The 108,419-nt window shown below is 46.1% G+C and carries 78 protein-coding genes and 1 pseudogene; 48 read left to right on the top strand and 31 right to left on the bottom strand.

Annotated elements, in window-relative coordinates; translation table 11 throughout:
* Positions 1-1,312: 1,312 nt before the first annotated feature.
* Both G459_RS0119205 and G459_RS0119200 read right to left on the bottom strand, forming a co-directional pair.
* Entirely contained in the window at positions 1,313-1,906 is a 594-nt protein-coding gene (locus G459_RS0119205) for a sugar transferase (protein WP_245588207.1), read from the bottom strand.
* A 113-nt stretch (positions 1,907-2,019) separates the two neighbouring features.
* Positions 2,020-2,613, bottom strand: a complete 594-nt coding sequence (locus tag G459_RS0119200; RefSeq protein WP_245588206.1) for a WecB/TagA/CpsF family glycosyltransferase — start codon at positions 2,611-2,613, stop codon at positions 2,020-2,022.
* 973 nt (positions 2,614-3,586) lie between these two features.
* Here G459_RS0119200 and G459_RS0119195 point away from each other — a divergent pair.
* Both G459_RS0119195 and G459_RS0119190 read left to right on the top strand, forming a co-directional pair.
* The gene (locus tag G459_RS0119195) at positions 3,587-7,570 is read left to right on the top strand and encodes an Ig-like domain-containing protein (RefSeq protein ID WP_026969095.1); all 3,984 of its coding nucleotides are present in this window, start codon (positions 3,587-3,589) and stop codon (positions 7,568-7,570) included.
* Positions 7,571-8,876: 1,306 nt separating this feature from the next.
* Positions 8,877-12,950: an Ig-like domain-containing protein gene (locus G459_RS0119190; RefSeq protein ID WP_026969094.1), complete on the top strand. Its 4,074-nt coding sequence runs from the start codon at positions 8,877-8,879 to the stop codon at positions 12,948-12,950.
* Positions 12,951-13,071: 121 nt separating this feature from the next.
* Here the strand turns inward: G459_RS0119190 and G459_RS0119185 are convergent, their stop codons facing one another.
* From G459_RS0119185 to G459_RS0119080, 18 genes are all read right to left on the bottom strand, one after another.
* Entirely contained in the window at positions 13,072-14,232 is a 1,161-nt protein-coding gene (locus G459_RS0119185; RefSeq protein ID WP_026969093.1) for a glycosyltransferase family 4 protein, read from the bottom strand.
* A 4-nt stretch (positions 14,233-14,236) separates the two neighbouring features.
* Complete coding sequence (locus G459_RS0119180) at positions 14,237-15,286, bottom strand: glycosyltransferase family 4 protein (RefSeq protein WP_026969092.1); 1,050 nt, start codon at positions 15,284-15,286, stop codon at positions 14,237-14,239.
* 8 nt (positions 15,287-15,294) lie between these two features.
* Positions 15,295-16,374, bottom strand: a complete 1,080-nt coding sequence (locus G459_RS0119175; RefSeq protein WP_169725052.1) for a glycosyltransferase — start codon at positions 16,372-16,374, stop codon at positions 15,295-15,297.
* A gap of 106 nt (positions 16,375-16,480) precedes the next feature.
* Positions 16,481-17,824: a glycosyltransferase family protein gene (locus tag G459_RS0119170; protein WP_035456437.1), complete on the bottom strand. Its 1,344-nt coding sequence runs from the start codon at positions 17,822-17,824 to the stop codon at positions 16,481-16,483.
* The gene (locus G459_RS0119165) at positions 17,811-19,133 is read right to left on the bottom strand and encodes a hypothetical protein (RefSeq protein WP_026969089.1); all 1,323 of its coding nucleotides are present in this window, start codon (positions 19,131-19,133) and stop codon (positions 17,811-17,813) included. Before G459_RS0119165 ends, G459_RS0119170 begins: the two co-directional genes overlap by 14 nt.
* On the bottom strand, positions 19,108-20,334 hold the full coding sequence (locus tag G459_RS0119160; protein ID WP_026969088.1) for a glycosyltransferase: 1,227 nt from the start codon (positions 20,332-20,334) through the stop codon (positions 19,108-19,110). Before G459_RS0119160 ends, G459_RS0119165 begins: the two co-directional genes overlap by 26 nt.
* A complete protein-coding gene (locus tag G459_RS0119155) occupies positions 20,331-21,242 on the bottom strand; it encodes an alpha-1,2-fucosyltransferase (protein WP_026969087.1) in 912 nt (303 codons plus the stop codon). Before G459_RS0119155 ends, G459_RS0119160 begins: the two co-directional genes overlap by 4 nt.
* A gap of 11 nt (positions 21,243-21,253) precedes the next feature.
* Positions 21,254-22,648 (bottom strand): lipopolysaccharide biosynthesis protein, encoded by a 1,395-nt coding sequence (locus G459_RS0119150; protein WP_051315313.1) that lies wholly within the window; start codon positions 22,646-22,648, stop codon positions 21,254-21,256.
* 20 nt (positions 22,649-22,668) lie between these two features.
* Positions 22,669-24,984, bottom strand: a complete 2,316-nt coding sequence (locus G459_RS0119145) for a polysaccharide biosynthesis tyrosine autokinase (RefSeq protein ID WP_026969085.1) — start codon at positions 24,982-24,984, stop codon at positions 22,669-22,671.
* A 1-nt stretch (position 24,985) separates the two neighbouring features.
* Positions 24,986-25,801, bottom strand: a complete 816-nt coding sequence (locus G459_RS0119140; RefSeq protein WP_026969084.1) for a polysaccharide biosynthesis/export family protein — start codon at positions 25,799-25,801, stop codon at positions 24,986-24,988.
* A gap of 18 nt (positions 25,802-25,819) precedes the next feature.
* Positions 25,820-26,551, bottom strand: a complete 732-nt coding sequence (locus G459_RS0119135) for a 4'-phosphopantetheinyl transferase family protein (RefSeq protein ID WP_026969083.1) — start codon at positions 26,549-26,551, stop codon at positions 25,820-25,822.
* 7 nt (positions 26,552-26,558) lie between these two features.
* The gene (locus G459_RS0119130; RefSeq protein ID WP_084454579.1) at positions 26,559-30,590 is read right to left on the bottom strand and encodes a non-ribosomal peptide synthetase; all 4,032 of its coding nucleotides are present in this window, start codon (positions 30,588-30,590) and stop codon (positions 26,559-26,561) included.
* 33 nt (positions 30,591-30,623) lie between these two features.
* Positions 30,624-37,406, bottom strand: coding sequence for a type I polyketide synthase (locus G459_RS27950; RefSeq protein WP_026969081.1), 6,783 nt, complete (start codon positions 37,404-37,406; stop codon positions 30,624-30,626).
* Positions 37,407-37,453: 47 nt separating this feature from the next.
* Complete coding sequence (gene gmd, locus G459_RS0119120) at positions 37,454-38,605, bottom strand: GDP-mannose 4,6-dehydratase (protein WP_035456431.1); 1,152 nt, start codon at positions 38,603-38,605, stop codon at positions 37,454-37,456.
* A gap of 31 nt (positions 38,606-38,636) precedes the next feature.
* The gene (locus G459_RS0119115) at positions 38,637-39,587 is read right to left on the bottom strand and encodes a GDP-L-fucose synthase family protein (RefSeq protein ID WP_425393750.1); all 951 of its coding nucleotides are present in this window, start codon (positions 39,585-39,587) and stop codon (positions 38,637-38,639) included.
* Positions 39,588-41,223: 1,636 nt separating this feature from the next.
* Positions 41,224-41,667, bottom strand: coding sequence for a DUF1572 family protein (locus tag G459_RS0119090; RefSeq protein WP_026969076.1), 444 nt, complete (start codon positions 41,665-41,667; stop codon positions 41,224-41,226).
* A gap of 4 nt (positions 41,668-41,671) precedes the next feature.
* Entirely contained in the window at positions 41,672-42,496 is an 825-nt protein-coding gene (locus G459_RS0119085) for an N-acetylmuramidase domain-containing protein (RefSeq protein ID WP_026969075.1), read from the bottom strand.
* 76 nt (positions 42,497-42,572) lie between these two features.
* Positions 42,573-43,982, bottom strand: coding sequence for a DEAD/DEAH box helicase (locus G459_RS0119080; protein ID WP_035456429.1), 1,410 nt, complete (start codon positions 43,980-43,982; stop codon positions 42,573-42,575).
* A 187-nt stretch (positions 43,983-44,169) separates the two neighbouring features.
* On the opposite strand from G459_RS0119080, the gene G459_RS0119075 reads away from it, so the two are divergent.
* The 26 genes from G459_RS0119075 to G459_RS0118940 all read left to right on the top strand — a co-directional run bounded on the left by G459_RS0119075 (position 44,170) and on the right by G459_RS0118940 (position 73,309).
* Positions 44,170-45,222, top strand: coding sequence for a carboxypeptidase-like regulatory domain-containing protein (locus G459_RS0119075; protein ID WP_026969073.1), 1,053 nt, complete (start codon positions 44,170-44,172; stop codon positions 45,220-45,222).
* 18 nt (positions 45,223-45,240) lie between these two features.
* Positions 45,241-47,109, top strand: a complete 1,869-nt coding sequence (locus tag G459_RS0119070) for a gamma-glutamyltransferase family protein (RefSeq protein WP_026969072.1) — start codon at positions 45,241-45,243, stop codon at positions 47,107-47,109.
* A gap of 223 nt (positions 47,110-47,332) precedes the next feature.
* Positions 47,333-47,962, top strand: coding sequence for a hypothetical protein (locus tag G459_RS0119065; RefSeq protein WP_026969071.1), 630 nt, complete (start codon positions 47,333-47,335; stop codon positions 47,960-47,962).
* Positions 47,962-48,273: a DUF3817 domain-containing protein gene (locus G459_RS0119060; RefSeq protein WP_035456427.1), complete on the top strand. Its 312-nt coding sequence runs from the start codon at positions 47,962-47,964 to the stop codon at positions 48,271-48,273. The genes G459_RS0119065 and G459_RS0119060 overlap by 1 nt, the downstream gene beginning before the upstream one ends.
* A 3-nt stretch (positions 48,274-48,276) precedes the next feature.
* Positions 48,277-49,296: a hypothetical protein gene (locus tag G459_RS0119055; RefSeq protein WP_026969069.1), complete on the top strand. Its 1,020-nt coding sequence runs from the start codon at positions 48,277-48,279 to the stop codon at positions 49,294-49,296.
* Between the two features lie 143 nt (positions 49,297-49,439).
* On the top strand, positions 49,440-50,321 hold the full coding sequence (locus tag G459_RS0119050) for a CorA family divalent cation transporter (protein WP_157373383.1): 882 nt from the start codon (positions 49,440-49,442) through the stop codon (positions 50,319-50,321).
* Positions 50,322-50,424: 103 nt separating this feature from the next.
* Complete coding sequence (locus tag G459_RS0119045) at positions 50,425-51,129, top strand: GNAT family N-acetyltransferase (RefSeq protein ID WP_035456424.1); 705 nt, start codon at positions 50,425-50,427, stop codon at positions 51,127-51,129.
* A 101-nt stretch (positions 51,130-51,230) separates the two neighbouring features.
* Complete coding sequence (locus tag G459_RS0119040; protein WP_026969066.1) at positions 51,231-51,605, top strand: VOC family protein; 375 nt, start codon at positions 51,231-51,233, stop codon at positions 51,603-51,605.
* A 375-nt stretch (positions 51,606-51,980) separates the two neighbouring features.
* Entirely contained in the window at positions 51,981-52,409 is a 429-nt protein-coding gene (locus tag G459_RS0119035) for a response regulator (protein WP_026969065.1), read from the top strand.
* A 164-nt stretch (positions 52,410-52,573) separates the two neighbouring features.
* Complete coding sequence (locus G459_RS0119030; RefSeq protein WP_157373382.1) at positions 52,574-53,470, top strand: hypothetical protein; 897 nt, start codon at positions 52,574-52,576, stop codon at positions 53,468-53,470.
* 42 nt (positions 53,471-53,512) lie between these two features.
* Positions 53,513-54,784, top strand: coding sequence for a glycosyltransferase (locus tag G459_RS0119025; protein ID WP_026969063.1), 1,272 nt, complete (start codon positions 53,513-53,515; stop codon positions 54,782-54,784).
* Position 54,785: 1 nt separating this feature from the next.
* Entirely contained in the window at positions 54,786-56,303 is a 1,518-nt protein-coding gene (locus G459_RS0119020; protein WP_245588205.1) for a glycoside hydrolase family 32 protein, read from the top strand.
* 259 nt (positions 56,304-56,562) lie between these two features.
* Positions 56,563-56,907 (top strand): hypothetical protein, encoded by a 345-nt coding sequence (locus G459_RS0119015; protein WP_026969061.1) that lies wholly within the window; start codon positions 56,563-56,565, stop codon positions 56,905-56,907.
* A gap of 56 nt (positions 56,908-56,963) precedes the next feature.
* Positions 56,964-57,458, top strand: coding sequence for a hypothetical protein (locus G459_RS0119010; RefSeq protein WP_026969060.1), 495 nt, complete (start codon positions 56,964-56,966; stop codon positions 57,456-57,458).
* A gap of 53 nt (positions 57,459-57,511) precedes the next feature.
* Complete coding sequence (locus G459_RS0119005; RefSeq protein ID WP_026969059.1) at positions 57,512-59,167, top strand: sodium-dependent transporter; 1,656 nt, start codon at positions 57,512-57,514, stop codon at positions 59,165-59,167.
* 393 nt (positions 59,168-59,560) lie between these two features.
* Positions 59,561-59,794, top strand: coding sequence for a (4Fe-4S)-binding protein (locus tag G459_RS0118990; RefSeq protein WP_026969058.1), 234 nt, complete (start codon positions 59,561-59,563; stop codon positions 59,792-59,794).
* A gap of 18 nt (positions 59,795-59,812) precedes the next feature.
* A complete protein-coding gene (kefF, locus tag G459_RS0118985; RefSeq protein ID WP_026969057.1) occupies positions 59,813-60,379 on the top strand; it encodes a glutathione-regulated potassium-efflux system oxidoreductase KefF in 567 nt (188 codons plus the stop codon).
* Positions 60,380-60,382: 3 nt separating this feature from the next.
* Positions 60,383-62,254 carry a monovalent cation:proton antiporter-2 (CPA2) family protein gene (locus G459_RS0118980; protein WP_026969056.1) on the top strand — a complete coding sequence of 624 codons (1,872 nt, stop codon included), beginning with the start codon at positions 60,383-60,385 and terminating at the stop codon, positions 62,252-62,254.
* A gap of 84 nt (positions 62,255-62,338) precedes the next feature.
* Complete coding sequence (locus G459_RS0118975; RefSeq protein ID WP_026969055.1) at positions 62,339-62,956, top strand: TetR/AcrR family transcriptional regulator; 618 nt, start codon at positions 62,339-62,341, stop codon at positions 62,954-62,956.
* A gap of 54 nt (positions 62,957-63,010) precedes the next feature.
* Positions 63,011-64,363: a TolC family protein gene (locus G459_RS0118970; RefSeq protein ID WP_026969054.1), complete on the top strand. Its 1,353-nt coding sequence runs from the start codon at positions 63,011-63,013 to the stop codon at positions 64,361-64,363.
* A gap of 3 nt (positions 64,364-64,366) precedes the next feature.
* Complete coding sequence (locus G459_RS0118965) at positions 64,367-65,410, top strand: efflux RND transporter periplasmic adaptor subunit (protein WP_026969053.1); 1,044 nt, start codon at positions 64,367-64,369, stop codon at positions 65,408-65,410.
* Positions 65,410-68,445 (top strand): efflux RND transporter permease subunit, encoded by a 3,036-nt coding sequence (locus G459_RS0118960; RefSeq protein ID WP_026969052.1) that lies wholly within the window; start codon positions 65,410-65,412, stop codon positions 68,443-68,445. The genes G459_RS0118965 and G459_RS0118960 overlap by 1 nt, the downstream gene beginning before the upstream one ends.
* Positions 68,446-68,449: 4 nt before the next feature.
* Positions 68,450-68,698 carry a hypothetical protein gene (locus G459_RS0118955; RefSeq protein ID WP_026969051.1) on the top strand — a complete coding sequence of 83 codons (249 nt, stop codon included), beginning with the start codon at positions 68,450-68,452 and terminating at the stop codon, positions 68,696-68,698.
* A gap of 277 nt (positions 68,699-68,975) precedes the next feature.
* Positions 68,976-71,276, top strand: a complete 2,301-nt coding sequence (locus tag G459_RS29110) for a PAS domain-containing sensor histidine kinase (RefSeq protein ID WP_051315312.1) — start codon at positions 68,976-68,978, stop codon at positions 71,274-71,276.
* Positions 71,277-71,420: 144 nt separating this feature from the next.
* On the top strand, positions 71,421-72,086 hold the full coding sequence (locus G459_RS27940; RefSeq protein ID WP_051315311.1) for a CAP domain-containing protein: 666 nt from the start codon (positions 71,421-71,423) through the stop codon (positions 72,084-72,086).
* Positions 72,087-72,232: 146 nt separating this feature from the next.
* Entirely contained in the window at positions 72,233-73,309 is a 1,077-nt protein-coding gene (locus tag G459_RS0118940; RefSeq protein ID WP_051315317.1) for an MBL fold metallo-hydrolase, read from the top strand.
* Here the strand turns inward: G459_RS0118940 and G459_RS0118935 are convergent.
* The 4 genes from G459_RS0118935 to G459_RS0118920 form a co-directional block, all read right to left on the bottom strand.
* Positions 73,306-74,094 carry an AAA family ATPase gene (locus G459_RS0118935; RefSeq protein WP_026969049.1) on the bottom strand — a complete coding sequence of 263 codons (789 nt, stop codon included), beginning with the start codon at positions 74,092-74,094 and terminating at the stop codon, positions 73,306-73,308. The two genes, G459_RS0118940 and G459_RS0118935, sit on opposite strands and share 4 nt — an antisense overlap.
* A gap of 159 nt (positions 74,095-74,253) precedes the next feature.
* Positions 74,254-74,859, bottom strand: a complete 606-nt coding sequence (locus G459_RS0118930) for a Maf family nucleotide pyrophosphatase (protein WP_245588204.1) — start codon at positions 74,857-74,859, stop codon at positions 74,254-74,256.
* On the bottom strand, positions 74,816-76,120 hold the full coding sequence (locus tag G459_RS0118925) for a DUF1015 domain-containing protein (protein WP_026969047.1): 1,305 nt from the start codon (positions 76,118-76,120) through the stop codon (positions 74,816-74,818). The genes G459_RS0118930 and G459_RS0118925 overlap by 44 nt, the downstream gene beginning before the upstream one ends.
* Positions 76,120-77,616 carry an acetyl-CoA carboxylase biotin carboxylase subunit gene (locus G459_RS0118920; protein ID WP_026969046.1) on the bottom strand — a complete coding sequence of 499 codons (1,497 nt, stop codon included), beginning with the start codon at positions 77,614-77,616 and terminating at the stop codon, positions 76,120-76,122. The genes G459_RS0118925 and G459_RS0118920 overlap by 1 nt, the downstream gene beginning before the upstream one ends.
* A gap of 180 nt (positions 77,617-77,796) precedes the next feature.
* Here G459_RS0118920 and G459_RS0118910 point away from each other — a divergent pair, with 180 nt between their 5' ends.
* Entirely contained in the window at positions 77,797-79,047 is a 1,251-nt protein-coding gene (locus G459_RS0118910) for an aminotransferase class I/II-fold pyridoxal phosphate-dependent enzyme (protein WP_026969045.1), read from the top strand.
* 101 nt (positions 79,048-79,148) lie between these two features.
* Complete coding sequence (locus G459_RS27935) at positions 79,149-79,325, top strand: histone H1 (protein WP_035456422.1); 177 nt, start codon at positions 79,149-79,151, stop codon at positions 79,323-79,325.
* Between the two features lie 68 nt (positions 79,326-79,393).
* Here the strand turns inward: G459_RS27935 and G459_RS0118900 are convergent, their stop codons facing one another.
* The 3 genes from G459_RS0118900 to G459_RS0118890 form a co-directional block, all read right to left on the bottom strand.
* A complete protein-coding gene (locus tag G459_RS0118900; RefSeq protein ID WP_026969044.1) occupies positions 79,394-81,232 on the bottom strand; it encodes a M1 family metallopeptidase in 1,839 nt (612 codons plus the stop codon).
* A 194-nt stretch (positions 81,233-81,426) separates the two neighbouring features.
* Positions 81,427-82,011: a TetR/AcrR family transcriptional regulator gene (locus G459_RS0118895; RefSeq protein WP_157373381.1), complete on the bottom strand. Its 585-nt coding sequence runs from the start codon at positions 82,009-82,011 to the stop codon at positions 81,427-81,429.
* A gap of 297 nt (positions 82,012-82,308) precedes the next feature.
* Positions 82,309-83,013 carry an NUDIX hydrolase gene (locus G459_RS0118890; protein ID WP_026969042.1) on the bottom strand — a complete coding sequence of 235 codons (705 nt, stop codon included), beginning with the start codon at positions 83,011-83,013 and terminating at the stop codon, positions 82,309-82,311.
* Between the two features lie 564 nt (positions 83,014-83,577).
* On the opposite strand from G459_RS0118890, the gene G459_RS0118880 reads away from it, so the two are divergent.
* The gene (locus tag G459_RS0118880) at positions 83,578-84,195 is read left to right on the top strand and encodes an NADPH-dependent F420 reductase (RefSeq protein WP_026969040.1); all 618 of its coding nucleotides are present in this window, start codon (positions 83,578-83,580) and stop codon (positions 84,193-84,195) included.
* Here the strand turns inward: G459_RS0118880 and G459_RS0118875 are convergent.
* Entirely contained in the window at positions 84,181-84,408 is a 228-nt protein-coding gene (locus G459_RS0118875) for a hypothetical protein (RefSeq protein WP_026969039.1), read from the bottom strand. The genes G459_RS0118880 and G459_RS0118875 overlap by 15 nt on opposite strands.
* A 293-nt stretch (positions 84,409-84,701) precedes the next feature.
* Between G459_RS0118875 and G459_RS0118865 the strand changes: the two genes are divergently transcribed.
* The 14 genes from G459_RS0118865 (at position 84,702) to G459_RS0118785 (ending at position 102,404) form a co-directional block, all read left to right on the top strand.
* The gene (locus G459_RS0118865; RefSeq protein ID WP_026969038.1) at positions 84,702-85,361 is read left to right on the top strand and encodes an ROK family protein; all 660 of its coding nucleotides are present in this window, start codon (positions 84,702-84,704) and stop codon (positions 85,359-85,361) included.
* A 107-nt stretch (positions 85,362-85,468) separates the two neighbouring features.
* The gene (gene zwf, locus G459_RS0118860) at positions 85,469-86,851 is read left to right on the top strand and encodes a glucose-6-phosphate dehydrogenase (protein WP_026969037.1); all 1,383 of its coding nucleotides are present in this window, start codon (positions 85,469-85,471) and stop codon (positions 86,849-86,851) included.
* Entirely contained in the window at positions 86,852-87,544 is a 693-nt protein-coding gene (pgl, locus tag G459_RS0118855; RefSeq protein WP_026969036.1) for a 6-phosphogluconolactonase, read from the top strand.
* Positions 87,545-87,681: 137 nt separating this feature from the next.
* Positions 87,682-89,178: an acyl-CoA synthetase gene (locus G459_RS0118850; protein ID WP_026969035.1), complete on the top strand. Its 1,497-nt coding sequence runs from the start codon at positions 87,682-87,684 to the stop codon at positions 89,176-89,178.
* Entirely contained in the window at positions 89,175-89,537 is a 363-nt protein-coding gene (locus G459_RS0118845) for a malonate transporter subunit MadL (protein ID WP_026969034.1), read from the top strand. The genes G459_RS0118850 and G459_RS0118845 overlap by 4 nt, the downstream gene beginning before the upstream one ends.
* Positions 89,534-90,295: a malonate transporter subunit MadM gene (madM, locus tag G459_RS0118840; protein ID WP_026969033.1), complete on the top strand. Its 762-nt coding sequence runs from the start codon at positions 89,534-89,536 to the stop codon at positions 90,293-90,295. Before G459_RS0118845 ends, madM begins: the two co-directional genes overlap by 4 nt.
* 86 nt (positions 90,296-90,381) lie before the next feature.
* Positions 90,382-90,945, top strand: a complete 564-nt coding sequence (locus G459_RS0118835) for a helix-turn-helix domain-containing protein (protein ID WP_026969032.1) — start codon at positions 90,382-90,384, stop codon at positions 90,943-90,945.
* Between the two features lie 165 nt (positions 90,946-91,110).
* Positions 91,111-93,423: a heavy metal translocating P-type ATPase gene (locus G459_RS0118825; RefSeq protein WP_026969031.1), complete on the top strand. Its 2,313-nt coding sequence runs from the start codon at positions 91,111-91,113 to the stop codon at positions 93,421-93,423.
* Positions 93,424-93,754: 331 nt separating this feature from the next.
* A complete protein-coding gene (locus G459_RS0118815; RefSeq protein ID WP_084454577.1) occupies positions 93,755-95,812 on the top strand; it encodes a M28 family peptidase in 2,058 nt (685 codons plus the stop codon).
* Positions 95,813-95,963: 151 nt separating this feature from the next.
* Positions 95,964-96,326, top strand: a complete 363-nt coding sequence (locus G459_RS0118810; protein ID WP_026969029.1) for a diacylglycerol kinase — start codon at positions 95,964-95,966, stop codon at positions 96,324-96,326.
* A gap of 157 nt (positions 96,327-96,483) precedes the next feature.
* Positions 96,484-99,144, top strand: coding sequence for a DUF7133 domain-containing protein (locus G459_RS0118805; protein ID WP_026969028.1), 2,661 nt, complete (start codon positions 96,484-96,486; stop codon positions 99,142-99,144).
* A 148-nt stretch (positions 99,145-99,292) separates the two neighbouring features.
* Positions 99,293-99,712: a c-type cytochrome gene (locus tag G459_RS0118800; RefSeq protein ID WP_035456419.1), complete on the top strand. Its 420-nt coding sequence runs from the start codon at positions 99,293-99,295 to the stop codon at positions 99,710-99,712.
* Between the two features lie 276 nt (positions 99,713-99,988).
* Positions 99,989-100,789, top strand: a complete 801-nt coding sequence (locus tag G459_RS27930) for a peptidylprolyl isomerase (RefSeq protein ID WP_035456417.1) — start codon at positions 99,989-99,991, stop codon at positions 100,787-100,789.
* A 337-nt stretch (positions 100,790-101,126) separates the two neighbouring features.
* Positions 101,127-102,404 carry a hemolysin family protein gene (locus tag G459_RS0118785; RefSeq protein WP_026969025.1) on the top strand — a complete coding sequence of 426 codons (1,278 nt, stop codon included), beginning with the start codon at positions 101,127-101,129 and terminating at the stop codon, positions 102,402-102,404.
* A gap of 52 nt (positions 102,405-102,456) precedes the next feature.
* Here G459_RS0118785 and G459_RS0118780 read toward each other — a convergent pair whose 3' ends face one another.
* Both G459_RS0118780 and G459_RS0118775 read right to left on the bottom strand, forming a co-directional pair.
* Complete coding sequence (locus tag G459_RS0118780) at positions 102,457-103,119, bottom strand: DUF6266 family protein (protein WP_026969024.1); 663 nt, start codon at positions 103,117-103,119, stop codon at positions 102,457-102,459.
* 381 nt (positions 103,120-103,500) lie between these two features.
* Positions 103,501-104,151 carry a hypothetical protein gene (locus G459_RS0118775; RefSeq protein WP_026969023.1) on the bottom strand — a complete coding sequence of 217 codons (651 nt, stop codon included), beginning with the start codon at positions 104,149-104,151 and terminating at the stop codon, positions 103,501-103,503.
* 262 nt (positions 104,152-104,413) lie between these two features.
* Here G459_RS0118775 and G459_RS0118765 point away from each other — a divergent pair, with 262 nt between their 5' ends.
* Positions 104,414-104,812: a hypothetical protein gene (locus tag G459_RS0118765; protein WP_026969022.1), complete on the top strand. Its 399-nt coding sequence runs from the start codon at positions 104,414-104,416 to the stop codon at positions 104,810-104,812.
* A gap of 65 nt (positions 104,813-104,877) precedes the next feature.
* On the opposite strand, the gene G459_RS0118760 is transcribed toward G459_RS0118765, so the two are convergent.
* A complete protein-coding gene (locus G459_RS0118760) occupies positions 104,878-106,011 on the bottom strand; it encodes a WYL domain-containing protein (RefSeq protein WP_026969021.1) in 1,134 nt (377 codons plus the stop codon).
* A 452-nt stretch (positions 106,012-106,463) separates the two neighbouring features.
* Here G459_RS0118760 and G459_RS27925 point away from each other — a divergent pair, with 452 nt between their 5' ends.
* Positions 106,464-108,041 (top strand): reverse transcriptase domain-containing protein, encoded by a 1,578-nt coding sequence (locus G459_RS27925; protein WP_051315309.1) that lies wholly within the window; start codon positions 106,464-106,466, stop codon positions 108,039-108,041.
* A gap of 55 nt (positions 108,042-108,096) precedes the next feature.
* Positions 108,097-108,419, top strand: a pseudogene (locus tag G459_RS27920) (transposase family protein); the annotation flags it as partial.

Here is a 108,419-nt window from a genome sequence, read left to right as displayed (position 1 = left end):
GGTGGTTGGTTTTTCCTCCGAACCTAGTTGGTAGAAAGAGGAAATTGACGATAAAATCAAAAACAAAATCGGTCGTAACAGCATGATCAATTTTTCTAACAAGATTATCCGCAATTGTACCACCAACCTAATTTCCTTTGCTCTTGGAGCTGGAAGAGCGGTGACGGAAGACCGAAGCGGAGGGACTATTATTTTTCATGGTAGATTTTAGACTCCTGATCTCATCACTGGCATAAAGCCGGGGAATTGCAAAATAGAAACCCACTGATCAGGAGTCATCCTGTCAGTGGGTTGTTTTTTAGAAATAGTGACCACAGGTGGCTTAATTGATGCATCTGCTAAATCTCTACTCACCAAATACCAAATCAGCAATGGCTTTGGAGATGAGGACTTTTACCCAACTCTCGAACTCAGGGATGCCCCTTCCCTATTTTCAACACATGAAAGTCTAAAACAGAAAAAGCTGCGTGAGATCTTCAAACAACCTTTGGCATATGGCAAACATAGCCGCGTTTTATGATCAATGGACGTCGGATTTATAGGCTCAATGGCAAAGGTCCACGATGCAGCCAGTATCAACGTTTTATATTCAAGTATTTTAATCTTCAGGCAAATGAGCGATTGAATTTGCTGCGGAAGCGTGAGATTGTTCATGCCTTTGTTTCGTGTCGATCTTGTCGATGGAGACAAATTAGCTGTCGTATCCAAAATTACGGTGTAGGGCGTATGCTTGGCATATCGATTCATTATCTCAAGAATGGAGTAAAATATTCCCGTTTAGCCGACTGTTTGATTCTAAGCGTTCGATTCTTTCATCAAGTGACGCCGTCCCCATCAGAACAGAGATCATTCCAACCGGGGGGCACTTCGAAGCATCTTCCAAACGCGTTAAAGAAGATGACGCGTAAGGGCAAATAAACAGCCTTCGAGACAGCTCGCTCCGCTTACTGTGCAAGGGAAGGGCAAACACATGGAGATGCTCCAATGAGTAAGGTTTTCATTGTTTCCAGAAGTAGTTACTACAATTGGCTTACAAGAATGCTATCAAAAAGATCTTTTGGAAACGACGTGTTGAGACAAGCCATCCAAGAAGTGACTGAGTAGACCTGGTCCAGAGAAAGTGGAACTCGAACTCATCAGCAGAACTTTTTTTCTAGAGCCCTGATGAATTGAGTAGCACCGCGGAAGGCTTAAAAATTTTGTCCAGTTTTCGATAACTAAATCTATAGCAATATTTTCAAAGTACTCGATAGGACAAAACTTGGGCGAAACTAGATCAGTTAAATTTGAAAATGCGGGTCATACCCAATGACTAGTAGGCTTTTTCGTTATTAAACAGCAAGCATTTAACTGTTAGAATCATGATCTTAAAATCGAACATCAGACTCCACTTTTTTATGTAAAAAAGGTCGTAAGTTAGCCGGAAGTGAATGTCTTTATCGTCCTTGATTTCACCCCTAAGTCCTTTTGCCTGTGCCAATCCGGTAATTCCGGGTTTTACCATATGACGGCACATAAAGCGCTGCAGTTTTTCAGAATACTCCCGGTTCATCGGAAGAGCATGCGGCCTTGGACCTACAAAAGACATCTCTCCGAGCAGGATATTAAAAATCTGCGGCAGCTCGTCCAGGCTGGTAGTCCTGAGAAAATATCCGACTTTCGTAATTCTGGGATCGTTTTTTTGGGCTTGGTGAAACTTCCTGGCAGGGTCAAATTTCATCGTCCGAAATTTATAACAGTAAAACGGCCGGTTGTTTCTGCCGTGCCGTAATTGTTTAAAAATTACCGGCCCCCTGGACTCTAGCGCTATGCAGATTGATATAATCAGGAAAAACCACCATCCAACTGTCAACAGAAAAAGGCAAGACAACAACAAATCAGTCAGCCTTTTTGAATAGACCTGCATGGAGTCAAGGTAGTTCAGAGAGTAAGAATTAATAAAAAAATCCTTCTCCTGCTTAAAATTCATTATGGCAATATATTTCTCAATGGTAAGTGACATGGTAGTAATTTCAAAAATTAGTTTAAAGAGATAGTTAAGTTATGGAGTTTTTTCAGGGCAATGTGTTTAAGATATACAGCGCCGTATAGGAAATACCGCCGCCAGAGTCTTCTGGGTTCTTTGACAAATCGGATAAACCATTCTAAACCGTATTTCACCCAAAACTCATTGGGTCTCTCCACTTTCCCGGAGTAAAAGTCAAATACTGCCCCGATCGAACAAATGTAAGTCGCTTGAATTCTGTCCTTGTTTTGAAATACCCACTTCTCCTGTTTTGGGGCTGTCATGCCTACGAAAAGGACATCCGGGCCGAATTCATTCACCTTCTGAATCATGATCCTGTTGTCTTCCTCAGTGAACTGGTCTTTAAATGGTGGGGAATAGCCACTTACCCGCACATTGGGGAATTCTTCGGCAACTTTACCCGCTATCGCCTCAATGGTCTCATTCATAGATCCCAGATAAAAACAGCTGCCGTAAACGTTATTCAAATATTTTAGAGCAAATTCATGGAGGTCTGCGCCTGCGATTTTCGAAAGGTTATTACCGCTTAAAAATTTCGCAGATAAGACGATGGATATACCGTCCGGTAGCAAAACGTCAGAACTCATTAGTGCTTTTTTAAACACTTTGTCCTCTTCCGCTAAACAAAAAGAGTACTGGTTTAAGGTGTTAATGATTGTTTTCCCTTTTTGGAGGATGTCAATCAGCTGACCTTTGTACATATGGTAGCCTAAAAACTCGGATTCAAAAGTATTCATAGTTTTTAATTGGGTTAAAAAGATTTCTCTTGTTGATCGACAGTTCGACCGTTTTCAGATGACATTACAAGATACATTTTATTTAATTTGAAATCCATTTTAATATGGTAAAAATTTAGATCAATTTTCTAAAAAATGCTGGTTATAAATTTACACCCATTAAAAATTAAATAAATAGACATAATACCATACTTTATTCTGTATTTTCATCTGTTATAAATTTATAATTGGATTACTAGAAATTTGAAGAGATTGAGAAAAGTTTAGAAATTATCAGATTTCAGACCTATTTTCCCGGATAAAAATTTCGTTATTTAATAGTTAAACTATCAAGGATATAAAACGAATTTCAACTACAATTAAATTGTATATTTAACTAATATATTACTTAATAGAAAACTTGAAGACGCTATTTGCAAATTCGGTTAAATTACTGAGATGAAGTATGCCTGAACAACGGATGTATTCCCTCTAAATCAAAATATAATACCGTACTATAAAAATTTCCAATACAAATACTCTGTGTTTTGTCGTTGACAGAGGATTTACATATCTATTCAATCCCCTCTCCTTCCAGGCCTAGAAAATTAAGTCGATAGTTTTACTTCAAACTATAGCATTTGGCTTTCGCCAAATAATCAAGCATATTCTTAGTCCTGCATTCTTCGTTCATGTTGAAGGGCATGCGACCTCAACAGATCGACTCAGCATATCCAAACAGCTAATCTTACAGGTATGTAGTTATTTTATTTATATACAAACTACATTTTATGCTGGCATAGTACTTGTCCTTTGTGGTTGAACCCCAACGTATTAATCAATCATGACAATTAAGATTTACAAAGAGAGCTGGACAATGTATGCCCGCGGCGTGAGAAAGAATTACCTAATCCTTACCTTTTTTGCACTTTTTAGTTTGATTCAGTCGGGATACTCGACCGACTACTATTTTTCGTCAAGCTCGGGTGACGACAGCAGAAGTTCCACAGAAGCACAAAATTCAGCTACCCCATGGCGGACGATTGACAAATTGAACACTATTTCAAGTTTGTTAAAAGGAGGAGACAGAGTATTCTTTAGGTCCGGTGATGTGTTTTACGGAACTATTAGGATAAGCCGGTCCGGCGCTGCGGGATCCCCAATCCTTTTTACCTCATATGGCACCGGGGCAAAACCCGTAATCACGTCGCTTGTCAGGGTCACCAACTGGGCTTCTATCGGAAGCGGGTTGTATCAGGCGGATCTTTCTGGATACAACATTAGTAAAGTACAGGTCGTACTGATCAATGATCAAATCAGGGAGATCGGCAGGTTTCCGAACACTGGCTCAACGGACGGAGGGTATCTGCGGATTTCAAATGTAAATTCTTTTAACAGCATCAATACACAAGATGGCGTTCCTTATAGCGGATCCGGCGGTGAAGTAGTGATCCGAAAAAATAACTGGATCATCGATCGGCACATCATTGACTATATCGGGGGATCCACCATTAATTACCGCACTCATGAGAGCCCTTATGGACCTCAAAGAAATTACGGCTACTTCCTTCAAAACCACCCTTCTCTCCTCGACCAAGCAGGCGAATGGAGCTATGACCCCAGTTCAAAAAGGTTGACGATCAATCTTTCCGGTTACAATGTTGGATCAACAAACTTCTCTGTGGCCACCCAAGACTACTTGGTGGTGAATAATGCTTATACTAACAATCTGTCTTTTTCCAATCTTCACTTCAAGGGTGCAAACAGTCACCTGATTAATATCTCCCGAAGTGAAAATGTGAAAATTGAAAACTGCACTCTGGATTTTGCGGGAGAGAATGCAATCTCCGCTTTCGACATCAGGGGTTTGGTAGTCGAAAACAACCAAATTAATTATGCATTAAATTCAGGTGTTTTCATGGCACATAGTACTCCTGCGGCAATCGTACGGGGAAATACCATTTCAAACACAATGCCTTTTCAGGGAATGGCCAAAAGCAGTGATATCGCGGGAGTCGGGATTTATTTGGCGAGTAATGGAGAAAGAAGCCTTATTGAAAAAAACAATCTGATTAATACGGGCTTCAATGCCATTCACTTTGGAGGAAGTTATACTAAGGTAGTAAACAATTTTATAGACAATTTCTGTCTTCTCAAGCAAGACGGAGGAGGTATCTACACGAATTCTGACGGATTGAGCACCTCAAATAATGTAGGCCGGGAGATCACTGGCAACATTGTGCTAAATGGCAAGGGAACGAGATTTGGTACTTTGGAAGATGTAGATATGGCGGAAGGAATCTATATCGATGACAACAGTGCCGGAGTAACTGTCAATAAGAATACTGTTGCGTTCATGAGTGGTAAAAGCATCTATCTCCATAATGCAAATAACATTGTGATCACCGAAAATCTTTTTTACAAGTCCAGAAGCCAGGTCCAGCTCACCCACAGCAATTACGGCGGTCCCATCAGAAATGTCAGCGTATCCCAGAATTTGTTTTCTTCGGTTGATAAGACCGATCAGATCTATTCTGTTTATTCCATTGCAAATGACATTGGATCCGTTGGAACATTTACCTCCAATTACTTTCTTGATCCATTCAATCACGATTTTTTTATTAAAACAAGGGGTTCTAATGACGGGCCATCCGGAGTTGATCGGAATCTCAACAATTGGTCGTCGACCTTTGGCTTTGACAACAATGCAATAAAGCCTGACCTCAACTTGCCCACGTACACTATTACCTCTTCGTCTCTGATCAAGGAGAGCGATTTCAGCCTCGGCTCTTCTATTATATCAGGTGTTTATGGGGCCTTGTCCCAATTATTGTCAGGTGGGATTTTGGGAGGGACTTTGAAATTGTCTCCAAATTCTTCCAGCAACGCCACTGTCTATATTCAGATTGGAACAATCCAGCCCGGAGAAAAAATTCTCGTCGAGTTTGACATGCAGGGAACTCCCGCAAACAAAGCGGTTGAATTGTTTTTAGAGGGGACTTTCAACCTTGATAAAGGAGAAGGCAACGGGAAAGTATCCACCACTTCAGGTACCAAAACACACAAAGTATTATTGAGTTCAGTTGTCTCAAAAAGCAATGAGAGTATTGTGATGAGAATACCTCCGAGTGCTTCGGAAGTCTTGCTGGATAATCTAAAGATCAGCAAGGTCACTACCCAAAACATCGACAAAGATTCCCAACTATTCTTTGCCTACAATCCCACCAATGCGACGGTACAACGGGGCTTGAGTGGCACCTATGTAAATGCACGGAACCAAACCTTCAGCGGATCCGTCAACATTCCAGCTTACGGTTCGGTGCTCCTTGCCAAAGTTTCCGGAACAACTGCACCAGTGTCAAACCAGCCCCCCGTGGTGACGTTATCCAATCCAAACAATGGACAGGTCTTCGTCAAAGGCTTAAATCCCGTGGATTTGGTTGCAAATGCCCAAGATCCTGAAGGGAAAATCAAGCAGGTGGAATTTTACGATTGGGGAATTCCAGTTACGACCGTTACCAGCGCTCCCTACACATTTAACTGGAGTACCATTGAACCTGGAGAACACCAGGTTACCGCAAGAGTTATAGACGATCAAAACCTGAGTGCGACCTCCAGCGCAGTAAAATTCACGGTAACAAACGAGGCTCCCCCGAGCAATCCCTCTTACACTGCTCAGATGGTTTCGCCAATCAACAACTCGACTTTTGCGCTAGGAAGCCAGGAAGTCATCCTGAGAACTAACGCCGCCACCTCAGGTTTGACGATTCAGAAGGTAGAATTCTTTAACTGGGGATTTCCATTGGTGACGATGACTGGAGGCAATTTTGATTTCAACTGGACTAGGATTGAAGTCGATAGATACAACATTTACGCAAAAGTTACAGACAGCAGAGGTGTGGTATATACGACAAGTCCCATTAGATTCACGATAACTGCACCGGCTGCCAGCTTGACAATCAATGTCAGTCAGCCGTTTAATAATCAAACGTTTACACTCGGACAGCAGACGGTTAAACTGAACGCAGATGTCTCCAGCCCCTCCGCGGTCCGAAATATCCAGTTTTACAACTGGGGACTACCTCTGACATCTGACACCAGCTACCCTTATGAGTTTGACTGGACGAGAATAGAAGTCGGTGAATACCAAGTTCATGCTATAGTGACGGATATCAATGGCCGCACAGCTACTTCCAACACGGTAAAATTCCGAGTTAATTCAGCCAGCGCCAGAGTTACAGTCACAGATTCAACTAGTACCACAGATTCGGACCTTAAGGTATCGATGGATAAACCTGTCGACAATCAGATATTTGAACTGGGAAAAGACCCCGTTATTTTGGACATTACGGCCTCAGATGGTGTCAGCAAGGTAGAATACTTCAACTGGTACTTACCCATGGATGCTGAGTTTAAAGGTCAGGAAGAATTTAACTGGTCAGATGCGCCCCTGGGAGACCACTTGGTCTATGCTCAAATTACAGACTCATTGGGCCGTACCTCAGAATCTGAACCAGTAAGATTTAAAGTAATTGCCCCGGGATCGTCAACGGTGGAGAAACAGGTAGATGCCGGTGGATACGGAATAGTGATGGGCCCCAATCCCACAGCCTCACATTTGAACATCTTCTTTAATGGGTATCCAAAAGATTACAAAGGGAAAATATCTCTATTGGATCTTCGGGGCGTTGAGTTGCTTAATGCAGACTTCAACACTAGCCAGGAAGTGATCACCTTAGATCTTTCTTCGTTTAAGGGAGGCGTCTACTTGGTGAGATTGAGTTTCGACAAGGGAATCACTCAATCACAAAAACTAATCAAGCTTTAAACAAGGTGAACTCTTGAGATAATGGGGATGGACGTTTTCCATCCCTATTTTTTTGGAATGATTTTATATGAAGGCATGATTAGTTCGCTGTTGACTGTCCGCCCTTAGGATCTTCCAGGCTTTAAGTGAAAGAAGCCATGAAGCTGAAGGTAGGTCTGCCTGAACCTTGTATGACTCAATTACTTCGTTTTCAATAGATTTCAGAGGGATTCTGACCCATGGCGTCCAGCTGAAAACGCTTTCACTCAGATAGGCCGCTGCAGCTATAATGAAGCGGATGCATTTTGAACTAGTGGGGAAACTATCGACAATTTGTGGAGTCCCCGGCCGATATTCCACTTATCCCAAGAGCGGGCTGAGGGCATGGCAAAGTTTCAATTTGAGTCGGCTGCTATTTTTTTTTGCCAAAATGCCTTTTTAATGAGGTCGGTCTCCATAAAGGCATACTTCCCCTCAGCAAAGTAGCCCTGTGAAAACTCTAGAAATGAAACGATTACAAGAAAAAAGTCTATAAAATCAAAAAATTGAAAAAAAAATAGAAAGTCAAAAATCTGTATAGAATGAACTTTTAATTATTCGAAAACCAATTTCGCAGAGTGTAAGCCCACGACGACAATTTTTTGCTAATATCCACAGGAAGAAATATAATTTTGACATTTGCATTTCTCCAAAATAATAAACTAATATTGAGTTAAAATCAAGCAGAAACATAAGATAAATTTTACTCCATACGAAATACAAAAAATAACATATGACTCGATTTCGTCTTTTCTGGCATCAAGTTTTGAACAAAATTGGAGGTCGTTGAACCAATCCAAAAAATTCCAATCTCAAAAAATTCAGGAAGGCTAATAGATGATTACACTTAAAATTGACCAACAAAAGTTTAGCTATTTAAACATTAAATCTCCCAAAACCACCTCCCACCCTTACCAAAAAAGCCTATAGTCTAAGCACACCACCAATACCTTATTTGTTAACTGTTCAAAGGAAAATCACCCCAAAATTCTCATCCGAGAATTGAAATTCCATTGTTATACTTGCCAGACTTATTGCAACCAGTTCTGGGACAACCCCGGATTGAAATAACACCCTATTTCAAACATAGAGCTGAATTTCGCATGCCATAACCACTTGGCTCATCAGTTACTAATGCACTTCCTCAAAGTCACGATCCGCTTATTTAGCGCCCTGCCTTGCCGAATAGGTATGTATAAGAATTAATCAGTTTAACACCTTAAATAGAGTTGTTCACCCTAATATATAATTATTGAGTATCACCCTAATTTCCTATTAACCCATAGACATGAAAACCTCCCATTTCATCAGCATCTGCAGGGAAAAGTATGCGCTACCTTTCAAAAAGAGCCGCCTCATCCTCACCCTTTTGTTCCTCACCAGCTTTGTGCAAATCGGAAACGCCACGGATTATTATCTGTCGTCTAGTTCTGGAAACGATTCTAGGAGTGCGATCGAAGCCCAGAATTCAGCCACTCCGTGGAAATCTATTGACAAGCTAAATACAATTTCAAGTTTGCTTAAAGGCGGTGACCGAATCTTCTTTAAGACCGGAGATGTATTTTATGGAACCATCAAGATCACCAAATCTGGATCTGCGGGCGCCCCGATCCTGTTCACATCTTATGGAACCGGAGCTAAACCTATTATATCCTCACTGGTCAAACTCACCAATTTGATTTCAATTGGAAGTGGCAAATATGAAGCAGACTTGAGTGCATTCAATCTCAGCAGGATGCAAGTGGCATTGATCAACGACCAGATTAAAGAAGTCGGAAGATATCCAAACGCCGGAGCTGCTGACGGAGGATATCTAAGGATCTCAAACGTTAATTCAAATACAAGTATCACTACCCCTTCCAATCCTTATAACGGAACCTCCGGTGACGTCGTTATCCGTAAAAACAACTGGATTATTGACCGGCATGCCATTTCTACTATCGGCGGATCGACAATTTCATTCAAAGCGAACGAAAGCCCCTATTCTCCGCAGAAGAACTATGGCTATTTCTTGCAAAATCATCCCTCTCTTTTGGACTTAGCCGGCGAATGGAGTTATGACCCAAATACTAAAAAATTTACAGTCAACTTATCCGGACTCAATGTAAGTACGGTGAATGTGTCGGTCGCCACACTTGATAACCTAGTCACAAACAGCCAGTATACCACCAATCTTTCCTTTTCCAACCTCCATTTTAAGGGATCAAACAGTCATTTGCTGAATATTTCCAAAAGTGAGAATGTGAAGATCGAAAACTGTCTGCTGGAATATGCGGGCGAAAATGCAATCAACTCCTCAGATATCAAAGGCTTCGTAGTTCAAAATAATCAAATTAACTATGCGCTGAATTCGGGGATCTATATAACCTATGGCGCTCCGGGAGCTATAATCCTTGGCAATAAGCTGACCAACACTTTTCCATTTCAGGGTATGGCCCGGAGCAGCGATCTGTCCGGGGTCGGAATTTTCCTTGCCAGTGACGGTGATGGGAGCTTGATCGAGAAAAACACCTTGATCAAATCGGGATTTAACGGGATACATTTCGGCGGAAGCAATACCAAAGTGGTAAACAACTATATTGATGATTTCTGCCTTTATAAGCAAGACGGAGGCGGGATTTATACCAACTCAGATGGCTTTAGGGACAGGAACAATGTGGGGCGAGAAATCACCGGAAACATTATCCTTAACGGGAAAGGTACCAAACTCGGAACGCTCGAGGAAGTGGATATGGCAGAGGGAATCTATCTGGATGACAACAGTGCTGGAGTAACCGTGTCCAAAAATACTGTTGCATTCGTAACCGGCAAGGGCATCTATCTGCACAATGCCAACAATATCACGATCGTTGAAAACCTGTTCTACAAGGCAAAAAGCCAATTGCAGTTGACACATGATTTCATGGGAGACCCAATCAGAAATATAACAGTCTCTAGGAATCAATTTTCGTCCGTAGAGAAGACAGATCAAGTTTACTCAGTTTACTCCGCTCTAAATGACATCGGGTCGGTTGGATCTTTTAGTTCTAATTACTTTCTCGATCCATTTAATCATGACTTCTTCATCCTCACCAAAGGCTCAGCCGATGGTCCTTCCGGTGTCAGCCGAAATCTAAGCAACTGGGCTACCAACTTCGGATACGACGCAAATTCTTTGCGGCCTGCATTGAATGTCCCTACCTACAATGTCACTTCCTCAACGTTGATCAAAGAAAGTACCTTTAGCAGCAATACTTCCATCGTCTCGGGTGTATATGGAGCTTCTTCACAACTGGCGTCAAGCGGGATCTCTGGTGGAACGCTGAAACTGGTGCCAAATTCAACCAATAATGCAACGGCATACTTACAAATCGGAGCTGTCCAGACCGGACAAAAGTTTTTGATCGAGTTTGACATGAAGGGCACGCCGGCAAATATCCCTGTTGAATTATTCCTCGAAGGTACATTCAATTTGGACAAGGGGGTCAGCAACGGAAAAGTCTCTACCACCTTAACAGCCAAAAACAATAAAATTCTCCTGACCTCGCTCGTCGCAAAAAGCAACGAAAGCATTGTATTTCGATTTCCACCAACGATCTCTGAACTCCTGTTGGACAATATTAAGATAAGCCGGGTGACAACCGAGGATATCAGTAAAGAATCTCTGATATTCTTTGCACACAATCCAACCGGCACTGCAGTGCAAAAATCACTTTCCGGCACCTATGTGAATGCAAAAAATGAGACGTTCAGTAGTGCCATCTCTGTACCTGCTTACGGTTCAGTGCTATTGGCAAAGGTATCCGGCGCTACTACACCGGTAGAAAATAAAGCACCTACCATCTCACTGTCTAAGCCGACTGAGGGTCAAACATTCATCAGGGGTGTCAATCCCGTGGAACTGGTAGCAAACGCTCAGGATCCGGAGGGAAAGATTAAGGAAGTAGAGTTTTATAACGGGACCACGCTTTTGTCCACCGTCACTGCAGCACCCTATTCCTATAACTGGAGCTCGATCCAAAACGGAACTTATAAGGTCCATGCCAAGGTGATTGATGAGGGAAACTTGAGTGCAACTTCTATCGCGGTCAATTTCACGGTAAAAGATGAAGAAAAGGCACTCCTCCCCTCTTTTAGTGCTCAAATGGTCTCTCCTGTAAATAATTCAACCATTGACTTGGGGACGCAACAAGTAGTTTTAAAAACCAACGCTCCCACTTCAGGGCTGACCATCCAAAAGGTCGAGTTCTTTAACTGGGGATATCCTTTGGTCTCTGTCACTTCAGGTACTTTCGAATTCCCTTGGACCAAGGTAGAGCCTGACACTTATAGCATCAGTGCAAAAGTTACTGACAGTAATGGAAATATCTACACGACTCCGGCGGTAAAGTTCACGGTCAAAGCCGCGACTGCCAGCGCCGCCCCTTCTATAAATGTAGGAATCAATGTAAGCCAACCATTAAACAATCAAACGTTTACCCTCGGTCAGCAAACCGTGAAACTAAAAGCAGACGTGACAGATCCATCCGCAGTCAAAACGATTCAGTTTTACAACTGGGGATCCCCGTTAGTAGCTGTCAATTCCTCTCCCTTTGAGTTTGATTGGACTAAGATAGAGGTGGGTAGTTATCAGATTCATGCGGTGGTTACCGATGTAAGCGGTAGATCGACGACTTCAAATACAGTCAAGTTTCAGGTGGTCGGAGCTACGAGTTCAAGCAGCGAGCTGGATAAGGCAGCTTCCACTCCTGCTGTGGCGACGGTCGTAATGAGTTCTCCAACCGATAACCAGGTTTTTGTATTGGGTAGTGACCCAGTCGTACTGAAAGCAAGCCCATCGGAGTCTGTCAGCAAGGTGGAATTCTTCAACTGGTATCTTCCATTGGTTTCAGTTTCCAATTCAAACCAGTTCAGTTGGACCAAGATCGAACTTGGAGAATATTTTGCCTCCGCCCGGATCACTGATTCAAATGGCAATGTGATAGATTCTGAACCTGTAAGGTTCAAGGTAGTTTCGCCAAACTCAAGAACCAGCGGAGCATCCGACAGCACAGGCACTGACACCCAGCTGGATTCTGTCGCGAATCAAATGGAGGGCGGGACTGCTTCAATCTCTGAAAACGGCACTAGCGGTTACGGTATTAAAATGGGACCAAACCCGACCAGTTCTGATCTCAATCTCTACTTCGACGGTTATCCAGAAGATTGGGGGGGCAAAGTATCTGTCGTCGACCTCAGAGGTGTCGAGCTCTTCACTTCAGACTTTAACACTAATCAGGAAACCATCACATTAAACCTTTCTTTCCTTAAACCTGGAATATATGTGGTGAAATTAGCATTTGGAAACAAAATCTTCCAAACTCGAAAGCTGATTAAGATTTGATGGAATCTGCAGAGAAACGAAAAAAGAAGGGGCGGAAGTTTCGCCCCTTTTTTTTATGTGTATTGTGAGCAAATTAGATTTAATTATTCACTCCAAACCTCAGCTGAAACGCCTAATAATCCTACAGCAAGTTTAAATAACTATCCCATGTTTCCCGGCAGGTCGTAGTCCAAGAATAATTTGAAGTATTCTCATTTCCTTTTTCCACAAGGCGATCGAGATATTCACTATCGTAAAGTTTATCCAACAACATCTCGATTTCCTGGCGTGTTGGATTGTTATTGAGATAAATGGCCGAGTCTTTTAGATTTTCCTTAAAAACCGGAATGTCAGAGCAGATCACGGGCTTGGCAAAAGTTTGGGATTCCAGCACGGGCAATCCAAATCCTTCATACTCGGAAAGCAAGAGCGTCGCAGTATACTTTTTATAAATTTCCTCAATTGTTATATTCGGGTCAAACCCTTCCATAAAAATACTGTCACTCAATCCTTCATTTACAATTAGCACTTTAATCTCTTCGTAATAATTCTGATAAACCGCGCTCCCTCTAAAGAACAATTTCACATTTCTCCCCCGATCAGATTCCTTGAGAATCTTCATCAGTTGGATAGCTTGTTTGTGGCCCTTGTGCGGATAAAAGCCCGCAACATACCCCAGCAAAATTTCCGGTCCTTGGCTCCCGTTCGATTTGCTCTCAATCACAGTTCGATTGGTGGCCAGTTTGGTCACTTTGTAATTCAGGGATTTATCTGGGAATCTTTCTCTCGCTTCCTTGGCAATGGACGAAGAAGGCATCAGGATAGTGTCGTGATTGGACACCCCCAAACGCATCAGCATCCTGAGAAACAAAAACTTCAGTTGATTTACGTTTCCAAGATATTTTTTGAGTGCTGGAGTTTCGAGATAAAAATCAAACATGAAGTCATGCAGTGTCATCACATACTTGGAAGACTTAACCAAGGGCAATTCAGGAATTACACGATGAAGAACCTGGATCTGATTTTTTCTCAAATAACTGGGCAGGGATACATGAAGCCAGTAATTTCTCTTCACAAAGGACTGATTGTCCACATTCCTGTAGACTTTCTGAATTCGATCCAATTTCAGATCACGGAGAAAATCTTTGTGTCCGATCGCAAGCATATCGACTTTCTGGCTTTCAGCGTCCTTCAGCAAATTGTCCAATCCCAAAAGTAAATTCTTGGCGTACGTGGTGATGCCCCCTCCTGCTCCCCCTTTACCGGGCGAGATGTTGGTCACATCCAAACAGATTCTATTCATAATCTTAGGCGACTTTCGATAAACTGATGGTTCTCAATCCCAGGAGAATATCCTCGGCGAATCCTTTAGTAACTTCCTTGGCATCAAATGGACGACTGGCCAGCAACGCATTAGCAGAATATCTGACATAGTCGTCCAACATCGTTTCAATGCCATCCGCATATTCCCGGGGAGAAAAGTCTGTGGGGTAAAGCAGGCCGGAAAATCCACTTTCAACAAACTGGGGAATGTCGCCCACTGCGGTACTCACGACCGGTACTCCAACCGAAAGCGCCTCAGCAATGGCCATCGGAAATCCTTCAAATGCGGAAGCCATCAGCAGTAACTTCCGCTGTGAGGTCACCTCGATTAGAGACCTGTTGTCCATGTTTCCCAAAAAAACCACATGGGTGTCCAGATCATATTTCTTCACCAATTCCTTCAGGTTAGCCAACTCAGACCCTGAGCCTGCGATATATAGTTTGTGCTGTGCCTTAAGCTGTTCTGGTAGGAAATTGTAAGCTTCGATGATCTTTGGAATACATTTTCCCTTTTCCAGTCTACCGGCAAAAATAAATCCCTCCCGTTCGGATAAAGATTTAACGGACACCTCGTGAGAGATTGGATTGACAAACTTTTTTGCGCCGGGACGCTTCTCACCTACTGAGTAAAGCAAGAATGATTTAGAGTAAATTACTTGATTGATGTACTCAAAGACCCACTTGAGATGCCTGCCAAAACTGAATCTGGAGATCTCCATCGGATTGGTATTTCCATGAAATATATGCACCAGCGGTTTGGACGTGTAGGTCGCCACAAAAGACCCCTCTGGACTGTGGGAGACGATAAGATCTGTATTCTTAAGTTGTCTAAAATTTCTCAGAAGGAAAAAGACGAAAAGCAACCGATGCGGGATCAAGTTTACTTTTTCCAATTTCTCCGGCAAAAAATAATAATATAGGTCAAAGTAGTTTCTCAGATCTATATCCAAATTCCTTACAAAAGGGCCAATCCCCCCATAGGAAGTTAGATATGAATTAGTCAATAAAACTGCAACTTTCAATTTCTTTTCCATATCACCGATCAGTTTTTCAAAAATTTTAATCGCTCAAAAAGCAGGTTGCTAAACTTCTGATTGTCAAAATTCATCTCTGCAGTTTTTCTCCCGCTTGTCCCCAATCTTTCGATGAGTGAACTGTCCAAAAATATCTGCTTTAGAGAATCGTACATGGCCTTTTCATCCTCCGGGGAGATCAGCAGCGCATTTTCTTCATTTGTGAGAATTGTACCCACATCTCCTACCGAGGAGGCAATCACCGCCTTGCCGGCGGCCAAAAATTCACTGAGTTTGCTGGGGAAACCAGTATTGGCCGCCTTTGAATTATTCCGAGTTACGCAGAAAACATCGCATTCTCCAAGGGTACGCAGATAATCTTCGGAATTCAAAAAACCCAAGTATTTGATCTGGGACGATGCTTTTGAGGAGGCTATCAATTCCATTATTTCATTGAAGTCCCTTTTATTCTCACCCTTCCCAGTCAAGATCAATTCCGCATGCGGAAACTCTCCTGAAACTTTTGAAAAAGCCTTGATCAATACATCCAGTCCATCTTTCTTTCCAAACGACCCTCCGTAAAACACCTTCTCTGCCCTTGACCGATAGGTGGGATTGAATGGGATTTTTTTCAGGTCAACCGTGACGGGAATGTAGAGTACCCTCGACAAGTCATTGTAGATATGATCAAGTTTGCTCTTCAAATGAGTGGAGATGGCGATTACCAAATCGGCAAAATATGGTGACATGGCCAAAAGATATTGACCACTCTTAATGCGGACCCGGTTCATAACTCCGTCAAAACTCAGCGCAACGCTGTTGTCTTCAACGATATCCAAGATGATCTTGTACCCAAGCATCTTGGCGTACAGGATGGGTAAAATAGTTTTGAGATCCGGCGTATCATAGGCATAAAACACATTGAGAGATCCCGACATTTTTCTCTTCCGGATAAAGCGAAATGAATCACGAAGAAACCTGAAAACAGAGAAAGGACTGGACAATTCCACCTCTACTTCCTTTAGGTTGTCCCCAGATACGGCGATCTGGTTTCCCGCCAACTTGGTGAAAAAAAGATTACTCCAAACGACCCCTTTAGTCTGGATCATAGGTTCTAGAAGATTTCTGACTCTTACCGAACCCGCCATCCCCTCGTAAAGTGATACTCCCAAAATCAAAATATGCATATCTTCTAAAAATAAAATAGTCTTCCTGTCAATCCGAGTAAACGTAGCTGTCATTTGCCTTGTCCGAATCCCTAAGAATCTCTTTGAATTCGTTTGCAAATTTCTGCCTGATAGTGAGACTGTCATGATTCGTTTTCGCCAGATAAATCGCTCTTTCAGAGATCTTTTTCTGAAGCTCTTGATCCTGAATCAATCGCAATAGCTCCTTTTTAACCAATCCTACGTCGTCTTTGCCGATCGTAAAGGCCCAATTCTCCGAAAGACCATATTGATGAACCGCAGTCTCCAGAGGAGCAAGCAAGATGGTCACCGCACCGGAAATCATGTATTCTGGAGCCTTGGTAGGCATCGAATATCTTAGAAATTCAACTGATTTGGGAGAAAAATCGCAGGGCAAAAGCAAAAAATCAGAGCCCCGGAACAGCCGGGGAAGCATCGAATAAGGCACTAAACCCCGATAATGGGTGCCCTCAAATTCAGAGATCCAAGAAAGTGGCTCTGCTGTCTGAATAAAAAATTCGACCGGAATATTGTGCTCCTTCCGTAGTTCCTCAACCGCTTGCGCAAAAGTTCTCAGTGAGCTGCCAATGCCAAAACCTGTCCTTCCGGCATACAATACCGTAACTCCCTCTTGATTAAGTTGTATTGCTTCCTCCTCGGAATCCCAAAAACTGAGATCAACTGGATTATGAAAGGTCTTAAAATTTTTACCAAACCTCTTCTGGTACTCGTCTCCCATCTGATCCGAAATACTCAGACAAAGTGTCGATAGGTCAACAAGTTCCTTAAACTCGCTGTTGATCTTTGTTTTCCAGAACGAACTTGCCACACCACCGTAGCTGATTGAATTTAGCCAGTCATCCATTTGGTGTAAGACTACCGGGATTTTCAAATATTCCGCCAGGGCAATTCCGAACTGGAGAGAGTCTCTGGTAGAGACTTGGATGTAGACAATTTCGGGGTTAAAATCCCTGATCCAGTCTTTCAGGTCGTCAGTTAGGCTTATCTTCGACAAGACATGAAACAATCCTGTCCAATTAAGGAACGGGTAAAAAACTTGGTTGACAAACCGGGTTCTCAGGCTTGCTTTACTGGTCACTACCTCTTTTTTGGTGTATTTCCGGATGTCCAATCGGCCCGAGGGCATATTTCGTTGGAAGTACTTGAACGGAAATTTCCAGCTGTTTTCTTCACTTCCAATAAAATAATAATTATCACAATAGGAGACACTGATATTGTCTATGGCATGGCTTGTCACTATGACAGCCAAATCTTCCTTTGGCCAGTCGTGAAATAGATTAGACAATGTGATTCCACCTCCTGTATTTGAGTTGAAAGACTGACCAAAAATCAGAACTCTAGGCTTTTCCACTTGTATTTTGTTTAATTTCTTTAGTAAAATAATTAAGGATTACTTGATCGGATAAGCTCCTGAACTTGGCGTTGTAACATAACGCAACCATAAGCCACATACTGATATGAAAAATTGAAAAAGTGTAACCGTTTGATGGATACAAAAAGAAAAGCCAAATCATAATCCAAGTCGCGGCTTTTTTACAAAAAAGGTTTGAAGACTTAAAAAATCCCAAGAACACCGCAGGAAGAATGATAGCTAAAAGCAAGAGCAGGTTTACCATTCCACCGTTAAGTACCAATTGGAGATAATCAGTCTCAATTACTTTCCTTATACTACTTCCGAAAACAGACTCGTCTATTCCCGGACATCGATAGCCAGTATTGTACCCCTTTCCAATAATCCAATCCACGGGAGTCATACTGGAATAAAAACAGTCTTCTACATAGGTTCTCGTATTTTCCAGCCCTTTGTCAAACAAGTTTCCCAGAAAATGAATCTTTTTTAGCGAAAACTCCAACGTATAAAACTGGTATCCCAACACCATAAAATAGACAATTGCCAATGCCCATCCGATTTTTTTTGACGACCTGAAAAAGTAAAAAGTGAACGCAAATATGGCGACGATCCCATCCATTAACAGCACTCCCCGTCTAGCCCGAATAATCGCCAACACGATAGAAAGGAAAAAGACGATCAACGCAAATATTTTTCGTCTGTTGGAATGCAAATCAAATGTCAACAGGATAAATCCTGCTGGAAAAGCCAGAAACTTAACTGAAGTCTCCAATGCTTCTCTTGAAAAGGCATCTAACGGATCAGGATTAAGCAGGTCCGTCAATAACACAATTGAAAAAATAATGTATAAAAAAAACGAAATGAACGAGGCATCAATGAGCTTTTTGATACTAATCAATGATACGGGTAGTAAAACTGTCAATGGAATCAAAACACATGCAACTCCATAGTTGCCATTAAATATCAATGACTTCATATCCTCGTACTTTATGTCTTGGTAATCACCACGAATCATAAAGAAAATCTGCCAGAGCATATAGACTATTAGAAATAACTGCAAGTAGCCACTTATTTTATCTGAACCTGCCAGACTGAAGCAGGCGAATACTACACCAACTAATCCAATGATTTGTAGTCCCTGAAATATTGCTGCAAGAGAATACAGGCTGGAAGAAAAGGTATATCCGGCCGAAAACAGGATCACACTGATCCAAAAGACATTTAAGCTCCGGGCAACCGACACCGGAGGGAAAAACATGGTTAGTCCGGAGACATCCCTCATCTTATACTCCAATTGTGTCCCGTTCATTTATCAGCTCATTATGGAGACTCATTATAAGTTCTGGATCAAACGATTCCAGTTGATATCCTTGAATACTTTCCTCAAGACAATACTTAATGCCTTCGGCGAGGTCTCTGTAGTTTCTGGACGCCGCCAGGTAACCGTTGGATCGGTGCCGGATCATATCCGGTATCCCGCCAGTTTCAAAACCAACCACAGGAACACCACAGGCCAGGCTTTCCACGACCATCGTCGGCTGATTGTCAGCAACTGAAGGGATTACAAATACATCCGTCGCCCCATAAGCCTGAGCGATATCCTTCTCATCGTTGAGATAGCCAAGGAATTTAACAGGGTATGGAAAACGATCCTGAATGTCGGCTTCTGACCCCTCTCCAAAAATCAAAATTTGAAGTCTATCTTCGGTATAGATCTCAGGGAAATAGTTGAGAGCTTGCTCTAAGTATTCAAATCCTTTGTAGGCGCTGAATAGATTTACGGCTCCAAATAAAAGTACCCTGACATCAGGATCTATCCCCAACTTCTGCTTGGCAGCTACCTTATCCTGAGGTACGAAATACCTTGAATTGAAGTAATTCGGAATGTAATGAACAGGCCTGCCGGCGGTAGCAATTGATCTTTCTGCACAATCTTTGAGCCATCTGCTTGGTGAAATAAAACTCACGTTTTCATGATTGAAAACAGCTTCTTTCCTTCTGAGTTGCATTGAAGCTAACGATTTACTACTATCCAAAATAGGACAATTGCTGCAATCGGTCTGATAACCGGCGCAGTCAAATGAGTTGTGACATCCCCCGGTTATTGACCACATATCGTGCATGAAAAAGATAATCTGTTTGCCGGTTTTGATCAATGTTTCTAATCCATCAAGTGTCATAAAACCCATCTGAACCCAGTGAATATAGATTACCTCGGCCCTCTTTACGCATTCGTGTCCAGCCACATCAGTTCCCATGATTGGGTAGGTAAATAGACCGTATTGTTTTTGATCATATTTCACAACCAATTTGTGCAGTCGGTTATTTAGTTTGGCTTTGAGTACCGCCCACTTTGATAGACCGAATAGTGCGGGACGTCTCTGCTCCTCTGAATGCAGCGTAAGAACTTCACTGGAAAAACCAGGCTGTCTGGAAAATGCTTGATGCAATTTCCACGCTGCCGAGCCTCCGGACTTCATTGAAAACTGTATGTGTAATACTCGTTTCATGACACCAGTTGCATTTGATTGTTTAATACACTTACCGCCAACCAGTTATTAGGATAGATACTAGGACAGTCGGTCTCTCTGATCCATGGTTTTGGCAAAACCACAATTTTATTCTCATTGGCGGACAGCCATGCCGGCCACCAACTAAATGCGCTATTAGCAATTATAAAATGCTTGCACAAGCTCATCAGATACATATCCAAATAGCTGTTTGCACCTTTATTGTGTGAGACAAAAACAAATTTGCGTCCTCTCAGGTTTCTCTTAGCCCATTCAATATCGTCGGAGAAGACATAGAAAACCGGATTGTCAACTTGTTCGCTGATCACATCAAACGCTTTATAGTAGTAGTCTGAAGAGTCGATCACCATCCGGCTTCTTGTAAGCGTCGGCTCCAGATAAAATCCTCTCCTCACGTGCACGGCAACGGCATTTGAATTAGCGATTTCACCGGACATCTGCATGTTGATGTCGTCATGGGGTTTGTTGAAGTTAAACACCTCCCTTATGAGTTGCTGTTGCGACTCAAAGTACCTCGGACTTTGCCAGGTTCCAATCAAAAATGAAGAACTCTGGCGTAAGACCTCTTCGTCATAGTGGTATTCCATTTTTTCCTGGAAGATATTATTGCCCTTCAAAAACAATCTACTAAGTGTATTTTTAACGAGTCCTGGGTTAGTGTCAACAAACAGTGGTCGAACCTTAGTCATAATCGACGCTTTCATCCGATCGAAAATTGGCAAGGGCACGTTAAAAGCCTTGACCAATTCGAAGCCTTGGTAATGTCTGTTTAGCAAAAAATCATTTACACTTATCTTTGTAGGAATACCATTTGCGTCCATAGAAATGGCTAATGCATACTGGAACATCTGGTTTCCTAACCCCCCGAAAATTGCAACTCTATTCATATCAAATAAATTTAATACCAAATTTTACTAGATGTCTTTTCAACCAATACCTTGTACACCTGTATTGGGGATATGGCAAATCCGTAGACATTACTTAGTATGGAGGCAAGAACAATTGACCAGACTCCAAAATGAAAGTAATTGATAAATGTATAAGACAGGATGATAAAAAATACGGAAGTGATAATTGACGAGATAAACTGAATCTTAAGCGTCCCCATTCCATTCACCACGTTTACGAACACGCTCGAAAACATAGATACAAGCATATGGATGCAACAGAAAACTGTTATTTTATTATCAATCTCGAGATAAGCATCTCCAAGCCACAGGTGATAAACGTCATCTGCAAATACGAGCATCAAAATTCCGGCAATGGCAAACGGTATCAGTAAAAGCAAATATTTTTCAATCACCTTAAGGATCCAGTTGTAATCCTTCATAAAATAGGCGTCCGTTGTGCTGCTCCAAAGCGGTGTCAGAAAGATCATAAATATTGCCTGCAAAGACACAAAATACTTATAAGCAATATTGTAGGAAGTGACAGACTCAGGATCAAAATAGTGAGCTATTAGGAAAAGCGTCGTGCTGTATTGGATCATTGAGGCCAATTGCAGTACAAAGAACTTGCCTCCCATGGTCATCAGTTCTGAAGCATATTCTTTCTTCACATATGCCAACGAGGGGCGAAACTCATAATACCTACCTCCAAAGAAATACAAATTGGCAACTATCAACACCAAAACGGGTGTCACTCCAATCGCTAGTCCAAGGTATATAAGTGAACCTGCTGTGAAATGAGTAAGAAGCCAAACGATTCCCAATACAATAATCTGACCGGACAGCTCTATTAATGAAGCTAACGCTGGTTTTTGATCAGAGATGATCACCACTTTAATAATCTGAAAAATGAATTGAAGGCAGAAGTAGCTGATAACAATGACGACTAAATACCTTAACTCGTTTTCACTGCCTAGAGGAGCATTGATCAACGATCTCCAATCCACCAGATAACTTGCACTTATGCTCAGAATTCCTATCAATGCAAATATTAAGGATACGTAATAGTACGTTGTACTAATATAAGTCCTTGCGAGCTCCTGGTCTTTTGAAGCCTTCGCTTCTGCAAATTTATTCCTGAGACCTTGCGTCAGTCCTACATCAAACAGCGCTACCCATGCAACCATAGAAGTTAGCGTAAGCCAAATTCCATACTGTGTCGGATTAACGTAGTTGATCGTAATCGGAACTAATAACAAAGAAATCCCCATATTAGCGACTTTAATCAGAAAGGACCCTACAATATTCTTTTTGGCTTCTATAGAACGCTGTACTCCTTTGGAGAAAAAACCTTTAATTTCTTCTCCAAGATTAAACACACTCCTCTTGACACTTGTCAGATACATTATCCTAAAAATTTATAAATTCAACTATATTGATAATACCCGTAACCGTATCCCTGACCTACCTTACATCCGTTCAGCACAACGAGAGGATTGACCAATTTCTCCTCTTCGTTTAATTGTTGGAAAAACTCAATGTCCTGTTTAGAAGTCCAATTGTAGCGCATCAGATAGATTGTTGAATCGACCAGCGGTACCAATGCAAGTGCATCAGCCACCTGTCCAACGGGACTTGAATCAATGATCACGTAATCAAAATGCTCCCTTATCTGATCAATCAACTCTCTGTTTCGCTCATTGATGATAAGTTCTCCAGGGTTTCTGGGCACATTTCCAGATTGAAAAAAAGTAAAGCCGTTGACCGGTATACCTTCCTTCAGGAAGTCTTCCACCGCGATTGATTTGTCACTTAGAAAACCCGATAATCCTGAGGTCGAGGAATCCACCAGCTTTGCATCAATCTGAGGTTTTCTGAGATCGTATGACAATACAGCCGTCTTTTTACCAGTCATGGCCAGGGACTTGGCAAAATTCATTGCGAAAAAGGTCTTGCCTTCGCCAGAAACTGTGGAAGTGATCAATACAACCTGGTTCGCATTGCTCTTATTCTGAAGACAGTAGCTCGTTCTTACATACCTCAGCTGCTCAGCGATCGGAGTTCGGTGATTCTCATCGATCATCATCCCGCGTTCCTTCTTGGGGATCTCTGAAAGCTCACCTAACATGTTAACCGAGAGATTGGAGATCAGACTTTTGTCCTCCAGTTTCTCGTCCATTGATCTTTTGACAAATAGATATCCAAAAGGAATTATCAGCGAAATCAGCAAGGTGATTCCATAAATTATGGACGGTTTTGGACTTACAGGAACCGGGAAAAAACTCGCCCGGTTGATGCTCTTGGAGTGGCTGGTAGGTACTGACGCCAGATACAGCGAAGTCTCTTCCCTCTTTTTGATAAGAAACAAATAATGTTCTTGCTTCATCTCCAAGTCTCTGGTGAGTGCTTCGTATTCTCTCTGAAGCATCGGACCCGAATTTGATTTCCTGCTGAATGTGCTGTTGGTTGACTCCACATTCTTCAGCGTGATCTCCATCGCTGAAATTCGGTTTTGGATATGGTTATTGATCTTGTCTCTGAAATTGTTGAGGCTCGTGAGAGAGTTCACATACACTGGGTTTTCGGGTAGGAGACTTGATCTCAGTCTGAGTAAGCGGTCAAGTTCCTTATTAAAATCCCCGATCATCCCCAGCAGTGCCGGATCATTGTTGGATAAGGGGCCAAGGGTTATGCTTTGCTCACCGTTTGTTTTAAGATCAGTCTGAAGGTTCCTTAGGATTTCCAGCTGGTTTTGATAATCGGCCAACTGTTTGGTGACTTCCAAAGCATTTTCCTGATAAAACTTGGAATCATTTTCAATATCGACCACATTCCTCCTGCTTTTGAACTGCTCAATATTGTACTGAATCCCAGCCAGATCTGAACTCAGGTGATACAACTGACTGTCCAGGAAGTTAAGCGTGGTCAATACCACTTCCTTCTTTTCTTCCAGCGCATTCTCATTGTACGTGTCTACCAGTCCGTCAAGCACCGCGACTCCCCGCTCAGGGAATTCAGTGTCCAACCAGATGTAGATTATACTGCTGTTTTTGTCTTTTGCCTCTACATAGACACTGCTTCCGATAATGCCGGCTAACTCAGCCTTGCTATAAAACTTGATTACTATGGGAAAATTTCTATACGATTCAGTCAGCTCATTTTTCTTAAAAACGAAGATTCCAAAGTCGTTCTTAATCGTGTTTCCAAACGCTATATTTTTTGATATTCCGTCTACGTTTATACGGATCGTTTCTCCTTGGATTGCTTCGACCTGCCAATCTACGACGGGTTCGAATCTGTTGGGAAAGGTCTCCACAACCTCAAAATCAAAAGGCAATCTGCTATCCGGCAAAGCCTCCAGTTTCCCAAACAAGTTTTTCGTATAATAAAGATTATGGTAATTCAAATCCTCAAATACTTCCTTAATCAGCTCAGCAGACCCTAACACATCCACTTCGTTTTCAGTGATTTGTGAGGATTGAAACTCCTCCAACTCACCAAGTACCGGGTTTTCAAAAAAGCTGGAACCTTTCGCATCGTCTTTTAACATAATCGCGCTGCTCACACTGTATACAGGAACGTAGTAGTAGAGATAAACAAAGGCCGCGGAAAAGCAGACAAAGACAGAAACCAGAAACAGTTTCCAATACCTCAAATAATAATTGAGGCTTTGCTTAATTACCTTTGGGTTTGAGGCTTCCTTCTGAAAAAAGCCCTCCAACAAGATATCTGAAGCTTTCATATTAATTAAATATTTCGTCAAAACTAAATATCAGAGCAACCGCTACTGATGAAGCAATGGATAGGATTGCAATTGTGGTCGGGTTTATGTCCGCCTGCTTCACTTTCTTAGTTACAGCTTCCACATAAACCACATCATTTTGCATTAAGTAGTAGTTTTTCGAGGTTAGGACCGCTTTATCCAACATGTCCACCCGAATGACTTTCTTTCCGGAATCTGACTGCCTAATGACCAACACGTTCTCTCTTTTGCCATACACAGTCATATCACCCGCTAATCCCAGTGCTTCCAGTATAGTTATCTTATCCGAATCGATGGTGAAGGTCGAGGGGTTGTTCACCTCCCCCAACACGGTAATCTTGAAATTGGAAATGGACAGCTCTACCCTCGGATCAGTCACCAGCTTTGACAACAATTCAGTCAGTTTATTTTTGGCTTCCTCTCTGGTCAGTCCTACAAGGTTTACTTTTCCGAGTATTGGGAAGTCAATATTCCCTTCTGAATCAACAATATATCTGGCCAGATTATAGTTGCCAATTGCCTCGACATTTACTTGGTCTCCACCAGAAATAACTCCATAGTTAAACAATACATTGGACTCTGGATTAAGCGTAGTTACTTTGATCTCCAGCTCATCTTCGGTCTGAATTCGGATGGGCTCCAGCTGAGGTGAATCGGAAAAAACATTTTCCTTCTCCGGGTCCAGATTAGAAAAATAAGTGATATTCCTTTTTGAGCAGGATATTAAAAACAGCAATAACATTACCATTCCAAGTCTCGCTCCCATTGTAGATAAATACTTCATTTTAAGTTTCATAATTTCTAATAACTGTATTCAAACTTCATAAAATCTCATCACTCTGATTGCGGAGTCATGCGCAATACTTACCGAGTAGGAGTCGTCCATTTCAAAACTCCAAACCTTCCAAGAGGAAGCAAATCCGGAGAATTCGATGGGAACTAAATTTAGCCCATCGCTGCAATTGACATCTTTTAAACGGTCAGTCAATCCAATACCTATTCCCTTCAACAAAGCCTCTTTTCTAGTCCAATATTTATAAAACATATGCCGGGGCATTTCACTATTCAGTATGGCGCTTACCTCGATACTAGACATGCAGTTGATAATCATATTATACAGATCCACATGGGTTGTCATCAATTCGATATCCACGCCTACGGACCACTTGTTGGCAAACCCAATAATGATATAGTCACCTGAATGGGAAATATTAAAATTCACCATGGGGTAGTTTTCCAATATGGGCTTCTGTTGGTCTGAATATTTGAATTCCAGGTTGTAAGGGTCCGTTTTAAGGTAATTTGACAGCAATTTTTTAAGGTAAATCTTTCCCAGCACATACCGTATCCGATCCTCTTCGCGGGCGTAAGAGTTACTTTTTTCCTGCTCCTCTTTTAGTAACAGATCGTAGTCAGTGGTTACACTCTCCAAATGATCCGGAATATGTATTCTCCACAGGTCAAAATGATTTAATAGATTGAAATCACACACTTTGCTCCATTCCAGCACTTTTATCTTATCGCAGATTACTCTTCCCAATACCATAGCCGGATCAATTTATTGAGTTGAGTTTAGCCTGAAGGGTCTTGGAGAACTTCTCGCCGTGAGGAGGTTTTAGCATCTCTGCGTGTTCACCAGGCATTCTAATTGTCTCGACTTCTTTGGAAAATAGACTCCAGCCAAACGTCTTGGCATCTTCGACATAAAAGGTTTTCCTCTCAGCAAGGAAAAGGGTAATCTTTGTGTCGATCGGTTCATGGTGATAGCTTTTCCATGCTTCCAGATTTACCCGTTCGATCTGTTTGATCCTTGAAAAGAGATCGGTTCCTTTAGTCCTGGACACCTTCTCACGGAGGGAAGCCACTTTTTCTTGTATATATCTTTTTCTGAACTTCAAATAGTACTGGAAATCGTTGAAGATAAATCTGGCTTCGAAGATCATTTTTTTAAACAGGGTACTGATCCCACTTGTCATGTTGTCCCGAATTCCGTCAGTTTGGAATGCCACGGTATCAATCATACCCAAGAAACTGACACGCTCCCCGGCTTTGTTCAGCTGGTTGGTCATTTCAAAGGCGATCAGGCCGCCGAAGGAATTTCCCATGAGGTTATAGGGGCCAGAAAGACCTGCAGATTTTATCTGGCTGATGTAGTAGTTGGCGATCTCTTCGAGATTGGTCATTGGAGCTATCGTGCTGTCCACGACAGCCGGGGATTGAAGACCCCAAATAGTCTGATACTCATCCATATTTTGAATCAGCGTGTTGATCTCAATCGGATTGAGGCCGACGCCGTGGATGAAATACAGAACCTTGTGGGGGTCTCCATCTTTGATCTTCACCAAGCATCCCGAATGGGACTTGTTGTTCTCTTCCAGCAGCTTGCTGATTTGCGAAGCAATGGATCTGATGCTTGGGTACTCGAATAGTATAGACAGGGGGAGATTGACACTAAATTCTTTTTCGATGAGTGAAATGAGCTCAACCGCCAGAAGCGAATGTCCTCCGACTTCAAAGAAATTGTCGTCAAGACCGGCATTGTTACTCTGAAGAATTTTCTCCCAAAGCGCTTTTACCCTGCCTCGCGCATCTGCCGTTTCAATGCTGGGCATCTTGGGCATTTGAACTGGCATCGTCTCATCTAACCTGAAAGACTTGATTAAGTTTCGATCGATTTTTCCATTGGAGTTGAGCGGAAGCTGATTTAAGACGATAAATTGACTGGGTACCATGTAGGATGCCACCAGTTTACTCAATGTTGTTCTGCACTCCTCAATCCAAGCTTGTTTGTCGAAACCCTCCTTGTAGGGATCCTTGATGGACACAAAGGCTCTTAGTAAATCGTCCCCGTTCTCTTCTGTATATTTCAAAACTGCAACATACTGGACCTTATCATCCATCAGTATTTTGCTTTCTATCTCACCGAGCTCAACCCGCTGTCCGCGGATCTTTACCTGATGATCAATCCTTCCCATGCAGATAATTTCACCGTCCTCGGTCCAGTGACCCAAGTCTCCAGATCTATAAAAACGACCCCTGTAAGAAGGAAAAGGGTCTAAAATAAATTTTTCCCGATTAAGTTCAGGACGGTTGATATATCCCGCGCCCACACCTGTACCGCCAATGATAAGTTCTCCTACTTTACCTGTTCCGTTAACCAGATTACCCTCTTCGTCCACAATAATGATGGTGGTGCCGAGCACTGGCTTGCCTATGGTGATCAATTTAGATCCTGGCTCCACTTTCTTGATATTTGAAAAAATGGTGGTTTCCGAGGGTCCGTAGATATTATACAGGCTATCACAAACTGAAAAGAGTGAATCGGCCAATCCCACCAAAAGGGGCTCTCCTGCAGAGGTGATTCTTAAGCCTTCCAGTTTTTTGTTCAATCCATGGCTCACCAAGGATCGGAGCTGGGATGGGGTGGCAGAAAATTGCGTGATTTTATGCTTTTCGAGGGCCTTGTTGATCTCCCGAGAATCAATCCGCAGGTATTTGTCCATCAGAAAAAGGCTTGCCCCAAAAGCAAAGGGGATTACCATATCCATCCAATGCATGTCAAAGGACACAGAGGTCACTCCCAGTACCCGGTCTCCCGTTTTGATTCCTGGCATTTTGACATAGTGTTTCGAAAAATGTGCAAGATTGTTTTGGGTAAGCGTTACCCCCTTTGGCACACCGGTGGACCCTGAAGTGTAGATAACAAAAACGGGGTCATTCGCCTTAATTGGAATTTGACGGTAGTCTCCCAAATATGCGTGGTAAACGTCCTGATTATGTGGAAGCTTTTTGGATTCCAAGTCACCCCAATTCAACTCTGCATTATCGGTCACAAAATTCTTAACATCTGCATCCCTGAGCATGAACTTCACTCTCTCCTCCGGAAAATCTTTATCAATCGGGAGATAGGCTGCTCCAGCCTGCAATACGCCAAGGATAACATAAACCAACTCAGGAGATCGATCTAAATGGATCCCAACAATATCGCCCGGACCAATCCCATTTTTTATCAGAAAGCCCGCGAAGGACTTTGCTCTATTCCCCAATGATTGATAAGATACTACCTCCTTGTTAAAATGGAGCGCCAACTGATCATTCAACAACTCAAAATTACGTTGAATCAGTCTCGAGACAGGTACGAAATCATCTGGGATCACTTCTACTTGACCTTCCTTTTCGAAACCCGAGACCCGATGATCCTTGTATTCTGAATTAATTAAATCTCCCAGCTTGGTTTCAGGATTCACAAGGATTTTTTCCAGAAATGTGATATAACGGCTGCCCGCCGCCGCAATGGATAGCTCATCAAACAAATCCTTGTTATAAGTCCACTCAAAAATATTCTCGTTTGCAGAACTAAACAGGTTGATAATGACTTCAAAATTTGCAAAAGCTTTGGGATTGGAAATCAGCTTATGCTCGAGTCCTTTAAAGGCCAGCATTTTATCCATCCCCATATCAATATTGAAGGTAATGGGAATCAAGGGGATGCGGGCGGGATCTCTCTTGATTTGCAGATCCTGTACCATGCTTCCGAAACTGATCGCTTGGTGATCCAAGGTTTGATTGTAGGATTTCCTACGGGCTTGCAGATACTCAGAAAATGTCTGAGACGGTTCGACCTTGCTGCGAAGCGGAAGCAGATGAACACAGTGACCAATAAGATATGGTTTATTCATCAATAGTTGACCTGCTACGGGCAAACCAACCACAATGTCCGTCTGGTTCGTCCAATCACTCAGGAAGATCTCAAAAACAGACAATAGTGTGTGATTAAGGCTAACCTTTTGCTTGCCGGAAAATTCCTTTGTTTTAGCCAACAGGTGCTCTTCGAAAGGCACTTCCAGTACCTCACAGGCATAGGTTCTGTATTTCGGCCTCCCCTTGTCCAGGGGCAACTTCAGATCAGGAACGGGTTTGCTTAAATATTCTGTCCAAAACTTCTTAGTCTCCTTATAGCTTGCCTTTCGGGTGAAGTTGATGAGCTCCACGGAGTAATCACTGAGATCATCGGGTTTTTCCAGGGTGGATTCGGTTTCGCCTACAATTGAGGAATACAAACTCCCCAATTCCTCCAGCATGACTCCAAGAGACCACCCGTCAAAAATGATGTGGTGTCCGGTAAAGGTCAGCTGATGATGCATTCCATCCAGCTTGATCAACTCCATGACGTACAAGGGTCCCTGAGTCAAATTAAACTGATAGGTACCGGTCTCAAGACTGTGCTTTTTTAGAAACCGCTCCTTTTCCTCAAAGGTCATCTCACTGATATCCCTCAGCCGTATCGGTAATTCGTAAGAGGACAAAACCATCAAGTGTTTTCCATTCGGGCTGATGATCGCGCGCATCCCATCATGGCGTTCAATGATCTTTAGAAAAGCCTCCTGAAGACTCTTCACCGACAAGTTTCCTTTCAACTGAATTGATACAGATTCATTGTAAGCCATATTCGCCTCTTTTCCTCCCAGCTTGCAGGCAAGCCAGATCTCCATTTGAGAAGGCGTGGTCTGGATGACTTTCTCTATTTCAACGGGTTCTTTGGTGAGAATCATCTTATTTAATGTCGATTCAACTGAATTACTCATAAAAAAAAAAATTGCCTATGTGTTCAATTTGATTTACTTCTTGGATGGCTTGACCCAAATCGGATTCCCCTCATTGTCAAAACCGATTTTTGCGCCCGGAAACGGTGGATTCTTCACATCCATCAGCACCTCTTCCAGGTCTGGCAAATCGCCAATCACCAGCTCATTTTCAATGAGTTTTACAAGTACATTCTCAAGTTTGAGCAGCGTATAATCCAAGTCTTTAGCAGTGTGGGATTCAGTCATATAGCAAAGCCCTTCATCACCGATATGAACTCCTTCATGACGCAACATCGCGAACAAAACTTCCCAGAAAGGAAATCTGGAAACTGGCAAAATCCTCCAAATGGATTTGAATCTGACGGCTTTGTAAGGGCAATTGAACCGTGCAAAAATTTCATTCATTCTGCTAACCAATTCATCTGTTCTCACTGCTAGCCTTTCCTGCAATGCAGGTCCCCGTAGTACCAATTCGTTCAGGATTGACTTGGCGGTGGTCAAAGCCAGAGGATGCAGAGTCTCCGCACTATAGATACCGAAGCTATTTCCATCTTGATGTAATACCTGCGATCCGGCTCTGTTTGCTTCAGTCAAAAGACTTAGCCACTTAGACTTTCCTCCCAAAATTGTCAAGGGAAATCCAGAATTTTCCATGGCTCCATACACCGTCAAATCAGGCTGGATGCCAAGAAGTCCCTGAAGTCCCCCGGGATGAACTCTAAAGCCAGTAAAGGTCTCGTCCATGATCAGGCAAATTCCCAATGATTCGGTGAGGGCACTCAGTCGCTTGAGAAAGTCGACTTGCAACGATTCCGGATTATTATCCTGGATTGGCTCAAACCATACAGCAGCGATTTTATCTGAAAATTGAGCGATGAGGTCCAGTGTCGCATCTGTTCCGTATTCCAAAACAACCTCATCATTGGAAGCGCAAATTGCCTTTTCCAAGCAGAGTCCCTCTATCGGATGAAACTGCGGTGAAAATTTAACCACAACCGGCTTAGACGATACCGTTTTGGCCAACTGCAGCGCACGCATCTTGGCTTCTGGCTCCGATGCGCAAATCGCAAACTGTTCGATTGGACATAATTTGCCTATCAATCTCCTAACGGAATCAGCCTGAGCACTGATAGATACCAAATCAGTCCCCATAGCGAGTTGTATTTTTAATGCTTCGTTGACAAACGTAGGACTGTTGCCAAAAAGGTTAATCCCCTTTCCGTTTGTCCAATCCAGATAGGGATTTCCATCCAGATCAAACATCTTCGCACCTGCCGTGCGATCAGTGAGAATGGTATAGGAAAAATCCTCTGACCCGGCACCCGGGTAACCATTCACAAAATGTGGAGTACTCCATTCCCCTTGCAGACGGAGCGCTTGACTCTTGCTTCTTGCGGTCTTCTTTGAGTATTCTTCCCCAAATTTTGTCAGGAATGTCTTTGCTATTGAGCTGATCAGGTTCTCTGAAAAGGGATATTTTCCGTTTGCTAAGTGACCTTGGGACAAAACCGCCTTAGCTGATGCGCTGTTCACGTGGGCACTTTCGATTTCTTTCACCTGTTGGGTAATCTCAGCCAATTGTTGCTTGAGTAGAGAAATGGTACCTTCGCCACTGGGAATGGCCTGCGCAACAACTGGAGCAGTTTCCTCCGTTGCTGAATTTGAAGCCTCCAGATAGTCAAGTATAGATTTTGGTGTATTCAGCGCGTCGTTCAGCTGTCGGAATGAAATCTGTACACCGAATTCCTTTTTAAGTGAAAAGACGAACTGTGTTAAGATCAAAGAATCCAGACCGAGTTCAAAAAAGCTGGAATCCAAGTCATCTTCTGAAATGACCACACCGGAAGCCAATTCGATCATTCTACGCATCTTCTGGAACTTCTCAAGTTTTGAACAGGACAAGCCAGGAGATTTTACCGCTTCCATCCCAGCATCTCCCCTATTTTGACGATTGTCGTCTCCACCTTTTTCATCTTGAACAGGTAATGGTTGTTCACTGATAGAGACCGGAACAACCGACTCAGAATCGGGCAACATCTTGTCAAGGAAATCGAGAATCGATTTTGGTGTGTTGTGCGTATCGTTTAGCTGACGGAAAGAAATCTGGACTCCGAACTCTTTCTTGAGTGAAAAGGTGAACTGAGTCAGGATCAATGAATCTAATCCGAGTTCAAAAAAAGACAATTCGAGATCGTTTTCTGAGATGGAAATACCCGAAGCTGATTCCAGCATTGATTTCAATCTTCCAAAATGTTTATAAACAGCTTTTGGGTTTACAGTTGTTATTAAAGGAACGGAAACTGAGGCATTCGCAACTTGATGCGTTGAACCATTAACTTGACTTCCTTTCTTCTGGAAAGCAGGATTAAAGCGTGCACCGCTTTGATTCCAGCAAAGCTTCTTGTCGAATGCGTAAGTAGGAATATCCAAAAACTCAAACCGATCATGCTGCAGGATTAAGCTCAGATCAATACCGGCTCCCTTTGCTTTTGCAAGTCCAAGTTGTTCAATTAGTAAGGATCTTTCACTATCGGTATTGCTCCTTGAAAGCGTGTGAATAATCGGAAACTTTTTACCCTCAGATTGCTGCTGCATAAGGCTGTTCAACACATTTCCGGGACCCACCTCTATGAAATATGCCTCCGGCAATTCCTGTAACAGTGTCGCTGCTGCATCATGGAACAAGACTGCATTTCTTAGATGTCCTGTCCAATATTCCACTGACTGGGCTTCAGCATCAGTCAACCATTTCCCTGTTTGGGTTGACATCACCGGAACCTTGGGAATATGGCGATCCACAGAGGCAATCACACTTGAAAATTCGTCCAAGGCACCGTCCATCATTGCGGAATGAAATGCGTGACTTGTCTTCAAGATCTGGCTTGGAATTCCATAACCGTCCAAAACGGTTTTAAAGTCCTCAATGGCATCGACAGGGCCGGACACGACGCAAAGATTGGGAGCGTTGTGTGCAGCCAGGGACAACTGATCCGGCAACAGTTCCTGAATAATGTCTGTCTTTGACCTCACCGATAGCATGTTGCCGCCCGGCAATTGACTGATCAGTTTGCCCCGATAAGCTACTACTTTGATTGCATCCTCAAGGGAAAAAATCCCAGCCAAGTGTGCCCCCACATATTCCCCGATACTATGCCCACAAAAAGCAGCGGGCTGGATTCCCATAGCCATAAGCGCCATCGACAAAGAATAGGACACCGCAAAAATTGCCGGTTGGGTATAACGGGTATTCGCAAGCGTTTCCGAAGAGCCTCCGAAAATCTCAAATTTCAGGGAAGTGGGCAGGTATCGATCAAATTCTTCACAGCATTGATTAAATGCAGTTCTGAACACTTCGTTTGCTTCGTAAAATGATTTCCCCATGCCCAAATACTGAGCGCCTTGTCCAGGAAAAAGAAATACAGGAAAGATGAAGTCACCCAATCTCTGGACTGGCTTAATATCTCCTGCCCCGGCCTTTTGCAATAGGTCCAGCAACTCCTCCTTGGAAGAGGCCCGGAGAGATTGCTGCAACTCAAAGGGAGCAGTTCTTTTCAATAGGTTCTGACTCAATTTCGTCAGATCAAGTGTCGGTCTGGCTGAAACGTACTCATGCAACTGACCGGCAAAAAGCGTCAAGCTTTTTTCTGTCTTTGCAGAAAAGGTGATCAGATTATCTTCTTGACTAGGGTTACTTTGCTTCTGATTTGCAGCGGTAAATTCTTCTACGATTACATGGACGTTAGTTCCTCCAAATCCAAAAGAGCTAACCCCTGCTATCCGCTTTTGGTCACTCGACCAAGGAGCTGTTTCCTTTTGGACATAAAAAGGAGAGCGCTCAAAATCGATCTCAGGATTTGGACGGTCATACCCCAATGATGCCGGCAACACCTTTTCGTGCAGCGCGCAGATTGTCTTAATTAAACCGGCGATTCCTGCCGCCGCTGTGAGGTGGCCGATGTTGCTCTTCACCGAACTTATTGAGCAACTTTGGAAGGGAACATCATCACCGAAGGCTAGTTTCAGCCCCTCAATTTCTATAGGGTCTCCGATTGGAGTTGCTGTGCCATGTGCTTCTATGAAACCAATCTGTGAAGGAACAACATTCGCATCACTCATCGCACTCTTGATAACATCTGCCTGGCCTAATACACTGGGCGAAGTGAAGCTTGCCTTGTCGGAACCATCGTTGTTGACTGCGACTCCTTTGATGACCGCAAAAATAGGATCCCCATCGGCTAAGGCTTGCTCGTAAGATTTAAGCAGAAGAACACCTGCACCATCACAGAATACCGTCCCGGTACTGGTAGCATCAAAAGGTTTACAGTGCCCGTCAATACTGAATATTGCTCCTTCCTCATATACCTGTCCACTTCTAACCGGAAAAGTAACCGAGCTTCCTCCTGCCAGTGCAGCTACGCATTGGCCATTGCGGATACTGTCCACTGCCTGCGCCACCGCCAACAGAGAGGTCGAACAGGCTGAGTAAACACTTACTGCGGGCCCTTTGAGGTTAAGCTGAAAAGCGGTCCGGGAAGTCAGGTAATCTTTTTCGTTCAGGGAAAGAATATTGACCGCTCCAAAAACGTCTAGCAGCTCCTGGTCAAAAACTATGTTTTTATTGAAATAGCTATTATAATTGGAACCTCCGAAGACACCAATTTTGAAATCCGGTCGATTGGCAATCCATCCCGCTTTTTCGAGCGCCTCGTGACAGATCTCCATAAACAGCCGCTGCTGGGGGTCCATAATTGCGGCAAGCTTTGGATTGATCCCAAAATACTCCGCATCAAAATTTTCGACTCCTTCAACGATTCCTCTTGCTTTGACATAATTTGACTCCTCTGCCTCTGCCCTGATTAGCGGGTCAATTTCTTCAATATCAAAGAATGTGATCCCTTCGCGTTTATTTTTGATCATCTCCCAGAACTCCTCGACGGTGTTGGCTTTGGGAAATTTTCCTGCCATTGCAATTACTGCCACATCTTTGGATTGGCGCGACTGCTCCTTATCTGTAGGCTTCTCAGATTGATTTTCCCATTGCTTGGTTTTTTCAGACAGGAATTTCACCTGACTTTTCAATGTCGGATATTGGTAAGTGAAGGCTACTGGAAATCTAATTCCCAACTTTTCACTTATTTCAAGGGAAAGTTTCTGAGCGAGTATAGACCGACCTCCCAGATTAAAGAAGTTACTCTCGGCGGTAAAGTCTTCTACCTGAAGAATGTCCTTCCATATCTTACGCAAAACCTTGGCTAAGTCCTGTGAATCCTGCCCCTTAGTCTCGGTTGCAGCTTGTGTTGAAATAACATCGGTTTTTGCCAAAGCCTTCCTATCCACCTTTCCACTGCCCGTCTTAGGGAAGTGATCGACTTTGTAAAACTGGGCCGGAATCATATACTCCGGAAGTACTTTTTCAAGCTTCCTGCGGATCACTTCCTTGGTAAGAGATGCATCTCCGGAAGTATAAAAGAGCTTCAAGTAAAGTGCTCCGTCGCTGTAGGAATCAGTGATAACCACATTTTCATCTATTCCCTCAATCATCGACACATTAGCTTCAATGTCGCTAAGTTCTATTCTGAAACCGCTGATCTTTATCTGGTCGTCGATTCTGCACTTAAATCTAAGCTCACCATCTGGAGTCAATTCTGCCAAATCTCCGGTTTTAAAGTAACGTCTCGGCGCTACTCCTTCAAAGGCTACGGTCGGAAACTTTTCAGCCGTCAAGGTGGGATTGTTGAAATAGCCAATAGCCAATCCGGGCCCGGAGATATACATCTCGCCGACAACCCCAGGTTCTGTGATAAGCTTTCCTTCTCCGCTGACCAAAACCACGCCTGCCTCGGCGACTGGCTTTCCAATAGTTGGAAGATCCTCCCATTGATCGACATCGCTTCCCAGACGTAGCTCGGTCATGATAATCGTGGCTTCTGTCGGACCATATTGATTAATCAACATGCAGTCTTTCATATTCTTGAAAAATTTCCGGACAGCAAGGCTGGCCTTCAATTGCTCACCACAGGTCGTGACTTCCTTGAGCGATGTTGGGAAGATACGATAGGCATTTGCGGCATTGCACATACCTTGAAGCGCGATAAACGGAAAAAAGATTCGGTTTATTTGGTTCTTCTCAATAAACTCAAGCAACAATAAAGGATCCTTGAGCGTGGTATCCTCAGCTATGAAAAACGTGCCCCCGGTAGATAGCGTTGTGAAAATTTCCTGGACAGAAATATCAAACGTGAGCTTGGCAAAATGAAGCGTTTTGTAGCCAGGTCTGGAATTGGAAACTCCGTTCTGCCAATCAAAGAAGCTAATCAACGCAGAATGTGGGATTGCAATTCCTTTGGGTGTGCCCGTAGATCCGGATGTGAATAGGATATAAGCCTGCTCCGCCCGGCGGTTAACAACACCTATAGGTGAAGGCAGTGTATCATTGATTTCTCTGACATGGATCGCATCAAAGGATTCCTGGGAGCTTCCGGTTAACCCAAACTTCAACTTGGTTTCGGTTACAATCTTCTGAAGTCTTTCCTCCGGCACATCCAAATCAAGCGGCAAATACGCTTTGCCGGAAGCTAAGATGGCCAGAATGTTTACAATCGTCTGAATGGATCTGGTGCAAGAAACTGCAATGAGTTGTTCGCCCGGAACCTTGGTTTTGATAAGTTCACTCAGACGCGCTACCCGCATTTCCAGCTCCGAATAGGAGATTGCCTCCTCATTGGAAACTAATGCAACCTGGTCAGGATACAAGCGAAATGCATTTTCGACTTTCGAAAAAAGGTTGGGTGAATCAAAAGATACTGAAGACTCCATTTTAATTACTTTAAGTCAGAAACCAAAAAACATTGCTTACTATGCGATCAATACTCTAAATGAGAAGTGACTTCAAAGCCACCGTTAACCAGACAGATATCTTTTTTCAAATGCTTAAGATCTTCTGAGACCATATCCTCTACCAATAGATTCAGGTCATACTTAGGCTTCCATCCCAGCTTTTCGAAAGCTTTGTCCGGCTTGCCGATGAGGATATCCACTTCTGTGGGTCTAAAATATTCCGGATCTACTTTCAGGATGACCTCACCCAGTTTTGGCAATTCTTCCCTTGTTTTGCCCAACCGCTCAAACGCTACGTCATAATCGATCTCGCAGAGCAACCCGATTTCATTGGCACCTTTACCCATATAGTCCAACTTGAACCCAATCTTGGCAAATGCCAGGTTGAGGAAATCCCTTACGGTAGTAGTCACACCCGTGGCAACTACAAAATCTTCCGGAGTATCAACCTGCAACATCAGCCACATCGCTTCCACATAGTCTTTTGCATGACCCCAATCTCTTTTTGCATCTAAATTTCCAAGGTGAAGAACTTTTTCCATGCCCATGCCTATTCTGGCTACCGCACGGGTGATCTTTCTAGTGACAAACGTTTCGCCCCGGAGAGGTGACTCGTGGTTAAACAGGATGCCGTTGCAAGCAAACATACCGTATGCTTCGCGGTAGTTTTTCACAATCCAAAAACCGTATAGTTTGGCTACCGCATAGGGAGATCTTGGGTAAAACGGAGTATTTTCTGACTGGGGAATCTCCTGGACAAGTCCATATAGCTCAGAGGTACTGGCCTGGTAAATTCTGGTTTTCTTCTCCATACCCAACAACCTCACCGCCTCCAGTATCCGAAGAACGCCCAATCCGTCGGCATTGGCGGTATATTCCGGAGAATCAAAACTGACTTTTACATGGCTCATAGCTCCCAGATTGTAGATCTCATCGGGCATAACTTCCTTGATGATCTTGGTGATGTTCATCGAGTCAGTGAGATCACCATAATGGAGGATAAAACTGGGATTTGCCAAATGCGGATCTTGATACAAATGATCGATCCGCTGGGTATTAAATGAAGAAGATCTCCTTTTAATACCATGGACAGTATAGCCTTTTTCCAATAAAAGTTCGGCAAGATAAGACCCATCTTGACCTGTTACACCTGTAATTAAAGCGACTTTATTAGTCATAGTTAGATAGTTTAAAATATTCAGTTAATAATTAGATACCCATTTTCACTTGTTTGATGCTATGTTGATTTTTTAAATACCACTTATACGTTTGGGTAATACCTTCTATAAGACTTAGCCTGTTCGTCCAGCCCATACTGTTGATCTTGCTCACGTCCATTACTTTTCGTGGAGTGCCGTCCGGCTTATCCAGATCCCAGAGAATATCACCTTCATGGCCTACTACGCTCTGAACCATTACTGCGAGCTTCGTGATAGGAATGTCTATGCCAGTCCCCACATTTAGGATCGGATAGGTTACATCTTTGTCCAAGAGAAAAAGCACGGCATCTGCAAGATCTTCCACATGCAAAAACTCTCGCATCGGCTCACCAGTACCCCAAAGTTTAACCGGTTGATTACCGTTGATCTTTGAGTCATGAAACTTGCGGATCATGGCTGGAAGTACATGAGAACTTGTCAGATCAAAATTGTCATATGGACCATAGAGATTGGGGGGCATGATGGATGAAAAAGACCTTCCAGTCTTATAAAAAACGGCCTCGCATGCCTTTATTCCAGCGATTTTCGCGATTGCATATCCTTCATTGGTTTGTTCAAGAGGCCCAGTCAAAAGATACTCTTCGCGGATAGGCTGAACAGACTTCTTGGGATAAACGCACGAGCTGCCCAAAAACAAAAACCGCTCAACACTAGTCTTGTATGAATTGTCGACTAGATTATTTTGAATCTGCAGATTGTCCATCAAAAACTCGTATGGGTAGGAATCGTTGGCCAGAATCCCCCCTACTTTTGCCGCTGCATCAATAACAATCTCAGGTCGGTGGATTTCAAAGAAGCCGGCCACTTCTGCTTGGTCTCTTAGATCCAAATGCTTGCTGCTCACTCCAATCAAATGCTCAGCGCCTCTCGCCTCTAGGAGTCTCCAAATTGCTGATCCAACCATACCGGTATGCCCAGCCACAAAGATTCTTTTCTTCAAAAAGTTCATTAGGGTTAAAAGCTTAAGTTTTAGATTTATTTTATAGTAGAATTAATACGATGTAAAGCCGGTTTAAAAATTGTAAATAGGTCAAGCCTGCTTTTCAAATACAGAATCATCTTATCATAGATTAACACTATATTAAATACAAATTAGTCCGACGCTGTTTAATCGGAGGAACACCTTCCGGTCGATTTCTGTAGAAACTATATCTATGAAGAATATTATATTTTAAGTAGATCCATAATCAACTAAATCGTCGTTAAAAATACATTTTTTGGATAATTGAATGAGAGTCCAAAGACCTCTGCCTTCAACCCTGTTCTGCCTGAGCCTGTGAGGGAACGGTTAAAGATTAATGAACTATTTTCTTTACTATTTAAGTTTTTCGGGTTACTTAAAAGACCGTGGGCCGAAAAAGAACGCTTCAAGTCGTCCGGGTCTAAAATCAGATATGGAAAATTCAATTCTCTCATAATTCCTTGGAAAAAGGGTAACTAAAAAACCAACTCGTGTTTAAAAACATACTGAAAGTCAAAAACAAATACTTTAGCGACCCTCAACTGATTCAAAGTTAAGCCTCAAATTTTGATTTCCAAAATTTAAATGCATTTTTTTCATTTTATACTACATATTAATGATCATAAAAAAAAATATCTTGGCCGGTGTGCCTACCCTGACGGGCAATGGAGCTGAAACCTGAAATTTTGCTAGTTGATAAGGATTTTGCTATTCCTGTTCCTTTCTGCCGGAAACGATCCATAAAGAGGATTCCCAGCTTTTGTTTTTGAAAACCGTCTCGTGGATGGACCTCTTACTCCAGTCGCCGGATCCCGTCATAGGTTTTTCTTCCAGATGACCTTAACCTCAGCTTCCAGACAGCTCTAGCACCGAGAGATGGCCGAGATGCTCAGACTGACCATTTTTCGAGCGATTGGCGGTGACAGGATTCTTTTAACGCTTTGCTTATTTTTCCCCATACAGGCTGGGAGATCGTCTGACGATGTAAATTGACCTCCGTCTAGTGCTTCTCCAGAAGTAGTTTGGAATGAAATAGGGTTCTTTTTTGGGGGCTTGGCGGAGGTGTGAACAAAAACACATTTTCGATGGCCAATCGCCCGTCTCACTCATAATAAGACCAGTTAACCCAGATTTTACAGCAAATTCCCTAGCGGGAAAGTATTGATATTGATACAAACTGTCGAGACGTTTCCTTTCTCTATAAAAAAGTGCATTGCCGAACCATTTGCTTACCTGCATGATCCCAAAATCAACCAACGGCCTGGAGTTACTTTTCGATCATGCGAAAATCAATTTGAACATCCACAGACTATTCTCAACCGGAAATAGAAAAAGCTTGTGAGATGGTATGTGTACTTCAGAAAATGCCAGAACAAAAAGTTTCTCAACTATGAAACGAGAAGAATGAAGCATGAAAAAAGGGCTCAAAAAAAAGCCCGTTCATTCTACTTGGTAGATTCTATTGTCGCTAAGTTGCCCCTCACGAGAGCTTACGTGCTCAACAAACCTGCCCGACATCTTAAGAAAAACGCCTTATTCACAGGATTTCAGATTTCTGAATCGGCAAATAGCCCTTCTAGACAGTCCGATTTACCTCAAAACCATATCTTTTGCATCAGCCTAGCAGTCTTCGATGGTAATTGACCTGTCCGAGATGGTAACTGAAATGGCCGTAGAGATGGATAAGGAAATAGCCAATAGTCATTTGATAGCCGAAAAAAGCATGCTTTGACAGATCTCCCAGACTGCTGGGATTCATCTCCAGCAGGGAGGTCGCGATGACCTTCTTCACCTCTGCTAACTCCGCTAGTAGATCGTCTCTCGAAATGTCTTTCGCTGCAAACTCCCGTTCCCTGTCTCTCGCATACGGTATCTTGCCGAGATCGAGTCCGATAAACGTCCTGAGATTGCCAAAAAGATGCAAGGCTAGATTTCCGGCCGAATTGGCGATTTCCCTGTCAACCACCCAAAGTTTGCTTTCGTCAGAATAAGCGGCCAATTCAGTTCCCAGCTTGTCGAGATCCCGCTGAAACAGCTGGTTCAGTTCTTTTTGATTCATCAGATTAGTTAGAAAATTTTTGATAGGCGTTTGCCATCTTAATATCGTATTTATTGGCGGCATACCCGCTGCCGTTGTAGCACTTTGCAAATGCCGCCCAGTTCTTTGATCGGAGTGCCGCGATACATCCAAACTCGGTGATGTATCTCCCAAACGCCTCCAGCTGATTTCTCTCGTGGACATACATCTGATCGACAAATTCCTGGACAGAAGCATAGCGTAGTTTTGCCGCGTGGTAGCCCATGATCTGATAGCTACCCCAGGAAGCTGAGGCCAGTGCCGCAGCCCTTACCCTGGGATCTGCCGCGAGCCCGGCAGCTTTCTCCATCCGGTCGTATTCCCTGGTCCCGCCGACGTAGTGGGATTTGGTCCATTTCTTATAGAGCACATCTGCATTTGATGCGTTGGAGAGCGTCGTCGGATCAATCTCGGCTTTCTTGAGCTGATCCCAGAAAACGTGACCTTCAAAAAGGATTTTTGGTCTGCCGTCGACAAAAAAACCTTTCCCGCTGCTTTCGACTTCATTGACAGCCTTGACCGCTGCGAGTTCCAAGTCGTGCTTTTGCGCAAAATCCTTCAAATCCTGCTCGGATAAAAACTTGTCTCCGAGCGTGACCGCCGGTTTGGTCTTTTCGATCAGGATCGTCCAGGTCTTTATCCCGACTTCCCCGTCGGACACCAAGTTGTTTTTCAGCTGAAAACTCTTGACTGCCGCATCGGTCAAGTCCCCAAAATAGCCCGTGACGGGGATCTGATAGCCTAATTTGCCGAGAAGTTCCTGAAGGTAAGAGACGGAGGTGCCCCGCGATCTCAATTTGATGGTTTGCATGATGGCTGGTTTAAAAATGAAAAGTACTTCAAGTTACTTGAAGTACTTCACAATAGCCAAAACAAGCGCTTGAATATCAGGACTCGATTACATTCTTTCGCTGCCCGTATTTACTTGGTTTTTCAGCGCCAGAAGCTGATGGCTGCTCTGGCTTTGCAGCCTCAGGTTTGGGCGTCTCCTGTACTCTAGGAGCGTTACTCTGAGGTTTCGGAGCGCTACCCTGTGGTTTTGACCCCTGTTCAGGTCTTCGCTTTTCTCCGGAGTGACCAGAACCCGGCTTTTTCTTTTTCTTGTTTTTGGACTTGGCTCCAGAAGAGGGAAAATCAGAAGACTTAGCTTTCTCTCCCAGATATTCGGGACCTTTGTCCAGTCCTTCGGGAAGCGGATTTTGAGTCACCTGCATGCCGATCAGCTTTTCGATTCTCACGAATTTGTGCTGGTCTTTTGGATTCACAAAGGTGATCGCTTCACCTTCTTTGTCTGCCCTTGCGGTACGTCCAACCCGGTGCACATAATCTTCTGGGTCGCTTGGTGTGTCAAAATTGATCACCAACTCAATCCCCACCACATCAATCCCGCGGGAAATGATATCGGTACCGATCAGGATCTTTACGGCCTTGTTTTTGAAATTGGACATGATCTTCTCCCGCTCTGCCTGCTCCAGATCAGAGTGGAAGGCTTCGATGTCAAACTGCTTCTTGAGCACTTTGTACAGCGCCTTGACCTTGTCTTTGGTTGAGGCGAAGATGATGACCGCTTCGTAGGCTTTTTTGGAAAGGATATGACGGACAAGATCCTCCTTTTGGCTGTCGTAGACCGAATACATGGACTGCGTAACGCCTTCGGCAGTCTTGCCGATTGCCAGGGAAATTTCCTCTGGATTCCGCAGAAATTTCATGCTGAACTGGCGGATCTTCGGAGGCATGGTCGCCGAAAAAAGCACCGTCTGGCGGTTTTGGGGAAGGTAGTTGACGATCTTCAGAATGTCATCCGAAAAGCCCATATCCATCATCCGGTCCGCTTCATCTAGGATCAGATGCTCCAGTGTACTCAGATCCATCTTGCCACCGGCAAGCAGGGCGATCAATCGGCCCGGCGTAGCGACGACGATCTCGGCGCCGGTCTCAAGGGCCTTCTTTTGCTGCTCCCACACGATGCCGTCGCCGCCACCGTAGATGGCGACAGAACTGATACCGAGGAAATAGGAAAACCCCTGAATCTGCTGATCAATCTGGATCGCAAGCTCGCGGGTCGGTGCCAAGATCAGGGTATTCAGCGTGCTGGAACCTGATTTGGAGATTTTATTCAGTATTGGGAGGACAAATGCCGCGGTTTTTCCTGTGCCGGTCTGAGCGCAGGCAATCAAATCTCTGCCTTGCAAGATGACCGGAATTGCCATTTCCTGAATCGGAGTCGGGCGATCAAAGCCCATGGCGTCGAGTCCTTCCTGAAGCGAGGACTCAAAATTAAATGATTGAAAACTCAAGTTATTGGTGATTTTAGAGGGTAAAATTGGGGTCGGAAACTCGTGACCCGTTCAAAGATAAGCTCTTAATGAATAGAAAGCCAATCCAAAAGTGATTGTTGCCAATTCTATAAATCGAAAACAAATCATTTAGCAACAATCTTAAGTTTGACTTATATTACCTAGCTGTTCATTTAATTTCTGAATCATGATCAAACTGAGACTTTTTGGCCTGTATGTGTTGACTTTGGGGACTACGCTTTTTTCCCATGCTGAAAACTTCAGTCTGAGCGGCAGAGTGATGGATATGGACACCAAAGAGCAAATCCAAGGTGCCTCTGTCACACTTCGAAATACCGTCTTTGCGGATCTAAGTGACGGCGCGGGAAATTTTCTGATCGAAAATATCCTTGCAGAAAAGTACACCCTGGCCATCAATGTGCCCGGATACAATCCCTTCGAAAAGGTAATTCAACTGACTGAAGACCTAAATCTCGGATCGGTGTACTTAGTGAAGTACGGCAGTGAAGGGACTGGCGCTGCGCTGCAAAAATCTATTCGTGCCACCAACGTAAGTCGTTTGCTCGTCGAAAGACCCAATCTAATCGGGAACACGATCTATGGCATTGCTCCCGAACCCAAAAAGGTCGAGGGTAACTTCTACCTGGACAGTAAATGGAACCTGGCTTCGATCCTGCTCTACCGTGAGCAAAAGGTGCTGGAAGGCTTTCGGGTACGATACAATATCAATTCAAACACCTTTGAACTGATGGAGCCGGAAAAAAACTTGATCACTACCGTAGCCGGTCTCCGCATCCAAAACATCGTCTGGATGGATAGTGCATACAAGGTTCCGCGGTATTTTGTCAACGGCATGGACTTCAAAGATGAAGGCGTGCCGATTTCGGGCTTTTTTGAAGTGATTGTGGAAGGCGAACTGCCGCTGATGCGAAGGACAATCGCTGTGTTCAAAGAGTCCAACTACAACACCGCGCTGATGGTAGGCAATCGAAACGATCAAATCATCAAGCGGAACGTCTATTTCTACCTAAAAGGAAAAGACCTCTTTGAAGTCCCAAAAAAGCGGAAAGACCTCTTCCCCATCTTCGGAGAGAAAGCCGCAGAGATGGAAGCCTTCGTCAATTCCAATGAAATCGATCTGAAGAAAAGCGGATCCATCTTCCAGCTATTCACCTATTACAATTCGCTATTCCCTGGATTTGTGCCTATTATGGATCAACTCCTCGACGAAGACAATTAAACTACCCACCACCCTACCATGAGAAAACTTTACTTCCTCGTCTTCCTGGCCCTTTCTTTCAATTCGATAGGTCAGGGCCTACCCGGCTTGGGAGCCGGCACCATCGGCACCAACAAGCCCATCCTTCACGGTAAAAACTGGGTTGCCATCACCGGAAAGCCGCTTGGCGCAACCGCAGGAGCGCAGATCTTCCAGCAGGGAGGCAATGCCGTCGACGCAGCTTGTGCCATGATCGCCGCCACGGCGACCATGTGGGATGTGTTGTCTTGGGGTGGTGAGACGCAGGCGCTGATCTATCATCCGGGAGAGAAAAGGGTCATCGCCATCAATGCAATGGGGTATGCTCCTACAGGTGCGACTGTGGACTTTTACAAATCCCAAGGCATGCCCTATCCGCCCGAATATGGGCCGCTGGCCGCCACCACTCCTGGAACACCAGGGGGCATCATGACCATGCTGGCCGAGTATGGGAAAATGAGTCTTGAGCAGGTGCTAAAACCTGCGATGGAGCTCGCCAAAGGCTATCCGATCGAAGCGCAAACCGCCAATGCGATCGAAGCGCAAAAAGCCAGAATCAAGGAATGGCCGTATTCCAAGGCGGTCTTTTTGACCCATCCAGGCGAAAAACGGGAAGCTCCCGCTCCTGGAGAAATCTTCGTCCAGGAGGATCTCTTTCAGATGCTGTCCAAGCTCGTAACAGCTGAACAAGAGGCTCTGAAAGCCGGAAAATCCAGAAAAGAAGCCATCTACGCGGCGTACGATCGCTTCTACAAAGGTGACATTGCCAAGGAAATCGTGCGGGGAACAAAGGAACAGGGTGGGCTTTTCACAGAAGCCGATTTGGCAAACTGGACCGTTAAGATCGAAGAGCCGCTCCACGTCAACTATCGGGGAATCGACGTCTACAAACTTCAGGAATGGACACAGGGTCCGGCTTTGCTTCAGTCGCTGAATATCCTGGAGAATTTTGACCTCAAGTCGATGGGCTACAACTCCACCAACTACATCCATACAGTCTATCAGGCCATGAATCTTGCTTTTGCTGACCGGGATTTCTACTACGGCGATCCTGCTTTCGTCCAATCTCCGATGAAAGGTCTCCTGTCCAAAGGCTATGCAAAAGAGCGGGCAAAACTGATCGGCGCTGCCAATGATCCCAAGGTCACGGCTGGCGACCCCTACCCTTTCCAAGGCGAAACCAATCCGCATCTGGATCTTTTGAAAAAGCAACAATTGGCTCTTGCGGCGCTGGATCCCGCTGAAATCGACTCTGAAGTAGACAAAAAATTCCTAAGCGAATTCCAAAGTGGAACTACCTCGGTACAAACTGCCGATGCGGAAGGCTGGGTGGTGTCCGTGACCCCGAGCGGCGGCTGGGTTCCGGCCGTCATCGCCGGCAATACCGGCGTGGGCCTCTCCCAACGCATGCAAAGCTTCGTCTTGGACGAAAACCTCAATCCATTCAACCTCCCCGAGCCGGGCAAAAGACCACGGGTGACCCTGACCCCGAGTTTGGCACTGAAGGACGGCAAGCCGATCCTGGCATTTTCTGTCCAAGGCGGAGATTCCCAGGATCAAAACCTGCTTCAATTTTTCCTCAATGTAGTCGAGTTTGACATGAACGTGCAGGAAGCGGTTGAAGCGGCCAACTTCAACTCCTACCAGATGCAGAGTTCCTTTGGAGCGCATGAGATCAAGCCGGGCGGCATTACGCTGCGGCAGGACACGCCGGATTGGGTGCGGAGTGACTTGCTCAAGCGTGGCTATGTCATGGATTTTTGGACGAAAACCTCCGGGCCCATCACCGCGATCTGGGTGGATTGGAAGCACGGCACCCTCTGGGGCGGCGCCAGCAACTACGGGGATGACTACGGGATTGCTTGGTGAGGACGACCTAATAAGTTGGAGGAGTCAGTTTGCTGAAGCAAAAATGCGCCGTCATTGGCAGCTGACTTGAAGACTATTTTACATTTTAACACCTACAACTTACTCTGGGGCCTCCCCCAATCTAACGTCTAACGTCCTAGCTCTTACGTCTTACTTCTAGTCACTTGGCTTTTAAATCCCGGTCAAACTTTGCCGTGCGGCATTTTTTGCCCAATTTCCAGCCATGGAAAACGACAGTCTTGAAGCTCTCAAATCGTTGATTGAAGAAGAAATCTACCTGATTCCTGAAGATAGGGAGGCGATTTTGGCGCAGCTGGAAACCCAATCCATTGAGATTCCGACTGTGACTGCAATGGAACCTATTCAGGCCATTGTCCCAGCAGCGACCGAAGTCTCGGCTCCCGCTCCAAAGCATTCTGAGCCAAGATCAGCGCCCTTACCGGTGGTCGAAGAGGTGGTGTCTGAGCCGATTCCTGTCCGCGGCAACTTCTCCAAGGGTCTCCTAATCCTGCATGAGGAATCAAGTCTTCCGGCCGATGTGATGGAAATGCTCGTGAAGATGATCAATGCCTGCGGCCATTCCATGAACGAAGTGGGACTGCTTGCCTCAGAGCACCTCGAAGGCAGAAGCATGGAAGACTTTCAAAATCTCAACGCCCACACGATCCTGAAATTTGGCCGGGTCAAGCATCCGATCAATGCGGTGCCGGCGCGACCTTACGAAGTCTACTCCGAAAAGGAAACAGAATTCCTCTTTGCTGATTCGCTGACCGTGATCGCCGAGGAAGTCGCCCTGAAAAAGAAACTTTGGACTTCGCTGCAAGTGCTCTTTAACCTTACCAAATCAAAATAATGAACACCGATCAAATCAAATGGGCCAGACGATTCAAATGGATCAGTCTGTTGGAGGGACTCTCTTTTCTGATCCTTTTGGGGATCGCCATGCCGCTGAAGTACATCTTTGATCTGCCCTTGGCAGTCAAATACACCGGCTGGGCTCACGGGATTCTATTCATCGTGTATATTTACACGGTTTTCCCGACGGCACGCAAGCTGAACTGGGATTTTGCCAAGACACTGTTTGCATTGATCGCATCCGTGCTGCCCTTCGGGCCGTTCATTTTTCACAGATATCTGAAAAAAAGCCAACAGGTGCACCTCTAGGTCATGGCGCTGATCAGCAAGAAAAAACTCATTTATCCCATCAGTCCTGTTCTGAGGCGCTACCTGATCGACTATTCACGGGAAGTGGACATCCCCATCCACTATCACGAGCTTCTCCGCTACACCAGCTCGATCGCGCTGTACGACTCCAAAGACCAGGATACACTCTGGGAGACCGTCTTTTTCGCAGAGAGTGACCGGGAGGAGATTCATCTCAACGTCAAAAAAATCTATGCCCTTCTCAAGGCGGGCGGAGACATGACGGTGATGGCCCATCTCTTTGTGGATCGGATAGACCTCTGCGTCTATGGCAATACACAGCCCTTCCGGGTGCGGATTGTGAACCGGATCAATGACAACTTCGACTATTTCTACATCAAAAACGCCGACGCTTCGCGGGTATATGGACTGGAGCTGGAGGATCTGCTGTCCCCCAACCGAATCAGCTATCTCGTCCATCGCAACACGCTGATTGAGGAGCATATTGCTGGAATACCGGGCGAAAAATTCATGAAATTACACATGGATGACCCGCATCTCAACCCGATCCGGTTGGCCAAAGAGTTTGTCAAATTCAATGAGCGCTGCTTTGCCCGGCTACTTGGAGACATGCATTCCTCCAATTTTGTGATTGACGTGACGCCGGACTTCGAGGAAACGCACTATCGGATTCGGGCGATAGATTTTGACCAGCAGACCTACGAGGGAAAGAAATCCATCTATCTCCCGCAATACTTCAAGGAAAACAACGCGCTGATCCAGCTGGGGATGAACTACATCACTCCAGAGTCCATGCATCAGTATCAGCGGGAAGAACGTGCGCTGATCGCCACACGTGTCAAGTCCTCCCACATCGAGATTGAAGACATCCTCCGGTGCATGGAGCAAGATCACCTTTCCCCCATCGAAAACGTGATCAGCCTTCGGTCGGAGCTTTCGAAGCATTACAAAAATGAAGCGTTTCTGAACTGCCGAAACATGGGCGAGATCCTCCGGCTTAGTCTCCACCAGGTGATCAAATAGTATCAGGAAATGAGCTTGGAGGAAACTTTCCACATCCCTTGGAAAAAAAACTTTTATCTTCAACTTAGCCTTTCTGTCCAATTGACCGATGCAGCAATCAATTTTTCCGCAGCCGATGCAGTCCCCAAATTAGCTTGTCCCACATGACTCAATTCAAAAAATCCTTTGAAAAATTTGAGTGGCTGGACCTTGAGAAGCCAGCTCCAAAAGAACTCGAAAACATGGTCAAACCCTTTCACATCGACCATAACCTATTAGATGATGCCCTCGAGCACGGACACCTTCCCAAGCTGGAGAAGCATAAGGACTTCACGTTCTTCATCTTCAGAGCGTTTTCCGCAGCTCCTCAGCACAATTACACCACAGTCGCCAAGCTCAGCAATAAAATCGCCTTTCTACTCAGTGATTCCCATCTGATTACGGTGCACCAAAAGCCCTTTGATTTTTTGGAAGACATAAAAGGCCGAAACTTTGAAAATCCGGAAGCCCTCATGCTGTCCATCGTCTATGAAATGATATTGACTTTTGAGCCGCCCATCAACTGGCTGAGTGATAAGATGGACGACAGTGAAAAGGAGATTTTCCTCAAAAAGCACGGCAAAATCTCTATCGACCAGCTGTATTACCAAAAAGCCAAGGCCCGGATCTGCCGCAAACTGTTGCAGTTTTCCCAAAACGTCCTAAATCAGGTGGACGTAAAACAGGATAATCTCTCCAACCTCCAGGATATCAGAGAATCGGTCGTCAACTACATGCTGCAATTGGATGAGGTCATCGAAGACGCCCAATCCATCCTGAACACCCACATTTCCCTTACAGCGCAAAAAAACAACGATGTCATGAAGCTGCTCACCGTCTTCTCGGCGTTTTTTCTGCCCTTGACTTTTATCGTCGGCGTGTATGGAATGAATTTTACCTACATGCCCGAACTCGAATGGCGATGGGGCTACTACGCCACCTGGGGCGTGATGCTGGCGATATCAGTGGTTATCTTCCTGTGGTTTAAGAGGAAAAAGTTTATGTGATGCGGCCCCTTCGTTGCATTATTTTGGTAAGGCCGCCCATCCTCTTCCCAACTGCTGTTACTTTAATTCTGTTTTTCTTACGACCGTTTTTCATTGATATCAAATGAAACCAATTCCTTCTCCCAATTCCCCCGTCCTTGACAATCCCATTTGGAACGCCCTGATCACCGGAAGCAGCGATCACGCCCTGGGAAATGATCGGGTGCGGTACATGCAGCGGGACAAGGGGCTTTTTGTCGGGTTCGAAACCTACAGCGCCGCCGAATGGCTCGACCTGGACGGATGGTTTCCGCCCCACAGTCAAATCATCCTATTTACGGCGCAGGAAATACCCATTCCTTCGACTTGGAAGATCCACGCACACCGGCCCCTTCTTCAGATGGTCTATGAAACCATAGACGCACCCGCGCCTGGAAAAGGTCCAAGAGCAGTGCCCCTCGCAGACAAGGATATTCCGGCGATGCTGGACCTGACGGCGCGCACCAATCCGGGGCCTTTTTTCTCTAAAACCATCGACTTGGGATACTATGAAGGCGTGTTTGAGGAGGACAGGCTTGTAGCGATGACCGGCCAGCGTCTGCGTCCGGATCCCTATGTGGAAGTCAGTGCAGTCTGTACAGATCCGGATTTTGCGGGAAAAGGGCTTGCTGCCGAGTTGGTGGCCAATCAGGTCAATTGCATCCTAACCGAGTCCAAGATCCCCTTTCTGCACGTGAACACCACCAACCTCGGCGCAATCAAGCTCTATGAGAAGGTGGGCTTTCGGGTGCGCAGAGAAATTTGGGTCTATTTTTTGGAGAAAATCTAAGCTCAGCTCAAAACTTATTTACTCAACATACTTTAGCAAAATCGACTGTCAAGTCAAAGAATGACTGTCCAGAACAACCTCATTAAAAATTAGAGAACGCTATGAACACAAAATTTGAAGCAGGAATCAACATTGCAATCAAGATCCCAAAAGTCAAGTATGACAAAACAGTTGCCTTCTACAGAGATATCCTGAAGCTGGAAGTCGAAGAAAAACCAATCGACAACCCAACTGTTTCCAGGACACACGAGGTAAAATTCGGCCACAATATTATTTGGTTAGACTGCGTGGATAACTACACCCATTCAGAGACCTGGCTGCAGCTTACCGTCCCTGACGTCGAAGAAGCGACAAACTATCTGGAATCGAATGGGGTGGAAACTTGCGATGAAATTGAAGAGCTTCCGAAAAACATGCACTGGATCCAAGATCCGGCTGGAACAGTATTCAACCTCCAGCAGAGGGAGATAAAGTAAGCAGAATAGAATAGCGAACGGTTTATCGGACGTCAGCCTGGTCGGGTTCCTTTCATGAGATGTGTCTTAGATTAAAGAATCAAATCTCATTCTAGAATCCTCGTGACGATGCACTCAGTTCCGCTATTTTGATCGAAAGCATATTCACCTCAAGACATCTGCCAGTGGACCTAACCAGATCGCTACATGCCATTCGAAAAACACCTCGCCTTTGTGATGAATATTTTACAGCGACTTTTATCGTATTGAAACACAGATTATTGTCTTTTATTTAAGATCGATCAGTTCGACAAGTATTTTACATTTGTTTCCATCTTAAATAAATCGAGATCCTATATATTTACGGATTAGGGTAAATTATTTGGAACAAATTCGATGGGTACTTTTAGAATTCAGGAAGTTTTTTTGGTTGATGATGATGCGATCGTCAGAATGGTAGCTACCAAAATATTAAAGAGCATCGATTTCAATAACGCCATCTCTTCGTTTGAAAACGGTGAACTGGCGATCGAAGAAATCACCGGCAGGTTTGCAGAGCGGAAGTATTCCGGCGACGAAAAGGTTTTATTGCTATTGGACATCAATATGCCCATACTGGATGCCTGGGGTTTTCTTGATGAATTCACCGAGCTGAGTCCGGATATCAAAAAGCATTTCCTGATTGCGATCATCACTAGCTCAATAGACACCAACGACCGCATCAAGGCTTTCTCCTATCCGGAGGTCTTGGACTACATCACCAAGCCACTGTCGGCAAAACATCTTACCGACTTCCTCACCCGACACGGCTTGTTTGAGGCATAACGAGAGATTGTTCCGCTGGCCGCAAAGCAACGGCTGAAAGCCACCGTCTTGGGTTCGAAGTTGAGCTTAAAAGCAGTTGAAATGAACTGCGGAAATTCCTTTTCTGTAAATTCAGCTTCTATTCTTTCCGTTTTCCCATGCCCACAAACCCCAGCTTCGAGAAGTTGAAATCGAAAATACCCGACGCTGCCTCGGTCGATTTTTTGATTGAGAGCCTTTCGGCGTCCGAGTTTAACAGTCTGATGCTGGAGATCCTGAGGCTGCGTTCGGAGCGAATTTCTTCCGCTGATTTGTTGCGGAATTTTAATGAAAACCGCTTTACTCAGCCAACTTCTCTTGATCCGATTCGATTGCTGGAGACGGAAGCCAATTGGCTCAAACAGGCAAAGAAATCCGAGTTTTCCCCGATTCTCCTTTCTCCGGTGTCTCCACTGGGCACCTGCGCGACCGTGGCCAAAGTGAATCAAAACAACGTGATCAGCGCACTCAGACACACCGAAGTAGTGGCTGATGCGACCAACGTCCTGGCCTTGCAGCTGGCATCCGATTTCAAAAAAACACCGCAATCGAATACCCTTCGCTACGCCACCGTTCATCGACACGTCCGCGCCCAGCACTACGACAATCCAAACTTCACGGCGCATTTCGGGATTTTCTGTCTGGCTTCAGCGGGAAAGGACAGCGGAAGTTTTGACTTCGAGCTCATCGAAGCGAACCGACATATTGATATGATCATCAATCTCTTAAGTGAGTTCTTTTCGAAGGAAGATCTAACCTTCAAGTTCTTTCTCCGGGATGAAAACCCAAAGCTCAAGATGCGTCTGGAGGAAAAACAAAACTGCTGGTCGCCCTACCCGATCCAATTTGAAATCGACCCCTCGCAGGAGTATTATCGGCTTTTTCAGTTCAAAATCTACGTGACGTTGGGAGAAAACAGGATCGACTTTGCAGACGGTGGACCGGTAGATTGGGTCGCTTCGCTCACCGGCAACCAGAAGATGAGATCCTTTATCAGTGGAATCGGCCTGGAGCTTGTCTTAAAACTGGCAGGAAAGCAGTAAGTTTAGAGGCACAGTCCTCCCAAAACAACCCAAACCACCACCATGAAAATTCTTCTGATTTCCATTGGTACCAGAGGCGACGTGGAGCCTTTTTTGGCTCAGGCGGAGCTTCTGAAAAAGGCCGGTCATGAGGTATCTTGCCTCTTCCCGGAGCAATTTCGGGAGACGGTCGATCAAATGGGGTTTTCGTTTTTGGGTTTCGACAGGCGTTTTTTGGAGCTACTGGATTCGAAAGTCGGCAAGTCTGTGATGGGTGGCGGCGGGAGTCTTTTTGAAACGGTCAAAAACTTCTATCAGCTGATGCGAAACTCGCTCAGTCTTCAGAAGACCCTGATCCAGCAGCAAAAGGATGCGATCGATTCGGTACTGCCTGACCGCGTGATCTATCACCCAAAAGCACTCTATTGCACGCTTCCGGCGATGGCCGAGCCAAAGAAGTACTTCCAGCTTTCCCCAATCCCCAACCTGCTCCACCCTACCCGGGACTATCAGCATCTGAGCCTTTCGAAGTGGAAACCGTTTTCGCCCAAGTGGAACCTCCGAACTTACGATCTCGTCAATGGAGCACGGTACATTGCCTTCAATAAGTTTGTTAAGCCCTATTTCAAAGACTTTCCGGGAATCGATTTTTCGACCCGATCGATCAAAAACTTTGAGATGAATCAGCTGCAAGTCCTGTATCAAATCTCTCCTGCACTCTATCCAAAACCTTCTAACTGGCCCGATTGCGCTCACATCACGGGGTTTTTCGCAAGAAATCAAAACCAGGACTACCAACCAGAACCTGACCTCGAGGCTTGGCTGGCCAACTATCCAAAAGCTGTTCTCGTGACTTTTGGCTCTATGTCCAATCCCAAACCATTGGAAATTTCCACCCAGATCATCCAGCTTTTCGAAAAGCACGGGATCCCGGCCATCGTCAATCTCTCCTGGGGCGGACTTCAGCAAATTGACTCCAGTGGCGAGTCGATCTACTACGTCAAGCAGATTCCCTACGACTGGATTTTGCCAAAGCTCTATGGAATCATCCATCACGGAGGCTCCGGCACCGTACACTACGGCGCCAAGTCCGCTGCAGCGCAGTTGATTGTACCGCACATTATGGATCAGTACTTTTGGAACAGGCTAATCTTTGCCAATGGCTTGGGTCCGCTGGGGACAAGCATCCACAACTTTGATCCCAACAAGTTTGAATCGGTGCTGACAGAGTTTTGGAATAACCCACACTACAAAGTCAAGGCCGCCGATATGGCGAAAAAAATGACCCCCGAAGCTGATCCAACAGCTCTCATTCAACTCATAACCCAAGAATAGAATGGATTCGAAGTCTTATTTAAAGAACAGTATGCCCTCCAAGTTTTGCCTCACGTTAGTCGCACTATCGCTCATTCTTTCCGCTTGCGGCTCCGGTCAGGAAGTACAATTCGTCGCATCGGAAGGTGAGCAATACCGACCCGATTACCATTTCACACCTGCCAAGGGTTGGATGAACGACCCCAACGGCATGTTTTTCCTGGATGGCGAATACCATCTCTTCTTCCAGCATTATCCGGACACAACCGTCTGGGGACCGATGCATTGGGGCCACGCCGTTTCGCGGGATCTGGTTACTTGGGAAGAGCTTCCCATCGCCATCTATCCGGACAGTTTGGGTTATATCTTCTCAGGCAGCGCGGTGGTGGACACCGAAAACAGCTCGGGCCTCGGCACAGCCGAGAATCCTCCGATCGTTGCCATCTTCACTTACCATGACATGGCGGGAGAAAAGTCCGGAGCGGTCGACTTCCAGAGCCAGGGAATCGCCTTTTCTACTGACAAAGGAAGGACTTGGACAAAGTTTGAAGGAAACCCTGTTTTGCCGAATCAGGGAGTTCGGGACTTCCGGGATCCAAAAGTTTCTCAAGTGGTTAACTCGGAGGGCAAAAAGGAATGGGTCATGACGCTGGCGGCACAGGACAGGGTTCAGTTTTACAGTTCGCCGGACTTGAAATCTTGGAGCAAAACCGGAGAATTTGGTCAGGATACAGGAGCGCATGGCGGTGTCTGGGAATGCCCTGATTTGATCAAGATGTCCACTCCTGACGGAAAGGAAAAGTGGGTACTATTGCTAAGCATCAATCCAGGTGGACCACAGAAAGGATCTGCCACCCAATACTTTATAGGAGATTTCAAAGACGGCTCTTTCACCCCGGATGACAACATGATCCGATGGCTGGACTACGGTCCGGACAACTACGCAGGAGTGACCTGGGCCAATCTGCCGCAAAGCGATAGCCGCACCTTATTCATCGGTTGGATGAGCAACTGGCTCTATGCACAGGTCGTTCCTACCCAATCCTGGAGATCGGCAATGACGGTCCCAAGGGAACTGAGCCTGATCGATGTAAACGGAGTTTTGCTTCTGAAGTCGGCTCCGGCCCAGGAACTGGAGAGTCTACGGCAAGCCGGTATTGAGATAGATCAGACCTCCAATCTTCCCTCCCAAGCAGTGGAGATCGAAGGCAAACTGGATGGTTCGGATACCTTTTCGTTGGTCCTTTCCAATGAGTTGGGGGAAAAGGTGACCATTACCAAAGAAATGGGGTTGGTTTCCATTGATCGATCTCAGGCCGGGCAGTCGGATTTCCATGGAGACTTTGCCGCCATGCATTCCGCTCCGATGAGCTGGAAAGCTGAAAGCGTTCGGATCTTCCTCGACGCTGGTTCCGTGGAGCTTTTTGTGAATGACGGTGAGCTGGTCATGACTTCCCTTCTTTTCCCAAATTCTCCCTGGAAAACAGTTGAACTGCAGCAGGGAATTGAGGACGGTGTCGTTTATCCTTTGGAAAAATAGGCCCCAACAAGGAGCTATCGACTAGCAACGGCTGACCCAAGCAGTTTTCAATATGATCATACTCCTTGTTGACGGTAGCTATTGAATACAAGATTTGCGATCTAAATCTCCCTGCCCTGGACTGCTGACGATTATCCGCTGTTGGATATCTCCATTTTAACCTTCTGGCAAAGTGGTGGATAATCACATTTTTCAATCCTCCAAACTTGCAATTCCCCAAACCCCACGTACATTTGGGGTTGATTTGATGACACTAAAAATGAAAAAACAAAAAACAGCCTTCCTCCTGAGCCTTGCATGGCTGATTGGGATGGTTGCGATTTTTTCATTTCCCCCGGCTGCCAAAAGATCGACCAGTGAGCATCCCCGGCAATCAGAACTGAGTCATGTCTCAGTCCCTGGGCTGGTTTCCAGTCTTTCGGATCACACTACCTCTGTCCCGGCCTTCAAGGCGGATCTGAACGTATCTGCCTTTCTCGGTAGTCACTGGAAGGTAGATTTTGTCCCCTCCCTTAGTCAATACCTGTCGCCCTCCTTCTTTTCAAAGTCCAGGGCACTGTTTGACGTATTGATCACCTTCTTTTATTTCTTTCACACTTGGTAGTCCGTGTTTTGACCCACTAGGCACAAAACACATCTTACACTTTATTCTACCAAAAAATGATCGCTATTGATATCCCTACACTTGTCTTGTCAAGTGTAATCCTGCTTGGCGTGGCTACGCCGTTTATTTCCTATTCTATTAAGAGTAAAAAAGCCAAAGCCCAATTTCTAAACGGGTTTAACCAGTATGTCTCTGGTCTAAATTTAAAGGTTGATGTACAGGAAGATTGGAGAAATCGCTATATCTTAGGCATTGACAGCACCAAAAAAACACTGGTTTATTACCAAATCGGTGAAAATGAGACGAAAAGCCAAGTAAAACTTCAAGAACTCTCAAATGCTGTCGTACATCAGTCTTATTTGAACAGTGACAATCCAACCGCAACAAGCAAATCTCTAGAGCAAGTGACCATCCAGCTATATTTCAAAGACCCGGCTAAAAAAACCTTGAATCTGGAGATCTACAATCAGGAATACTATTCCGACTTGCTCGGTGAGACGCTGCTCGCTTCCAAATGGGCTGAGCTGATCAACGAACGATTATCAAAATAAATCCAAGGGCTCCTCCTCACAAGGGAGCCCTCTCTTTTTTTAAAACCAACCAAATGAGTACAAATAATCAATCCTGGGGCTCCCGCGTTGGCTTGATCCTGGCGATGGCAGGCAACGCCGTCGGGCTGGGAAACTTCCTCCGCTTCCCTGTGCAGGCCGTGCAGAACGGTGGCGGCGCATTTATCATTCCGTACCTGGTGTGCTTCCTGCTGATGGGGATTCCCATGCTCTTTATCGAGTGGTCTGTGGGACGCTTCGGTGGGAAATTTGGAAACCATAGCACACCTTACATCCTGGATTCGATGGCCAAAAGGCCGATCTGGAAATACATCGGTGTATTTGGGATTTTCACCAATATCGCTGTGGTAGCCTACTACACCTACATCGAGTCCTGGACATTCATGTATGTCGTTCACAGCGTCATCGGAACTTTCACCGGGATGGGCGCTGCGGAGATCAGTTCGTTTTTTGATAATTACGTCACGCTCTCAGGGTCTGATCTGGGCATCCCAATGCTACCGGTCATTATCTATGTGTTGGTGATGGCTGTGAATATTTACATCCTCTCCGCGGGACTGGGAGGAATCGAAAAAGTCGCGAAGATCGGGATGCCGATCCTGGTGCTGTTTGGAGTCGTGTTGGCGATCCGGGGCTGGACGATGGGATCAGATTTTGCGTCCGCGGAATTCCCAGAGGCCAATGCATGGGACGCGATCAACTTCCTGTGGACTCCGCAATACTCTTCGCTCCTTGATCCTAAAGTCTGGCTCGCCGCAGCCGGGCAGATCTTCTTCACCCTTTCGGTCGGGACGGGCGCCATCCAGTGCTATGCTTCCTATGTCAAGGAAAACGAAGACATCGCACTCAATTCAGTCACTGCGGGCTTTACCAACGAAACGGTGGAAATTGTCTTGGGAAGTGCCATTGTCATTCCAATTGCAGCGGGTTTCCTCGGCATGGATTGGGTAATGGAAAATGCCGGTTTCGGGATGGCTTTTCAGACGATGCCTTACCTCTTCCAGCAATGGGGGGAGGTCTTCGGCATGGTGGCGGGTGTCTGTTGGTTTGGCTTGCTCTTCTTTGCGGGGATCACTTCATCCCTGGCTATGGGTACGCCGTGGATGGGATTCATGCAGGATGAATTTGGCTGGGGCAAAGTCAAAGGAGCCGTTTCCTTTGGCATCATCTCGCTGATCATGGGACTTCCCACCGTGTTGTTTTTCAAATACGGCTACTTTGATGAATACGATTATTGGGGTGGAACGGTGAGCTTGGTGATATTTGCCCTGTTGGAGACGATTCTCTTTACCTGGATTTTTGGGATGAAAAGAGGATGGGAAGAAATCACCCGGGGCGCGGATATTCGGGTGCCTGGCGCTTACAAATGGATCATCAAGTACATCACTCCGACACTCCTTTTCCTGGTGTTGATGGGCGCGTTGTTCACTCCTGCGGGAAATGACTGGAATGGGGCAATCTCCAATCTGCTGGACGGACAGCTGTACACGCTGGATCACGGCTCGCTGATTTCGAAATTTTCCCACACCGATCTGAAGGCTCAAATCCTCCTCAATCCTGAAAATACGGAGATGCTCGAAAAGAAGATGTTCTTTGCCAGCATGGCACGTACCCAGCTTGTCCTCCTGTTTCTATTGATCGTAGGAATCGTGTGGTATTCTCATCAAAAACGTAAATCAGCCTTGCTATGAACACTTCAGCCCTGATACTCTCGATCGTCACCCAAGGTCTGATCCTGACAGCCACATTCTATTGCTTCTACCTGGTTTTGAAAAAACCCAAGACCGGAAAATAGGTTGATTGCGTGTAATTTCGGCAACGAGCTAAATGTCGCAATCACTCGAAAACCGATGCTTCGGCTACGCTCAGCACAAGTGATGGAAGGCCAAATAAGGCGCCTTTGGTCATCCTGAAAGGCCTTTTGGGCCTCTTTTCCCAACAACCGGAAAAGGAGCACGCAAACAAAAAATGGAAATTGACCAACCTGCTGCGGAACTGCGGCAGGTTTTTCTTTTTTTACCCTCCGGGAAAAGGAACAAATCCCCGGATTTTGGTATTATTAGACATTCCAAAACCACTTTTCTATGAGCTCCACACCTTCCAAAGAATACGACAACGGAGAAGTTGTCATCACCTGGCAACCCGAAAAATGCACCCATTCAGGCAACTGTGTCCGAGGACTTCCCCGGGTCTTTAACCCCAGAAAAAAACCCTGGATAGAAATCGGCAACGCCAGCTCGGAGGAGCTAGTCGAGCAAATCAAAAGATGCCCCTCTGGAGCGCTTGGCTACTATTTCAAAGATAAATCGGGAGCTTAACCCCTATCTAAAACTACCATGCGCAAAATCCTCGTCCTCTTTGCCCACCCCAAATTCGAGCATTCTGACGCAAATCAGGCCCTGGTCGATTCTGTCAAAGACTTGGAAAACGTCCAGGTCCGCGATCTCTACGAGCTTTATCCAGACTTCAATATCAACGTTCAAGCCGAGCAGGAGGCGCTCTTTGAGCACGAAGTCATCATCTGGCAGCACCCGTTCTATTGGTATTCCTGCCCTCCGCTGCTAAAGCAATGGATTGACTTGGTCCTGGAACACGGCTGGGCATACGGCACGGGTGGGATCTTTCTGAAAAACAAGTACATCTTCAACGCCTTTACCTCTGGCGGATCTAAAGAAATCTACTCCTCCCTGGGAAGGAATAGATATACTATCGAAGAGTATCTGAGGCCCTTCGAACAGACGGCTTACCTCTGCAACATGCGCTATCTTCCGCCTTTTCATCTGGCTGGCACACATCGTAGCACGGAGTCCGAGATTTTGCAGAGAGCCGATGAGTACCGTGAACTGATCCTCAGTCTCCGTGACTCGGCCGAGATTTCCCTACCCTACATCCAAAGAACTTAAGCCATGGACGGATTTTTATTCAATGCGATCGTTTACATCCTGGCGGCAATTGTCTGTGTCCCGATCGCAAAGCGGCTGGGAATGGGTTCTGTTTTAGGCTATCTGATTGCCGGAATCCTAGTTGGACCTTATGGGTTCGCATTTATCCAGGACGAATCTCAGGGACAGGACATCATGCACAGCACGGAATTTGGCGTGGTCATGATGCTGTTTCTGATCGGGCTGGAGCTCGAGCCCAAGAATCTGTGGAAGATGCGGGAGATGATCCTGAAGGTCGGACTTTCGCAGGTAGTAGCGACATCAGGGCTGATCTTTGGTCTGGGATTGATCTTGGAGATTGACTGGAGGATCAGTCTTGCAGCGGCGCTTTCGATGGCACTTTCCTCTACGGCGATTGTACTGCAATCGCTCAAAGAGAAGAATCAGATGGACACGTCCACCGGCAAGCTGTCCTTTGGAGTATTGCTCCTGCAAGATATCGCCGTGATCCCGATCTTGGCCATCTTGCCGCTGTTAGCCGTTGCTGGTCCGGAATTGAGCGGAAGTGAGCATGGCGGCTTCCTGGAGCATCAGCCCGGCTGGGTCCAAACGCTGATGATCTTCGTAGCCATCGGGGTGGTCATCTTACTGGGACGCTTTGGCTTTGGGCCGCTCTTGAACTGGGTTTCAAAGACAAAGCTCCGCGAACTGTTCACAGCATCGGCGCTGCTGATCGTCGTGGGAATCGCCTTTCTCATGGAATTGGTGGGCCTCAGCCCGGCATTGGGAACCTTCCTCGCGGGAGTCATCCTGGCAAACTCACCCTACAAGCACGCGCTGGAGTCCGATCTCGATCCGTTCAAAGGATTGCTTTTGGGCTTGTTCTTCATGGCGGTGGGTGCAACCGTCAACTTCGATCTTATCTTCTCCGACGCGGTCAATGTCTTTTCGATCACATTTGGGGTCATCCTGATCAAGGCTCTTGTACTTGGTGTAATCGGTAAAACCAGAAAACTCAGTCTTCCCGATAATCTCCGGTTTTCGGTTGGGCTGGCTCAGGTGTCGGAATTCTCCTTCGTCACCTATGCCTTCGCGCTTCAGTTGGGAATACTGACGGCTACAACATCTGGGATTCTGATGGCGATCACAGCGCTCAGCATGACCTTCACGCCGATCTTCAGCCTCCTTTTGGACAAAATAATCCTCCCGAGTTTAGAGAAGAGAAATGCCAAACCAAAACCGGAAGCAGATCAGATCGACGAAAGAAATACGGTGATCCTGGTGGGATTCTCCCATTTCGGATCGACCATGGGACGATTTCTGAGGGCAAATGGTATCGAAGCTACCGTCTTGGACTACGATCCCGACCGAGTGGACTTTTTGAGGAAGATGGGATTCAAGGTCTATTTTGGAGATGCTACCCGTCTGGATCTATTGCACGCTGCCGGAGCGGAGAACGCCAAGATTCTTATCTCCGCAATCAGGTCCACCGAGACTAATAAAAAGCTCGTGGAGCTCTGCCATGAGAATTTCCCACATCTGGAAGTCATGATCCGAGCCAAAAACCGCTACGAGGCCTTTGAGTTGATGGAGATGGGAGTAGAAAATATCTACAGAGAGCACTTGGACACCTCGATACGGATGGGACAGGAAGCGCTCCAAAAATTGGGATTCCGGGCGCACACCGTCCAAAGACTGGCTGCGCAGTTTCGAAAATATGACGAAGATTCGCTAAAAGTTCTCGTCAAATACCGGAGCAATGAAACCGAATACATCTCCAAGATCCGCAAGCAGATCGAAATCCAAGAGGCTCTTCTTTCCGGAGAACTCTCCCGCAAATTCTCGATGAATGATTCGGCTTGGGACAGCGATCAATTGAAAGAGGAAAGCGAATAGCTGACTTTTTGAAAATTATTTTCGAGCGATTGCTTGCTTTATTAAACACCGTTTAATTAATTTTAGCTGTTCATTAGAAACCACATGGGGATTGCGGATCGAAAAGAGAGAGACAAGGAAGAATTGAGAGAACGAATCTTGGCAGCTGCCAAATTCCTCTTTCTGGAGAAAGGGATCGATAAGACATCCATTCGGAACATCGCGGATCACATCGAATACAGCCCGGGAATTATCTACCATTATTTCAAGGATAAAAACGAGATTTTTCATGCCTTGCACCAACTCGGTTTTCTCCAACTTATGGAAAAAATGCAGGTTCTAGGTTCGGTTAGAAACCCTCTCGAGCGGCTGAAAGCCATGGGAAGCATCTATATAGATTTTGCCATGGAAAATCCTGACATGTACGATCTTATGTTTATCAAGGAGGCTCCGATTGACCATGTATGCAATACCGAGCACGATCATTGGAAAGAAGGCGGAGGAGCATTCAATTCGCTGAGGTCTACCATCGCTGACTGTATCAACGCCGGGCATTTCAAAGGACACGAGCAGGAGGCGCTTACCTTTTTGATCTGGTCAACGGTACATGGGATGGTATCGCTGCATATCCGCAAACGATGCGAGGTGGTGCTCCCAGAGAGTCAACAGACAATTGTAAAAGATGGCTTGGAAGAGTTCTTTAAGATCTTGGATAAACTCTAAAAAAATTTATCCATCCATTAAACACTGTTTATTAAATTAACATCGAATAATATAATGAGAAAGACAGCACTGATTTTTCTGATCTATCTGCTTTTCAATCCTTTTTTGGCTGCCAAGGCACAGGGCGTGCTGGATGAATACATCCGGCAGGGATTGGAAAACAACCTGGTTTTAAAGGAAAAGAACATCGAACTGGAGCGCAGCCTGCTGGCGCTGAAGGACGCCAAAAGTTTCTTCCTTCCATCACTCGATTTTGGTGCGAGCTACACGCTGGCAAGCGGCGGTCGGACCATTGGCTTTCCTGTGGGAGATCTGCTCAATCCAGTCTATTCCACGCTCAATCAACTCACCGGAACCAGCGCCTTTCCCCAGTTGGAAAACGTGTCGGAGCAGCTTCTGCCGGACAATTTCTATGATGCCCGCTTCCGAGCTTCGATGCCTATCCTCAATACGGACCTGATCTATCAGAAGCAGATCCGAGAGAAGCAGGTGTTGCTCTCCGAATATGAGCTCAAGATCTACCGGGCCAACCTCGTCCAGGACATCAAATTGGCTTATTACAACTTCTGCACAGCCTATACCGCCATTGAGGTAATCCGTAGCAGCAAAGGTCTCGTCGAACAAAACCTGAGAGACAACCGGTCGCTTTTGGAAAATGGAAAGGGGCTTCCTTCCTCTGTGCTGCGGGCTGAAAGTGAAGTCGAAAACATCAATGCGCTGATGATAGAGGCGGAAAGCAGGAAGCAAAACGCGGTTCACTACGTCAATTTTCTCCTCAATCGCCCCATCGATACCGAACTGGATTTTGAAGAACATCTGGCAAATCCGGCGGAGCTAGCCGGCCTGATGGGCGAAGACGACCTCAGCGGACGCCCAGAACTCCTGCAGATCCAGACTGCTGAAAGCATTCAAGAAACAGCCATCAAAGCCAGCAAAAGCTATTGGGTTCCCAAATTCAACACCTACGCGGATCTGGGCTCCCAGAGTTTTGATTGGGCATTTGACCAGGATTCGAGGTATGCGCTACTGGGCCTTAATCTCAGTGTGCCGGTATTTCAGGGTGGAAGAAACCGAAACCAGATCTACAGAAATGAACTCGGTCTGCAGACTGTCCAAACGCAAAAAGACCTGCTGTCTGACAAGCTTGAATTGGACCTTCAGCTTACCAAAAACGAAGTCAAAACCAATCAGGCTGCACTCCGGTCGGCCGAGAAAAAACTCGAGTCATCCGCCGCTTATTTCCGCCTGGTAGACCGAGGTTTTCGTGAAGGCGCCAATTCCCTGATCGAATTCATCGATGCGAGAAACCAGCTCACCCAAGCCTCACTCCAAAAGACAATCAATTCATACAACCTGCTCAAGTCCATGGCACAGCTTGAGCGCCAACTTGCTACCCAAACCTATTAAGCTATGAGACATCTTGCTTCTTTATCGCTCTTTTTGCTGGCGGCGCTACTTTTCGCCTGTGGCAAATCCGAAAACGCTCCACAACCCGTCACGAAGGGTGAAACAATACCCGTCAAAGTGATGCGTCTGACACCCGGTAGCTTTTCCTCGCCGATCTCCGCCAGCGGAAATTTTTCCACCAATGACGAGACGCTCCTCTCCTTCAAAGTTGGCGGGATCGTATCCAGCATCTTGGTCCAAGAGGGCGATGCGGTGAAAAAAGGACAGATTCTGGCCACGCTGGACCTGACCGAGATTCAGGCGGGACTCAACCAAGCCAAACTCGCCTACGAAAAATCACTCCGGGATCACGAGCGCGCTGGCAGGCTTTATCGCGACAGCGTGGCCACCCTGGAGCAATTCCAAAACAGCAAAACAGCGCTGGATATCGCGGAGCAACAGCTCAGGACCACGGAGTTTAACCTCTCCTATTCTCAGATCCGCGCCACGCAAAATGGCTTTGTACTTCGGAAATTTGTCAATCCAGGCCAACTCGTTACTTCCGGAGCTTCGGTTCTCCAGATCAACGGCGCGAATCAGGGAAATTGGATGCTGAAGGCTAGCGTCAATGATCAAAACTGGGGGCTGATCGCCATCGGCGATTCAGCGACGATCTTCCCTTCCAACTCGGACAGTCTTCCTGGTAAAGTCATTCGCAAGAGCCAGGCAGCCGATCCCGTCACGGGCGCTTATTGGGTGGAGATCTCTCCCAATCAAAGCCAGGGCCTGAAGTTGGCCTCGGGGATGTTTGGCAAAGTGCTGATTCATCCTACGGAGCAGACAGATGGCTGGGAAATTCCCTACGAGGCAGTTCTGGACGCCAGCGGAAGTGAAGGATATGTATTTGTCGCTGACGACAAACAGCAGGCAAAAAAGGTCCGGATCACGCTGGGCAAGATTTCTCCAAATACGGTTCAGGTGCTCGCCGGACTGGAAAGCCACTCCACATTAATTGTGTCTGGCAGCGCGTACCTCACAGATGGTTCCACTATTCAAATCAAGGACTGATGCGGATTTCTGATTTTGCAGTGAAAAACTACCAGTTCACGCTGGTGATATTCTTGATGACGGTAGCTGTGGGCCTGACGACCTTTTTCAGCATGCCCCGCAGCGAAGATCCGGTGATCGAAGCGCCACAGTTTCCCGTGATTGTGATCTATCCCGGAGCAAGTCCCGAGGACATGGAAGAGCTGGTCGTGGACCCGCTGGAAGAAGTGATCTACGGACTGGAAAACATCAAACGGATCAAGACGGAGATCCAGGACGGCGTCGCGGTACTTTTTGTGGAGTATAACTACAACGAGGACGTCAATGAGAAATACCAGGAGCTGGTGCGCGAGGTGAACACCCTCCGGCCCGAGCTGCCTGAGGATATCTTTTCCATCAAGATCAACAAAGTCCGGCCTTCCGATGTCAACATCCTCCAGATCGGCCTGATCAGCGAGAACGCCTCCCGTGACAACCTGAAGAAATACAGCGAACGACTGCAGGATGAGCTGGAGAAAATCACCGAACTGAAGAAGATTGAGCTCTTTGGACTGCCGGAGCAGATCGTCCGGATAGATCTAAAGCTGGATAAAATTGCCGAAATGAACATTCCTCTTTTTGCGATTGTGGGCAGCATCCAGAGTGAATTGAGCAACATTCCGGGTGGCCAGGTAGAGGCAGGAAGCAAAAGCTTCAATGTCAAAACCAGCGGTAACTACACTTCGGCCGAGGAAATCGGTGAAACTATTGTCTATTCTGTTCAGGGAAAAACCATCCAGCTCAAAGACGTCGCCGAGATCAGAAACGACTTCGAGGAAACCAAACACATCACCCGGCTCAATGGCTACCGTTCCGTCTTTGTCACAGCGGCTCTGAAAGAGGGAAATAACATCAGCAACGTCCAGGAAAAGTATCTGGGCGCTATCGAAAAGGTCAAGTCCGAACTTCCCGAAAACATTGATCTGATCGTCTCTTTTGACCAAGCCAACTATGTCAATCAGCGACTCAGCGGCCTGGGATTTGATTTCCTGATCGCCATCGCCCTGGTTTTCATCACCCTGCTTCCCTTGGGTAACCGGGCTTCGATCATCGTGATGATCTCGATTCCGCTTTCTCTGGCGATCGGTCTGGTGCTGTTAAGTGCCTTGGGCTATGGCCTCAATCAGCTGAGCATCGTCGGTCTGGTGGTCGCCTTGGGGCTGTTGGTGGATGACAGCATCGTCGTAGTCGAAAACATCGAGCGATGGATCAGGGATGGTTTTTCCAAGCAGGATGCCGCGCTGAAAGCCACGAAGCAGATCTCGCTCTCGGTAGTTGGCTGCACCGTAACCTTGGTGATCGCATTTTTGCCACTGGTTTTTTTACCTGAGGGTTCGGGCGACTTTGTCCGAAGTCTTCCCATGGCTGTGATCATGAGTGTGCTAGCCTCGATGCTGGTTTCGCTCACGATCATTCCTTTCCTCTCCACCTGGTTTCTCAAGGACAAAGGCCCCGAGCATACCAACCGAGTTTACGATCTGTTCCAAAAGGGCATCCACATGACCTATGCGCCGCTACTGGAGCGTGCACTTCGAAAGCCTGTCCAAACGCTTCTGATCGCCGGAGTCATCTTCGTGGCGGCTTTGGGCTTGTTTCCTGTGATTGGTTTCAGTCTTTTTCCTCCTTCGGAAAAGCCCCAGTTTCTGATCAACATCACCACCCCACTCCAGTCGAATCTCCATACGACGGATGAGGTCGCCAAAAAGGTGGAAGCCGAACTTAGCCAAATACCGGAGCTGATGAACTTTGCGACGAATGTCGGCAAAGGTAATCCGAGGATCTACTACAACGAAATCCCCGAAAACGAGCGCACAGACTACTCTCAGATCTTTGTCCAGCTCGATCCTGAGACTTCTCCTCCCCGAAAGATGGAGCTGATCGAAGACCTCAAGGCTAAGTTCGCGGACTTTGCGGGAGCAAAAGTTGAAGTCAAAAACTTCGAACAAGGTCCGCCGGTGACCGCCCCTGTGGAGGTCAGGATCTCCGGAGAAGATCTCGATACGCTTCGCAGTCTGGCAGCGAAGGTGGAGCTACTACTCAAAGAGACTCAGGGAACGATCTACATCAATAATCCTGTAGCTCATCTGAAAACCGACATTCGGGTCGCCATTCAAAAGGAAAAAGCCCGGCAACTCGGAGTCAATATTGCCGATGTGGACCGGACGGTAAGATTGGCTTTGGCCGGACTGAATCTCGGCTCTTTTACCGATCTCCAAGGTTCCGAGCGCTCGATCCTGCTGACCTCTCCAAGAGCTGAAAAGGCCACTTTGACCAGTTTTGATGGGTTGTACATCAATAATCAACAGGGAGCCGGGATTCCGATTTCCCAGATCGCCCAACTGGAACTGGAGAGCAGCACGCTCACTATTGACCACTACAACAAGATCCGTTCGGTGTCTGTGTCGGCTTTTGTGGATCAAAATTTCCTGGCAGACCGGGTGATCTCGGAGGTCCTGCAAAAGATGGATCAGGTGGAACTTCCCGATGGCTATTCCTTCAAGATGGCTGGGGAATACGAAACCCGCCAAGAATCTTTTGCAGGATTCAATACAGTGATTATTGTCACTGTTTTTCTCTTCATCGCGGTGTTAATTTTGCTTTTCAAGACCTTCAAAAGCACCATCATCGTACTGTCAGTCATCCCTTTAGGAATGGTCGGAGCACTGATAGCACTTTGGGTGACAGGAAATTCGCTGTCCTTTGTAGCGATCATCGGGTTGATCGCGTTAGCGGGGATAGAGGTGAAGACTTCCATCCTGCTGGTGGACTTTACCAATCAATTGCGGCAAGAAGGCAAACCTTTGGAGGCTGCTATCCGTGAAGCAGGGGAAATTCGGTTTCTACCGATAGTGCTGACTACGATTACGGCGATTGGAGGCTTGATTCCGATCGCTTTGAGTACCAATCCGCTGATCGCGCCTTTGGCCATCGTTTTGATAGGAGGTCTGATCAGTTCCACGTTGCTTTCCAGAATCGTCACTCCGGTGATGTATAAACTTTTGCCACCTAAAATTTGATCCTATGAACCAACACTACTCCATGTTAAAAAAAGTCGTGACAGTCTTTCATTCCTATGGAATTGACCTGACCGGCCAACGAAAAAATGCCCATCTCATCCTGCAACTGGATATGCATCCGGTCTTCATCAACGGACTGATCTTCGAGCTGGAGTACCAGCTACAGGTAATCATCCAGGAAGAAAAGCTCAGGAATGCTTCCACTCCGCGGGAGATCATCGATCTACTCCTGGAGATTCCCCAAGACAACTGACAGAAAAGCGAAGGCCTCCCCTTCGCTTTTGTTTTTTTCATCGGTATTGTTTCGAGACGACCGCTTCGCGGTTGTACTGTTTCTTTTCGGGGATATCTTTTTAACACAATTCCCCCGGGGACAATGTTGGTTTACATTTTGAAACACATTGTTCCGGATAGATTTTAATTCCCGCACCTTTAAGGCGAATTACGGATCAATCGCACCCAACCATTTAAGAGTTCTCTGCTTTTTTACTGATCTATCACCACAATCCGTCGATTCAACCTACAGTACAATGAGTAAAAACGAGTTAAACACTATCCTGAAATCTTCACGGGTTCAGGAGACTGACAAAGACATCCTACTCGAACAGTTTGAATTGCTGACCAACTCGGGAATTTGGGAATTGAATCTCGATACCAACAAGATGTACTGGTCGGATGGGCTGTTCAGGATGTTGGGATATGCTCCGTCTGAATTTGAAGTGGACGCCGAAACGGCCCTATCAACCGTATCCCCACCAGATCTGGAATATGCTGAAACCGTTTGTGAAAGCTTTCTTGGCGGCAACTGCGGCTATGATCTAAAAAAGAGACTGGTTCGGAAAGACGGAAAGACGATTTGGGTGGCAGCGAAAGGCCGGTCAATTCTTGACCCTAAAACCGGTGAAAAGAAGATCATTTGGGTGATCCAAAACATCCACCAACAGACTCAAACGAAAGAAAAACTCAAAACTGCCAAAAAGAAGAACCGCTCGCTGATGCATAATCTGGATGGGATCTTCTGGGAAGCCGACGCCGAAACCCTTGAGTTTACCTACATCAGTCCTCAGCTTGAGCGAATTACCGGCTACACGACTGAAGAATGGATGGCATCCAAAGACTTCTGGCAGCGCCACCTTCATCCCATGGATAGGGATCATGCCATTCAAACCTGTCATATTGAAACCCAAAACCTGAACGACCATACGTTTGACTATCGCTTCCTAACCAAAGACGGCAGGACTATCTGGCTGAACGACCGCGTCAAAGTGATCGCCAAAGGCGGCAAACCACATAGGATCCAAGGGATGATGGTGGACATCACACGCGAAAAAGACATCGAACTGGCCCTGCAAAAGGAAATCAACCTCAATCAGTCGCTAATCCAACAATTGCCCAGTGTCTTCTTCATCTTCGATACCGATGGCAAGTTCCAGCTTTGGAATCGGCAGCTCGAAAGGGTGACGGGCTATTCTTCGGAAGAAATCGAAAAGATGAGTCCTGAGGAATTCTTTACTGTCAAAGATCACGGCATCTTTGGCAGTCATGTGCACCAGGTCATTGGTGAAGGACAGACTGACATAGAACTTACCATCGTCACCAAATCCGGGAAAAGAATCCCTTTCCTCTTCTCTGTCTCCCAACTAAAATATCAGGATAAGCTCTGCATCTTTGGCACAGGTCAGGACATCAGTGAGTTGGTCGAAAGCCGCAAATCCACCGTGCAGCACATCGAGCGATTCCGGAAAGTGACCCAGGCCACCAGTGACGCGATTTGGGACTTTGACGTCACCAAAAACAGCCTGTACTGGGGCGAGGGCTTTTTGACACTGTTTGGGTACGACCCAACCGTCATAGAGCCGGACCTCGAGTACCTCCTGAACCTGATTCATCCGGAGGATCGTGGAAGAGTTTTCAAGCTTATCCAGTCTTACTTGAATCCCGCTTCCAGCAAAAACCACTGGCTGGAAGAATACCGCTTTCTAAAAAACGACGGAACCTACACCGACGTTTTGGATAAGGCTATTTTCATAAGAAACGAGGAAGGGCAAGTGACCCGCGTGGTGGGCGCGATGCAGGATATTTCAAAACGAAAAGAAAACGAAAAATCCCTCAAAAGCCTCAACGAAAAGCTCGAAAAGAATGTCGAAGAGCTGGCGATCTCCAATCTGGAGCTGCAGCAATTCGCCTTCGTGGCATCCCATGATCTACAGGAACCCCTGCGGATGATCTCCAGTTTTATGGGATTGCTAGAACGCAAATATGCTCACGTACTGGACGCCAAGGCCTTGGAATATATCTCCTTCGCCACCAACGGTGCCAGTCAGATGAGAAAGATAATCTTGGATCTGCTGGAATTGTCCAAGGTGGGAAAGATGGCCGAAAATAAAAGCAGACTGGCAATTGACGACTTGGTCCAAGAGATAAGCCACTATCTGAAAAAGCCGATTCAAGAGAAAAATGCCATCATCAAACTGAATAACCTCCCGGTGATCTATTCCTACAAGACTCCGTTGTTTCAAATATTCCAAAATCTGATCGGGAATGCCCTTAAATTTTCGAAGGCCGACCTCACTCCCGTCATCACGATTGACAGTCGGGAACTGCCGGATTTCTGGGAATTTTCCGTCGAAGACAACGGAATCGGAATCGACCCGGAATATTTCAAAAAGGTCTTTGTGGTCTTCCAAAGACTGCATCTGCAACAAGAATATGAAGGAACTGGAATCGGTCTGGCGATCGTCAAGAAGTCAGTCGAGGTCCTTGAGGGAGAAATTCAGCTGGAATCTCAACCGGGTATCGGGTCAAAGTTTACGTTCACGGTTAAAAAATAGCGACTCTAGATTGCCGCCGATATCAACCAGACCCACTCCAGACACTGTCCGATAGATTTTGGAGAGAAAGCGAGCAAAAAATCCCGATCGCGTTCAAAATATTCTGGCTTCGACAGCGTCTTATTTGACGAGTATCCTACGCCAATGAGAAGACTGCTGATCCTAAGTTTCATCCTGATTTCACTATCCACCCAAGCCCAAACCTGGACACCCGATTCTTACACCAACTACAACGAAACCTCATTTTACCGGATAGAATCACTGTATTCAGCGATCGACTTCAGTCAAGTCAACTTTCCTTTGCTGCAGGCAGCCATCTTTTTTGTGACCAATGAAGAGCGAAAAAAGGCAAAGCTAAGTCCGTTTGAATTTCGGTCAGAAATCGAAAACGTGGCCTCCGGACATGCGCAGGACATGGTCAAATATGGCTTCTATTCTCATACAAGTAAGATCCGGATCAAGCGAACCCTCTTGGACCGCTTCCATTTGGAAGGGTTGAATCCGGAGTACTATGGCGAAAACATCTGCTCAACCTATGGCCTCCAATACCAGGCTGGTAGAAAGGTAAATCCGCCCTATCCTTCGGGAGAATTCACTTATGCTTTTACTTCCAAAAAGGAGGTGATCCTCCCCCACACCTACCTCACTTTTGCAAAGTCTGTGGTGAAACTTTGGATGGAATCGCCCGGTCATCGCCAAAACATTCTGAATCCCCAGTTCAAGACATTAGGCTGCGGCGCACGAGTCTATCGGGAGAAGAATTTTTACAACATGCCCTACTTCATGGTCGTGCAGAACTTTGGAAACTAGCGTTCGTCCAGAAGCTAGATTGCAGACATTCTAACTTGCCTTTAGGCAACCTTCCGTCGTCAAATCCTGTTTGCATACTGAAATCAATCTGATTGGATGAAATCGAGCATGACACCGGCGTCACTCCATGTGGCCGCAATAACAAGATGAAAAGAAGAACTTTTCTCACCGCGATGGCCGGAGTCATTCCGGCTGGCGTCATACTTTCGGCACAGGACTTTAACAGCACAGCTACCTTGGATTATACCTTCAACCCCAAACTCCCCTACGATAAAATTCCCGCTGACTGGAAGGGAACTCCACAGTTGACCGATGGCAGATTCCAAAACCTGCATCATCCTTTTGAGTCCAGCGTTGCGGCAGTGCTCAAGTGGAAACTTGGTACAAACCCTCAGGAAGCTGAAAAGAAAGCAGATAAAAGACGGCTTCAGGTGGAGAATTTGGGAGAATTCAAACCCAACGGAAAAGATGAACTGATCTGGCTGGGGCACTCGAGCTACCTCATCTACCTGGATGGAGTGACGATCCTGACCGATCCGGTGTGGCTGGATAACTGGGCACTGAAGCGAAAGACGGTTCTCCCGATCGTTCCGGAGCGGCTGCGTGACGTGGACTACATTTTGATCTCGCACGACCATCGAGACCATTGCGATGAGGCGACGTTGAAGCTGCTCGGCGGGCTTTTGCCGCAGGCAAAGATCCTCACGGGAATGAACATGAGCTCACTGATCCAACCCTGGATGCCAAAGAATGCGATTCAGGAAGCGGGCTGGTTTCAGTCTTACGACCTGAAAGAATCACTCAGAATCACCTACGTACCCACTCGTCATTGGTCTCGAAGGGGTTTGAAAGATACCAACCTACGACTTTGGGGCGGCTACTACATCGAAACAGGAACAAAATCCCTTTACTTCATGGGAGACTCAGGCTACGATCCACACTTCAGGATGATCGCCGACACGATGGGTTCGCCCGAGTATGCAATCATGGGCGTGGGAGCATTCAAGCCCGAGTGGTTTATGCATCCGGCACACATCAGTCCGATGGACGCCGCTGTTGCTTTCGGGGATTTGGGCGCCAAGCACTTCATCCCCATGCACTTTGGGACATTTGATCTCTCCAACGAGCCGCTATTGGAGCCATTGGATTGGTTAAAAGCAAATCCGGAAGCCATCAACGGAAGTCTCGTCGAACCGGTGATCGGCAGGAACTTGTTTGCCTAGAGAAAACGGAGAAATGCCTCGGGGTTGTTAAGGAAATTTTTCATAATCATGAAATGCTCCGTCTCCTCAACGCCGACTTCATGAACTTGCTCATCAAACTGCAGGATTTGGGCATCTGGCAGACTCAGCAAAATCGGAGAATGCGTGGCAATAATAAACTGGCAGTTTTGATGAGTTGCCAGATTTTTGATCAGGGAAAAAAGCGCGAGCTGACGCTGCGGTGACAGTGCCGCTTCCGGTTCATCGATGAGGTAAATACCTTCGGGCTGAATACGGCTTTCAAGGACCTTGAGAAATCCCTCTCCATGAGAAACCTGCGTCAAATCGCCATATTTTCGTTGCAAAGCCTCCTTTTGACCGTGAATCGCCCCGACGGCCACTTTGAGGCCGTAGCCACTGAGATTTTTCTCAAAATCCACAATGTCTCCCTTTAGCTCCTGATCGATTGTCCTCAGTCGTTTGACGAATCCGAAGTAATCTTCTGCCCTGAAAAAGAATCCCCGGTAAGTCCTGGATCGATTCCACTGGGTGATAATTCCTTCACTGAATGCCCTAAAACCTGATAGGGTCTCGTCTTGCTCCAAGTCCGTACTTCCGATAGCCGGAAGGTTGATTTTCAAGGCCAGTGCTTTGAGCAAAGTGGATTTCCCCGAGCCATTTTCTCCCACAAATACCGTGATCGGTTTGGACAGATCAAGAGATTCCAAGCCTTTGAAGGAAGGGATGCTAAAGGGAAACTCCCTCGGATTGCCGGAGGGCAAAGTGATATGCTGAAGGAAGATCATACCTCAAACTTAAGAATCAAAGCGGTCAGTTTACCAATACGACCAGTCCGAGACTTCTGTTTTGAACCGGCGGTAGTGCAGTCTTCTGACGGCTATTTTCAAAGTAGAAAGACGGAATAGCCAAAGTACAACATCACCTACTCCGCCTAAACGTCGACTCTACCACCTTTTCAACTGCTGATAGACCAAGTGCTGGGGAAAGCCCATGACGGTGAAATATGAGCCCTCGATGCTGGTCACGCCGACAAACCCAATCCATTCCTGAATGCCATAAGCACCGGCTTTGTCAAACGGCCGGTATTGCCGAACATAATGCCAGATCTCTTCTTCATCCAAAAAACGAAGCGTTACCTTGGTCTCATCCTCCAGCGTCACACTTCTTTTGTGGTCTTTGATCGTGACTGCAGTCATCACGGTATGCGTCGTCCCAGATAGACTTCTAATCATCTCAAAGGCCTCTTTTTCAGAATTCGGCTTGCCCAGAATCCGCCCGTTTATCGAAACCACGGTATCGGCAGTGATCAGGATTTCATTTTCAGCCAGCGTATCAGGGTAGTTTTCTGCTTTGAGTTTGGACAGGTAGGCAGCGGCGTACTCCGCAGGCAGGTCGGTCGGCACAGTCTCGTCGACCGGATTGACTTTGACCACAAAGTCAAGTTCTAATCCCCGGAGCAGCTCTTGCCGTCTCGGGGAATTTGAAGCCAGGATGATGCGTTTCTCTTTAAGCTTGCTCAAAAAAGGCTCCATATTCGTAATCAAATTCATCTTGTTTTATACTTCCAAAAAGCAACCCACCGAGCGCTTTCGGATAAAAGTAAGTAGATTTTTGAGGCATTAAAGCTCCCGATTTGCAAACTTCCAAAACTTGTTTCAAATCGATTTCCCGGGTCACGACAGCGAAACTCGCTTTGCCGCTTTTCACCTCGCGAAGACATCGGGAAAAGTTGCGTTCAAACGCCAATTGATCTGAATTCCGCTGCTTTTCAGAATCTATTTTCAGTATTTTTTCAAACAAAATGTGGTGTAAAACGACCAAATCCAGGCTTCTCAGCACCTCCGGCAACTCCGGCCGCACTTCCGTAAATCGGTCCTGCTTGAACTTGATGACATAAGAATCCTCGGACAGAATCAATCCAAAAGACCACTTCCGCTGAAATGCATAGGTGGCCAGCTCCTCCGCATCCTCAAAAGGGCGAACGTCAAACCACTCCCGAATGCCCTCCATCAGCGTAGCCTCAGAGATGTCCATGCCATAGAACAGCCGATGGGTCGGTAGGATCTTCAGGTCATTGCCGTGGACATTGGTGAAGTACATCATGTGATAGTCCGCGCCTCTCCATCTTGCCTCCGGAAAAGAGCTTTGCTGTTGTTTTCGGTACTCGATCGCGCCCTCAAGCCGATGATGCCCATCCGCCAAAATCACATTTGTCTTATCCAAAACAGCCAAAAATCTCGCGATCACCTTCGCATCATGGATCACAGCAAGAACTTCCCTCACACCCTGATAATCCTCCAGTTCGTAAAGAGGAGAAGCCATCGCAGCGTCCATGTGGCGCTCCAGTTCATTGGATTCATCGTCATACAAGCCATGGGTCGGGCTGGCCTGTATCTCAGTGGCGCGGAGCAGATCTATACGGTCGTTGACAGCAGACACGATGGTACTTTCGTGTCTCAGGATCTCCCGGTCCTCCCAATCAAAGGCTTTAATATAGGCGATGAAGCCTTTTCGGCAGCGCTCTTCCCCATCGCCGGCAAGCCGAAAATATTGGTAATAGACATAAATTCCCGGGAGTTTGTCTTGAACCAGAACGCCCTCTGACTTCCATTTTTCAAGGATTCTGCTTGCATTTTCCGCGGGATTTTGACCTTGGGGAACTGACAGATGAATGCTGTTTAGGGGATTTTCATACAGCACTTGACGCTGTCGCTCGGACACCACATCAAATAGCGGCGCCGTATATTCTTCCAGATTTTCACTCAGACGCCTGTTGTATCTCCAGGCCTTGAAGGGTAAGATCTCCGCCATCAGATCAAGCGGTTTTTCCAGTTTGTACTCGGCTTCGCATGGAGCGGATGGGTTGGACTCAGGAGGTTTTCTTCTTTTTGGAAAAATTCGACAGCCAGTGCCGCTAGCAATTCCTGCTCTTCCTGCGTAAAGACCGGTTCCAGTTTTTCAGGAGAAAAATGGAGCTCGACAAATTTGGTATTGAAGTCGCCAGACACAAAAGCCGGATGCTGTAGCGCAAATCGGCAAAAGTCCAAAGTCGTCTGAATACCGGTAATCCGATAGTCATTGATCGCCCGGATCATCCGATCAATGGCGTCCTGACGGTTTTCGCCGTGGGTGATCAGCTTGGCGATCATCGGATCGTAATAGATCGGGATGTCCATTCCTTCCTCGAACCCATCGTCCACGCGGACCCCCGGCCCCTGCGGTCGTCGATAGGTTACCAGCTTCCCGATATCCGGGAGAAAGCCATTCTTGGGATCTTCGGCGTAGACCCGGATCTCTACCGAATGGCCGTTTATCTTCAAATCTTCCTGTGCAAAAGAGAGTCGATTTCCTTCGGCGACGAGAATTTGCTCCCGCACGAGATCTTTGCCGGTGATCATCTCTGTGACGGGATGCTCAACCTGAAGGCGGGTATTCATCTCCAGAAAGTAGAAGTTGAGCTGCTCGTCGACAATGAATTCGACCGTGCCGGCACCATAGTAATTGCAGGCTTTGGCCACTCCGACAGCCGCTTCGCCCATTGCTTTTCGCATCTCGGGAGAAACCACCGCCGAGGGCGCTTCTTCGATTACCTTTTGATGGCGGCGCTGGATGGAACACTCCCGCTCGAATAAGTAAACCGTGTTTCCATGCTGGTCGCCCAGCACTTGTATCTCTATATGCCGGGGCGAGCCGATGTACTTCTCGATAAAAACCGCCCCGTCTCCAAACGCCGACTGAGCTTCCGACACGGCCCGGTTCATTTGCTCCTCAAAATCTGCTTCTGAGTCCACGATCCGCATCCCCTTGCCTCCCCCGCCAGCTGAGGCCTTGATCAGGATCGGATATCCGATCTCTTCAGCTCTGGCTTTGGCAACGGTAATATCGGAGATGGCCTCCTCTGTACCGGGTACCAAAGGGATGTCGTAGGCCGCTACTGCTTGTTTTGCGGCCAGTTTCGATCCCATCACCTCGATGGATTGCGGCGATGGTCCGACGAAGATCAAACCGGCCTCTCCTACCTTTCTGGCAAAGTCCGCATTCTCAGAAAGAAAACCATAGCCCGGATGAATCGCATCCGCGCCTAGTTCTTTGCAAACATTAACGATCTTTTCGCCCAACAAATAGGACTCTTTGGACGGCGGAGGCCCCAGACAGACCGCTTCATCAGCAAACTTGACATGGGGGGAAAGGCGATCCGCTTCCGAATAAACAGCCACGGTCGCGATGCCCATCTCGCGGGCTGTCCGCATGATTCTCAGCGCTATCTCTCCGCGGTTGGCGACCAAAAGTTTCTTTATTTTCGACATAATTCTCCTCAGTTTCCTCGTCCAGCCCTAGGACTTCAGCGAAATAAGGGAATAAATCCGGCTTTTTGCGCCGGGATTTTTCATAAAAACTGATTTTTGCATCCAAGGCAGATTAATCTTATTTTTGGCGGATTTTACAGAAAAATCAACAACTCGCATACACACTAAATTCAAACTGCTTTGGATCTATTTGCAAAATTAAAAACGAATATGGGCCCTCTGGGCAAGCACTCAGAGTTTGCTGACGGCTATTGGTCATTCCCGAAATTGGAAGGTGAGATTGCTCCCCGAATGAAATTCAAGGGAAAGAACGTTCTGACCTGGAGTTTGAACAACTACCTCGGACTTGCAAACCATCCGGAAGTAAGAAAGGCTGATGCTGATGCTGCTGCAAAGTGGGGCGCCGCCTATCCAATGGGAGCCCGCATGATGTCCGGACAGACGGACCTTCACGAGCAATTGGAAGCTGAGCTCGCTGCATTCGTTGGCAAAGAAAAATCCTACCTTTTGAACTACGGATACCAAGGAATCATGTCGGTGATCGACGCGATCCTAGACCGTAAAGACGTAGTCGTGTATGACTCCGAATGCCACGCCTGTATCATCGATGCATTGAGAATGCACCTTGGCAAGCGCTACGTCTTCCCACACAACGACATCGAAAGCTGCGAAAAACAACTTGAGCGCGCAACCAAACTTGCTGCCGAAACCGGTGGAGGAATCCTTGTAATCACTGAAGGGGTATTCGGCATGACCGGCGACCAAGGCAGATTGAAAGAGATCGTGGCCCTAAAAGAGAAATTTGACTTCAGAATCCTGGTAGACGACGCGCACGGATTCGGTACCATGGGGAAAACGGGTGCAGGTACTGACGAAGAGCAAGGCGTACAGGATCAGATCGACCTTTACTTCTCTACGTTTGCCAAGTCGATGGCTTCCATCGGGGCGTTCATCGCCGGTGATGCAGACGTCATACTGTTTTTGAGATACAACATGAGATCTCAGATTTTTGCAAAATCACTCCCGATGCTGCTGGTAGAAGGCGCTTTGAAGCGGCTTGAACTGCTGAGAACTCGGCCTGAGTTGAAAGAAAATCTCTGGAAAATTGTCAACGCACTCCGCAAAGGGCTTCATGAAAACGGCTTCAGCACCGGAAAAGCAAATTCACCCGTCACTCCCGTAGTGCTCAACGGAACGGTCGGCGAAGCAGCGGCACTGTCGATGGACTTGCGTGAAAATTATGGCATCTTCTGTTCAGTAGTTATTTACCCGGTAATACCTAAAGGAATGATAATCTTGAGATTAATTCCTACGGCGGTCCATACTTTGGAAGAAGTGGAAGAAACTGTAAAAGCTTTCGCAGCGGTAAAAGACAAACTGGATTCTGGCGTCTATAAAAATTCCGAACTTGCCCTTTCTTTCGGCGAATAAAAAAAAAGTAAAAAAAAAGGCCTCTGGATTGAATTGGTAAGTATTTGGGCTATATTGGATCAAAATAAACTTATCATCAACCTATAAAATAAACTTTTACTATGAGCAGATTTAGTGAAGTAAAAAATCTTGTAATGAGCCTTGAAGGTGATTTCGAAAAATTCTATGACAAGGGAAATCAGGCAGCTGGTACCCGAGTTCGTAAGGGAATGCAGGAGTTGAAAAACTTGGCTCAGGACATTCGTACTGAAGTTCAGGACAAGAAAAACGCCGAGTAATCAATCTTAGAAATAAAAAAGGTGGCCTAGGCCACCTTTTTTATTTTATGAATCAACCAAAGTGGAGCCTAAAACTCCACTTTATTATTTTCCAGGTAAGTATCCGCCATGCGCTTACTCGGATCTATCTCCACAGATTTGATGGATTTCAGATCATGGGCGAGCACGAGCGTTTTGGTCAAGTTGGTCCAAGGCCAAGCCTCGGTATGAATCCGTGCTGGCATTCCTTTTTCAGCCGGCTTCTCACCTCTCATCATTGCCAGAGGCAAGTAGATCATCTCTGAACTCCCATCCGTGTAGGTCACTACCAGATCGACTGGCATCGGCATCAACCCGATCCGCTCAAGCGTGATGATGGTGTTTGATCCGCTCGCAGCTACTTCTTTGATCCCATAATTGATCGTCTTGGTGGTATAGACAAAGTACTCCTTGTACCAGTCAAGCTCCAAACCACTCTCTTTCTCCATGATCCGGATCAAGTCGTTATCATTGGGATGACGGAATTTCCACGTATCAAAATACCGCAACATCGCCCGGTCCCTCGCCTCATCGCCTATCACATATCCCAACTGAGCTAGGAATACTGCTCCTTTGGAATAGGACGCTGCACTATAGGAAGAGTTGAGATGATAGTGGTCTGCGTGTGTCGACAGCGGCTCTTCAAATCCTGATTTAGCCAGTCTGTAGTAGCCAGCGTATGAGCCGCGGTCAGGATTAGCGCTTGGCTGAAAAATCGCCGACATCGCCCGACTACTCGCAAAGCTGGTGAATCCCTCATCCATCCAGGGATAGAGTGCTTCGTTAGTGGCCAAGACTCCCCGAAACCAGCTATGTGCCAACTCGTGTACCATCACTCCTACCAGACTGTTCAGAGGACGCTCGCCTGTAATCAGGGTTGACATGTCGTATTCCATGCCACCGTCTCCGCCTTGGATCACAGAGAATTGCTGATAGGGATACTGTCCAAAGTTTTTCGAGAAAAACTCAATCGCCTTTGGGGTATAATCCTTCAGCTTCTCCCATTGCTCGGAAGTCTTTTCCCCCGGAATATAGAGGTGGTGTACCGTGACACCGTTTTTCATCTCCATTCGGTCATGTTTGAACTTCGGATCAGCCGCCCACATAAAATCATGGACCTTGGGAGCTACAAAGTGCCAAGTCAGCGTCTCTCCTTTTGCGGGCGCCGTCTTATCTCCCTGGTCTTCATAGCCATGGCCGACTTCATTTGCATTCTTCACATAGCCCGTACCACCCAACACGTAGGTTTTGTCAATGGTGATCTTGACGTCAAAATCACCCCAAATCCCATAAAACTCGCGTCCGATATACGGGTTTGCATGCCAGCCCTGTTCGTCGTAGTTGGCCATCTTAGGGTACCATTGCGCCATGGAATAGCGCACACCCTCTGCATTGTCCCTACCTGATCGCCGGATCTGAATAGGCACCTGCCCTTCAAACTCCATCTCAAACGTCACCGAAGAATTGGGTAAGATGGGCTCAGCCAGCTGCACCTCCAGGATCGTCTCCACTTCTTTGAACGAGACGGCTTTCCCATCCATCTTCAGACTTTTTGCATGCAAATAGCCTATTTCATCCGGCTTCAAATGGGAGATCCGTTCACCTACCCGTTTGTCTGGGTCCGAAATCGTCCTAGACCTGACATCCATCATGCTTCCGGGCTGGAAGGCATTGAAGTAAAGGTGATAAAACACACGGGAAAGAGTGTCCGGTGAATTATTGGTGTACTTCAGTTTCTGGGTTCCCGTAAACTGATTGGTCTTAACATCCATCTGAACGTCCATTTTGTAGTCAACAGCTTGCTGGAAGCGGCCCGTTTGGGCGGTGGCAACCATTGCTGACACAAAAAGAAAAAGCCCTAAAAAAGGCTTCATCATATTGAATAGCATAGTGAGTTATTTTTCTTGTAAAGAAAATGAAAGCAAAGGCTACGCCCAAACCAGCTATATAAAAATCAAGTTAGCGCCCAGCACACCTTCAGGGAGTAAGCAAAAGAGGCTATCCCAATCTGAAATAGCCTCTTTGAATAGTTTAAACCCTTAATCTACTCTACAATTCGAATATGAAATCATGTTCGATGGCACTAGCAAGCTACCGTCTGGGAACTCTGACAACTTGCAATAAGCTTGGCTTCACTCACCACATCAAGCAACCAACCAAAGGTAAAACTGTCTTTGGTCGCCCGGGAAGAGATCGCTTCTCTGGTCATGCTCCACAGCCGGTTGGCAACCTCAATGGAGGCATCCAGATAGTCGCTCCATACCGGTATCACGGCGGCAGAAATCTTCGCACTGAATTGATCCGAAATATTCTCAAACAGCCCAACTTCCCGATTCCTCAGCAATTGGATCTGAAACAAAAAAGCTTCCCGATGCTCAATCAATAGATCGATGTATTCAGGATCAAAATATTGAATCTCACGGATTTGTCTTGTAATAGAATTCAAACGACCCAGATGCTCGCTCATCAGACAATCAACGAAACGTTCGCGATCCTTGAAGAAATAATAGAATCCGGATTTGTTTTTGCCCAGACTCCTCGCTACGCGCTCCACCTGAATCGACGACGGTCCCTCCAGAGAAAAGATGGCATAGCCTTCTTCCACCCAAGTCTGCATACTCCCTTTCCTACCCTGTATTCGTGCGTTCCCAAAAACTTCCAATCTCATCTATGTAAAAGGTTAGTATCAAACAGTGAGTGACGAATCTACTAAAATAACTGTAATTAGTACGTTTATAAATTTAGCAAAACCCAGTCCAAAGTCAAGATGCAACGGATTTTATTTTTAGGAATTTTTAAGATTCCGGCTTGCTTTAAGCTCCTGAGTTGCCCGTGGAAAAAATATCCAAAATGAGAAAAGAGTCATCACAGCCCTAAAGTCGGCCCTCACTGCGAAAAAAAGCCATAGCCAGTGAACATGTCTCCTTACTTAGTTACTCTTAGCAGCAGCCTAACCAGGTTCAGGCTAAAAACCGAAATTATATCCCTCCTTGGAGAGCCTGTGGTAGGTTTCCTGGTTGAATTTGTACAGAAACGAGCCCTTTTTCGAGGTCGATTTGTCTTTTTTGGGCAGCGGAATGAGCAGCTCAGATTTTAACATCCTCTTTCTGAAATTCCTATCATCGATCGGATGATCAAAAATTGCCTGGTAAACCGTCAGCAGTTGCCCCAAGGTGAATTCCTCGGGCAAAAGCTCAAAGCCAATGGGCTTAAACCGAGCCTTTTCTCTCAGATTTGAAATTGCCAACTCGGCCATCTCGCTGTGATCCAATACCAACTCGGAGATTCGGTCTATCGAGATCCACATGGTCTCGTGGGATCTGACGTTGAATTCCATGTGGTTTTGATCGACCCTGATCAGACTCCAATAGCCAATAGCGACGACCCTGCCCCCGGGATCCCGATCCACTCTGCCAAAGCAGTGGAGCTGCTCCATGTAAATATTCTCGAGGCCGGTCAACTCAAAAAGAATCCGTCCGGCGGCCTCGTTGATCCCTTCATCAACCTTCACAAATCTTCCCAACAACGACAAACATCCTGCAAAGGGATCTATCTCCCGCTTGAATACAAGCAACTTGAGCTCTGTCCCCTGAACGCCAAAAATAATGCAGTCAACGGCGGTCAGCAATGGCTTAACATCCTCGTATTGAGGAGAAAGATACTTCATCATGAAGGTTAATTTTGGCTTTTGGGTTCAGGATTAAACAATAGACAATTCAGACTAAATATAATGTTTGATTTTTCGAAGACAATATCTTCATAATAATCCACCGAAAAAGTACCGCTCAAAGTATTGAAATACGCCTCCCTATCCACCGGAATTCCGCCTTTGAAACAAGCCGATCATTGGAAGATTCTGCCCGGCCGACATCTCTTCCAAAATCCTCCGTCTTAAGGAGCACAAATCCCTCCGTCGGGAAAAAGGAGACGAAGTTTGAATGATTTGCTCCGGCAACTTCTCCTGTTATTTGCTGTAAGAAAGCCTGTTGCACTATCATCGGCAAAAATTCTCTATCGACAGGAAATGCTTCAAATACTCGATTTTGTGTTTTAGAGTGACTAAAATGATTATTGTGTTGTTTTTAGTCTTTTTTCAGAATTATATTTTGACAATTACACTTTTTGTTTTATATTTCTAACCGCCAAATTGAATTTCTACAATTTTTATTACCCGCGTTTCTACGTCATAGAAGTTCGAATTGACTAAAATTCATTTCAACCAATTTTGAGCGTAATGAAACTTGGAATCCTAGGAGGAACTACTCTGGCCAAAACATTGGGAAAAAAGTACCTCGAAGCCGGACTCACGGTCGTGTTCGGAGTGAGCAGCGAGTTCGACACGGGTGCCAGCGACTGGAAGATGCTAAATCGGCTGCACAACCGGATTTGTCCGTTTGATTCCGCAATCATCCAATCTGAGGTGATCTTGATCTGCTGTCACAACGATTACCTGTCGGAAGTCTGTGCTGCGTTGAAATCTGCCGATCTCTACGGCAAGATCATCATCGACTGTACCAACGCCACCTATAATCAAAAACTAACCAATACCAATACCCAGCAGATTGTCAAAGCCGCTCCAAAAGCTCCCATTTTTAAAGCTTTTAACAACCTGGGAATAGATTATCCCAATTCGGATGTTTTGGGAATTATCAAAGAAACCTACTTCTGTGGCGATCGAATCCCTGAAAAAATCCGCGTAAAAAGGCTCATCGAACTCATCGGATTCAGAGCCATAGACGCAGGTAAAATGAATAACGCCCCCCTTTTGGAGGCATTCTATCATTTGAGCAAAGAGATCGCCTGGAATAAAACAGAGCCTTCAAACTACCATTTTAAGCTAGTAACAGTCTAAACTTTTTAAGCTTTTTCTTAAAATAGAAACTGGTGGTTTCCGATTCCAAATAAGAAGTGCTTGCAGCAAGGTCAAAATATCTTTTGGCGAGGTCGTACCCCGTTCATTTTCAGCATCCTTGAAAGATGCCCGTGCAAGGTTCACTTCCGGCTTGCAGACGATATGGTCTACAAAAATATCGGCAAATAAGCCTGGGCATGCTTTTTTTGCCATTTCCCTTTTACTCCAAATAATCGTTCTTAAACAAAAAGCTTCTTCCTCCGATGACTTCGTTTCGGACCGCATCATGAAATATTATTCCGAAATAGCCCGAAATAATCGATGCGTCCATGGCAAAAAGCGGTATACCACATCAAGTTCGACTGAAAGTATTGACTATCTTTAATCCGCATTTGTCCTGATACAGCGATCCAAATGCAACAGTATATGATTTCGGGATGGATTTTAATCAATCACCCTTGGTAATTTCCAACCTGAATCTTCAAGCCTAACTACCTATTGAACAAATGAAAGTACTCGTAATTGACATCGGAGGATCTAACATCAAAATACTCGCCACTGGGCAGCCGGAGCGTATCAAGATTCCTTCGGGTCGCGATTTCACCCCGGAAGACATGGTACCTTTGGTCAAGGAAGCCGCAAAAGACTGGGAATACGAAGCCATCAGTATCGGATTTCCCGGTGTAGTCAAGCAGGGGAAGATCGCTGCAAACCCCGTAAATATGGGTTTGGGCTGGAAAGATTACGACTTTGAAGCGGCTTTTGGCTGTCCGGTCAGGATCATCAACGACGCCGCCATGCAGGCATTGGGTAGTTATGAGGGCGGCAAATTACTTTTTATGGGCTTTGGTACCGGGCTCGGTACTGCCTTTGTTTTCGAGGAGCTAATCCTTCCGATGGAGGGAGGACACTTGCCGTTCAAACAGGGTACTTTTGAAACCCACGTTGGGAATGACGCCCTGAAGAAGATGGGAAAAAAACGCTGGAAAGAGCACGTTTACCTAGCGATCGGGCATTTCAGGCGCTGCTTCCAGCCGGATCAAATCGTACTTGGCGGAGGAAACTCTAAACTACTCGAGGACATTCCCGAAGATTGCGTCTTGGGCAACAACAAAAACGCCTTTGCCGGAGGCTTCCGACTTTGGGAAAAATCCTACAAGTTTTGATAATCCGCGGAAACTAATTTCCGACTTTCGTCATTCAAACCTAGAATTGGATTTCGCCCAAACGCGGATTCCAGAAAAATCTTTCCATCCTATCCACCTTTTCATTCATGAGTCAAGTCAAATCCGACGCCCTGGTTTTTTACGGTGCTACCGGCGATCTCGCTTACAAGAAAATTTTTCCCGCACTTCACATGATGGTAAAGCGCGGACACCTAGATTCGCCGATTATCGGTGTGGCACGCGGAGATTATGATCTCGAAAAACTCCGGGCCAGAGCCAAGGAAAGCATCGAAAAACACGGACAATACGAAGAAAAATCCTACGAGAAATTCTGCAGTCTCCTCGCCTTCGTCGGCGGTGACTACACCGATCAGGAGACTTTTAGACGGATTCGGGAAGCACTCGGCGGTGCAAACAATCCCACGCATTACCTGGCCATTCCTCCGGTCCTTTTTCCTACGATCATTGCTCAGCTGGACAATTCCGGCTGTGCCAAAGGCGCGAGAATCATCGTCGAGAAGCCTTTTGGCACCGACTATGACTCCGCAAAAGCGCTGAATAAGGTTCTGCTGGCAAAATTTGCCGAGAGCGCCATCTATCGGATCGACCACTATCTGGGAAAAAGACCGGTAAACAACATCGTCTTTTTCCGGTTTGTCAATTCGCTTTTGGAACCAGTTTGGAACAAAAAGTACATCGAAAGTATCCAGATCACGATGGCTGAAGATTTTGGCATTCAGGGACGGGGAGCATTCTATGACGTCACGGGAGCCATCCGGGATGTGATCCAAAATCACCTGTTCCAGATTCTCTGTAATCTAACCATGGAGCCACCCAAAGCTTTGGACAGCGAATCGATCCGCGATGAGAAAGTCAAGGTACTGAAAGCCATCTCGCCGCTTCGTGCACAAGACGTGATCTGTGGACAATACGAGGGATACCTTGGCGAAAAAGCCGTGAAGGAAGGGTCGAAGACAGAGACCTTCGCAGCGTTGAGACTGCACATTGATTCTCCCCGCTGGGAAGGGGTGCCGTTCTTCATCCGTGCCGGAAAAAATCTTCCCGTCACCTGTACCGAGATCGTGGTCCGCTTCAAACATCTGCCCTCTGCCTACTCCGGCATCGCCGCTCAACCCAACCATATCCGCTTTCGCATAAGTCCGGATGTAACTGTCGCTTTTGGGATGTTAATTATGGCACCGGGAGAAGATATGTCGTCTGTTCTCTCCGAAGTTCAGGGAAACCCCACCCCTTTCCCTAACGAAAAAGAAGCCTACGAGCGAGTCCTCACCGATGCAATGGCAGGAGATCCGACGCATTTTGCTCGTCAGGACTATGTCGAAGAGGCATGGAAAATTGTCGATGAATACCTTTCTTCGGATCACCCCGTTTATAGGTATGATATCAAATCATGGGGGCCCGATATCGTGAATGAACAGATCCTACCTCTTGGAGGTTGGAACGACCCCGTCGTAACGAAAAAAAAATAAATGGAAATCAGAACGTTTCAGTCTTCGAATGAAGTAGCAAAAGAAGCTGCTTTGTACATCGCCGACAGCATTAGAGTACACATTGCAAAAAAAGGATTCTTCACCCTTGCAATCAGTGGCGGCCGCACCCCTTGGGAAATGATCAAGGAACTGGCAACCCAGGATTTGCCATGGGAAAAAGTATTCCTTTTTCAAGTGGATGAACGGGTCGCGCCGGATGGACACCCAGACCGAAATCTGACCCAACTATTCAAGTCTATCGAAGGCACTTCCCTGATGACCCGACTGAATATCTTCCCAATGCATGTCATCGCCGAAGATCTGGAAGAAGCCTGCGCCGAATACAGCGATAACATCAAACGGATCACCGAAACCGGAAAATTCGACTTGATCCATTTGGGAATCGGAACGGACGGCCATACGGCATCCCTTGTTCCGGGAGACAATGTTCTGGAAGTTCAGGATAAAGATGTCGCCTTGACCAACGACCCCTATCAAGGCCGACAACGCATGACGCTCACCTATCCGCTGATCAACCAAGCCGAAAAAATCCTCTGGGTGATCACCGGTGAAGAAAAAGCAGAGATGCTGAGTCGTCTTCTCAATCAAGACCCCAGCATTCCGGCAGGAAAGGTCGCGCAAGGACACGCAATCATCCTGACCGAAGAGGCCGCCGCAGTAGCCATCAACTAAGCATCAGGGCTATCCCAGTGTTGGGATAGCCCATATTTTTTTTTGCAAAGCAGCTCCCTCGCTTACTCTCGACTCAGACTATCAAGTCGACTTTCAAAATTCCATTTAATGGGTATCTTACTGCAAAATATTCCAGCATGCAGGACCTTTTTGCCCAGAGCCTAAAATCACCCCACAAAACCGCGATCATTGACCCGAAAGGAAGCTATACCTATCATCAGCTCCACGCAGAAAGTGATCGGATAGCCGCAGTATTGCTGCAGGACAAAGCAGACTTGAACGAAGCAAGAGTGGCTTTTATGATAGCCCCAGGCTTCGACTATGTCCGAATTCAGTGGGCTATCTGGAAATCCGGCGGCATCGCCGTCCCTCTGTGTACTTCCTATCCGCTTCCTTCGCTCGCTTATGTCCTCGAGGACACACATGCCGGGATCGTCGTGGCGGGTCCGGAGTATGAGGAAATTCTAAAAGATTATTTGTTGGAAAAAGGGATACAGCTCCTGACTTTGTCAGAAGTAGACTCCTTTCAGGCACAAAGGTCCCTTCCTAAGATCGATGGAAATCGCGGAGCGATGATCCTCTACACCTCCGGCACCACGAGCCTTCCCAAAGGTGTCCTGACCACTCACGCAACCATCGAATCACAGATTTCGACTTTGATTCAAGCCTGGAGATGGACTTCCGAGGATCATACACTTTGTCTGCTTCCACTTCACCATGTGCATGGCATCATCAATGTGGTCTCCTCCGCACTTTGGGCCGGAGCCACGGTGGAATTTATGCCCTCATTTGACGCCAAGGCCGTTTTCGGGATTTTCCTGAAAGGACAATTGAATGTATTCATGGCGGTCCCGACGATCTATTTTAAGCTGATCTCCGAGTTTGAATCTTATTCAACGGAAGATCAGCAGACACTTTTCGCGGCCATGGAAAGGTTTCGCCTGATGATCTCCGGATCTGCCGCCTTGCCTGTCTCTGTCATGGAAAGATGGAAGTCCATCTCGGGCCACTACCTCCTGGAGCGCTATGGCATGACCGAGATCGGAATGGCAGTCAGCAATCCTTACGAAGGCGAGCGAAGAGCTGGACACATCGGCCAGCCGCTTCCGGGAGTGGAAGTACGACTGGTAGACGAGCAAAATGGACCCGTCGAAGCTGGACAGCCGGGGGAAATTCAGATCAAAGGCCCTTCCGTCTTCAAAGAGTACTGGGGAAAGCCGGAGGCAACCGCCAAGTCTTTCACTCCAGATGGCTGGTTTCAGACCGGTGATATTGCCGTGTTGGATGATGGCTACTACCGGATTCTAGGCCGGGACTCGGTGGATATCATCAAGTCAGGCGGCTACAAGATCTCCGCATTAGAGATCGAAGAAGTACTGAGAAAGCATCCGGCAGTGCTCGATTGCGGCGTGGTGGGAGTCGCCGACGAGGAATGGGGCGAGCGGGTTGCGGCGGCTTTGGTCGTCGAAGCAGAGATTGATCTGAAGGAACTAAACACCTGGATGAGAGCTCAAATGCCCGCTTACAAGACTCCCCGAACCTACCTTTTCGTACCCGAACTTCCCAGCAATGCCATGGGCAAAGTGGTCAAAAACGAACTTAAGACACTTTTTATAAGCACTCCACAGGGATGATCAAAGGTCTCGCTGTATTGTCATTTTCATTTCTGCTGGGCATGTGGTGTGGCCAGCTACTCGGTGCTTGGCTAGCTATCAATACCAATGTCGGCGGGGTGGGATTTGCCATGATATTTCTGCTCCTGTCCAAGGAGTTTCTAAGCAGAAAAGGTTGGTGGAGTGGGGAGCTGGAGTTTGGGATTGAGTTTTGGAACAAGCTCTATATCCCAGTCGTCATCGCCATGGCCGCCAGTCTCAACGTCAAGTCAGCGCTCTCCTCCGGATGGCTGGCGATCGTTGCGGGGATTCTTCCTGTTTTATTGGCCTTTTGGGTTTTTAAGGCCCTGATCGGAAAGTTCAATCCTACCCAACGATGAGCGAACTCATCCAAGTCATCGATAAAAACGGGCTGATCGTCGCTTTTCTCCTAGTCGGCTTATTGACTTGGCTCACCGACCTTTTCTCCAAAAAAATCCTCAACTCACGCATTCCGGGTTCTGCCATTGCCATCTTTTTGGCTTTGGTCTTCGGCTACTTGGGCGGTGTACTGGCAGATGGAGAAAAAGGCCTCGCTGACCTGCCGCTTTTCCAGGGACTTTCGGTCTTGGGCGGCTCCATGTTTCGGGACTTTGCCATCGTGGCGACAGCCATCGGAGCCAGTTTCATCCTGATCAGGAGAAGCGGTCTTTTGGGCTTGATTTCGCTGATTTTAGGGATTGGAGTATTCTTCATTTCTGGGGTCGCCATCGCCTGGATGATGGGCTACCGGGATGCGGTAAGCCTATGCACCATTGGAGCCGGAGCCTGTACCTACATCGTAGGGCCGGTCACTGGCGGAGCCTTGGGGGCAAGTTCAGAGGTCATCGCTCTGAGCATCGGTACCGGCGTGGTGAAGACGATTGCGGTCACGATCCTGACTCCGGTGCTAGCCCGTAAGATCGGTCTGGACAACCCCGGCGCAGCCATGGCTTTTGGCGGGATCATGGGTACTTCCAGTGGTGTGGCCGCCGGATTGGCGGCAACTGATCCCAAACTGGTTCCGTATGGGGCGGTTACTGCCACGTTCTACACAGGTTTGGGATGCTTGGTTTGTCCTTCGCTTTTCTATTTGCTACTCAAAGCAATCGTAGACTAGCTGGTTTCGTGTAAGCCAACCAACCGGAACTTATCCGGGTCAAGCAGCCGTTATCAACCCACAAGATTCCTTTCACACGCGCCACGATGGAAACACAACTTTTGATCAAAAACATGGTTTGCCCGCGCTGCATCGAGGCAGTGACGGATATTTTTTCTCAGGAAAACCTGGAAGCGCAAGTGGAACTGGGAAAGGTCACTCTGAAACAAAGTCTTCCCAACGAACAAAAAGAAACCCTAGCCCTGGCCTTGAAAAACCGGGGTTTTGAACTACTCGAGTCCGGCAACGCCGCACTTATCTCACAGATCAAAACGTTGATTATCGACCAGATCCACCATCAGGACGATCTTCCCGAAATCAACCTATCCACCTACCTTTCGGAACAAACGGCGCAGGAATACACCAAGCTGAGCAAGCTCTTTTCTTCGGTAGAAGGCATCACGATTGAAAAGTTTTACACCCGGCAAAAGATCGAAAAGGTAAAGGAGTTGATCTTTTACAACCAACTTACCCTCTCAGAGATCGCCCATCAGCTCGGCTACAGCAGCGTGGCATACCTCAGTGCCCAGTTCAAGAAGGAAACCGGCATGACTCCCAGCGAATTCCGGGAAAACGGGAAAATTGGCCGGAAAACACTAAGCGAGATTTAAAGCCTCTCTCCTTTCGCAATAAAAGCTGCGACGAAGAGAGTTAATGTGGTTTAATGATCACCGATCCGGTCGGCAAGTCACAAAATCTTATAAACTTTTCCCAAAATTCCGTAACAGATTCGGCTTTGGACTTTGGCAACTTTGTAAGGTAAAATCAACGAAGCCATGGAAAAGGAATTGAAACAGAACAACTCTACACAAAAGCAGATCTTTCCGGTCACGGGAATGACCTGCGCGGGTTGCGCCTCCAGTGTTGAGACCATACTGCAATACACCGACGGCGTCAAGTCTGCCGCGGTGAACTTTGCCACCAATACCGTCCAAGTCGAATACGATGCCACCACCACGCCCGAAAAACTCAATCTGGCGCTGACAGACATCGGCTACGGACTGGTGATCGATTCGCAGGATGTGAATGAAACTGTCCGTGAAGAGCAGGAAAAAAAGTATCAGGAAGTCAAAAAGCAGACGATTGGTGCAGCATTATTGACCCTGCCTGTCTTCATCTTGGGGATGTTTTTTATGGATTGGGAGCCAGGCAAATGGATCAGTCTGGGGCTTTCGATCCCTGTTTTGTTCTTTTTCGGAAGGCATTTCTACCAAAATGCCTGGAAGCAGGCCCGTCACGGGAAAGCCAACATGGACACGCTGGTCGCGCTCAGCACCGGGATCGCTTTTATTTTCTCGGCTTTCAACCTGTTGTTCCCTGAGTTTTGGCACAGCCGGGGTATTCATCCACACGTCTACTTTGAAGCCGCGACGGTGATCATCGTCTTCATTTCCTTCGGAAAGATGCTCGAGGAAAAAGCCAAATCCCAGACCGGAACAGCTTTAAAAAAGCTGATCGGCCTGCAGCCAAAGACATTAACCCGCATTCAAAACGGTAAACAGGAAGAGATTTCTATTGAATCAGTCCAGTTGGGCGACCGGATTCTAATCAAGCCAGGAGAGAAAATCCCCGTGGACGGCAAAGTGCTGGAGGGCAGCAGCTTCATCGACGAAAGTATGATCAGCGGTGAGCCTGTGCCTGTAGAAAAGAAATCAGGAGATACCGTTTTTGCAGGGACGATCAACCAAAAAGGGAGCCTGGAGATCACTGCAGAGAAAGTCGGGGCCACGACGCTCCTCGCCCAGATCATCCAGCGGGTGCAGGAAGCGCAGGGCAGCAAAGCTCCGATCCAGAAATTGGTAGACAAGATCGCCGGGATTTTTGTCCCTGTGGTGATCGGGATATCGCTGGTGACTTTTGTGATCTGGTTGATCTTTGGGGGAGAAAATGCCTTTTCCCATGCGCTCCTGGCTGCAGTTTCGGTGCTGGTCATAGCCTGTCCATGCGCCCTGGGACTGGCGACTCCAACCGCAATCATGGTGGGCGTGGGCAAAGGTGCCGAAAACAACATCCTCATCCGCGATGCCGAAAGCCTCGAGCTCGGACATCGCGTCAATGCCGTCATCCTGGACAAGACCGGGACGATCACGGAAGGAAAACCCACGGTGGGCGGTATGCAGTTTACAGTGAGCAGAGGGCAGTATGCAGTAGGTAATGGGGAAGATGTCAGCGATAAACCTTTAGTAGTAAGCGGTGGCGTTGACGATTTACCACTCACCACTCACTATTTACCAATCCTGCATGCCTTAGAATCCAAATCCGAGCATCCCTTGGCTGAAGCGGTGGTAAAGTTTTTGGAGGAAAAGGGCGTCGAACCAGCGCCGTTGCAAAGCTTTGAGAGCTTGACCGGACGCGGAGTGAAGGGGACTTTCGAGGGCAAAACCTACTTTATCGGCAACCCCAAACTCTTGCAGGAGAACGGGATCGCTATCACCGATGACCTGGCTGCAGTCGCCAAAACCTGGAGTGAAGCGGCGCAGACTGTTATCTGGTTTGCAGATGAGGAAGATGCGTTGGCCATCTTGGGCATTCAGGATCAGCTTAAACCCAGTTCAAAGGCAGCGATCGTCCAACTCCAAAGTTCCGGCGTGGAAGTATATATGCTTACGGGAGACAACCTCCCGACCGCCACCGCCGTGGCCAAGGAAGTGGGAATCCGGGATTTCAGAGCTGAAGTGATGCCTTCGGACAAGTCCCAGTTTGTCAAGAACCTGCAAGAAAAAGGCAAAGTCGTAGCCATGGTCGGTGATGGGATCAACGACTCAGAGGCTTTGGCACAGGCGGACGTCAGTATCGCTATGGGACACGGCTCGGATATCGCGATGGATGTCGCCAAGATCACGCTGATCACGTCCGATCTGGAGAAGATCCCGCAGGCGTTGCGTCTCTCACATCTGACAGTCAACGGCATTCGGCAAAACCTCTTTTGGGCGTTTATCTACAACCTAATCGGCATCCCCATCGCAGCCGGTATCCTCTACCCCATCAACGGCTTTCTGCTCGATCCGATGATCGCGGGAGCGGCGATGGCTTTCAGCTCGGTGTCGGTGGTGATGAACAGCTTGAGACTGAAAGTCAAAAAGTTGTAGGATTGGAAAATGGGAAAATTGCAAAGTCGGTCTGACCGGACATTTACCGAAGTCAGGCTGACTCCTGCTAACTAATCCACGCTTCGTTGTTGGTTGGAAACTTGCAAAATGGCAGCTGGTCGATTCTCAGGAGTTCAGGTATCTTGAAGTCCATTGGAGGAAAAAATAGGACGTCGGTAAAGAAATGCGAGACAAATGAAATTTATCTACGAAATTGACCGATAGACACTGTTTAGTTATTGAAACCTCCAACCTTCCAACCTTAACCCACCTTCACTTGAAACACACGCTACTCACCCTTTCGGCGGCCACCCTGCTTTCAGCAGCTGCAATGGCCCAGCAGGACGGTTTTCTCCCCTCCCAGTTTGCAGATGAAAAGAATTTCGAAGTAAACTTCCTGAAATCAGACAAATTCAGCCGCTTCAAAGGCCACCTAGCCGAGCTGACCAAGAACCCGCACATCGCCGGCACGCCGGAAAATGAACTCGTGAAGGACTACATGGTGAAGATCATGGCGGACGCGGGCATGGAAGTCAAGGTCTGGCCTTATGACGTCTACCTGCCCAACAATCCCGGCAAGTCCGAACTCCAGATCATCTCTCCTGTTCAGATGACTCTTTCGCAGAAAGAAGGAGTGATTGACGAAGATCCGTTCTCGGATGATCCGCGACTTCACCTCGGTTTCAACGCCTTCTCCGGCAGCGGTGACGTCACCGCAGAGGTGGTCTATGTGAACTACGGCACGAGAGAAGATTTCGAAAAGCTTGCCGAGATGGGAGTTGATCTCAAAGGAAAGATAGCCGTAGCACGGTATGGAGGCAATTTCCGCGGATACAAAGCCAAATATGCCGAGCAATACGGAATGGTCGGTTTGGTCGTATACACCGATCCAAAGGATTCCGGTTTTACCAAAGGTGAAGTCTACCCGAAGGGGCCTTTTTTCAATGAAACGACCATTCAGCGGGGGTCCATGTTGACACTGGACTTCACGGGCGATCCTTTGACACCTGGCAGACCGGCGTTGCCACTGGACGGTAAGAAAAAGATCAAGCGGGACGACCCGGCCGATGTAGCCTTCCACACGATCCCGGTAACACCGATTGGCTATGGCGCTGCCAAAGAAATCCTCAGCCGCATGACTGGCTCGGAAGTTTCCGAAGCTTGGCAGGGCGGATTCGATTTCAAATACCGGATCACGGGAGGTTCTGAACTGAAAGTGCGTGTGATGGTAGACCAAAAGCCTGACTTCATCCGTGCAAACAATGTCGTTGGCACTTTTGTCGGCAAAGACTATCCCGATGAATGGATCATCCTTGGCTCACATTACGATGCTTGGAGCTTTGGAGCCACGGACCCCAACTCAGGCACTGCCATGTTGTTGACCTTTGCGGAAGCACTGGGTGACTTGTACAAAAGCGGCCAGAAACCTTCCAGGTCGATCCTCATCGGACATTGGGACGCGGAAGAGCAAGGCGTGATTGGCTCGACGGAATGGGTGGAGCATCTGAAAGACGAACTCGGTGCCAAAGCTGTGTCCTACATGAACTTTGACGGAGGTGCCTCCGGCCGCAACTTCGGTGCTTCCGCGGCGCCCACTTTGAAAAAACTTATCATCGACGCATCCAAGGAAGTCACCTATCCCGATTCGGCCAAGACAGTCTTTGAAATCTGGGCAGGAAAAAATCCCGAGCCGGGAATCGGCAACTTGGGTGGCGGCTCCGACCACATTGCCTTCTACATGCATGCGGGCATTCCGTCTCTGAGCGGGGGCTCCGGCGGCCCTACGGCCTACCACTCCAACTCTGATAATTTCCATTACTACTCCAAGTTTTCCGATCCTAGCTTCAAGATGGGAGGAGCCGTTGCACAGGTTTTCGGCTTGGTTGCAATCCGGCAGGCCAATGCCGCAGTGATCCCCTACGATGTGCCGAGGTATTCTCAGGATTTGAAGGGGCATTTTGAGCAGGCTGTGAAAAATGTCAAGGAACTCGAGCCCAGTTTCTCGGGATTTGATCAGGTGGAGGCAGCGCTGAAGGCCTTGGAGGCCAGTTCGGAGGCCTATAAGCACTCGCTGTATAAAGCGTTGTCGGAGGAAGTCCTGGAAACTGAACATTTGAAAAAGATAAATGCCGGACTCATCGGCTTGGAAAAAAGCTGGATCGACCCCAAAGGCATGTACTACGGACAATGGTACCAGTCCCTCTACGTCTGCAACGATCCCTTCTCCGGCTACGCGTCCTGGATTCTTCCCGGCATCCAGTATGAAGTGGCCATCCGCAGCACCGCAAGACTGGAAGAGTGGGACACGAGATATGCCAAGGCGATCATGGATCTGAGCAAGAAGATCGACGCACTGACCAAGCTCCTTCTTTCAAAGAAAAACGCTTGATCTGAAGATTGATAGAAAAGGGTGGGACGAATAATTCCACCCTTTTTTTTTGCCATTCCCTTCTTCTACTGGAAAAAGCAACGAGTCCAACCGGCTCAAACTACCCACCTGATCCAGTTTTTCCCTATTTTCGGTTCAAAAATCACACGTCATGTCAGGATTTATCATCGGTCGGATCAAAGGCATCAGCTATGCGGTCAAGGGATTTTTTCTCTTAATCAGAACCGAGCACTCCATCATCAGCCAATGCATCATCGGGTTGATTTTTACCGGGCTGGGCTTCTATTTGAAGATTGATCGGGTGGATTGGGCACTCCAGGTGTTCGCCATTGGGCTGGTGCTTTCTGTCGAAAGCCTAAATACAGCTGTGGAAAAAGTCTGCGACTTCATCCATCCTGACTATCACGAAAAGATCGGTTTTATCAAAGACATCGCTTCCGGTGCTGTCGCTTTCGCTGTCTTGACCGCAATCCTGATCGCACTATTGATCTATGTCCCGCACTTGATTGGATAGGTTTGACGGGAGCCTGGAGAAACATGCCGTTTGTAAAAAAAGCGCATTAATGTCATCCTTTGTCATAAAACAGGAAAGTCCCACCATCCTAAAACGATATATTCGTGGCCGATTCGCTAAGAATCCATTCTGATTAAACCCTAATTTCATTTTTGACATGTCAAAAATTTCAAAGACCCTGCTAGGCTTGCTTGCCCTACCACTTTTAGTCAGCTGCAGCAAGTACAAGCCATCCCAAACCGCTGATCTCGCAGAACTCACGGCCTATTTCTCTTCCGAGGGGATCGTTTCTGACAGCATCGGAGCAGACAGCACCGAATTGCTCATTACCAATTTTGCCGGCCCGGACCTGGTTCCCAGCCCTTCTTGTCTCGCCGTAGCAGCTACCGGAGAAGTATTCGTCGGAGTCGATATGATGGGTTCCTTGGGCAAATTGCCGGGCAGAGGAAGTATAGTCAAGCTCGTGGACAGCGATCATGACGGCGTGATGGATTCCCATACCGAATTCACCAAAGTCGATAATCCCAGAGGTATCATCGCCATGGGAGACCAGGTATTTGTCCTGCATACCGTCTTTGGGGCAGACAGCCTCGCTACAGGAATGGACTTGGTGGTCTTTGAGGACAAAAACAAAGACGGAATAGCCGACGGCGCATCCAAGCCTCTGATCACTGGGATCAGCACCAAAAATCAACTTCAAAGCCGTGGTACAGATCACTCTACCAATGGCATCCGCATGGGCATTGATGGCTGGATCTACATCGCCGTGGGTGACTTTGGCTTTGTCGACGCAGAGGATCGCGACGGAACCAAGCTGACGATGCTTGGCGGTGGAGTCGTACGGGTAAGACCTGATGGCACCGGGATGGAAACCTATACGCACGGCACGAGAAACATCTATGACGTGGCGATTGACCCATTCATGAACGTCTATACCAGAGGCAATACCAATGACGGGGGCGGCTGGAACATCCGTTTTATCCATCACATCCAATCCGGAGAATATGGATACCCAAGCCTTTTCAAAAATTTCACTGACGAAATCCTGCCAGCTCTCGTGGACGTAGGCGGAGGATCTGGTACCGGCGCGTACTTTATGGATGACGAGCGCTGGCCTGCCAAGTACAACCGCGTGCCGATGATGGCCGACTGGGGCAAAAGTCAACTTTATATCCACCGTGTATCGTTGGACGGACCGAGCTTTACGCAGCAGGATGAGAACTTCATCAAGCTTTCGCAGATCACCGACGTGGACTTGGATGGCTCAGGCCAGATGTATCTTGCTGCTTGGGACGGTGCCGGCTTCCGTGGCAATCCGGACAAAGGCTACGTAGTCCGGGTGGTTCCTGTCGGTTACCAATACGAAGCATATCCTGACCTGAAAGCGGCATCTGTATCAGAATTGGCCGAACTGCTCAAAGCGAGAAATTCTGTCACCCGACTGGATGCCCAGCAGGAAATGCTGACCCGATCCAAAGATGAAGCGGCCGCAGCAGCATTGCTGATCGCTCAGGACACTTCCCTCCCACTGGATGCGAGAGTAGCCGGGATTTTCACCTATGCCCAGGCAGCCTGTGGTTCCGGCGTTCAGGAATTGTTGAAACTGGCAGAAGAAGACAAGATCCGTGAGTTTGCACTTCGGGCGATGACTGACCAGAAAAGCTGTATCACAGGTGTTCCGGTGGATCTATTGATCGCTGCTGCTGAAGATGCCAATCCACGGGTTCAGGCTGCGGCAATCGTCGGACTGGGCAGATTGGGAGATCCAAAAGGGGTAGATGTGCTCTTGGACGTGGCAGTTCCTGCCTCCGCTAAGATTCCTGCCAAAGACACCGAAGGTCCTCACGCGACTCCAAATTCCGCCATCGTCCTTCCCCACTTGGCTGTGAAAGCCTTATTGGATCTGAATGCTGTGGATGCGACGGTTGAGGCCATTGACTCTGACAATTACAAATTGGCGCTTTGGGCGCTTCGAAGCATGCACGACCCGAAGGCTGTGGATGGGTTAATCGCTGCTTTCGCAGAGACTGACAATGCGGATAAAAAATCAGAGATCCTCACGACACTTTCCAGGCTTTATCAGAAGGAAGCTCCCTACGACGGCAGCTGGTGGTGGGGAACCCGTCCGGATACACATGGCCCTTACTACAAAGCAGAGAATTGGTCTGAATCCGAAAAAATCAAGACCTTCCTTGTGTCGGAAGTAAGCAAGGCTGACAATTCTCAAAAGCTGTATTTCGCAGCACTCAATGACAGACACCGATTGGGAATCGTCGAGATGGGCACCGAGTCAGCACCGCCGGCTGTGGAGGAAGCCACGATTGATCTTGAATCCATCAAAAATAAAAAAGGCCAGGTTGGGGCGGCTTCGATCGAAGACGTAATCTTGGCAGTAGGCGCGCTCAAAGGTGATCCAGCCATGGGCAAGACCTTGTTTACCAGCCAGGGTTGCATCGCCTGCCATGCCATCGAGGCAGGCCAGGTAATGAAAGGACCGTTTATGGGTCAGATTGGCTCGATCATGAACAGAGACCAAATCGTTGAATCAATCCTGAAACCTAATGCGTCAATCTCTCAGGGATTTGCTTCCGTTCAGATCACAACCAACGATGGCAAGTTCTACATGGGCTTTGTCACGGCTGAGTCTGCTCAGGAACTGACCATCCGGGACATCACGGGTACTGCGACCAAGCTGGAAAAGAAAAATATCAAGGAAAGAAAAGAGCTTGAAAACTCGATGATGCCCGCTGGACTGGCCAACTCACTTTCCTATGAGGAGCTTGCTTCGCTGGTGAACTTCCTGTCACAGCAGAAGTAATTTCTTTAATATTCCCACTCAGAAGCCGGAAAAGAGAACCTCTTCCGGCTTCTTGATTTTTAACCTCACCCGACTGCTGGAATTCGGACGGGCTGGATTTCTTCTTTAAATTTCGCTCCTCACCGGACTCGTTGACCAATTTTGCCCTATGAAACCCAGATGGATCCTGGCGCTTCTTTCCTTTTGCTTCCTCCTGGAGTCCTGCGATTCGAAGGAAGAGGTTCAGCAATCTCCCGGGAGAAATAGCGTCAAGGAGTTTAACGTGGTGCCGGGCGAAGACGAAAAGATAGATTCCGCCCTGGTCAAAAAAGGCCAAGTGCTGGTGGCGTATTCCGACTGCTACCAATGCCATAAGGAAGAAGACAAAGCCAAGGGGCCATCCTTTTCTGACATCGCCCGACGCTACCCAATGCAGGAAGCCTACATCGACATGCTTGCTCGAAAAGTCATTAGCGGCGGATTTGGAGTGTGGGGATATCCCGTGATGAGTGCGCATCCCAGAGTGTCGATCGACGATGCCAAAGCAATGGTGATGTACGTGCTTTCGCTGGAGGGAAAGTCAAGCTGAGTGGCGGGCCGTGAGCTTTGCCAAACCACTCGACGAGCTCATCAACCGAGTTAGGTACAAGTGTTTTGACTACAACCTCGACAAGCTCGGTGTCCGGGAGCTATTGGTCTTGTAGGCGGAGGATGAAAAGCGGCTGCGCCGCTTTTCATCCTCCGCTCCATCCAAAACAATGTTTCGGTGGTCGAGCTTGTCGAGACCAATTCGTAAATTTTAGATACTGGTGCAAAAAACGGATATTCATTTTCAATCTTACTTGAGATCCAATATTGACCTCCTATGATGTACAGCTTTACCGTCCTTTTTTCCACGTTTCTGCTCTTTGGCTTCCCAAGCGATCCGCCCGTCAAAGTGGAGATGGTGACCAACTACGGGACCATTGTCCTTCAACTATCGGATGAAACTCCCCTTCACCGGGACAATTTTATCAAACTCGTTGAGAGCGGGACCTACGACAGTTTGCTTTTCCATCGGGTGATCCAAAGCTTCATGATACAGGGGGGCGACACGAAAAGCAAGCACGCTGATTCCGTGGCTCGATTGGGGGATTCTGATCTGCCCTATACCATTCCGGCGGAGATTGTTCCCGATCTTTATCACAAAAAAGGAGCCTTGGGAGCTGCCCGCACCGGTAATCCAGCCCGTGCATCCAGCAGCACGCAGTTCTACATCGTGCAGGGAAAAATCCAGAATGACAGCCTCTTGACACACAACGAAGGGAGAATCAATAAGATGCTCGCCCGACACTATGGGACGAATGATCCCGCCAACAAACCGCTCATTGACTCTCTGGAAGCCGCCAGAACGCAAAAGGATACGGTGCTATCCAAAGAACTGGACACCCGCCTGAATTCGATCTTGGACAGTTATTGGAATTTTGACAAGTATCAGATTCCGGAAGCCCATCGCCAAGTCTATCAAACCCTCGGTGGCACACCACATTTGGATCAGAACTATACGGTTTTTGGAGAGGTGATCTCCGGATTGGAAGTCGTCGATGCCATTGCCGCGGTCGACACCGACTCGCGGGACAGGCCGCTGGGTGACGTACGAATCTTGAAAGCACGGATACTGCCCTAAAAAATTTGGCTCCAAGCAGAACATTCCAAAGACCAAATGAGTATCTTACTCATAGTTCAAATCAACTGATAAACATTCATCCCAATGGCAAAGCAACCTGAAACCAAAAAAAATGACAAGAAGAAACCTGCCTTGTCTCTGAAAGAAAAGAGGGCCGCAAAGGCTGATAAAAAGAACAGCAAAAGCAAGGATTGATCAGGTATTCCTGATACAAAGGAAAAAGGACAGCCGCACGCTGTCCTTTTTCTTTTTGCTTAAGCATAGCCTCTGTATTCGAAACACGCTTTGAAAATCCCTATTTTTAGTCAGAATTTATACCAACCTATACCTATCCAAAGTGGAACTCCTGATTATTCTTTTGCTGGTATTGCTCAATGGAGTATTTGCAATGTCCGAGCTTTCACTGGTTTCCTCCAGAAAATTCAAACTGGAAAATGCAAAGCGACGCGGCAGCTCTAACGCAAAGATCGCTTTGGAACTCGCCGAAAACCCGACCAAATTTCTTTCGACCGTCCAAATCGGCATCACCCTTATCGGGATCTTGCTCGGTGTGTACTCAGGCGAAAACCTCACCACCGATCTGGCAGCTTCGATCTCTAAAGTTGAGATTCTAGCTCCCTATGCAGGTCCAATCGCTACCGGATTGATCGTTCTCTTGGTTACCTACCTGTCGATAGTCTTGGGGGAATTGTTCCCAAAGCGACTGGGAATGACCTTTCCGGAGCCTATCGCAATGGTGGTAGCGAAGCCGATGCGAATCCTCTCCATGGTCGCTGCACCTTTTGTTTGGCTGTTGTCTATCTCCAATGATTTCCTGTTGACCCTTTTTGGCATCAAAAACACCTCCGAATCCAAAGTGTCCGAAGAAGAGATCAAAGCCATCATCAAGGAGAGCGCGGAGGGCGGCGAGATCATGGACATCGAGCAGGACATCGTGGAGCGCGTCTTTGAGCTCGGCGACCGGCGGATCAACACGCTATTTACCCATCGGACAGAGTTGGTCTACTTCAATCTGACGGACACTTGGGAAGAAGTCCGCTCCAAGATCAACAATGAAAAACACTCCGCCTATCCGGTTTGCAAAGAGGATGACCTGGACGATATCGTAGGGATGGTGTTGGTCAAAGACCTTTTCGCACCCGGCCTGGAGCAGGATTTTGATATCCGGAAAGTTTCAAGAAAACCGCTTTTCATCAACGAAAACTCCTTTGCCTACCAGGTTTTGGAGCTTTTCAAAAAGGAAAAGATGCACTACGGGATCGTCATCGACGAATACGGCAGCACAATGGGTATCGTGTCAATGGATGATGTGATCGATGCCTTGGTGGGAGACGCGAGTGAATCCGATCACGAAGAATACCAAATTACCCAACGGGACGAAAACAGCTGGCTGGTCGACGGCCAGTTTGCCATCATCGACTTTGTGAAATATTTCGATCTCAATATCCTTCTGAAAACCAAAGGATTCACGACTGTCGCTGGATTGATGATCCACAAGTCAGCGAGTATCCCGGAGGTCGGCGACAAGGTGATTGTCGAAAATCTACAGCTGGAAGTGGTAGACAAAGACGGGCAAAGGATTGATAAGATTATGGTGACACGCCTGGAAGCCTGAAGTCCATACATCAAAGGAAAGTCCAGAATTCGATCTTTACTCAAGCCTTAATTCAGACCACTCCCAAATACACCGAATCAGAAAGTGTTCGCTTTTTGGAGATATAATTTTTCTGACTGAATGCCAGATAAACGTGCCATGACTTGCTTAGATAATAACTGCGAAGTTTAAAAAGGTGCTCACCTTGCTCTCTGAAATTTCCCAAATCAATCCAATCCATGGTAGTATTTTCGGTATCATGAATGACGATAAATGCCTGATCTGAAGGTTTGGCGCTGGATATCCAGGAATTGTTTCTCCAGATAAACAGAATCCCCTCTTCCACTTTCTCAGCTTTAGCACCTTCGGGAGGCATCAGCGATCCGCGGCTCACTTTGATCAATGCCGGATCGATCCGATAATCTCTTCCGTCGAGCGCAAAACAGTTTTTGCGGGTATAGGAAACACAGGCATGATAGGGCAAACTCGCTCCTACCGTATGTTCTTGGTACCCGAAGGCAATCGCTCTTCGGAGGGTTTTGAGATACTTCTGAACCATGGCAAACATCCCCTGTGACCGCTCGTTGAGGGGAGATTTCTTCATCCGCTTCTTTTGGGCGTTGGTTCGCCTGCCGGGCTTTCTCCGGGTGTAGGTGACCCCATTAATCTGGTAAAAAATCATGTCCCCCATGGTTCCCTGGATACCATTCAGGAGGGTATTTGCTACTCTAGCCATAGTTCCCCTAGGTTAAATCGGTATCCGAGTATAGTGAAACTAATATTAAACTACAAGTATTCAGAAAGTTATCATTGAATATTCACTATCCAAAAAGTAGTTAAAAGCAGATACCTGATCCTTTTGACTAGAGTCAAACTTGGTTTTGAATTGGTTTTGGTCTGGTTATCTCCTTAGAAACTGTTACTACATCCACTACGCTGATACCGGAATGAGGTACAGGGTTCGTACCGTATAGCTGATTGGGTTACTGCTTAGCTGTTTGATTTGAAGCACGGAGACTTACCATTCCCTCTACTCTATGAAATTTGACGATGTCCGTCATTTTTTTGAGGGAGACTGCTAAGGGTCTGATCTTCCAATTCGGTGTACTTGCCCTTGCTAGGTTTGGGACCGGACATAGATCAGGTGGCATATTTCGAGGATCAATACAAAGATTTTCAAATCCAAATGGGATTTCCACCGGTGAGTCATATCTGCTTTACGGTCAGACGAAACCAAATCCCCAAGACCTTTGAAGCTTTCAAGGAGTTTGTGCATTCGGGTGTCATAGAATAGGATCTGTAAATTGAGGCAGGGATCATGAGAATCCTGTGGATCATGAGAATATGGGAGATAAGGCACAATTGTTTCAAGATCCCTTCCCTTAGCAAGGATATCTTTTGGGATCATGTTTTCCATGGACAACTTTTCCACCTTGCAGGCTGCATACCCTTCATTGCGGATCAGATAAGCAGCCTCCATCAGCCGGGAAAATTGGATAATAAATAAGATGCTGTCTTCCTTTTTTTTCCAAAAGTTACCTGTGACGTCATAGACGGCTTTTAGTTCGATATCACCAAGGGCCGTTCTTGCCATAGGCAGTGGATAGTGATCCTGGAAAAATTGTAAAAGTACTTTTAATGGATTTTGAAGCTCATCATTAGAGAGATGTTGTGGGACAAAGTCCTTTGGTTCCGGAGATATATTAATCTGATTTTCTACAATGGTCCGACTGTCCTTGCCGATGTTGTAATTGGTGACTTGATACATGATGCTGTGGGCTTTAAATGAAACATGGCCCAAAGTCAAAAGAAGGAATAGGGATAAAAAACTGGGGAGGAGGTAAATTATCCCTGATCGAAAAGCTGTTTTTCAGCGATTATTTGTTTTGAAAGCGAAGCATTTTCGGAAAAGGCTTCTAGCTCTTACCAATACTTCTAATCCAAACTATACCTACCATTTAAATTCACATTGCCAAGCTTGCGGGAATTCCTCATATTGGAAGAAACATAAATTCTCCAGTTTCTTTTTAATGGCTTTTAACGAAGACTCAAGGGTAAAAATTCCGGCTATTCTCCACCTGATCCGACTTGGGTTTACCTATATTCCTCAGGGTGAACAGTATCGTCGGGAAGACACCAATATTTTTCAAACAATCTTCACCGAAAGCATACTCAAACTCAATCCCCATTTGGATGAGTCGGACATCAAAAGATTACTGGACGAAATCACTTTAGAACTGGGTTTTGATGATTTGGGAAGAAAGTTTTTCCACCGGCTGACAAGTGGTAGGTGGATCCAAAAGAACCTAATTCAAAATCAACATCTTTCTTCTCTTCGGGATTGGCAATTGCCGATGCTGATGAATGGGCAAGTGACGGTGGAGGATGCGGAAGAACGGATAGAACCAAAAACACAGCTTAGCATTTAGTGGTAGTTGGTAATTTCGTAGAGCTAGATTTTTTTTCCCTTCTGAAACTCACCTTGATTTAGTTATTAGTCTTTCGAAATATTGAGGACTTCAATTGAATGGATTCTGTCTAATCTAAACCTGCGATCGGCATTTCTTAAAAGACATTTCCCTTCCAAATATTTAATTATCTTCTCCTCCGGAACAAGGCCTGTGCTATGATCATACTCAGTAATTCCAAAATCGGTAACTGTTCTAACAGTTCTCTCACCAATCCGTCCAACATACTCAATGCGGAGAAATCGTGATTTATTCATTTCAATAAAATCCTCAACTGGAATTAGTTTCTGGTCTGGTTCAAATTTTGGCCATGAATCTTCCTTGTATTCTATTGGTGTCAAAATTCCTTTCTCCGGGTCGATTATAAGTGACTTTGGTTGATTTTTAACAAAATCGAAACCTTGAAAATAATACCAACCATTAAGGAAAAAAACAGTTGAAACTCTAAGTAAAACAGGATAATTGGAAGATTCAATTTCAAAAAGATATGTCAGTTTATCAATTTTGGATTGATTAATCCATTTGACAAAATCATTACTATAAATTGGAAGGACCTGAAGTAACTCAACTGGTAATACTTTCTCAGAGTATTTCTGGCCAATTGGATTAAACCACTTACATTTTACAAGTCGGCTCGAAATTTCTCTAGAAGCCTTTCCAGTTTCTAAATCAAACTTAACATCTCTATTATCGGAGCTTTTAACACTCATAACAAGCATAACTGGAGGAACGAAGGAATTAATATGATTTTCGCTTCTAGTCGGGCTTTCATTGCGGAAAGAGAGTGACAGTTTCCTTTTACCGACCTCTAATTTGGCAGTTTTAAAAATCACATTATAGTTAATGATTGTTCCAGATTTTGTTGGTTCTGATTTTTCGATGATTTTAAGTTGCTTCTCTTCAAACCACGATTCTTCAAACTGATGTTTATCATGGTTAAACCAGAAACACTTGCAGCTTTTAGAGCCTTTTTCATGAATTTCTTCACCATCAATAGGATCAAAGCTGCCTTTTTTGTGAATTAAAATCTCACCAACTACCATTAAAGGTGGAACGTGATTTGGCTCCCCGGCCAAAGTTGGGTCAAAAACCCCACCCTGATCGTCAAAATAATGATGGGTTTTGATTGCAACGATATCACCAATCTCAAAAATTTCCATTTAGTCTAAATTTTAGACTTACAAATTACTAATCTTTTATTATGTTTGATCTAAGCCTCGCGGAAAATGTGCTTTATCGATCATTTGGCTTAGGACCATACGGCTTCATGAATCTATTTGAATCATGGGCTGACTATTACCAAAGGGAAATAGGAAAAGGATTGTCCATGTAATGGTTCCACCACTGAGGAATCTTTCTGATAAATACCCTGATGAAGGGAAATATCAAGAGTTCTAAGTGTTCAGACTCTGGAAACAGGTCAAATACTGAACCAATTACTAAAGTTACAGATAAGACCAGTAGTTTGATGATTAATTTCTTCATTGACTTCATATTTATTTGTTTAACACAATTGAAAATTAGCGTGACTCAAGAACTTGGGTGCCGGTCCGACTTGTAAAAGGGTAAGATTGATTATAGATACGCCATACATCCCGCGAGGCCCTTTTTTATGCATGAAGAAGAAAGAAAAAAATGGTTCAAAAATCGGGGATACCTTCACCTAAGCCCAAAACTAGACCTGGATAAAAAAAAGAAGGTGATCTTGAAATGGATAACCAATCCAGAATTTGTTTCTAAGTATTCATTTTTTCCACTAATCCATTCCACCATAAAAGAAAGAAGATACAAGCTAAACAAGTCTAGTGGCATAAGGTCCCATATAAGCTCTTCTGGAAAAAGCAACGCAAAAGTTAGACCACTACATTTTGCATCGCATCTTGACAGCATGATATTTGGGTTTTATGCCGAAAAATTAAAAACACTTTATGAAGAAGTTCTTGGAAAAGACTCTTTAACCTCTGAATGCATAATTGCATATAGACAAATACCTGATCTAAAAAATCCAGGAAAAAACAAAAGCACTATCCATTTTGCAAATGAAGCTTTTCAAGAAATCAATAATCAAACAGAAAAACTTGGCGAATGTAGTGTCCTTAAATTCGATATAGAAAAATATTTTAGTGAAATTGATCACGTACTACTAAAAGCTTCATGGAGCGAGTTACTTAAAGAAGATAGATTACCTCTAGATCATTACAAAGTTTTTAAAGCTACAACGGATTTTTCCTATGTTTTAAAGGATGATTTGAGAATCTTTAAGAAAGGAAAAGGAAGAAAATTAGGATTTGATGAAAAAAAAATAGCAGAAAATAGAAAAAATGGAGTCGAATCATTCTTTTCAAATGCAGGTGAATTTAGAGAAGCGATAAAATCTGGAAAGCTTAAAATCTATAAAAACCCATTTTGGTCTAAAAATGAAAAAAGACGAAAAGGAATACCACAAGGACTTCCTATATCTGCTATATTAGCAAATTTGTACCTTTTGGATTTTGATAAAAGGGTGGTTGAAGAAGTTGTTTTAAAAAGAAACGGATGTTATCGGAGGTACTCAGATGATATACTAATAATTTTACCAAAAGAAGAACAAGAATGGGCTAATGAATTTATTAACAATCTTATTTTAGAGAGAAATGTAAAAATCAGTAAGGATAAAACTGAAATATTTACTTTCAAAAAAATATTTACTCCTAAAAAAATTACAATAGTTGGTGAGTTAAATGGTACAAACAACAAACAAGGTCAAATACCACTGAACTATCTAGGGTTTGATTTTTATGGAAACAAAACTTTGATAGCATCAAAAAATCTATCAAAATTTTACCGAAGAATGAAAACCTCCATAAAAAAGAAAATAAATATTGCATATAAAAAATTTGAAAAAGACGAGATCCATAGATCTGGCATATCGATATACAAAAGACAGCTTACAAAAATTTATACGAAATTAAATTTAGAAAACTCCTCATTGATCAAAAAAAGAAAAAAGCTAGTAAAAAACATATATGGATATCATGTATATAAAATATCCTCAAAGGAACCCCCTTTTAGAGGCAATTATTTAACTTATGTTAAACGTGCATCTGAATTAATGAATGAACCCAGCATTGAAATTCAAATAAAAAATCATAAAAAAATATTTAACAAATACATCGCCCAAAGATTAGAAATTAAAAATCATAACCATTGAATCCCAAATGCTCCTTTTCAATTCTCTAGAAAAATTTGGTTCTACCACGAATTTAATGGAAATGGTATCTTTAGGCAAAAAGATGTTCACAGAGAATTTTTTCACAAAGCTGCTTGATCTGGAAGACGGTTGGATAGTTGAATCTGTAGATTCGGATTTAACAAAGGAGGAGATCTACATACAGGTTGTTTGTGTGTTGGATCAATTGGAAGACGCTGGATCCGGAGAGTTCTGCAAGGTTTATGATTATGCGCCGGAGCGTTCTTGGAGGCATTTGGACACGATGCAATATAGGACTTACATCAAGTGTCGGCTCCCTCGAATCAAAGCCTCCGACGGAAAAGTAAAGACTGTTCAGCCCAACTGGGCCTCGGGTTA

It is taken from the genome of Algoriphagus terrigena DSM 22685 (assembly GCF_000429445.1).
Taxonomy (GTDB): domain Bacteria; phylum Bacteroidota; class Bacteroidia; order Cytophagales; family Cyclobacteriaceae; genus Algoriphagus; species Algoriphagus terrigena.
The sequence above is the reverse complement of the archived record's forward strand: the minus strand, read 5'-3'. Positions and strand labels throughout refer to the sequence as shown.

Coding starts and splice junctions, on each gene's coding strand:
- G459_RS0119205 (WP_245588207.1), bottom strand. CDS start 1,906: ATGCAGGTCTATTCAAAAAGGCTGACTGATTTGTTGTTGTCTTGCCTT.
- G459_RS0119200 (WP_245588206.1), bottom strand. CDS start 2,613: ATGAGTTCTGACGTTTTGCTACCGGACGGTATATCCATCGTCTTATCT.
- G459_RS0119195 (WP_026969095.1), top strand. CDS start 3,587: ATGACAATTAAGATTTACAAAGAGAGCTGGACAATGTATGCCCGCGGC.
- G459_RS0119190 (WP_026969094.1), top strand. CDS start 8,877: ATGAAAACCTCCCATTTCATCAGCATCTGCAGGGAAAAGTATGCGCTA.
- G459_RS0119185 (WP_026969093.1), bottom strand. CDS start 14,232: ATGAATAGAATCTGTTTGGATGTGACCAACATCTCGCCCGGTAAAGGG.
- G459_RS0119180 (WP_026969092.1), bottom strand. CDS start 15,286: ATGGAAAAGAAATTGAAAGTTGCAGTTTTATTGACTAATTCATATCTA.
- G459_RS0119175 (WP_169725052.1), bottom strand. CDS start 16,374: ATGATCCAGACTAAAGGGGTCGTTTGGAGTAATCTTTTTTTCACCAAG.
- G459_RS0119165 (WP_026969089.1), bottom strand. CDS start 19,133: ATGAACGGGACACAATTGGAGTATAAGATGAGGGATGTCTCCGGACTA.
- G459_RS0119160 (WP_026969088.1), bottom strand. CDS start 20,334: ATGAAACGAGTATTACACATACAGTTTTCAATGAAGTCCGGAGGCTCG.
- G459_RS0119155 (WP_026969087.1), bottom strand. CDS start 21,242: ATGAATAGAGTTGCAATTTTCGGGGGGTTAGGAAACCAGATGTTCCAG.
- G459_RS0119150 (WP_051315313.1), bottom strand. CDS start 22,648: ATGTATCTGACAAGTGTCAAGAGGAGTGTGTTTAATCTTGGAGAAGAA.
- G459_RS0119145 (WP_026969085.1), bottom strand. CDS start 24,984: ATGAAAGCTTCAGATATCTTGTTGGAGGGCTTTTTTCAGAAGGAAGCC.
- G459_RS0119140 (WP_026969084.1), bottom strand. CDS start 25,801: ATGAAACTTAAAATGAAGTATTTATCTACAATGGGAGCGAGACTTGGA.
- G459_RS0119135 (WP_026969083.1), bottom strand. CDS start 26,551: ATGGTATTGGGAAGAGTAATCTGCGATAAGATAAAAGTGCTGGAATGG.
- G459_RS0119130 (WP_084454579.1), bottom strand. CDS start 30,590: ATGAGTAATTCAGTTGAATCGACATTAAATAAGATGATTCTCACCAAA.
- G459_RS27950 (WP_026969081.1), bottom strand. CDS start 37,406: ATGGAGTCTTCAGTATCTTTTGATTCACCCAACCTTTTTTCGAAAGTC.
- gmd (WP_035456431.1), bottom strand. CDS start 38,605: ATGACTAATAAAGTCGCTTTAATTACAGGTGTAACAGGTCAAGATGGG.
- G459_RS0119090 (WP_026969076.1), bottom strand. CDS start 41,667: ATGAATCAAAAAGAACTGAACCAGCTGTTTCAGCGGGATCTCGACAAG.
- G459_RS0119085 (WP_026969075.1), bottom strand. CDS start 42,496: ATGCAAACCATCAAATTGAGATCGCGGGGCACCTCCGTCTCTTACCTT.
- G459_RS0119075 (WP_026969073.1), top strand. CDS start 44,170: ATGATCAAACTGAGACTTTTTGGCCTGTATGTGTTGACTTTGGGGACT.
- G459_RS0119070 (WP_026969072.1), top strand. CDS start 45,241: ATGAGAAAACTTTACTTCCTCGTCTTCCTGGCCCTTTCTTTCAATTCG.
- G459_RS0119065 (WP_026969071.1), top strand. CDS start 47,333: ATGGAAAACGACAGTCTTGAAGCTCTCAAATCGTTGATTGAAGAAGAA.
- G459_RS0119060 (WP_035456427.1), top strand. CDS start 47,962: ATGAACACCGATCAAATCAAATGGGCCAGACGATTCAAATGGATCAGT.
- G459_RS0119055 (WP_026969069.1), top strand. CDS start 48,277: ATGGCGCTGATCAGCAAGAAAAAACTCATTTATCCCATCAGTCCTGTT.
- G459_RS0119050 (WP_157373383.1), top strand. CDS start 49,440: ATGACTCAATTCAAAAAATCCTTTGAAAAATTTGAGTGGCTGGACCTT.
- G459_RS0119045 (WP_035456424.1), top strand. CDS start 50,425: ATGAAACCAATTCCTTCTCCCAATTCCCCCGTCCTTGACAATCCCATT.
- G459_RS0119040 (WP_026969066.1), top strand. CDS start 51,231: ATGAACACAAAATTTGAAGCAGGAATCAACATTGCAATCAAGATCCCA.
- G459_RS0119035 (WP_026969065.1), top strand. CDS start 51,981: ATGGGTACTTTTAGAATTCAGGAAGTTTTTTTGGTTGATGATGATGCG.
- G459_RS0119025 (WP_026969063.1), top strand. CDS start 53,513: ATGAAAATTCTTCTGATTTCCATTGGTACCAGAGGCGACGTGGAGCCT.
- G459_RS0119020 (WP_245588205.1), top strand. CDS start 54,786: ATGGATTCGAAGTCTTATTTAAAGAACAGTATGCCCTCCAAGTTTTGC.
- G459_RS0119015 (WP_026969061.1), top strand. CDS start 56,563: ATGAAAAAACAAAAAACAGCCTTCCTCCTGAGCCTTGCATGGCTGATT.
- G459_RS0119010 (WP_026969060.1), top strand. CDS start 56,964: ATGATCGCTATTGATATCCCTACACTTGTCTTGTCAAGTGTAATCCTG.
- G459_RS0119005 (WP_026969059.1), top strand. CDS start 57,512: ATGAGTACAAATAATCAATCCTGGGGCTCCCGCGTTGGCTTGATCCTG.
- G459_RS0118990 (WP_026969058.1), top strand. CDS start 59,561: ATGAGCTCCACACCTTCCAAAGAATACGACAACGGAGAAGTTGTCATC.
- kefF (WP_026969057.1), top strand. CDS start 59,813: ATGCGCAAAATCCTCGTCCTCTTTGCCCACCCCAAATTCGAGCATTCT.
- G459_RS0118980 (WP_026969056.1), top strand. CDS start 60,383: ATGGACGGATTTTTATTCAATGCGATCGTTTACATCCTGGCGGCAATT.
- G459_RS0118975 (WP_026969055.1), top strand. CDS start 62,339: ATGGGGATTGCGGATCGAAAAGAGAGAGACAAGGAAGAATTGAGAGAA.
- G459_RS0118970 (WP_026969054.1), top strand. CDS start 63,011: ATGAGAAAGACAGCACTGATTTTTCTGATCTATCTGCTTTTCAATCCT.
- G459_RS0118965 (WP_026969053.1), top strand. CDS start 64,367: ATGAGACATCTTGCTTCTTTATCGCTCTTTTTGCTGGCGGCGCTACTT.
- G459_RS0118960 (WP_026969052.1), top strand. CDS start 65,410: ATGCGGATTTCTGATTTTGCAGTGAAAAACTACCAGTTCACGCTGGTG.
- G459_RS0118955 (WP_026969051.1), top strand. CDS start 68,450: ATGAACCAACACTACTCCATGTTAAAAAAAGTCGTGACAGTCTTTCAT.
- G459_RS29110 (WP_051315312.1), top strand. CDS start 68,976: ATGAGTAAAAACGAGTTAAACACTATCCTGAAATCTTCACGGGTTCAG.
- G459_RS27940 (WP_051315311.1), top strand. CDS start 71,421: ATGAGAAGACTGCTGATCCTAAGTTTCATCCTGATTTCACTATCCACC.
- G459_RS0118940 (WP_051315317.1), top strand. CDS start 72,233: ATGAAAAGAAGAACTTTTCTCACCGCGATGGCCGGAGTCATTCCGGCT.
- G459_RS0118935 (WP_026969049.1), bottom strand. CDS start 74,094: ATGATCTTCCTTCAGCATATCACTTTGCCCTCCGGCAATCCGAGGGAG.
- G459_RS0118930 (WP_245588204.1), bottom strand. CDS start 74,859: ATGAATTTGATTACGAATATGGAGCCTTTTTTGAGCAAGCTTAAAGAG.
- G459_RS0118925 (WP_026969047.1), bottom strand. CDS start 76,120: ATGGCGGAGATCTTACCCTTCAAGGCCTGGAGATACAACAGGCGTCTG.
- G459_RS0118920 (WP_026969046.1), bottom strand. CDS start 77,616: ATGTCGAAAATAAAGAAACTTTTGGTCGCCAACCGCGGAGAGATAGCG.
- G459_RS27935 (WP_035456422.1), top strand. CDS start 79,149: ATGAGCAGATTTAGTGAAGTAAAAAATCTTGTAATGAGCCTTGAAGGT.
- G459_RS0118900 (WP_026969044.1), bottom strand. CDS start 81,232: ATGCTATTCAATATGATGAAGCCTTTTTTAGGGCTTTTTCTTTTTGTG.
- G459_RS0118895 (WP_157373381.1), bottom strand. CDS start 82,011: ATGAGATTGGAAGTTTTTGGGAACGCACGAATACAGGGTAGGAAAGGG.
- G459_RS0118890 (WP_026969042.1), bottom strand. CDS start 83,013: ATGATGAAGTATCTTTCTCCTCAATACGAGGATGTTAAGCCATTGCTG.
- G459_RS0118880 (WP_026969040.1), top strand. CDS start 83,578: ATGAAACTTGGAATCCTAGGAGGAACTACTCTGGCCAAAACATTGGGA.
- G459_RS0118875 (WP_026969039.1), bottom strand. CDS start 84,408: ATGGCAAAAAAAGCATGCCCAGGCTTATTTGCCGATATTTTTGTAGAC.
- G459_RS0118865 (WP_026969038.1), top strand. CDS start 84,702: ATGAAAGTACTCGTAATTGACATCGGAGGATCTAACATCAAAATACTC.
- zwf (WP_026969037.1), top strand. CDS start 85,469: ATGAGTCAAGTCAAATCCGACGCCCTGGTTTTTTACGGTGCTACCGGC.
- pgl (WP_026969036.1), top strand. CDS start 86,852: ATGGAAATCAGAACGTTTCAGTCTTCGAATGAAGTAGCAAAAGAAGCT.
- G459_RS0118850 (WP_026969035.1), top strand. CDS start 87,682: ATGCAGGACCTTTTTGCCCAGAGCCTAAAATCACCCCACAAAACCGCG.
- G459_RS0118845 (WP_026969034.1), top strand. CDS start 89,175: ATGATCAAAGGTCTCGCTGTATTGTCATTTTCATTTCTGCTGGGCATG.
- madM (WP_026969033.1), top strand. CDS start 89,534: ATGAGCGAACTCATCCAAGTCATCGATAAAAACGGGCTGATCGTCGCT.
- G459_RS0118835 (WP_026969032.1), top strand. CDS start 90,382: ATGGAAACACAACTTTTGATCAAAAACATGGTTTGCCCGCGCTGCATC.
- G459_RS0118825 (WP_026969031.1), top strand. CDS start 91,111: ATGGAAAAGGAATTGAAACAGAACAACTCTACACAAAAGCAGATCTTT.
- G459_RS0118815 (WP_084454577.1), top strand. CDS start 93,755: ATGGCCCAGCAGGACGGTTTTCTCCCCTCCCAGTTTGCAGATGAAAAG.
- G459_RS0118810 (WP_026969029.1), top strand. CDS start 95,964: ATGTCAGGATTTATCATCGGTCGGATCAAAGGCATCAGCTATGCGGTC.
- G459_RS0118805 (WP_026969028.1), top strand. CDS start 96,484: ATGTCAAAAATTTCAAAGACCCTGCTAGGCTTGCTTGCCCTACCACTT.
- G459_RS0118800 (WP_035456419.1), top strand. CDS start 99,293: ATGAAACCCAGATGGATCCTGGCGCTTCTTTCCTTTTGCTTCCTCCTG.
- G459_RS27930 (WP_035456417.1), top strand. CDS start 99,989: ATGATGTACAGCTTTACCGTCCTTTTTTCCACGTTTCTGCTCTTTGGC.
- G459_RS0118780 (WP_026969024.1), bottom strand. CDS start 103,119: ATGGCTAGAGTAGCAAATACCCTCCTGAATGGTATCCAGGGAACCATG.
- G459_RS0118775 (WP_026969023.1), bottom strand. CDS start 104,151: ATGTATCAAGTCACCAATTACAACATCGGCAAGGACAGTCGGACCATT.
- G459_RS0118765 (WP_026969022.1), top strand. CDS start 104,414: ATGGCTTTTAACGAAGACTCAAGGGTAAAAATTCCGGCTATTCTCCAC.
- G459_RS0118760 (WP_026969021.1), bottom strand. CDS start 106,011: ATGGAAATTTTTGAGATTGGTGATATCGTTGCAATCAAAACCCATCAT.
- G459_RS27925 (WP_051315309.1), top strand. CDS start 106,464: ATGCATGAAGAAGAAAGAAAAAAATGGTTCAAAAATCGGGGATACCTT.